At 40.8% G+C, this 115,343-nt stretch carries 113 protein-coding genes, 3 rRNA genes, 3 riboswitches and 2 other annotated features (2 of these 121 only partly in view); of the genes, 78 read left to right on the top strand and 38 right to left on the bottom strand.

Going from position 1 to position 115,343, the window contains the following annotated elements:
- On the bottom strand, positions 1 to 252 hold the 5' portion of the coding sequence (locus IMZ31_RS15180) for a YuzC family spore coat inner layer protein (protein WP_207528136.1). 123 nt of this gene lie to the left of the window's left edge; only the first 252 of its 375 coding nucleotides appear in the window; the start codon lies at positions 250 to 252; its stop codon lies beyond the left edge, outside the window.
- 671 nt (positions 253 to 923) lie between these two features.
- Positions 924 to 1,631, bottom strand: a complete 708-nt coding sequence (gene deoD, locus IMZ31_RS15175; RefSeq protein WP_188651937.1) for a purine-nucleoside phosphorylase — start codon at positions 1,629 to 1,631, stop codon at positions 924 to 926.
- Between the two features lie 261 nt (positions 1,632 to 1,892).
- Between deoD and IMZ31_RS15170 the strand changes: the two genes are divergently transcribed.
- Positions 1,893 to 2,381 (top strand): cation:proton antiporter regulatory subunit, encoded by a 489-nt coding sequence (locus tag IMZ31_RS15170; RefSeq protein WP_207528135.1) that lies wholly within the window; start codon positions 1,893 to 1,895, stop codon positions 2,379 to 2,381.
- A 5-nt stretch (positions 2,382 to 2,386) separates the two neighbouring features.
- Entirely contained in the window at positions 2,387 to 3,562 is a 1,176-nt protein-coding gene (locus IMZ31_RS15165; protein ID WP_242705577.1) for a cation:proton antiporter, read from the top strand.
- Positions 3,563 to 3,607: 45 nt separating this feature from the next.
- Here IMZ31_RS15165 and IMZ31_RS15160 read toward each other — a convergent pair whose 3' ends face one another.
- Positions 3,608 to 3,988, bottom strand: a complete 381-nt coding sequence (locus IMZ31_RS15160) for a kinase-associated lipoprotein KapB (RefSeq protein ID WP_207528133.1) — start codon at positions 3,986 to 3,988, stop codon at positions 3,608 to 3,610.
- A gap of 161 nt (positions 3,989 to 4,149) precedes the next feature.
- On the opposite strand from IMZ31_RS15160, the gene IMZ31_RS15155 reads away from it, so the two are divergent.
- Complete coding sequence (locus IMZ31_RS15155) at positions 4,150 to 4,365, top strand: hypothetical protein (RefSeq protein ID WP_207528132.1); 216 nt, start codon at positions 4,150 to 4,152, stop codon at positions 4,363 to 4,365.
- A gap of 168 nt (positions 4,366 to 4,533) precedes the next feature.
- On the opposite strand, the gene IMZ31_RS15150 is transcribed toward IMZ31_RS15155, so the two are convergent.
- Positions 4,534 to 5,016: a PCYCGC motif-containing (lipo)protein gene (locus IMZ31_RS15150; RefSeq protein ID WP_207528131.1), complete on the bottom strand. Its 483-nt coding sequence runs from the start codon at positions 5,014 to 5,016 to the stop codon at positions 4,534 to 4,536.
- A gap of 172 nt (positions 5,017 to 5,188) precedes the next feature.
- On the opposite strand from IMZ31_RS15150, the gene IMZ31_RS15145 reads away from it, so the two are divergent.
- On the top strand, positions 5,189 to 5,773 hold the full coding sequence (locus IMZ31_RS15145; RefSeq protein WP_207528130.1) for a superoxide dismutase family protein: 585 nt from the start codon (positions 5,189 to 5,191) through the stop codon (positions 5,771 to 5,773).
- Between the two features lie 52 nt (positions 5,774 to 5,825).
- Here the strand turns inward: IMZ31_RS15145 and map are convergent, their stop codons facing one another.
- The 4 genes from map to IMZ31_RS15125 all read right to left on the bottom strand — a co-directional run bounded on the left by map (position 5,826) and on the right by IMZ31_RS15125 (position 9,428).
- Complete coding sequence (gene map, locus IMZ31_RS15140; protein WP_207528129.1) at positions 5,826 to 6,578, bottom strand: type I methionyl aminopeptidase; 753 nt, start codon at positions 6,576 to 6,578, stop codon at positions 5,826 to 5,828.
- 84 nt (positions 6,579 to 6,662) lie between these two features.
- Positions 6,663 to 7,844: a MalY/PatB family protein gene (locus IMZ31_RS15135; RefSeq protein ID WP_207528128.1), complete on the bottom strand. Its 1,182-nt coding sequence runs from the start codon at positions 7,842 to 7,844 to the stop codon at positions 6,663 to 6,665.
- Positions 7,845 to 7,954: 110 nt separating this feature from the next.
- A complete protein-coding gene (locus IMZ31_RS15130; protein WP_207528127.1) occupies positions 7,955 to 8,815 on the bottom strand; it encodes an alpha/beta fold hydrolase in 861 nt (286 codons plus the stop codon).
- 256 nt (positions 8,816 to 9,071) lie between these two features.
- On the bottom strand, positions 9,072 to 9,428 hold the full coding sequence (locus IMZ31_RS15125) for a helix-turn-helix domain-containing protein (RefSeq protein ID WP_207528126.1): 357 nt from the start codon (positions 9,426 to 9,428) through the stop codon (positions 9,072 to 9,074).
- 304 nt (positions 9,429 to 9,732) lie between these two features.
- On the opposite strand from IMZ31_RS15125, the gene yugI reads away from it, so the two are divergent.
- Entirely contained in the window at positions 9,733 to 10,137 is a 405-nt protein-coding gene (gene yugI, locus IMZ31_RS15120) for a S1 domain-containing post-transcriptional regulator GSP13 (protein ID WP_207528125.1), read from the top strand.
- Positions 10,138 to 10,227: 90 nt separating this feature from the next.
- On the opposite strand, the gene IMZ31_RS15115 is transcribed toward yugI, so the two are convergent.
- Positions 10,228 to 10,464 (bottom strand): DUF378 domain-containing protein, encoded by a 237-nt coding sequence (locus tag IMZ31_RS15115; protein WP_036782665.1) that lies wholly within the window; start codon positions 10,462 to 10,464, stop codon positions 10,228 to 10,230.
- Between the two features lie 287 nt (positions 10,465 to 10,751).
- On the opposite strand from IMZ31_RS15115, the gene IMZ31_RS15110 reads away from it, so the two are divergent.
- Positions 10,752 to 11,918: an iron-containing alcohol dehydrogenase gene (locus IMZ31_RS15110; protein WP_207528124.1), complete on the top strand. Its 1,167-nt coding sequence runs from the start codon at positions 10,752 to 10,754 to the stop codon at positions 11,916 to 11,918.
- A 164-nt stretch (positions 11,919 to 12,082) separates the two neighbouring features.
- A complete protein-coding gene (locus IMZ31_RS15105) occupies positions 12,083 to 13,435 on the top strand; it encodes a glucose-6-phosphate isomerase (protein ID WP_207528123.1) in 1,353 nt (450 codons plus the stop codon).
- A gap of 484 nt (positions 13,436 to 13,919) precedes the next feature.
- On the opposite strand, the gene IMZ31_RS15100 is transcribed toward IMZ31_RS15105, so the two are convergent.
- Complete coding sequence (locus tag IMZ31_RS15100; protein ID WP_207528122.1) at positions 13,920 to 14,696, bottom strand: 3-hydroxybutyrate dehydrogenase; 777 nt, start codon at positions 14,694 to 14,696, stop codon at positions 13,920 to 13,922.
- A gap of 305 nt (positions 14,697 to 15,001) precedes the next feature.
- Between IMZ31_RS15100 and IMZ31_RS15095 the strand changes: the two genes are divergently transcribed.
- A complete protein-coding gene (locus IMZ31_RS15095; RefSeq protein ID WP_207528121.1) occupies positions 15,002 to 16,285 on the top strand; it encodes a GntP family permease in 1,284 nt (427 codons plus the stop codon).
- A gap of 118 nt (positions 16,286 to 16,403) precedes the next feature.
- Positions 16,404 to 16,808 (top strand): YugN-like family protein, encoded by a 405-nt coding sequence (locus IMZ31_RS15090; RefSeq protein WP_188651905.1) that lies wholly within the window; start codon positions 16,404 to 16,406, stop codon positions 16,806 to 16,808.
- Here the strand turns inward: IMZ31_RS15090 and IMZ31_RS15085 are convergent.
- Both IMZ31_RS15085 and IMZ31_RS15080 read right to left on the bottom strand, forming a co-directional pair.
- Complete coding sequence (locus IMZ31_RS15085; RefSeq protein WP_207528120.1) at positions 16,797 to 17,807, bottom strand: potassium channel family protein; 1,011 nt, start codon at positions 17,805 to 17,807, stop codon at positions 16,797 to 16,799. The genes IMZ31_RS15090 and IMZ31_RS15085 overlap by 12 nt on opposite strands.
- Positions 17,808 to 17,921: 114 nt before the next feature.
- The gene (locus tag IMZ31_RS15080; RefSeq protein WP_207528119.1) at positions 17,922 to 18,314 is read right to left on the bottom strand and encodes a VOC family protein; all 393 of its coding nucleotides are present in this window, start codon (positions 18,312 to 18,314) and stop codon (positions 17,922 to 17,924) included.
- A gap of 203 nt (positions 18,315 to 18,517) precedes the next feature.
- Positions 18,518 to 18,619, top strand: a riboswitch (purine riboswitch).
- A gap of 126 nt (positions 18,620 to 18,745) precedes the next feature.
- On the opposite strand from IMZ31_RS15080, the gene IMZ31_RS15075 reads away from it, so the two are divergent.
- From IMZ31_RS15075 to IMZ31_RS15050, 6 genes are all read left to right on the top strand, one after another.
- A complete protein-coding gene (locus tag IMZ31_RS15075; RefSeq protein ID WP_207528118.1) occupies positions 18,746 to 19,336 on the top strand; it encodes a xanthine phosphoribosyltransferase in 591 nt (196 codons plus the stop codon).
- Positions 19,333 to 20,628, top strand: coding sequence for a nucleobase:cation symporter-2 family protein (locus IMZ31_RS15070; protein ID WP_207528117.1), 1,296 nt, complete (start codon positions 19,333 to 19,335; stop codon positions 20,626 to 20,628). Before IMZ31_RS15075 ends, IMZ31_RS15070 begins: the two co-directional genes overlap by 4 nt.
- Positions 20,629 to 21,227: 599 nt before the next feature.
- The gene (locus IMZ31_RS15065) at positions 21,228 to 22,085 is read left to right on the top strand and encodes a DMT family transporter (protein ID WP_207528116.1); all 858 of its coding nucleotides are present in this window, start codon (positions 21,228 to 21,230) and stop codon (positions 22,083 to 22,085) included.
- 60 nt (positions 22,086 to 22,145) lie between these two features.
- A complete protein-coding gene (locus IMZ31_RS15060; RefSeq protein WP_207528115.1) occupies positions 22,146 to 23,204 on the top strand; it encodes a M20/M25/M40 family metallo-hydrolase in 1,059 nt (352 codons plus the stop codon).
- Positions 23,205 to 23,346: 142 nt separating this feature from the next.
- Positions 23,347 to 23,694 carry a YolD-like family protein gene (locus tag IMZ31_RS15055; RefSeq protein WP_207528114.1) on the top strand — a complete coding sequence of 116 codons (348 nt, stop codon included), beginning with the start codon at positions 23,347 to 23,349 and terminating at the stop codon, positions 23,692 to 23,694.
- 188 nt (positions 23,695 to 23,882) lie between these two features.
- A riboswitch (FMN riboswitch) is annotated at positions 23,883 to 24,037 on the top strand.
- 166 nt (positions 24,038 to 24,203) lie between these two features.
- Positions 24,204 to 24,791 (top strand): ECF transporter S component, encoded by a 588-nt coding sequence (locus IMZ31_RS15050; RefSeq protein WP_242705576.1) that lies wholly within the window; start codon positions 24,204 to 24,206, stop codon positions 24,789 to 24,791.
- 399 nt (positions 24,792 to 25,190) lie between these two features.
- Here the strand turns inward: IMZ31_RS15050 and IMZ31_RS15045 are convergent, their stop codons facing one another.
- The 5 genes from IMZ31_RS15045 to IMZ31_RS15025 all read right to left on the bottom strand — a co-directional run bounded on the left by IMZ31_RS15045 (position 25,191) and on the right by IMZ31_RS15025 (position 28,334).
- Positions 25,191 to 25,490: a YkvS family protein gene (locus tag IMZ31_RS15045; RefSeq protein ID WP_207528113.1), complete on the bottom strand. Its 300-nt coding sequence runs from the start codon at positions 25,488 to 25,490 to the stop codon at positions 25,191 to 25,193.
- 236 nt (positions 25,491 to 25,726) lie between these two features.
- Positions 25,727 to 26,212 (bottom strand): TspO/MBR family protein, encoded by a 486-nt coding sequence (locus IMZ31_RS15040; protein ID WP_207528112.1) that lies wholly within the window; start codon positions 26,210 to 26,212, stop codon positions 25,727 to 25,729.
- Positions 26,213 to 26,306: 94 nt separating this feature from the next.
- Positions 26,307 to 26,678: a TraR/DksA C4-type zinc finger protein gene (locus IMZ31_RS15035; protein ID WP_207528111.1), complete on the bottom strand. Its 372-nt coding sequence runs from the start codon at positions 26,676 to 26,678 to the stop codon at positions 26,307 to 26,309.
- A 39-nt stretch (positions 26,679 to 26,717) separates the two neighbouring features.
- Positions 26,718 to 27,110 carry a hotdog fold thioesterase gene (locus IMZ31_RS15030; protein WP_207528110.1) on the bottom strand — a complete coding sequence of 131 codons (393 nt, stop codon included), beginning with the start codon at positions 27,108 to 27,110 and terminating at the stop codon, positions 26,718 to 26,720.
- Positions 27,111 to 27,386: 276 nt separating this feature from the next.
- The gene (locus tag IMZ31_RS15025; RefSeq protein WP_371825455.1) at positions 27,387 to 28,334 is read right to left on the bottom strand and encodes a 1,4-dihydroxy-2-naphthoate polyprenyltransferase; all 948 of its coding nucleotides are present in this window, start codon (positions 28,332 to 28,334) and stop codon (positions 27,387 to 27,389) included.
- Between the two features lie 620 nt (positions 28,335 to 28,954).
- Here IMZ31_RS15025 and IMZ31_RS15020 point away from each other — a divergent pair.
- From IMZ31_RS15020 to IMZ31_RS14970, 11 genes are all read left to right on the top strand, one after another.
- A complete protein-coding gene (locus IMZ31_RS15020; RefSeq protein WP_207528109.1) occupies positions 28,955 to 30,343 on the top strand; it encodes an isochorismate synthase in 1,389 nt (462 codons plus the stop codon).
- On the top strand, positions 30,340 to 32,073 hold the full coding sequence (menD, locus tag IMZ31_RS15015) for a 2-succinyl-5-enolpyruvyl-6-hydroxy-3-cyclohexene-1-carboxylic-acid synthase (RefSeq protein ID WP_207528108.1): 1,734 nt from the start codon (positions 30,340 to 30,342) through the stop codon (positions 32,071 to 32,073). Before IMZ31_RS15020 ends, menD begins: the two co-directional genes overlap by 4 nt.
- 9 nt (positions 32,074 to 32,082) lie before the next feature.
- Positions 32,083 to 32,892, top strand: coding sequence for a 2-succinyl-6-hydroxy-2,4-cyclohexadiene-1-carboxylate synthase (menH, locus tag IMZ31_RS15010; protein WP_207528107.1), 810 nt, complete (start codon positions 32,083 to 32,085; stop codon positions 32,890 to 32,892).
- A 31-nt stretch (positions 32,893 to 32,923) separates the two neighbouring features.
- Entirely contained in the window at positions 32,924 to 33,745 is an 822-nt protein-coding gene (menB, locus tag IMZ31_RS15005) for a 1,4-dihydroxy-2-naphthoyl-CoA synthase (protein ID WP_207528106.1), read from the top strand.
- Positions 33,746 to 34,373: 628 nt separating this feature from the next.
- A complete protein-coding gene (locus IMZ31_RS15000) occupies positions 34,374 to 35,867 on the top strand; it encodes an o-succinylbenzoate--CoA ligase (RefSeq protein WP_207528105.1) in 1,494 nt (497 codons plus the stop codon).
- Positions 35,837 to 36,967: an o-succinylbenzoate synthase gene (gene menC, locus IMZ31_RS14995; RefSeq protein WP_371825454.1), complete on the top strand. Its 1,131-nt coding sequence runs from the start codon at positions 35,837 to 35,839 to the stop codon at positions 36,965 to 36,967. The genes IMZ31_RS15000 and menC overlap by 31 nt, the downstream gene beginning before the upstream one ends.
- A gap of 186 nt (positions 36,968 to 37,153) precedes the next feature.
- Positions 37,154 to 38,320 (top strand): iron-containing alcohol dehydrogenase, encoded by a 1,167-nt coding sequence (locus IMZ31_RS14990; protein ID WP_207528104.1) that lies wholly within the window; start codon positions 37,154 to 37,156, stop codon positions 38,318 to 38,320.
- Positions 38,321 to 38,517: 197 nt separating this feature from the next.
- Entirely contained in the window at positions 38,518 to 38,922 is a 405-nt protein-coding gene (locus tag IMZ31_RS14985) for a hypothetical protein (RefSeq protein ID WP_207528103.1), read from the top strand.
- 182 nt (positions 38,923 to 39,104) lie between these two features.
- On the top strand, positions 39,105 to 39,254 hold the full coding sequence (locus IMZ31_RS14980) for a hypothetical protein (protein WP_207528102.1): 150 nt from the start codon (positions 39,105 to 39,107) through the stop codon (positions 39,252 to 39,254).
- A 509-nt stretch (positions 39,255 to 39,763) separates the two neighbouring features.
- A complete protein-coding gene (locus IMZ31_RS14975; protein WP_207528101.1) occupies positions 39,764 to 40,792 on the top strand; it encodes an LLM class flavin-dependent oxidoreductase in 1,029 nt (342 codons plus the stop codon).
- Positions 40,793 to 40,955: 163 nt separating this feature from the next.
- Positions 40,956 to 41,732: a 3-hydroxybutyrate dehydrogenase gene (locus tag IMZ31_RS14970; RefSeq protein ID WP_036782739.1), complete on the top strand. Its 777-nt coding sequence runs from the start codon at positions 40,956 to 40,958 to the stop codon at positions 41,730 to 41,732.
- 354 nt (positions 41,733 to 42,086) lie between these two features.
- Here IMZ31_RS14970 and IMZ31_RS14965 read toward each other — a convergent pair whose 3' ends face one another.
- The 3 genes from IMZ31_RS14965 to IMZ31_RS14955 form a co-directional block, all read right to left on the bottom strand.
- Positions 42,087 to 43,376, bottom strand: a complete 1,290-nt coding sequence (locus IMZ31_RS14965) for a GntP family permease (protein ID WP_207528100.1) — start codon at positions 43,374 to 43,376, stop codon at positions 42,087 to 42,089.
- 278 nt (positions 43,377 to 43,654) lie between these two features.
- Entirely contained in the window at positions 43,655 to 44,614 is a 960-nt protein-coding gene (locus IMZ31_RS14960; RefSeq protein WP_207528099.1) for an MBL fold metallo-hydrolase, read from the bottom strand.
- Positions 44,615 to 44,712: 98 nt separating this feature from the next.
- On the bottom strand, positions 44,713 to 44,850 hold the full coding sequence (locus IMZ31_RS14955; RefSeq protein ID WP_207528098.1) for a hypothetical protein: 138 nt from the start codon (positions 44,848 to 44,850) through the stop codon (positions 44,713 to 44,715).
- Between the two features lie 130 nt (positions 44,851 to 44,980).
- Between IMZ31_RS14955 and IMZ31_RS14950 the strand changes: the two genes are divergently transcribed.
- The 9 genes from IMZ31_RS14950 (at position 44,981) to IMZ31_RS14910 (ending at position 54,887) form a co-directional block, all read left to right on the top strand.
- Positions 44,981 to 45,973 (top strand): zinc-binding dehydrogenase, encoded by a 993-nt coding sequence (locus IMZ31_RS14950; protein ID WP_207528097.1) that lies wholly within the window; start codon positions 44,981 to 44,983, stop codon positions 45,971 to 45,973.
- Between the two features lie 18 nt (positions 45,974 to 45,991).
- Positions 45,992 to 46,294: a ketopantoate reductase C-terminal domain-containing protein gene (locus IMZ31_RS14945; protein WP_256438036.1), complete on the top strand. Its 303-nt coding sequence runs from the start codon at positions 45,992 to 45,994 to the stop codon at positions 46,292 to 46,294.
- Between the two features lie 170 nt (positions 46,295 to 46,464).
- The gene (locus IMZ31_RS14940; RefSeq protein ID WP_207528096.1) at positions 46,465 to 46,674 is read left to right on the top strand and encodes a helix-turn-helix transcriptional regulator; all 210 of its coding nucleotides are present in this window, start codon (positions 46,465 to 46,467) and stop codon (positions 46,672 to 46,674) included.
- Between the two features lie 340 nt (positions 46,675 to 47,014).
- On the top strand, positions 47,015 to 48,748 hold the full coding sequence (cydD, locus tag IMZ31_RS14935) for a thiol reductant ABC exporter subunit CydD (protein ID WP_207528095.1): 1,734 nt from the start codon (positions 47,015 to 47,017) through the stop codon (positions 48,746 to 48,748).
- A complete protein-coding gene (cydC, locus tag IMZ31_RS14930) occupies positions 48,745 to 50,457 on the top strand; it encodes a thiol reductant ABC exporter subunit CydC (RefSeq protein ID WP_207528094.1) in 1,713 nt (570 codons plus the stop codon). The genes cydD and cydC overlap by 4 nt, the downstream gene beginning before the upstream one ends.
- 108 nt (positions 50,458 to 50,565) lie before the next feature.
- Positions 50,566 to 52,305, top strand: coding sequence for a sensor histidine kinase (locus IMZ31_RS14925; protein WP_207528093.1), 1,740 nt, complete (start codon positions 50,566 to 50,568; stop codon positions 52,303 to 52,305).
- Positions 52,302 to 53,033 (top strand): LytR/AlgR family response regulator transcription factor, encoded by a 732-nt coding sequence (locus IMZ31_RS14920; RefSeq protein ID WP_207528092.1) that lies wholly within the window; start codon positions 52,302 to 52,304, stop codon positions 53,031 to 53,033. The genes IMZ31_RS14925 and IMZ31_RS14920 overlap by 4 nt, the downstream gene beginning before the upstream one ends.
- Positions 53,034 to 53,298: 265 nt before the next feature.
- A complete protein-coding gene (locus IMZ31_RS14915) occupies positions 53,299 to 54,741 on the top strand; it encodes a carbon starvation CstA family protein (protein WP_207528091.1) in 1,443 nt (480 codons plus the stop codon).
- A complete protein-coding gene (locus IMZ31_RS14910) occupies positions 54,741 to 54,887 on the top strand; it encodes a hypothetical protein (protein ID WP_207528090.1) in 147 nt (48 codons plus the stop codon). The genes IMZ31_RS14915 and IMZ31_RS14910 overlap by 1 nt, the downstream gene beginning before the upstream one ends.
- Before the next feature lie 93 nt (positions 54,888 to 54,980).
- Here the strand turns inward: IMZ31_RS14910 and IMZ31_RS14905 are convergent, their stop codons facing one another.
- The 3 genes from IMZ31_RS14905 to nadE are packed head-to-tail and all read right to left on the bottom strand — an operon-like array spanning position 54,981 to position 57,778.
- Positions 54,981 to 56,417: an NAD(P)H-binding protein gene (locus IMZ31_RS14905; RefSeq protein ID WP_207528089.1), complete on the bottom strand. Its 1,437-nt coding sequence runs from the start codon at positions 56,415 to 56,417 to the stop codon at positions 54,981 to 54,983.
- A gap of 34 nt (positions 56,418 to 56,451) precedes the next feature.
- On the bottom strand, positions 56,452 to 57,024 hold the full coding sequence (locus IMZ31_RS14900; protein ID WP_207528088.1) for a cysteine hydrolase family protein: 573 nt from the start codon (positions 57,022 to 57,024) through the stop codon (positions 56,452 to 56,454).
- A 4-nt stretch (positions 57,025 to 57,028) separates the two neighbouring features.
- On the bottom strand, positions 57,029 to 57,778 hold the full coding sequence (nadE, locus tag IMZ31_RS14895) for an NAD(+) synthase (RefSeq protein WP_207528087.1): 750 nt from the start codon (positions 57,776 to 57,778) through the stop codon (positions 57,029 to 57,031).
- Positions 57,779 to 58,026: 248 nt separating this feature from the next.
- Between nadE and IMZ31_RS14890 the strand changes: the two genes are divergently transcribed.
- The 5 genes from IMZ31_RS14890 (at position 58,027) to IMZ31_RS14870 (ending at position 63,397) form a co-directional block, all read left to right on the top strand.
- Positions 58,027 to 59,469: a poly-gamma-glutamate hydrolase family protein gene (locus tag IMZ31_RS14890; RefSeq protein WP_207528086.1), complete on the top strand. Its 1,443-nt coding sequence runs from the start codon at positions 58,027 to 58,029 to the stop codon at positions 59,467 to 59,469.
- Positions 59,470 to 59,848: 379 nt separating this feature from the next.
- Positions 59,849 to 60,643 carry a S8 family peptidase gene (locus IMZ31_RS14885; protein WP_207528085.1) on the top strand — a complete coding sequence of 265 codons (795 nt, stop codon included), beginning with the start codon at positions 59,849 to 59,851 and terminating at the stop codon, positions 60,641 to 60,643.
- 297 nt (positions 60,644 to 60,940) lie between these two features.
- The gene (locus IMZ31_RS14880; protein ID WP_207528084.1) at positions 60,941 to 62,146 is read left to right on the top strand and encodes an Ig-like domain-containing protein; all 1,206 of its coding nucleotides are present in this window, start codon (positions 60,941 to 60,943) and stop codon (positions 62,144 to 62,146) included.
- Between the two features lie 206 nt (positions 62,147 to 62,352).
- Positions 62,353 to 62,496: a hypothetical protein gene (locus tag IMZ31_RS14875; RefSeq protein WP_207528083.1), complete on the top strand. Its 144-nt coding sequence runs from the start codon at positions 62,353 to 62,355 to the stop codon at positions 62,494 to 62,496.
- Between the two features lie 274 nt (positions 62,497 to 62,770).
- On the top strand, positions 62,771 to 63,397 hold the full coding sequence (locus tag IMZ31_RS14870; RefSeq protein WP_207528082.1) for an FMN-dependent NADH-azoreductase: 627 nt from the start codon (positions 62,771 to 62,773) through the stop codon (positions 63,395 to 63,397).
- Between the two features lie 491 nt (positions 63,398 to 63,888).
- Here IMZ31_RS14870 and glnA read toward each other — a convergent pair whose 3' ends face one another.
- Positions 63,889 to 65,199 (bottom strand): type I glutamate--ammonia ligase, encoded by a 1,311-nt coding sequence (gene glnA / locus IMZ31_RS14865; protein ID WP_207528081.1) that lies wholly within the window; start codon positions 65,197 to 65,199, stop codon positions 63,889 to 63,891.
- Between the two features lie 208 nt (positions 65,200 to 65,407).
- Positions 65,408 to 66,748 carry a sodium-dependent transporter gene (locus IMZ31_RS14860; protein ID WP_207528080.1) on the bottom strand — a complete coding sequence of 447 codons (1,341 nt, stop codon included), beginning with the start codon at positions 66,746 to 66,748 and terminating at the stop codon, positions 65,408 to 65,410.
- 60 nt (positions 66,749 to 66,808) lie between these two features.
- Positions 66,809 to 67,017, bottom strand: a binding site (T-box leader).
- A gap of 316 nt (positions 67,018 to 67,333) precedes the next feature.
- Here IMZ31_RS14860 and IMZ31_RS14855 point away from each other — a divergent pair.
- The 9 genes from IMZ31_RS14855 to fabI all read left to right on the top strand — a co-directional run bounded on the left by IMZ31_RS14855 (position 67,334) and on the right by fabI (position 74,234).
- The gene (locus IMZ31_RS14855) at positions 67,334 to 68,449 is read left to right on the top strand and encodes an NAD(P)/FAD-dependent oxidoreductase (RefSeq protein WP_207528079.1); all 1,116 of its coding nucleotides are present in this window, start codon (positions 67,334 to 67,336) and stop codon (positions 68,447 to 68,449) included.
- Positions 68,450 to 68,522: 73 nt separating this feature from the next.
- Positions 68,523 to 69,395 carry an EamA family transporter gene (locus tag IMZ31_RS14850; protein WP_242705575.1) on the top strand — a complete coding sequence of 291 codons (873 nt, stop codon included), beginning with the start codon at positions 68,523 to 68,525 and terminating at the stop codon, positions 69,393 to 69,395.
- A gap of 88 nt (positions 69,396 to 69,483) precedes the next feature.
- Entirely contained in the window at positions 69,484 to 70,131 is a 648-nt protein-coding gene (locus tag IMZ31_RS14845; protein WP_207528078.1) for a peroxiredoxin-like family protein, read from the top strand.
- Positions 70,132 to 70,444: 313 nt separating this feature from the next.
- Complete coding sequence (locus tag IMZ31_RS14840) at positions 70,445 to 70,924, top strand: HEAT repeat domain-containing protein (protein ID WP_207528077.1); 480 nt, start codon at positions 70,445 to 70,447, stop codon at positions 70,922 to 70,924.
- A gap of 101 nt (positions 70,925 to 71,025) precedes the next feature.
- A complete protein-coding gene (locus tag IMZ31_RS14835) occupies positions 71,026 to 72,075 on the top strand; it encodes an IS1595 family transposase (protein WP_207528076.1) in 1,050 nt (349 codons plus the stop codon).
- Between the two features lie 95 nt (positions 72,076 to 72,170).
- Positions 72,171 to 72,395 (top strand): hypothetical protein, encoded by a 225-nt coding sequence (locus tag IMZ31_RS14830; protein WP_188653570.1) that lies wholly within the window; start codon positions 72,171 to 72,173, stop codon positions 72,393 to 72,395.
- A gap of 214 nt (positions 72,396 to 72,609) precedes the next feature.
- Entirely contained in the window at positions 72,610 to 72,954 is a 345-nt protein-coding gene (locus IMZ31_RS14825) for a DUF6176 family protein (protein ID WP_207528075.1), read from the top strand.
- Positions 72,955 to 73,255: 301 nt separating this feature from the next.
- On the top strand, positions 73,256 to 73,453 hold the full coding sequence (locus IMZ31_RS14820; RefSeq protein ID WP_207528074.1) for a hypothetical protein: 198 nt from the start codon (positions 73,256 to 73,258) through the stop codon (positions 73,451 to 73,453).
- A 1-nt stretch (position 73,454) separates the two neighbouring features.
- Positions 73,455 to 74,234, top strand: a complete 780-nt coding sequence (gene fabI, locus IMZ31_RS14815) for an enoyl-ACP reductase FabI (protein WP_207528073.1) — start codon at positions 73,455 to 73,457, stop codon at positions 74,232 to 74,234.
- A gap of 41 nt (positions 74,235 to 74,275) precedes the next feature.
- Here the strand turns inward: fabI and IMZ31_RS14810 are convergent, their stop codons facing one another.
- Positions 74,276 to 74,749, bottom strand: coding sequence for a hypothetical protein (locus IMZ31_RS14810; RefSeq protein ID WP_207528072.1), 474 nt, complete (start codon positions 74,747 to 74,749; stop codon positions 74,276 to 74,278).
- Positions 74,750 to 74,881: 132 nt separating this feature from the next.
- Between IMZ31_RS14810 and fosB the strand changes: the two genes are divergently transcribed.
- Positions 74,882 to 75,304: a metallothiol transferase FosB gene (gene fosB / locus IMZ31_RS14805; protein WP_207528071.1), complete on the top strand. Its 423-nt coding sequence runs from the start codon at positions 74,882 to 74,884 to the stop codon at positions 75,302 to 75,304.
- 124 nt (positions 75,305 to 75,428) lie between these two features.
- Positions 75,429 to 76,055 (top strand): YpjP family protein, encoded by a 627-nt coding sequence (locus IMZ31_RS14800; protein ID WP_207528070.1) that lies wholly within the window; start codon positions 75,429 to 75,431, stop codon positions 76,053 to 76,055.
- 147 nt (positions 76,056 to 76,202) lie between these two features.
- Here IMZ31_RS14800 and IMZ31_RS14795 read toward each other — a convergent pair whose 3' ends face one another.
- Both IMZ31_RS14795 and IMZ31_RS14790 read right to left on the bottom strand, forming a co-directional pair.
- The gene (locus IMZ31_RS14795) at positions 76,203 to 76,874 is read right to left on the bottom strand and encodes a serine/threonine protein kinase (RefSeq protein WP_207528069.1); all 672 of its coding nucleotides are present in this window, start codon (positions 76,872 to 76,874) and stop codon (positions 76,203 to 76,205) included.
- Positions 76,875 to 77,034: 160 nt separating this feature from the next.
- A complete protein-coding gene (locus IMZ31_RS14790; protein ID WP_207528068.1) occupies positions 77,035 to 78,003 on the bottom strand; it encodes an ABC transporter substrate-binding protein in 969 nt (322 codons plus the stop codon).
- 180 nt (positions 78,004 to 78,183) lie between these two features.
- On the opposite strand from IMZ31_RS14790, the gene IMZ31_RS14785 reads away from it, so the two are divergent.
- Genes IMZ31_RS14785 through IMZ31_RS14770 form a run of 4 tightly spaced genes read left to right on the top strand, consistent with a single transcriptional unit; the run spans position 78,184 to position 81,811 of the window.
- A complete protein-coding gene (locus tag IMZ31_RS14785; protein ID WP_207528067.1) occupies positions 78,184 to 79,188 on the top strand; it encodes a FecCD family ABC transporter permease in 1,005 nt (334 codons plus the stop codon).
- Entirely contained in the window at positions 79,185 to 80,240 is a 1,056-nt protein-coding gene (locus tag IMZ31_RS14780; RefSeq protein ID WP_207528066.1) for a FecCD family ABC transporter permease, read from the top strand. The genes IMZ31_RS14785 and IMZ31_RS14780 overlap by 4 nt, the downstream gene beginning before the upstream one ends.
- Before the next feature lie 13 nt (positions 80,241 to 80,253).
- Positions 80,254 to 81,084, top strand: coding sequence for an ABC transporter ATP-binding protein (locus IMZ31_RS14775; RefSeq protein WP_207528065.1), 831 nt, complete (start codon positions 80,254 to 80,256; stop codon positions 81,082 to 81,084).
- Complete coding sequence (locus IMZ31_RS14770; protein ID WP_207528064.1) at positions 81,065 to 81,811, top strand: hypothetical protein; 747 nt, start codon at positions 81,065 to 81,067, stop codon at positions 81,809 to 81,811. The genes IMZ31_RS14775 and IMZ31_RS14770 overlap by 20 nt, the downstream gene beginning before the upstream one ends.
- Before the next feature lie 453 nt (positions 81,812 to 82,264).
- On the opposite strand, the gene IMZ31_RS14765 is transcribed toward IMZ31_RS14770, so the two are convergent.
- Positions 82,265 to 82,522: a DUF6154 family protein gene (locus tag IMZ31_RS14765; protein ID WP_207528063.1), complete on the bottom strand. Its 258-nt coding sequence runs from the start codon at positions 82,520 to 82,522 to the stop codon at positions 82,265 to 82,267.
- 125 nt (positions 82,523 to 82,647) lie between these two features.
- On the opposite strand from IMZ31_RS14765, the gene IMZ31_RS14760 reads away from it, so the two are divergent.
- Positions 82,648 to 83,007, top strand: coding sequence for a hydrolase (locus tag IMZ31_RS14760; protein ID WP_207528062.1), 360 nt, complete (start codon positions 82,648 to 82,650; stop codon positions 83,005 to 83,007).
- Between the two features lie 43 nt (positions 83,008 to 83,050).
- Here IMZ31_RS14760 and IMZ31_RS14755 read toward each other — a convergent pair whose 3' ends face one another.
- Positions 83,051 to 83,887 carry a DUF6612 family protein gene (locus tag IMZ31_RS14755; protein ID WP_207528061.1) on the bottom strand — a complete coding sequence of 279 codons (837 nt, stop codon included), beginning with the start codon at positions 83,885 to 83,887 and terminating at the stop codon, positions 83,051 to 83,053.
- A gap of 104 nt (positions 83,888 to 83,991) precedes the next feature.
- Here IMZ31_RS14755 and IMZ31_RS14750 point away from each other — a divergent pair, with 104 nt between their 5' ends.
- Both IMZ31_RS14750 and ytkD read left to right on the top strand, forming a co-directional pair.
- Positions 83,992 to 84,582, top strand: a complete 591-nt coding sequence (locus tag IMZ31_RS14750) for a hypothetical protein (RefSeq protein ID WP_207528060.1) — start codon at positions 83,992 to 83,994, stop codon at positions 84,580 to 84,582.
- A 38-nt stretch (positions 84,583 to 84,620) separates the two neighbouring features.
- Positions 84,621 to 85,097, top strand: a complete 477-nt coding sequence (gene ytkD / locus IMZ31_RS14745; RefSeq protein WP_207528059.1) for an RNA deprotection pyrophosphohydrolase — start codon at positions 84,621 to 84,623, stop codon at positions 85,095 to 85,097.
- Between the two features lie 42 nt (positions 85,098 to 85,139).
- Here ytkD and IMZ31_RS14740 read toward each other — a convergent pair whose 3' ends face one another.
- The 3 genes from IMZ31_RS14740 to IMZ31_RS14730 are packed head-to-tail and all read right to left on the bottom strand — an operon-like array spanning position 85,140 to position 87,702.
- Entirely contained in the window at positions 85,140 to 85,868 is a 729-nt protein-coding gene (locus IMZ31_RS14740) for an ABC transporter permease (RefSeq protein WP_207530415.1), read from the bottom strand.
- A 55-nt stretch (positions 85,869 to 85,923) separates the two neighbouring features.
- Positions 85,924 to 86,697 (bottom strand): ABC transporter ATP-binding protein, encoded by a 774-nt coding sequence (locus tag IMZ31_RS14735; RefSeq protein ID WP_207528058.1) that lies wholly within the window; start codon positions 86,695 to 86,697, stop codon positions 85,924 to 85,926.
- Between the two features lie 15 nt (positions 86,698 to 86,712).
- Positions 86,713 to 87,702 carry an ABC transporter substrate-binding protein gene (locus IMZ31_RS14730; RefSeq protein ID WP_207528057.1) on the bottom strand — a complete coding sequence of 330 codons (990 nt, stop codon included), beginning with the start codon at positions 87,700 to 87,702 and terminating at the stop codon, positions 86,713 to 86,715.
- Positions 87,703 to 87,794: 92 nt separating this feature from the next.
- On the opposite strand from IMZ31_RS14730, the gene IMZ31_RS14725 reads away from it, so the two are divergent.
- Positions 87,795 to 88,571, top strand: a complete 777-nt coding sequence (locus IMZ31_RS14725; protein WP_207528056.1) for an alpha/beta hydrolase family protein — start codon at positions 87,795 to 87,797, stop codon at positions 88,569 to 88,571.
- A 61-nt stretch (positions 88,572 to 88,632) separates the two neighbouring features.
- Here IMZ31_RS14725 and pckA read toward each other — a convergent pair whose 3' ends face one another.
- A complete protein-coding gene (pckA, locus tag IMZ31_RS14720) occupies positions 88,633 to 90,222 on the bottom strand; it encodes a phosphoenolpyruvate carboxykinase (ATP) (protein ID WP_207528055.1) in 1,590 nt (529 codons plus the stop codon).
- Positions 90,223 to 90,757: 535 nt separating this feature from the next.
- Positions 90,758 to 90,867: riboswitch (SAM riboswitch) on the top strand.
- A 310-nt stretch (positions 90,868 to 91,177) separates the two neighbouring features.
- On the opposite strand from pckA, the gene metK reads away from it, so the two are divergent.
- Entirely contained in the window at positions 91,178 to 92,377 is a 1,200-nt protein-coding gene (gene metK / locus IMZ31_RS14715) for a methionine adenosyltransferase (RefSeq protein ID WP_207528054.1), read from the top strand.
- A 323-nt stretch (positions 92,378 to 92,700) separates the two neighbouring features.
- Positions 92,701 to 94,608 carry an asparagine synthase (glutamine-hydrolyzing) gene (gene asnB / locus IMZ31_RS14710; protein WP_207528053.1) on the top strand — a complete coding sequence of 636 codons (1,908 nt, stop codon included), beginning with the start codon at positions 92,701 to 92,703 and terminating at the stop codon, positions 94,606 to 94,608.
- On the opposite strand, the gene IMZ31_RS14705 is transcribed toward asnB, so the two are convergent.
- Together IMZ31_RS14705 and IMZ31_RS14700 are read right to left on the bottom strand one after the other, a co-directional pair.
- Complete coding sequence (locus tag IMZ31_RS14705) at positions 94,601 to 95,482, bottom strand: C39 family peptidase (RefSeq protein ID WP_207528052.1); 882 nt, start codon at positions 95,480 to 95,482, stop codon at positions 94,601 to 94,603. The genes asnB and IMZ31_RS14705 overlap by 8 nt on opposite strands.
- A 46-nt stretch (positions 95,483 to 95,528) precedes the next feature.
- On the bottom strand, positions 95,529 to 96,056 hold the full coding sequence (locus IMZ31_RS14700; RefSeq protein ID WP_207528051.1) for a gamma carbonic anhydrase: 528 nt from the start codon (positions 96,054 to 96,056) through the stop codon (positions 95,529 to 95,531).
- 76 nt (positions 96,057 to 96,132) lie between these two features.
- Between IMZ31_RS14700 and IMZ31_RS14695 the strand changes: the two genes are divergently transcribed.
- Together IMZ31_RS14695 and IMZ31_RS14690 are read left to right on the top strand one after the other, a co-directional pair.
- Positions 96,133 to 96,909, top strand: a complete 777-nt coding sequence (locus IMZ31_RS14695; RefSeq protein ID WP_207528050.1) for an alpha/beta hydrolase — start codon at positions 96,133 to 96,135, stop codon at positions 96,907 to 96,909.
- Positions 96,910 to 96,972: 63 nt separating this feature from the next.
- The gene (locus tag IMZ31_RS14690; protein WP_207530414.1) at positions 96,973 to 98,010 is read left to right on the top strand and encodes a tetraprenyl-beta-curcumene synthase family protein; all 1,038 of its coding nucleotides are present in this window, start codon (positions 96,973 to 96,975) and stop codon (positions 98,008 to 98,010) included.
- Between the two features lie 94 nt (positions 98,011 to 98,104).
- Here the strand turns inward: IMZ31_RS14690 and IMZ31_RS14685 are convergent, their stop codons facing one another.
- A complete protein-coding gene (locus tag IMZ31_RS14685; RefSeq protein ID WP_207528049.1) occupies positions 98,105 to 98,665 on the bottom strand; it encodes a tRNA 5-(aminomethyl)-2-thiouridylate-methyltransferase MnmM in 561 nt (186 codons plus the stop codon).
- Between the two features lie 137 nt (positions 98,666 to 98,802).
- Here IMZ31_RS14685 and IMZ31_RS14680 point away from each other — a divergent pair, with 137 nt between their 5' ends.
- The 9 genes from IMZ31_RS14680 (at position 98,803) to rrf (ending at position 110,334) form a co-directional block, all read left to right on the top strand.
- Positions 98,803 to 99,090 (top strand): DUF2524 family protein, encoded by a 288-nt coding sequence (locus IMZ31_RS14680; protein ID WP_207528048.1) that lies wholly within the window; start codon positions 98,803 to 98,805, stop codon positions 99,088 to 99,090.
- A gap of 218 nt (positions 99,091 to 99,308) precedes the next feature.
- Positions 99,309 to 100,223 (top strand): ABC transporter ATP-binding protein, encoded by a 915-nt coding sequence (locus IMZ31_RS14675; protein ID WP_207528047.1) that lies wholly within the window; start codon positions 99,309 to 99,311, stop codon positions 100,221 to 100,223.
- Positions 100,216 to 101,166: an ABC transporter permease gene (locus IMZ31_RS14670; RefSeq protein WP_207528046.1), complete on the top strand. Its 951-nt coding sequence runs from the start codon at positions 100,216 to 100,218 to the stop codon at positions 101,164 to 101,166. The genes IMZ31_RS14675 and IMZ31_RS14670 overlap by 8 nt, the downstream gene beginning before the upstream one ends.
- Before the next feature lie 67 nt (positions 101,167 to 101,233).
- Positions 101,234 to 101,450: a binding site (T-box leader), on the top strand.
- Between the two features lie 70 nt (positions 101,451 to 101,520).
- Positions 101,521 to 103,938 carry a leucine--tRNA ligase gene (leuS, locus tag IMZ31_RS14665; protein WP_207528045.1) on the top strand — a complete coding sequence of 806 codons (2,418 nt, stop codon included), beginning with the start codon at positions 101,521 to 101,523 and terminating at the stop codon, positions 103,936 to 103,938.
- A gap of 171 nt (positions 103,939 to 104,109) precedes the next feature.
- Entirely contained in the window at positions 104,110 to 104,415 is a 306-nt protein-coding gene (locus IMZ31_RS14660) for a rhodanese-like domain-containing protein (RefSeq protein ID WP_207528044.1), read from the top strand.
- 22 nt (positions 104,416 to 104,437) lie between these two features.
- Positions 104,438 to 104,776 carry a rhodanese-like domain-containing protein gene (locus IMZ31_RS14655; protein ID WP_036787572.1) on the top strand — a complete coding sequence of 113 codons (339 nt, stop codon included), beginning with the start codon at positions 104,438 to 104,440 and terminating at the stop codon, positions 104,774 to 104,776.
- Positions 104,777 to 105,261: 485 nt separating this feature from the next.
- A 16S ribosomal RNA gene (locus IMZ31_RS14650) occupies positions 105,262 to 106,824 on the top strand.
- 280 nt (positions 106,825 to 107,104) lie between these two features.
- Positions 107,105 to 110,019, top strand: a 23S ribosomal RNA gene (locus IMZ31_RS14645).
- A 199-nt stretch (positions 110,020 to 110,218) separates the two neighbouring features.
- Positions 110,219 to 110,334, top strand: a 5S ribosomal RNA gene (rrf, locus tag IMZ31_RS14640).
- The 16S, 23S and 5S rRNA genes sit together here, the layout of an rRNA operon.
- 44 nt (positions 110,335 to 110,378) lie before the next feature.
- Here the strand turns inward: rrf and IMZ31_RS14635 are convergent.
- A complete protein-coding gene (locus IMZ31_RS14635; protein ID WP_242705574.1) occupies positions 110,379 to 110,840 on the bottom strand; it encodes a GNAT family N-acetyltransferase in 462 nt (153 codons plus the stop codon).
- Positions 110,841 to 111,169: 329 nt separating this feature from the next.
- Here IMZ31_RS14635 and IMZ31_RS14630 point away from each other — a divergent pair, with 329 nt between their 5' ends.
- From IMZ31_RS14630 to IMZ31_RS14605, 6 genes are all read left to right on the top strand, one after another.
- A complete protein-coding gene (locus tag IMZ31_RS14630; RefSeq protein ID WP_207528042.1) occupies positions 111,170 to 111,784 on the top strand; it encodes a TerD family protein in 615 nt (204 codons plus the stop codon).
- 30 nt (positions 111,785 to 111,814) lie between these two features.
- The gene (locus tag IMZ31_RS14625) at positions 111,815 to 112,396 is read left to right on the top strand and encodes a TerD family protein (protein ID WP_036786571.1); all 582 of its coding nucleotides are present in this window, start codon (positions 111,815 to 111,817) and stop codon (positions 112,394 to 112,396) included.
- A 115-nt stretch (positions 112,397 to 112,511) separates the two neighbouring features.
- Complete coding sequence (locus tag IMZ31_RS14620) at positions 112,512 to 113,090, top strand: TerD family protein (RefSeq protein WP_036786569.1); 579 nt, start codon at positions 112,512 to 112,514, stop codon at positions 113,088 to 113,090.
- An 18-nt stretch (positions 113,091 to 113,108) separates the two neighbouring features.
- Positions 113,109 to 113,900, top strand: coding sequence for a TerC family protein (locus IMZ31_RS14615; protein WP_207528041.1), 792 nt, complete (start codon positions 113,109 to 113,111; stop codon positions 113,898 to 113,900).
- A 63-nt stretch (positions 113,901 to 113,963) separates the two neighbouring features.
- A complete protein-coding gene (locus IMZ31_RS14610) occupies positions 113,964 to 115,106 on the top strand; it encodes an HpcH/HpaI aldolase/citrate lyase family protein (RefSeq protein WP_207528040.1) in 1,143 nt (380 codons plus the stop codon).
- Positions 115,042 to 115,343 carry the beginning of a phosphoribosyltransferase family protein gene (locus IMZ31_RS14605; protein WP_207528039.1) on the top strand. The gene runs 1,066 nt beyond the window's last position, so the window shows 302 of its 1,368 coding nt (coding positions 1-302); it begins with the start codon at positions 115,042 to 115,044; its stop codon lies beyond the right edge, outside the window. The genes IMZ31_RS14610 and IMZ31_RS14605 overlap by 65 nt, the downstream gene beginning before the upstream one ends.

Raw genomic sequence — 115,343 nt, 5'->3', positions numbered from 1 at the left:
GATTAATTGTTTTACTTTCTCATTATTAGACTGTTGGGCAGCTTTCATCACCTTCTGTGAAAAGTTTGGAGAGGTGGCGAATTTTTCGATGATAATATGAGCGTCAGACATGAGTGACTGAAAGGCCTTTGCCGAATCTGTTAATGTTGTAGGATCAACATCAGGGTAGGTGGGGCGAAATTGTGGCATAGGGTATGATCCATAAGCAGGGGGAGCGTAGGGTATCCACAAGGGATATGAATAACGATACATAAAAACCCTCCTTCTTCACACAAACACTATATGAAGAAGAAAGAGGATCTGTGCGCTTTCACTATATAAATGGTTCGTAGAGTGGTTCTCCTTTAACGATAAACAAGCCCCCTTATACGTAAGACTCTAAGTTGAGAGATTGCCTCCGTTTTCCCAAATTGAGAATGAGGTGGTTCGGGAAATCACTCGCTTTCCGCGGCGAGCTGGGAAGCCTCCTCGTTCGCTACGCTCTCTGTGGGGTCTTCCCTAGGCTCCTACTGCCGCAGGAGTCTCGCAATTTCCCGAACCACCTCTGCCATATATGAGGGAACGGAAGCATACCACGTATGAGAGGGCATATTTTGAAGTCCCGCCACGCTCGGGATAAGGGGACGTTAAACGACTTCTGATAGGGGGGGCTGGGGAACGGGGAGACTCCTGCGGGAGAAAGAGGTCGACGAGACCCCGCAGGGTGGGTTTCGCGAGGAGGCTCGACAGCTCGCCCGCGGAAAGCGAGTCGTTCCCCAGACACCCCTACCACTCAATAAACGTAACGTCCCAACTCACAATAAAGTGTCTCAGCTTCGAGTCTTCAACAATCCTGCCCTTATAAGGAATAACAACATTAAATTTTAACAGAGCCAATAAAATAAAAAACCTGAATCTATTTAGGATTCAGGTTTCGTAAGGTATTACTGTATAGCAGCTTCTAGAGCCACTTCAATCATTTCATTGAAAGTAGTTTGACGCTCTTCTGAAGTCGTTTCTTCGCCTGTGATGATATGATCACTTACTGTCAGAACAGAAAGAGCCTGGCGATCATATTTCGCTGCAAGCGTATAGAGGGCTGTCGTTTCCATTTCAACGGCCAATACGTTGTAATTAGCTAGTTGATCAAATAATTCCATTGCGTTATCGCGATAGAAGCTATCACTAGTAAAGACGTTACCAACACGAAGCTCAAGGCCTTGTTTCTCACCGGCATCGTAGGCAGCTTTCAACAAACCAAAGTCAGCGGTAGGTGCATAGTCAATGCCGCCAAACGTCATGCGGTTCATTTGAGAGTCTGTAGAAGAAGTAGACGCTAAAATAACGTCGCGTACTTTTACATCCTTCTGAAGGGCGCCGCAAGAACCAACGCGAATTAATTTCTGGACATCATATTCTTGAATTAGCTCATTCACATAGATAGAAATGGATGGAACACCCATGCCTGTACCTTGTACAGAGATACGTTCTCCTTTATAGGTACCTGTGTAACCATACATGCCACGTACTTCATTGTAGCAAGTGACATCTTCTAAAAAATTCTCTGCGATATACTTCGCGCGAAGTGGATCCCCAGGTAATAAAATTTTATCTGCTATATCTCCTTTGTTTGCACCAATATGTACACTCATCGGATCATGCCTCCTTAGTTTCTCGAGTCTTACGTTTCAAAGGTACCACAAGAGTGGTTACAAAACAAATGGCAACGATTTCAATAAGAAGTTGTATAGTGGCTAGGTTTTCCAATCATCTCTTGGTACAATAAAGGATAAATGGAAAAACTAATAGTGAGCCCCTCTTTATCACGAAAGAGAAAGGGTTCTAATACACTATGCTTATACTTCTCATCCACCATAGAAATGATGCGAAGGAAGGAAAGGGGCTTTACGGCAATGAATATATCTATTTCTAAACTACCGGGTATTGGTCAAAAGATATCACTTACAACAGCAGAGGATAGTCAACTTGTGTTAATCGTGCATCACACTGGAAAACGAGAGCTCTACTTTTTTGAAGAAGCGGATAGTGATGAAGCCGATTTCGGAATGGATTTAACAGCTGATGAAACAAGAGAACTTGGTGCACAACTTCTGGGTGCAACGTATCAACCCGTTGATGCAGATAAACTGAAAATGTTTAATAATCAAATTGTGATGGATTGGATTGAAATAAAGGCTCCTTCCTCATTAACTCAAAAAACAATTGAAGAATCAGAGATTCGAAATAAGACAGGAGCAACCATTATTGGATTAGTAAAAGGAGACGATATCATCGCTATACCTGAAGCTTATACGACGCTGCAGGCCGGAGATGTGTTAATGGCCATTGGAAAGAAAGACCAAATTTCTTCGCTAACAGCTTTGTGTAAAGGGGAGGAATGATTCCCGTGCATGTTGAAGTGCCCACTTTGCTTGGAGCCGGGCTCGTTCTTTTGCTCATTTTTTGGCTTGGCTTTTTAAGTATCAAGATCAAATTTCCAAATGTGATTTTATACATTTTGTTAGGTATTGTCCTTGCAGACGCCATTCATGGTAATGAAATATTACATTTTGCGAGTGAGATTGGAATTGTGTTGCTGTTCTTTCTTCTGGGGCTCGAATTCAACATCAAACGGTTAGGTGGGATCGCTAAGAAGATCTGGCCGGCAGGTTTGTTAGATGTTGCTTTTAGTTTAGGCATCTCTTTACTAATCTGTTTAGGATTCGGACTGGATCTTCTGACATCCTTTCTAATCGGGGGCGTTACATATGCAACAAGCTCCTCTATTACAGCTAAATTGCTCGATGATACAAGCCGAATGGCGAACTCGGAAACAGAGTTTATTCTAGCGCTTCTCATCTTTGAAGATTTAGTAGCACCAGTAATTGTTGCTGTCTTAATGGGTGTTACAAGTGGTGGGGAATTCCAAACTGTGGACTTACTCATACTTGTTGGGAAAATCATTGGTTTGACAGTAGGGGCCATTATTTTAGGAAAGACACTCTTCAAACGATTTGAAGAGTTGCTTGAGAAGATTGATGATGAAGACTTTAAGATTGCGCTATTGATCGGAATTTCACTATCTTATGGAGGACTTGCTTTATACTTAGGTCTTTCAGAGGTATTAGGTGCTTTCCTGGCAGGTATGATGCTTGCTGAAATCGGTAAAATTGAGCGTGTTGAACAGACGGTTCTTCCTGTGAAAGATTTGATGCTCCCGCTATTCTTTGTATATTTTGGGACGACAATTGAATTCGGCGATGGAGTTCCGAAAGTTGGTCTGCTCATTACGTTAATTGGCTGGTCTCTAGTGGCCAAAATTCTTGTGGGTATGATTGGGGGAAGGCTCTATGGTCTCTCAAAAAGGGTTTCTTTTCGGGCTGGTTTGTCGATTTGTTCAAGGGGAGAGTTCTCTGTAGTAATTGCTGCTTTAGCAACGGGTGTAATTAAAGTGTTTAGTGGGATTTACATTGTGATTGCAGCTTTCATCGGTATGATGCTATTTGAGAGAGCTCCGCAAATTACAAATTTAATTTACGGAAAACCAATGAAAAAGAAGAAGAATTTAAAAGTACCAGGATAATAAGAAAACGGCTCTTCATGAAGAGCCGTTTTTTATAGAATGTCCTTATGAGAAATACTGGTGCTCCAACTCATCCACTCGTTGTAACGCAAGCTTCGAGAAATCATTATCTTTCTTGTTGAGTTTTTCTTTTAAGCGATCAAGCGCTTGTTTTAGTGAATCCTTGTATGCCGGTACCTCATCTTCATATAAGTGAACGGCTGATTTAGATACATTTGCTTTTTCATATTGGCTTAAGGCTTTTCGCTGGTGGAAAAAAACATTTTCCGTCTGTCCAGGGTTGTGTAAGTCACCCTGTTGAGGATGCTTTAACACAGCTAGTACTTTTACTAAGTACATCGAACTACGGTCTTCAACGATCTCTCCAGCGTATACACCTGTTTTATAATGAGCTTTTACAACTGTTCCGGCTTCAAATTCGGCCATCTCCATTCCCTCCTAGTTCAAAAAATTCACTTTCTTTTATCGTATCAAATCGAACTAGGAAAAGGAATTGTCACAGATTATCTATTGCCATTAGATTAGGAAATCGTTATCATCGTAGGTAATGAATGGACTTATGACATGATAAAGGACGTGCATGCATCATGATGGAATTTCTGTATTTCCCTGAGGATAAGACAGAATATATCCCAGCTGTCATCTCGCTTTTAATCTTTGCTGTTGGTGCAGTATTAGTTATGAGATGGATTATAAATGTAAATAAAAAGCAAGAGCAGAGAGCCGAAGAACAATTTGGTGACCCTGTAGAGCACTCTCCCGCCCAGGATCAACAAGGCAGAGAGCATGAAGACAGCAAATAAGAGGAATTATTCGGTTGAGGTAAAATGGATAGTAAGCATAAAGAAAACGAGCAGGAACCTACAAAGGGGTCCTGCTCGTTTTTGTTCCCTTACACTCAACTAAAGCTAACGGAAACACTCTCTCAACTTCGAGTCTTCCAAATAAGGAGATTAATAAGGAAAGTGTGTTTAGGAAACTGGAGGTGTTGGTGTTGGCTTCGCGTAGCCTTCCTTATAGGTCTCATCAATCATAGTGCGGATATCTTCAACAGACTGCCCCTTACTATACTCAATCATCGCTTTAGCGGCGATTTCAAGGCATACGTTACATTTCGTACCATGATCATCCCATACGATAGATTGTTCATCTTGGTCATGGATGAAGCAATCGTAGTTATTCATATGTCCTACGCTATCTCCACATCCACAATAACAAGGCATTTGTTCGAGTAGCTCTTGGTGTTGAACGGCTCCTTGGTAAATGGTCCTGATGTCCTCGTGTTTTTCATCTAGAAAAGAAGGTAAAGACGCTTTACTAGCTGTGGTTTCCTGAATGTCTCCTATAACAACCCCGTGATCCCCGCCGTCATGTTTGCTTTCTTCATTTCCGCATCCTGTTAAGCCTATACTCAATAACAAAAGTCCAATTAAGGCCATGGCCATTTTACGCATCCCATTTGCTCCTTTGTAATCCTTCATTTTCCTTTAGTTTACCGCTTTCATATAGGGAGTTCAATTCACTTCACAGAATAGACATGATTAGAGTAAGGCTAGGGGATTAGGGTTAAAACGATTAGAACTGGTCAACACTGTATAGTAAGTATGCTTGAAAGGAAGAGGTAACATGAGAGTAGGGAAACTGGGCGTAATTGTCGCGCTTACTTTATTTGTAGCAGGATGTTCTAGTCAGAATCGATCATCCATTGAAATAGAAATGTATAATCCAGCCGGAGATGCTTTAGGGACAGCTAAGTTATCAGAAGAAAATGATTCGGTAGCTATTAAGTTATCGTTAACTGGGCTATCTCCAGGGCTTCATGGCATACATGTGCATGAGTACCCTGTATGTGAAGGGCCTGACTTTAAATCAGCAGGTAATCACTTGAATCCTGACAATAAAGAACATGGGGCAATGAATCCGAAGGGAACTCATTTGGGGGATATGCCCAATGTAGAGGCGGATTCATCTGGAAAAGTAAATGCAGAACTTGCAGTCCAAGGGGCGACGCTAATGGATGGGAAAATGTCTTTACTGAAAGATGAAGGAACCTCATTAGTCATTCATGAAGGTGTGGATGACGGCCTAACTCAGCCTGCTGGTGATGCAGGGGACAGGATTGTATGCGGTGTGATTCAACTAGAAGAAGCAGCTAAGAAGAATCCTCCATCAGACCCTTCAGAAGATGGGGGAGAGAAGGAGAAAGAATAAAAGTCAATCATAAGAAAAAGGCTACCTCAACCTATTGAGGCAGCCTTTTTAATTAGGCATCTTGTTCTGTTAATACTAGGGGGCCTTCTTTTGTGATGGCGATTGTATGCTCAAATTGAGCGGATAGCCCTTTATCTGTAGTTCGAGCTGTCCATCCATTCTCATCCATCTGAGAGTGCCAAGTACCTGTGTTTACCATTGGTTCAACAGTAATCACCATGCCTTCTTTCAGGCGCTGTCCCTTTCCTGCTTCTCCGTAGTGAAGAATGTTTGGTTCTTCGTGAATGGAATTCCCGATGCCGTGTCCAGTGAAGTCACGTACAACAGAATAGCCTTCATCTTCTACGTAAGATTGGATAGCGTGACCAATATCGCCTAAGCGTTTACCGACCTGACACTGCTCAATTGATTTATAGAGAGCCGTTTTCGTAACATCTACAAGACGTTGTGTTTCTTCAGAAACATCTCCGACTGTATATGTCCAAGCAGAGTCGGCAAGTGCGCCGTTTAAGTTCACGACCATATCGATCGTCACGATATCGCCATTTTTTAGAGCTTCTTTACGAGGGAAGCCGTGACAAATTTCGTCATTAATGGATGCACAAGTGGCAAACTCATAGCCCTGGTAGCCTTTTTGTTCTGGTGTAGCGCCGTGTTTAGCTAAATACTCATCAACGAAGTTCTCGATCTCCATCGTTGTTACACCAGGTTTGATCATTTTAGCGATTTCTCTGTGTGCAGATGCTAGCAATTTTCCAGCTTCGTGCATCAGTTCAATTTCTCGCTTACTTTTACGATTAATCATGTTTCTCACCTTACCTTCTAGAACTAAAAAGGGTCTTGCTATTATCTTATGAGACCTACCCTTAACGATACCATGGATTGCAATTTAATTCGAATCGGTATCGTTTTGTTTTTTCACTGCTTGAACAATTCGGTCAATTCCTTCATTTAAGGTCTGGGGAGGTGTAGCGATATTGATACGCATAAATCCTTCGCCTTCTTTTCCGAAAGAAGCCCCATCATTAAGGCCAACTTTTGCTTTTGTTCTCATAAATTCTTTTAACTCGTTATGTGAAAGACCAAGATCTCGACAATCCATCCATACGAGATAAGTTCCCTCAGGCTCAATAATTTGAATCTGACTTATTTCTTCGTGAACTCGTTTCATTAACAAGTCTTTATTAGCATCTAACACTTCAACCAGCTCATTAAGCCATTCCTCTCCATGCTCATAGGAAGCTTCGATGGCTGTTACTCCCATGGTGTTTAGCATGTTAAGTCCTTGAAGGCCAAATTGAGCATCAATTTTCTTCTTCATATCTTGATCAGGCGTGACAATATAGGAAGCTTGAAGTCCAGCAATGTTAAAGGTTTTCGTTGGTGAGAAGTACGTTGTAGTTCTATGTGCTATCTTATCTGATAAAGAAGCAATTGGTATATGTTTATGTCCAGCATATATCAGGTCAGCGTGAATTTCATCAGATAGAATGAGGACATCGTGTTTGACGCAAAGGTCAGCCATTCGTTGCAATTCATCTTTTGTCCATACTCGTCCAACTGGATTATGAGGATTGCAGAGTATAAAAGCCTTCACGTTTTGAATCTTTTCTTCAAAATCCTCGAAGTCGATTTCATACCGTCCATCTTGTAGTTGAAGTGAGCTTGTAACTATATTTCGATCATGTTTTTTTATTACATCATAGAATGGGGGATAAACAGGTGTCTGAATTAAGATTGAATCTCCTGGTTCGGTTAGTGCCTCGACACTTGTATGAAGAGAAGGGACAACACCTGGGCTATAAGAAAGCCAATCCGTGCTGATTTCCCAATGATGTTTTTTAGATAGCCACTTTTTTATAATGGAATGGATGGATTCATCTGTCACTGTGTAACCAAATATTCCGTGACTAGCGCGATCCACAAGTGCATCAACTACAGGTTTTGGTGTTTGAAAGTCCATGTCTGCTACCCACATTGGTAGGATTTCTTTATCTTTAAAAAGTTGCTCTGTAAGATCCCATTTAACAGAGCGTGTGTTACGTCTATCCACAACTTCATTGAATGTCATATCGTTACCCTCCTAAAATAGTTCCATTTCTATTAGTATGATACAAAAAATTTCCGTAAAAACGAAACAATCCGTATGAGAAAAAAGAGAGAAAAAGAAGAAGCGACCCTTTAAGAGGTCGCTTGCTTTGGCGGTAAACAGAATTGTTTAATCTTTTCATTTAACACAGATGGAACTTCTTCAGGAAGTAAATGACCGCTTTGTTCAAATACTTCTAGTTCCGCTGAAGGCAAATCTTTTACCAACCTATGGCCTAGTGATACTGGCAATACCTTATCTTCTTTCCCCCAAAATACCAAACAACTTGCTTCGATTTCTCTTAGATGCTGAGATGCCAAATCCCCTTCACGATCTCGGATCATTTTGGAAAGGCACCTGAAGATCTCTTCCTTAAAGAAAGGCTTCATATACCCTTGAATCATCTCCTTGTTGATCATGTGTGGATCGTGTACACAATCAAGGAGGGAGTGATATACCCCTTTCTTATACAGACGTCGTTTTAATAGGAAAGGGAATACCGGTAATCGGCTAGCGTGCTGTAACCAGAAACCTAGCTTCTTCATATATGTGGAAGGGGCCATCAAGATAAGCTTATCGATTCGTTCAGGGAAGAGATGGCTGCAAGTGAGTGCCACCTGCCCTCCCATTGAATGTCCGGCAATAGATGCTTTTTGAATATGGTGTTGGTCCATCAACTCGATGATGATATGTGCGAAGTTTGAGTAGGAAAATTTGTAAGACCAATTTTTATCACTATTTCCGAATGGTGGAAAGTCGAAGGAAAAGACATCAAAGTGTTCAAGTAATTCTGGAATCATAAATCGGTAGCAAAACTTAGAAGATAGAAAACCGTGTACAAAGACAAGGGCTGGTTTTTTGCCAGAGGAAGGGGAAGTGTAACGCTGGTAGGCGATATTGACTCCGTTATGCTTTAGCCATTCATCTTTTACGTGGATGTGCGATCCGTTCACTGTCCATTAACCTCCATAACTAGATTGTATAAGGAAATGATTAGTAGTAGGCTTTTTCCTTTTAAATTAATTTATTAAACGTTTGAATCGGTAGAAAATATAAAATCTCATGACGTTAGGGTATGCGAAATGGAGGGTTTCATTCAAAAGGCAAAAAAAAGCAAAGCGCCGAGTACGCTTTGCCTTACAGGGGGAATACGAGAAAGTCTTACGTTACTCAATATTACCGCTTTTAACTAATGTTAAACCTGTTTTTTTATTTTTTATATTTAATTTCTTTTAGCATCTCCATAACCTTTAATACATCGTCTTCTGTAAATTCTTTTACATGGCGAAGAAACAGCTTTGTTCGTTTCACGCCGACTTCCATAATTAAATTGTTTAATTCATCATCAACTTCTGATTCATTAGTCGTGTTTGTACTCTCTAACAATTCAGATGCAGGCATATCAAGAACAGTGGATATTCTCAGGATCGTTTGTAATTCAGGGGTGTGTTCGTCATTTTCAATTCTTTCCATTGTTTGTTGTCCGGTTCGAACGCGAAAGGCAAAGTCCTCTAAAGAGAGACCTAATTGCTCACGTTGAGTGCGAATTTGTTTACCTAAACTCATCAGAACGCCTCCTTATCCCTTTCCAAAATGTAGTATGCTACATTTATCTTATCATACATAAACGCGGAAAATAATCTTTATATGTAACAACATTTTGAAACATGATACTTACTATATTTTATGATTTAAGGAAAGCTTTGAGGGGGGATTACGTCTGTTGAAACCCTTATATAGGGGAAGCTCGTACAGGGTGATTTAATAGGATTTAAGTGCGACTTCCTTTTGCGAAAATTAAGGTCTTGTGATATAATCATTTATTGCGTGAAAATAAAACGAATATAAACAGATCGGGAGTTGTATAGCAATGGCAAAGTTCGAAACAGGTCAAGTATTGGAAGGTAAAGTAACAGGCATTCAACCATATGGTGCATTCGTTGCTTTAGACGAAGAAGTACAAGGTTTAGTACACATTTCTGAGGTTACTCATGGTTTCGTTAAAGACATTAACGAGCACCTAAACGTTGGTGACACAGTGAATGTTAAAATCCTAAACATTGATGAAGGAAAAGGTAAATATTCTTTATCAATCCGTGCGACTCAAGAAGCTCCAAAGCAAGAGAAGCAACCACAGCGTAAGCCTCAACAGCAAAAGCAACAAGCTGCTGTTCAACAAGAAGAAGGTACACCAGCTGGCTTCAACACGCTTAAAGATAAGCTTGACGAGTGGATCAACCAGTCTAAAGAGCGCGAAAATACTTTCCGTAAGTAATAACGAAAAGAGGCTGTCCTTTAAGGGCAGCCTCTTTTTATGTTGTCATATAGCATCAGTCATTACTTTGTCTGACTTTTAACAAAGTAATTATTCAGTCTCTGGTTCTGTGCGATCAGCCATTTCTTCACTTGGTTTGAATAGCATGCTCAGGCTAATAAGACCACTAATTCCTACAAGTGTATAGATCACACGTGCAAATGCGCCGCTCTGTTCGCCGCCTCCAAATAGGGCTGCCACTAAATCGAACTGAAACAATCCAATAAGTCCCCAGTTTACAGCTCCAATGATTACTAACAACAAAGCAATACGTTGTAGAGTACTCATGATCTATTCCTCCTTCATAATTTAAATATGATTCTGTAGTAGCTTTTGTAGTTTTTGATGAAGTATACAAAAATGTTAGGTATAGAAAGGAGCATAAGGTCTACATGATTCCCGGTGTTAATTTTTTTATAAGAATATTTGAAAACTAATCGAAGTTTACATGTATTGTTTAGATTTGAGGACATGGGAATGAACTGTCGTATTGTCCTAAGCTAATTTTTTGATCTTTGATATTATCTTGGACATAATAGACACTGGACTTAATTCTGAAAGGGGAATTTACCAATATGGAACAGTTTGTATTTCACAATCCGACAAAATTAATCTTTGGTAAAGATCAGTTAGAGAAATTATCAGAGGAAATCCCTTCCGATGTAAAGAATGTGCTACTTGTTTATGGTGGCGGCAGCATAAAAAAGAATGGTTTATATGATCAGGTTGTTAATAAATTAAATGATATGAGTGTAAATATTACAGAATTGGCTGGCGTTGAACCCAATCCTCGCTTAGCTACGGTTAAAAAGGGTGTAGAGCTTGCTAAGGAGAATAATATTGACTTCTTACTTGCAGTTGGAGGCGGTAGTGTAATTGACGCTACAAAAACGATTGCAACAGGGGCCAAATACGATGGTGATCCATGGGATCTTGTTACGCGTAAAGCGACACCTGAAGATGCAATTGAATTTGGGACCGTCCTTACATTAGCGGCGACAGGTTCTGAGATGAACGCTGGTTCTGTTATTACGAACTGGGAAACAAATGAAAAGTACGGTTGGGGTGCACCACCGTTCACGAATCCTAAGTTCTCTATTCTAGACCCAACAAATACCTTAACCGTTCCTCGCGACCAAACGATTTACGGAATGGTAGATATGATGAGTCACATTTTTGAACAATACTTCCACCAGCCAACAAACGCGCCTGTACAAGATCGCATGGCTGAAGGCGTTTTAAAAACGGTTATTGAAACAGCGCCGAAGATGCTAGAAGACCTTGAGTCTTATGAGCATCGTGAAACGATCCTTTATGCCGGAACAATCGCTCTAAACGGAATGCTACAAATGGGTTACCGTGGTGATTGGGCTACTCATAATATTGAGCATGCGGTTTCTGCGGTTTATGATATTCCGCATGCAGGCGGACTTGCGATTCTTTTCCCTAACTGGATGAAGCACAACGTAGATCACAATGTAGATCGCTTTAAGCAACTAGCTGTGCGCGTATTTGAAGTAGATCCACAAGGCAAAGATGACCGTACGGTGGCGTTGGAAGGTATTGATAAACTACGTGAATTCTGGACATCTCTAGGTGCTCCTGAACGTCTTGCCGACTACGACATCGGTAATGATCAGCTTGATCTTATTGTAGATCGTGCAATGAAACGTGGTCCATTCGGCAACTTTAAACAACTTCATGACGAAGATGTAAAGACGATTTTAGAAATGTCTCTATAAGCATGATTCAAGAAGCAGGCTGTTCTCAGTCTGCTTTCTATTTCTTTTGAACGATTTTTAACGGAAATTACAATCTGTATTCGCTTACATGTTTAAGATCGCTTGATTTGCTGTAAGCGTTTCGATAAAGTGAAGTTTAGAAAGATAAGTTGGAGGGATACATAATGACTCACATTCGTTTTGATTATGAAAAAGCATTACCGTTCTTTGGTGAACATGAACTAACGAATATAAAAGAAACTGTAAAACTAGCGCACCATTCTTTACACAATAAAACAGGTGCTGGGAACGATTTCTTAGGTTGGTTAGACCTTCCTGAACAATATGATAAAGAAGAATTCTCTCGTATTCAAAAAGCGGCAGAAAAGATTAAATCAGACTCTGATGTTTTACTTGTTGTCGGTATTGGAGGATCCTATCTAGGTGCCCGTGCGGCATTAGAAATGTTGAATCACTCATTTTATAATGAGCTGTCTAAAGATCAACGTGAGACACCACAAGTCTTTTTCGTAGGAAACAGCATCAGTGCTCCTTACGTTAACGACCTATTTGACGCAATTAAGGACAAAGACGTTTCTGTAAATGTCATTTCAAAAAGTGGTACAACAACTGAACCTGCTATTGCTTTCCGCATCTTCCGTGAGTTCTTGGAGAACAAGTATGGTAAAGAAGAAGCTCGTAAGCGTATTTATGCGACAACAGATAAGCAAAAAGGTGCACTTAAAACGTTAGCATCAGAAGAGGGTTATGAAAGTTTCGTTATCCCAGATGATGTTGGTGGCCGTTTCTCTGTGCTTACAGCTGTTGGACTTCTTCCTATTGCTGCAAGTGGCATTAACATTCAAGAAATGATGGAAGGCGCTCAGCTTGCTCAACAGCAGTTAAGTGAAGAGGATCTTGAGAAGAACCCGGCTTATCAATATGCAGCAGTACGTAATGCTCTATATAGCAAAGGTAAGACCATTGAGATGCTTGTAAACTATGAGCCAGCTCTTCAATACTTTGCTGAGTGGTGGAAGCAGTTATTCGGAGAAAGTGAAGGAAAAGACCAAAAAGGAATTTTCCCTTCTTCCGCTAACTTCTCGACTGATCTTCACTCAATGGGGCAATATGTTCAGGATGGTCGTCGTGATTTGTTTGAAACTGTTCTTCATGTTGAAGAACCTAAGAGTGATGTGACGATTAAAGAAGATGAACAGAACCTGGATGGATTGAACTACCTTGCAGGAGAGACAATTGATTTTGTAAACGAGAAAGCTTATGAAGGAACGATGCTTGCTCATACAGACGGAGAGGTGCCAAACCTAATTGTGCATGTTCCAAAATTAGATGCATATACTTTCGGTTACATGGTTTACTTCTTCGAAAAAGCATGTGCTGTTAGTGGCTACCTACTTGGTGTTAATCCATTTGACCAGCCAGGTGTAGAAGCTTACAAGAAGAACATGTTCGCTTTACTTGGAAAGCCAGGCTTCGAAGCTCAAAAAGCAGAACTAGAAAAACGTTTGAACAAATAAGATTAAATGATGAAGTTGAGAACGAGCACCTCTTTTGGGTGCTCGTTTTTTTGTTGGTGGAAATAGGTGTGGGTGTGGAGGGAGCTAATTGGCTCAAGTCGTGGAAGGAAGGGCACAAGGCTGGGAATTGACTCAAGTTGGGGTGTGAGGGGCTCGAGTAGAGGGTGAAGCGGCTCAAGTTAGTAGGAACTGGCTCAACATTCGGCAAAATTGACTCAAGTCGTTCAAAATCCAGCTCAAGTTAAGAAGGAGTCACTCAAGTTAGGTAATCCCGACTCAAGTTGAAGGGGGAGCGGCTCAAGAATCATCAAAAGTGGCTCAGGTCTAAGGAGGAAGGTGTGTGGTTTCTCAAGTTAGGCCGTGCTGGCTTAAGTTGACTGATTGGAGGAGAGGTATTTCGATTGGTAAATTCATAATTACATATTGCATAAATAAAAAAGGAGGATCCGCATAAGGGTCCTCCTTTTTTATGAATAGCAGTGGATTACTGAGCTGTATACCCGCCGTCAATGACAATGGCTTGTCCTGTTACACTTTTCGCTTTTTCACTAGATAGGAACATTGCGTAGTCTGCAATTTCTTCTACTTGAAGTAGGCGTTTTTGTGGAACAAGCGGATAGATCACTTCTTCTAATACTTTTTCTAATTCGACACCGCGTGATTTCGCAAGGTCTTCCATTTGACCTCTCACAAGTGGTGTGTCTACATAGCCTGGAGCAATGGCGTTTACTGTGATGCCGTGTTCTGCGCCTTCTAGGGCAGAGACTTTAGATAAGCCAATTACACCATGTTTAGCACTGTTATATGCCGCTTTGCCACTAAAGCCAATTAGTCCATTGATGGAAGCCATATTTAGAATACGACCGTATCCTTGTTCCTTCATAATTGGAAATACTTTTTTCGTAGCGATAAATGGTGCTGTAAGCATAATATCTTGCATTAAACGGAATTTGTCTGTTGGGAATTCTTCGATTGGAGATACGTGTTGAAGACCTGCGTTGTTAATAAGAACGTCAAGGCGACCGTAAGTTTCAACAGCCTTATCGATAGCAGCTTCGATTTCTTCTTCACTTGTTACGTCAGCTTTTACGCCAATAGCGTTTAAACCTTTTTCTGTAAGGGATTTTGCTGCATCTTGTACGCCTTCATCATTTACATCAGAAAGGACAACTTTTGCTCCATTTTCAGCAAATGTTTCCCCAATTTCGTAACCAATACCTTGTGCGGCTCCTGTAATAAATACTACTTGGTTTTCGACCATGATTGTTTCCTCCCCAATTCATTGTATTTTTCAACTCAATTAGAATGATCGTTCCTTTTACGATCTAAAGAAATTATAAGTTAGTTGCATAATCAACTCAAAAATTTTGATTAACATTAGAATACGCATAATTTTCTTTATTTTAGCAAGAAAAAGAATTTTTGAGATCGAAGCATATCGTTGGAAATAAGCCTTTAATAGGATTTAGGATTATCCTGAAGTAATATAGAGTAATTCTCTATATTAATTTTGATGAAATTATATCTAAAAAAATTAACAAAAAATGAAAGAGGAGGTCGAAAAGCGTGTTTGCAATTATTGTAGGTTTAATTGCCTTAATGGTAATGGCGTACTTAGGGTGGTCCATATTGTGGATCGCTCCTGTGGCGGCAGCTATAGTCGCATTACTTTCTGGTATGGATATTTACACAGCTTTTACATCTGACTTTATGTCTGGATTTGCGTCATTTGCAAGAGATTTCTTCCCGGTGTTCCTATTTGGTGCTGTATTCGGGAAATTGATGGAGGTTACTGGAAGTGCGAGAACGGTAGCTTCTTTTCTCTCTAAGATCGTCGGCAAAGAGAGAGCTATTTTAGGGGTGCTTTTAGGTGCTGCGATTCTTACATACGGGGGAGTTAGTCTCTTTGTTGTTGTTTTCGTTATGTATCCTTTAGCATTGAATTTATTTAGGGAGGCTAACATTAGCCGTAAAGTAATACCCGGAACGATTGTTCTTGGAGCCTTCACATTTACGATGACGGCATTACCTGGAACAGCGCAAGTGCAAAACTATATTCCAACACAGTTCTTCAATACGACCATGATGGCAGCTCCAATTATGGGAATTGTAACAGGTCTTATTATGGCTGTAGGCGGATATTTCTATTTGTCTTACCGTGCCAATAAGTTAACCAAAGCAGGTGAAGGATTTACGGAGCCAGGTGGTGAAGAAAAGAAAGAAGAAGAGGAAGGCAAGGATCCAAACGTTTTCCTTTCGTTCTTACCCCTTCTAGCTGTTGTAATCTCTATAAACGTAATGAATTTAGAAATGCTTAGCGCACTTTTAATCGGAATTGTACTCACATTTATACTGAACATTAAAACCTTCAAGAAGTTCACAGGTGCTATGAATGATGGTGCAAAAGGAGCAGTTACAGCTGTTGTAAATACAGGTGCGGCTGTTGGTTTCGGTGCTGTAGTAAAGAATGCGCCTGCGTTTCCAGCTATTAAAGAGGCTTTATTAAATATCAAAGGTGGTCTCACCATTTCTGATGCATTGTCCACGCAAGTTCTGGCTATGATTACAGGGTCAGCTTCAGGTGGTATGAACATCACACTAAATGCCCTTGGTTCAGAATACTACCAGCAAGCATTAGATATGGGGTTAAATCCTGAGATATTACACCGCATAACCGCATTAGCTTCTGGGGCATCTATATTGCCCCATAATGGTGCCCTGCTGACTGTCTTTGCCATTACGGGAATGACTCACAAAGATTCTTATAAGGATATATTCTTTGTAGGGCTACTCATTCCATTTATCGCAACGGTTGTAGGTATTCTTATGTCTTATGTTGGTATTGTATAAACCGCCCAAAAGGTGAAAAGGCACCCTATTAAATAGGGTGCCTTTTTTTATTCAAACCTTCTGTGCATATCGGCTGATTGGGTTGGGGTAAGCTAAGAAAAAAGAAAGGCGGGATAAAATGATTCCGATTCCTTCTGGGATACAAGGGCAAGTTTTTTCTTTGTTTGATCTTGAGCAGAAACTAAAGCCCCGTGGCTACGATATTGGTGGTAACTGGGATTATGACCACGGCTCGTTTGATTATAAGATATCTGACGAGGTGGGTTATCAGTTCTTGAGGGTTCCCTTTTCCGTTGTAAATGGTCAGCTAGATGATAAGGAGGTTACAGTAAGGCTTGGTGAGCCCTATTTACTGTCGCATAAATACCAACGAGGTTTGGACGACAATGTGCATGTTGGAAACTTCAGTGCATCCTTTGACCAATTCTCAGAACCTCAAGATCCTGACGCAGAGTTTCCTGAAGAATATATCGATACTGGGAAAGAGCTTGTAGAAGAATTAGATCGGATTTTACTCACTTAAATTCGAGAGGACGATTAGGTGATCGTCCTTTTTTAAAATGGATTGAGACGGAGGGTTAATATAAAGCTCTCCGTTTTGTTCCATTCCTAAGAGTAATTCTTCTTGTTCTAAAAAGGATAAGGCGCAGTATTTAAAGGTTTCGCCTACCATTTCATCTGGAACAGTAATTTGTTTGTATTGCTGGGAGGAAAGTTGAGCTACAAGTGTATCAAATGGTTTAATGTGTGCTTCTCGATATAATTCATGGAAAAACAAAGTACTCATAAAATCATTTGAACGTATGACTGTGTCAGCTCCGGCCCTTCTTGCGTTGGTGACTTGATTCTTTAATAAGATCTCAGTGATGATAAAAAGATCAGAATTCATGCCTCTTGCTGCTACGGTTGTAAGAATGCTGACTTGGTCAGCCTGATGTTCTTCTTTAGATGGGTCTGACGTGACAATCATGCAGCGTGCATCCGAAATGCGTGCTTTCTTCAGTGTTTTGTCTTCAGAAGCGTCTCCATTTACATAGTGAAGCTTGTATTCCTGGTATCCTATTTGATCTAGTGATTTGTCAATGAGTACGATATTCTCCTCATTTATATAATCTGTAATCATATTCAGTAATTGCTTGGTTCTTTCATTCCAACCAACAATAATGATATGGTCGCTTCCTCTATAATCTACCTTCCCCTCAGACAGGTTTCGCTCATATTTAACAGTCGATGCAGATACTGTTGCCATATAAAAGGTAACAAGACCACCTCCGGCAATTATGAGTAATATGCCAATCACTCTGCCAAAAGTCGATAATGGAACGTAGTCTCCGTACCCTACGGTAGAGCCTGTAATGACTGCCCACCAAATCCCGTCAAAAATGGTTGGGAAGGCATCAGGTTCCACCCAATGGATGACAGACCCAAAGAAGATCATAAAAAAGGCAACAGTCAGAAAAAGGCGTAGGAAGACTGGAGTTCTGAAATACCATTGAATGGCTTGGTGTAAATGAACCTTCATCTGAAACCTCCGTTTTTTCTACCAGTATGCCCTGAAACCATTTTTTTTATAAACCATGTTAATCATCTGGGGGCATTACGTTGAATAAAAAAAGAACCTATAAATAGGTTCTTTTTAGCATGGTTTCTCTTCATTTGCATTTTCTCTCGATTCAGCTAACTCATGAACATTACCAAAAGGGTCGCTAAACGCAATACGTTCTCCATCTGGGAACCACACGGGCTCCTCGTCATAAAAGCGCACTCCACGTTCTTTCAGGTCTTTCATGGTAGCGCGAATGTTTTCAACTTCGAATGTAATAATGGTAGACGCTTCTTTCCAGATATCAATTTCTGTATCACGCTCTGTTTTATGAAGTGTTAATCGAATGTTGTGGTCGTGTAATAAGTCTATACAAGTAGGATAGTTATCATGTTCACTTGATTTCTTTAAATTTAGTACTTCATTGTACCATTGAATGGCGAAGTCCAAATCGCTTACATAAATATTGATTGCACATATATTCAAAATAATTCGCCTCCTGAATGTAGTTTGATTAGTAGATGATTGAATAGAATAGTTCTTGATGTATATTTAATAGACTTCCCTTTATGGCAAAATCAAAACTCCTCTTGAAAAGACGAACATTTAATTGGTTTTCATTATTTATATTCGTGCAGGGGTAAAAAATGGGTTGAATTCTTTGCATTAGTCCCCTATAATTAACCTCAACAAAATATTTCGGACGTACTCATATAAAGGCGAGGATATGGCTCGCAAGTTTCTACCAGACTACCGTAAATGGTCTGACTATGAGTATTGCATACATTTGTGGAAGTTAGCTTAAAGCTAGCTCCCTTTCTCACTGCTTGTAGAATGAAACCTCACAAATGGCGCGATACTCGTGCCTTTTGTGAGGTTTTTTTATTCAGGGTGCGTCTGTGTTAGGAGAATACATCATGGAACTGTTAAAGCAAAGAATTCAGGAAGAAGGTAAAGTTTTAAATGATCAGGTGCTCAAAGTTGATTCATTCTTAAATCATCAGGTAGACCCTCTTTTGATGATGGAAATTGGGGAAGCGTTTAGAGAACGTTTTAAACAAGAAGGAATAACGAAGATCGTCACGCTTGAGTCTTCAGGAATTTCCCCATCTGTAACGACAGGGTTAGCATTGGGTGTGAAAGTGATTTTTGCTAGAAAAAGAAAATCATTAACGCTTGCAGATGGGCTTGCTACCTCTAAAGTATATTCTTTTACCAAACAAGAGTGGAGCGAAATCAGTTTGTCATCTGAATTTTTATCGCCTGAGGATCGTGTACTCATTATTGATGACTTCTTAGCAAATGGACAAGCGGCACTTGGATTAATGGATATCGTTGAACAAACAGGTGCTCAGGTTGCTGGGATCGGAATTGTAATAGAAAAAGGCTTCCAATCAGGGAGAGAGATCTTACAATCAAAAGGAATAAAAGTTGAATCATTAGCTCGTATTCAGTCGCTTCAAAATGGTCGTGTCACATTTTATGAAGAAACGGGGGTCCATGTATGAAGAACATAACGATCGGACTACAGCACGTATTAGCTATGTATGCAGGAGCTGTCATCGTTCCTTTAATTGTCGGTAGCTCTTTAGGGTTAAATGCAGAGGATCTAGCTTACCTTGTATCAATTGACTTACTTATGTGTGGTGTAGCAACAATCCTTCAAGCTGTCAGCAATCGATTCTTTGGTATAGGGTTGCCGGTTGTTTTAGGGTGTACGTTTACAGCAGTAGCCCCAATGATCTCTATTGGAAGTAGCGCTGGAATCACAGCTATTTACGGGGCGATTATTGCAGCTGGTTTATTTGTGTTAGTGTGTGCACCAATCTTTGGGAAGCTCGTGTCTTTCTTCCCTCCGGTTGTAACGGGGTCCGTGGTGACGATTATAGGAATTACACTAATTCCTGTCGCAATGGATAATGTAGCTGGAGGTGCGGGGAGTGAAGACTTCGGAAGTATCTCAAACCTTCTCCTTGCGTTTGGTGTGCTCCTCTTAATCATTGTGCTCCAAAGAGCGTTCACAGGATTTGTCCGCTCTGTCTCAATATTAATTGGGTTGGTAGCAGGCAGCCTTGTCGCTATCTTTATGGGGAAAATAGACATCTCTACCTTAGCAGATGCTGCACTCTTTAGAATTCCAACTCCATTTTATTTCGGTGCTCCAACATTTGAAGTGACTCCAATCTTAACGATGATTCTAGTAGCGATCGTAAGTCTTGTAGAATCTACAGGAGTTTATTTTGCGCTAAGTGATATAACGAACAAAAAGATTGAAGAGAAAGACATTACAAAAGGATACCGTGCAGAAGGATTAGCTATTCTGTTCGGTGGTTTTATGAACGCTTTCCCTTATACTACGTATTCGCAAAATGTGGGGCTTGTCCAGCTCTCGGGCGTAAAATCAAGAAACGTCATTTACATTGCAGGCGCCATGTTAATTGCGATCGGGCTATTCCCTGTTATAGGAGCTATTACTACATTAATTCCTAAACCTGTTCTAGGAGGAGCGATGATCCCGATGTTTGGTATGGTCATTGCTTATGGAATTAAAATGTTAAGTCAGGTTGATTTAAAGGAGCAGGAAAACCTATTAATTATCGCTTGTGCTGTCGGCATGGGACTAGGTGTAACAGTCGCCCCTGATTTATTCGCCAAACTCCCTGAACAACTCCAGATTCTAACGGATAACGGAATTGTAGCGGGAAGCTTAACAGCAATCCTGTTAAATGTCTTCTTAAATGTTGTTCCTCAAAAGGTGAAGAGGAAACAACCAGAGACAACGCAATCAATAGCATCCTAATATAGAAAAGGACCAAACCCCTTGATTTGGTCCTTTTTTCTGTTTTTTGTTATTTGTTCAAGAAAAGCGCAGTAATTATAAAGGCTCGAAACTGCCACCTCTGCCATATATGGTGTAACGGAAACAAGCCATAAGCGAGAATCTCGCAAATCTCACCATCCTTAAGATGTGGGGGCGTTCGTAAAACTATAGCCAGGGGTGTCTGGGGAACGGGGAGACTCCTGCGGGAGAAAGAGGTCGACGAGAACCCGGGCTGAACGCAGTGAGGGAGGAGGCTCTAAAAAGAAAGAGGAAGTTCGACTAAAACCGTCACGTCCTGTGACAACGTCGAACGACCCCACTTCGTGTGGGGCCGCCCGCGGAAAGCGAGTCGTTCCCCAGACACCCCAAGTACTACACAAACGTAACGGCCCTATCCACACAAAAGTGTCTCAGAATCAAGTCTTAAGTGGGCTTAGGGGGTATGGTTCGCAGGATAAACCATTCTCATCTGCATGAAAAGGGATTGGTGAGGGGCAAGATAGTTGACAATGGGGCGTGTTGAGGATACCATACGAACGTTTGCAATCATCAAGAAGCACATATGTTGGAGGAATACCATGAGTAATACAAATAAAGGAATACTACTATTATTAAGCGCTGCTTTCGGATTTGCGATGATGTCTACGTTCGTTAAACTTTCGGGAGACTTACCAGCGGTACAAAAGACGATGTTTCGTAACATTGTTTCTGCATTTATAGCATTTGGCTTTGTTTTATATCACAAAGAACGATTCTTTGGTAAAAAGGAGAATCAGAAGTACTTAATTTTAAGATCTTCACTTGGGACACTCGGAATGGTGCTCTATTTCTACTCTATTGATCATCTTGTGTTGTCAGATGCTGATATGTTGAATAAGTTAAGCCCTTTTCTGCTTATTATCTTCTCGGCACTGTTTCTAAATGAAAAGGCGAGGAAGTTTCAGATTGTCGCGATTATCATTGCTTTTTTAGGTACGTTACTTATTATAAAGCCGCAGTTCTCCGTGGAGACGATTCCATATATGGCTGGGCTCTCATCGGCTATATTTGCTTCCCTTGCCTATACGGTTCTTCGTTTTTTAGGTGATAAAGAAGAGTATTACACGATTGTTTTCTATTTCTCATTCTTCTCGACGGTCGTGTTACTGCCGTTTGTGGCATTATTGTATGAGCCGATGTCTCTACAGCAAACCTTGTATTTACTATTGGCTGGTGTTTTTGCGACAGTAGGCCAGTTCGGAATCACACTCGCATATAAATTTGCGCCGGCGAAAGAAATTTCGATCTTTTTCTATACAAATATTTTATTCTCCGCGGTGATTAGTATCGTGGTATTTAATCAAGTACCTGATGCATTAAGTTTCCTTGGTTATGCGATTATCTTTGGGGCTTCTTTCTATATGTTTTGGAAGAATAAAAAGGTTACAGCGTCCTAGCATTGGTGTACGGAGAAGGAAATTGATAAGATGAAGGAAACAACTAGGGAGGAATAGTGAATGGAACAATCAGAACAAAAATTCTTACTGGAATTGCTACAAACTCCGTCTCCGTCGAGTATGGAGATGGAGATTCAAAAGAAGTGGATTGAATATGTAAAGCCTTATGCGGATGAGATTCGTACAGACAATGCTGGGAACGTAATCGGTGTATTAAATCCAGAGGCAGACTTTAAAATTCTATTGGCGGGTCACAGTGATGAGATTGCTCTCGTCGTAAACCGTGTTGATGATCATGGCTTCTTGCATTTTGACAAAATGGGGGGCATAAATCCGAAAGCGGCTGTTGGTATGAAGGTTACCGTTCTTGGACAAGGGGGAACGGTTACGGGCGTAATTGGTGTAAATGCGCAGCACCATGGTGGGTTAAAGGGTGATTTTGGCCTTGATGATCTATTTATTGACTGTGGAGCTAAATCCAAAGAGGAAATGGAGAAGTTCGTTCAAATTGGTGATCTTGCTGTGTATAAGCGTGAACCAGAAATTATGATGGACAGGTACATATCAGGGCGCGGGTTGGATAACCGTACCGGTGCCTTTATTGTAGCAGAAGTATTGAGGAAGCTGTCTGAGAAGGATATTAATGTTGGTGTATATGCAGCGAGCACTGTGAACGAAGAAACGAATATGGGTGGTGCGTATTTTGCAGCCGCTGGCCTTGAACCGACCATGGCGATTGCTGTTGACGTAACCTTTGCGACAGATTATCCACATGTGAATAAGAACAAGCACGGAGATATTAAGCTAGAAGGTGGCCCTGTTTTAGCGAAAGGTGCGCCAATCAATATTAAGATAAATCGTTTATTAGAAGAAGCTGCGAGGTCTAAAGGGATGAGCGTTCAATATGAACTCACTCCCCGTATGACTGGTACCGACGCCGATAAGATGCGTCTGACCGGGAAAGGTGTTCCGATTAGTCTCGTATCATTGCCCCTAAGATACATGCATTCACCAGTCGAGACAGCGAGTCTTCAGGACATTGATGAAGAAATTGATCTTCTCGTTACGATGATTGAAAATATGACAGGTCAGGAAAGTCTCAACCCGTTAGAAGATTGATCAAGAACAAGGGATAGTAGACCCCGAGTCACCACAGAAGTGATTCGGGGTCTTTCCTTTTTAAATTTTAATATCAGGTGTTTTTTTGAAAGGATTATATGTATAATGAGAACATATGTTCTTTTTTTATGGAGGGATAGTTATGGAGAAAGAAAGTAATAGTCAATACCGGGGGACAATTAAGTGGACCAGCTTGATGTTAACAGAGCACATTGCAACGTTGAAAGAAGTCTGGAAAGAGGATGAACGGGTGAAAAAAGGGTTGATCGAAATGGATAAGGCTGTTGAAGTTGATTTTTTAGTAAGGAGAGCCTTGAACGATTCTCTTCCAGTTCAACTTCGTTACTTTTATGGAGACTCGTTGTGTGAAGAAAGTGTAAAAATTTCTGCTCTTGAGGCGGGGAATAAGAAACTTAGAGTTATAAAGTTAGCATGCAAGTCTGAATTATCGATAGACATTCGTGCGATTACAGATATTAAAATACTATAATAATCAAGATCCTGCTCACCATATAGCAAGCTGGCATATACTATAGTGCTTGAGTATATTTACCTTGGGAATAGCAATGGAAAAGTGAATGAGAAAGAAAAATGAATGGATGTTCATTTTGTGAAACATTTTACTGTTCAAATTCTCAATTAGCAGTTATAATGAGAATTGTACTCAACTAAATACGATTCCATCTTCGGGGCAGGGTGAAATTCCCGACCGACGGTGAGGGACCCACTTGGTGTTCTAAGTCCGTGACCCGCTTGGTACGTGTGTGTACCGATCGGTGGACCTGGTGAGAATCCGGGACCGACAGTTACAGTCTGGATGGGAGAAGATGTAGAGCGAAAAATAGGTATATATGATACCTTTATTTCTCTATGGACTTTTATCAACCCCTGAAGCGACCTTTATGCTTGAGGGATTTTTTGATGGAATGCACTATAGCAGATTATTCGCTCACCTTCATCTGGGATGTGAATCGAGAGTAAAGATGAAGGAGGAGATCGATGATGAAACCAAGAGGTCAGTCATCCAAATTATTCAAGCTCATTACGCTCTCGTTAATGAGCACCATATCACTATTACTAATGCTGTTGGACTTCCCGCTACCATTTTTGCCAGCGTTTCTGAAAGTGGACTTTAGCGATGTTCCAGCCTTGTTTGCAGCATTAATCTTTTCACCGGTAGCCGGTATTATTGTAGAGGCTATGAAAAATGGCCTTCACTTTATGCTAGGAAGTGGAGATCCGATCGGGGCAAGCGCAAACTTCTTAGCGGGAGTTATGTTTATCTTGCCGGTTTCCTTGCTATACCACCGTTTCAAGAGTGTGAAAGGTGTAGTATCTGGTCTAGTGACGGGGACAATTGTAATGACACTCGGTATGTCTGTGTTAAACTATCTTGTAATCCTACCAGCCTACACATGGTTGATGGGCTTTGAAGTAGCAGGATCAAAAATGGCCTATGTAACAGCGTTTATTATGCCGTTTAATGCCGTGAAAGGCATTATCGTAGGAATGCTCTTTGTTCCGTTATTCGTTAAAATGAGGCCATGGTTTGAACAGAAACAAACGAAATCAATAAAAGCTGCATAGCAATAGATATATATAGAAATCCCTTGCACGCGATGATGCAGGGGACTTTTTTTGTATATTTGAATACTCGAAGCTGAGAGAATGTTCCGTTAACACTAGTGTGTGGAGTAAGGTGGGCCGGGAAACTATTCGCTTTCCGCAGGCGGTCCCTCACGACGTGGCGGTTTTCGTTGAACTTTAGAGCTTTCTCCCTCACTGCGTTCGGTGCTGGGTCTCGTCGACATCTTTCTCCTATAGGAGTCACACAGTTTCCAGTCCCATCTTTGCCAGATGCGAAGGAAAGGAAATATGTTCTTATAAGTAAGGGGAGAGCCTTTTCTGTAACGGACCGTCTCAAATACGGTGTTTGATAAAAAAGAGCATCACACTTGAGGAGTGTGATGCTCTTTAGAGTTGAATCTAAACGTCGCGACGTTGTTTGATGCTGTAATTTGTATGAGCGACAACGGTTTTCTCGAAGTCTAAATTACGCTCGTGAAAATCGTCCATAATCGTCATGTCGCAGACAACGGAATTTTCTAATTTAGAAGAAGTGACAACAGCTTCTAACTGTTGGCCGTTTCTTTGGAAGGTGATGATATCCCCTTCGGTTGCTTTATCTTCTTCTTTTACTTTTACTTCTTCTTGTTGTTCTTCTTCTGCATTTTTCTTTTCAAATGCAGCATTAACTAAATCTTTGCTCATATTTTCATCAGCCATGAGAAGTTCCCCTTCCTAGTGAAATGTAATGGAGTTTTGTTTTCGTTTGTGTCAAGATTCAGGCCAAGGGTTTCCTTATCTATACCCTTATTCATGGGCCGTCATTCTCCCTAGAGTATTACTCTAACATGATTCTTTTTTCTATTTAAACAAGAAGTTTAAATAGAATCAATAACTTCTTCATACATTTTAATGGATTTGTTAACCGTTTACAAAGGCAATGCAGGTTTTCTTACCTACATTAGAAATGTTTCGGTTGGGTTTAACCTATAAAAAGTAAATGCTAAATACGTAGCGAACGTTGTCCAAAGGAGGTATGGCACAAGGAGCCATGAACTAACCTTATTGTACTTGCGGATTAAAATAATTAGTATACTAGTGGTAACGGCCACTAAAAAAGTATCTACCGTCGCAAGAAGTAAATCTTTCACCTCAAACTGGAAGAAGCTAAATAGTTGGTTCGTTACATAATTGATAAGGAGTACGGTCCAAAACAGTGGGGGAAACGGTTCTTCTTTAGAACTCCACGCCAAAACAATGGACAGTGAGATGAAGGCAAAAAGTACACCCCATACGATCCCGATTACAGACCCCGGTGGAGTCCAGGAAGGCTTATCTAAGCTGTTATACCATTCTTGGTCAATGGGAAACAAGAAACCTGCTAGGCTAAATAACCCATAAATAAGTAGGAAGAGTAGAATTCCTTTTACTACATTGTTCATTCTCTCCTGCTCCTTTCACATGAAGTAGACAAAGAGGAAGGCAAGCTACACAACACATGTTGTTATATAGCTTGCCTCATATATGCCTATTCCATTAAGAGGATTCTTCTTGTTCCTCAACCAAGTATCGAGCGGTCGGCATAGCCTGTAGTCGCTCAAATGGAATGGGTTTCCCGGAATGTTCGGAATAACCATATGTTCCTTTTTCCATACGTTCGAGTGCTGCGTTAATTTCATTGAGCTGTTCCTCAGCATGTTCACTTAGTGTGTATGCTTTTTCTCGTTCAAATTTCTCTGTGCCAAGGTCTCCAGGGTGACTGTTTACATTTGATAATTCTCCTACAGAGTTTCCTTGATCCTCGTCTTCATTTACATAACCATCATGATTATGATTTTCCTTCTCCGCTTCTTCTTTCATAACGTGTAGTTGCTTTTTTAGCTCTTGTAATTGCTGATCGGTTAACATCATGATTACTCCTTTCAAATAAGGAAGGAGGAGTAGAGACTATTTCTTCTTTGGGACGACGCCCACTGTACAACGAGAAAGGCAAATCAGTTCATCGTCTTCATCCACCACTTTGATTTCCCATACCATTGTACTTTTCCCAACGTGTGTTGGAGTAGCAATGCCGTAAACCGTTCCGCTTCGCTTCGCTTTAATATGGTTGGCGTTAATTTCAATGCCGAATACATTATATTCTTCCATATCGACATGGAGAATAGAACCAATACTTGCTGCTGTTTCAGCAAGAGCGACGCTCGCCCCTCCGTGTAAAAATCCAAGAGGCTGGTGGGTACGTTCATCTACAGGCATAGATAAAACGACACGTTCCTTCTTCATCTCTACTTCTTCAATCCCTAAAGCTCCCAATAATGTATTTTTAGCAGTTAAATTCATATCATCGATCCTTTCTTTTTTATTTCCTTTTCATTCTAGAATCAAACATAGCGTACTTCTATCTGTATTCCTCTTAAGGGGGAGACAATCCTGCCTTGTAATAAAAAATGCTCCCCTCAAAGCCAACAGGTTTTTCGTTAAAGCTGTCAACTTAGAGGGGAGCATATGGGAAATGATGAGCGATATAGTGTTATTGAAAACCAGGTTACGTATTTCATTTAAACAAATCGGTGGATGTGTTTAGGGGTCTAAAATGCTTCACCAACCTGCTTTTCTTTACCATGATACGGGTATAATAAATTGAAATAATAACGAAAGGCCAAGTAAAAAGCCGAAGATTGTATTGGTCTGAGCTGTATATTTCATAGCTGGCATCATTGCCAAAGGAGTAGAATTTTTGGAGAATGTTTGTACAGCTCCTTTGGGTTTAGCTAAACTGATCAATACTAATAGAGACCATAAAGGAAGTAAGCCAATTGCAATATAAATCATTGTTAAGACGTAAGCTAATCCGAATAATGCAGCAAGGAAGCGAATTGCACCTTTACGTCCAAAGAGGATAGCCAGTGTTTTACGTCCGTTCTCTTGATCTCCTTCTAGATCACGTATGTTGTTAGCAAGAAGAATTGCGCCAATTAAAATTGCAACAGGAATGGAAATAAGGATCACTTGGGCTGTTACTATACTCGTTTGAATGTAATAACTGATTCCTATAATGACAGTCCCCATAAAGAACCCAGATACAAGCTCACCAAAAGGTGTATAGGCTATTGGATAAGGGCCTCCTGTGTATAAATAGCCACATAACATAGAAGCAATGCCAATTGCAGCAATCCACCAAGTAGTTAAAATACAAATATAGACACCTAAAACCATTGCCACACCAAAGAAGCTAAGAGCAAGTGCTAATACCTTTTTCGGAGGTATGCCATCACGAACAATAGCTCCGCCGATTCCGACAGATTGCTCTGTATCTAAACCGCGCACATAGTCATAATACTCATTGAACATGTTCGTAGCTGCCTGTATGAGGATTGAAGCCAGAAGCATAGCGAGAAATAAACCTAAATGAAACGAACCATCTAATCCTGCCAACATCGTACCAATGAATACAGGCACAAATGCTGCAGTTAACGTATGTGGTCGTAACAATCGCCACCAAACTTGCCAACCTTTCTGTTCATTCAAGGCTGTTTGTATATCTTTTTTGTTCATGCTTTGCATCTTTTTCTCTCCTTAATTATGACTATTTTATAATAGTCCTATTTCAGTTTAGGCAAACTGTATGACACTGTCAATACGGAAAGAGCCTTTGGGGGCTACTGCATATGTGCCTATGAGGGATGGTAATGATTGTTGATACTTCCGTTGGCTATTGAAGGTTTGAACAGTCGCCTGTGCTTTTCTTTGATCTAGCTCCGGGGGCTAGGGGCTAGCGTGATAAGCAAAATACCTGCAGTGGCTAACGCCACTTCCGGCAGTTTGCTTATCCGGCCCCACACGAGGTGGGGTCGTTCGACGTTGTCACAGGACGTGACGGTTTTAGTCGGACTTCATCATCTTCTTGGGCAAGCCCCCTGCGCTTTTCTGATCTAGCTCCGGCGGGGAGGGCCTAGCGTGATAAGTCATCTTTTCTCCAAAGGCTAATCGCCTTTTCCGAAAAGCTGTCTTATCCGTACGGCCCTATTCACCCCCCCTGCGCTTTTCTTTTTACTTGTTCTATATTAAAAAAGGGAATAAAATAAAGATGGGATTTTTATGATTTATAATGATTTTTCGATATAATAGTACTGTTGTGCCAAAATATATAGTGACAAAGTCCCTGATGATTGGAGGGCATTCATTTGATTGAAACAACTTCGTTTTATCATGAAAAGCTTTATAAAGCTCTTTCAAATAGAAAGCATATCGACACGCCTCAGCTTATAAGTGTAACCACTAGGGTGGATTCGGTTGATTCCCTTGGTTTTTTCCAGGCAGGGAAGGTTTATCAGGGGGAACGGGTTTATTGGACAAGTGCTGATACGATGTTCACTCTTGTTGGTGTTGGATCGGCTTATACCTTTGAGGCTGAGCAAAATCGTTTTTACTCGACTAGGCAAATGTGGAATGATGTTCTAGCAGAAGCTGTAATTGACAACCCGTACAAAATTCCGGGAACAGGTCCGGTTGCCTTAGGTGGGTTTTCGTTTGATCCTTTAAAGGAAGAGAATGGAACCTGGAGAGACTTTCCTAACAGTAAAGTCTCAATTCCGATGTATTTGTTGACGGAGTGGAAAGAAGAGACCTATTTGACCATAAATTTGATGATTCATCCCCACGATAACGAGGATGAATTATTTGGTCACGTTACAGAAGAATATCAGAAATTACTTGCTGGAACTTCCACCTATGATGAAGATGTCATGGTTACGAACCAGGAAGAAGTTCGTCCTGATGAATTCAAAGAGATTGTATCTAAAGCCACGGATCATATAAAAAGCAACCGATTAGGGAAAGTCGTTTTGGCCAGAGAGATGATTGTCTCATTTTCAGATGATCGTAAGGCTTCTTCAGTCATCCGTCAATTGAGAGAAGAGCAGACTCAAAGTTATATATTTGCAATTGAAAGTGGAGACTCTTGTTTCGTGGGAGCGACACCTGAGCGTCTTGTCAAAGTTGAAGATAATGAACTGCTATCAACATGCTTGGCGGGAACGGTGCCACGTGGCAACACTCCAAAAGAAGATGAAGCTTTAGGTCAAGCGTTGATCCGCGATGAGAAAAATTTGCAGGAACATGATTTTGTTGTACAAATGATTAAAAAAGCTGTAACAGGTTGTTGTGAAAATGTTCACGTACCAGATTCGCCTGTTTTATATCCCCTTCGTAACTTGCAACACCTTTATACACCTGTGAGCGGGAAGCTTAAGGAAGGTGTATCTTTACTAGAAGTCGTTGAAAAGCTTCATCCTACTCCTGCTTTAGGTGGGTATCCAAGAGAAGACTCTCTTCAGTTTATCAGAGATAATGAGCCCTTCCATAGAGGGTGGTATGCCTCACCGGTAGGTTGGTTTGACAGTTATCAAAACGGTGAATTTGCTGTTGCTATACGTTCGGCGTTATTAAAGAAAGATCAGGCCATTCTTTTCTCAGGATGTGGGGTCGTAGAAGACTCTGACCCAGATGAAGAATACAAAGAAACCGCTGTTAAATTCTTACCTATGATTCATGCTTTAGGAGGAAGAGAATGACACATACAGAAACCCTTACTAGATATGTGGCCAACTTTGTGGATGAGCTCGTACAGACAGGATTAACCGATGTTGTCCTCTCTCCTGGGTCAAGGTCCACACCATTGTCCATGACCTTCGCAGAACATGAAGCGGTGAACCATTGGATTCATGTAGATGAACGTTCTGCAGCTTTTTTTGCTTTGGGGATAGCGAAAGAACAGCAAAAGCCAGTTGCAATTGTTTGTACATCTGGAACGGCAGCTGCCAATTATTATCCGGCTATTGTTGAGGCCTATTACAGCCGTGTTCCTTTATTGGTGTTAACGGCTGACCGTCCTCATGAACTACGGAATGTCGGAGCCCCACAGGCTATTGATCAGATTCATATGTTTGGTCAATACGTAAAATGGTTCGAGGAAATGGCGTTACCTGAAAGCAGTGAAGCAATGCTTCGTTATGTACGCAGTAAGGCTGCCAGAGCCTTTTACACGTCACTTGATCATAACCCTGGTCCTGTTCATCTAAACTTTCCGTTTCGTTCACCCTTAATTCCGGATTTCTCACTCGATCATTTATGGGGGGAGAGTTCTGATCGATCGTTTCACCATGCTTATCAAGGGGAGAGAAAGGTGCAACCAGAACTCATCGGGGAAATTAAAGAAAGGGTGGATAAGCACCAAAAAGGTTTGATTGTTTGTGGACCTCAAACGGATCGGGACTTACCCGTTGCAATTACTCAGCTTGCTCGACATTTACAGCTTCCGGTTCTAGCAGACCCCCTATCACAAGTCCGCTCTGGTCAACATGAAAAGGACCATGTGATTGAAAGCTATGATGCAATATTAAAAAGTCCAACTGTAAGAGAGCAATTTGTTCCTGATTTCATTATTCGCTTCGGAGCAATGCCTGTTTCAAAACCATATTGGCTTATGCTTCAGGACCACCCAGAAATTGAGCAATACGTTGTGGAACCTTATGAAGGCTTCAGAGAACCAAGTGGTAACGCAGCTTCTCTTATTTTTGCTGATGGAAAACACTTCTGTGATACTTGGGTTAACCACTTTGAGTCATCTTTCTTTGATGTTGAATGGTTAAAGAAATGGCAGGAAGCCAACCAGCTAGCCAAAGCAACGCTAATAGAAAATCAAGAGACGACCTTATCAGAAGGTCATATCTTTACAGAGATCTTAAAGAGTTTCCCTGAAGAAGGCTCTCTTTTTGTAGGGAACAGTATGCCGATTCGTGATTTGGATACGTTTATGTTGACAACGCCCAAATCAATTCGAACACTAGCTAATCGAGGTGCTAATGGCATAGATGGAGTTGTTTCAAGCGCATTTGGAGCAGCGGCTCACGGTGAGAAGGTTACTCTTGTGTTGGGTGATTTATCGTTCTTTCATGATCTTAATGGTTTATTTGCAGCGAAGCAGTTTGGCTTAGATCTTCGCATTGTGGTTATCAATAATGAAGGCGGAGGCATTTTCTCGTTTCTACCTCAAGCTGAACATAAGAACCACTTTGAGCCTTTGTTTGGAACACCTTTAGCTCTTGACTATAGTAAAGTCATTGAGATGTACGGTGGACAATATGAAGAAGTAGCCACGTGGCAGCAATTCAGAGATTCTATAGGTAGATCCTCTGAAGCTAAAGGATTGTCTGTCATTGAAGTAAAAACAAACCGTGAAGAAAATGCTGCTTGGCATCGTCAAAAGTGGAAACAAATTGAACATGCCTTATTAGAAAGGTGATGAGTGGCGATGTTTATAAAGGTACACGAACAAAATTATTGGGTTGATACAATTGGAGAAGGGGAGCCTGTATTGCTTCTGCATGGTTTTACAGGGTCTCACTCCACATGGGACGAACTAGTAAGCACTCATCAAGAAGATATACAATGGATTAGACTAGATTTGCCTGGACACGGAAAGACAGAGGTTACAGAAGATTTTACGATGGAGTCTGTTTGCAAGGATATTAGTCAACTTTTAGCACAGATGTCCTTGTCATCTGTCCATGTGATAGGCTATTCTATGGGAGGAAGAACAGCTCTTTCATTTGCAATGGCATATCCTGAAATGGTAAAAAGTCTAACGCTTGAAAGTGCAAGTCCTGGACTTCACTCCACTCAAGATCAACTTGCTCGGCAAACAAAAGATGAAGGGTTAGCAGAATCTTTGGAGCAAGATGGAGTTGAAGCTTTTGTGGAAAAATGGGAGGACCTCCCTATGTTTGAAAGCCAGAAAGGTTTATCAGAAGATATCCAGAACAGAATTCGTAGAGAGCGTTTGAGTCAGACGCCAAAAGGGTTAGCTGCTTCTTTGCGTGGTATGGGGACAGGTGTACAACCTTCTTGGTGGGACCGCTTATCTACATTTACGAAGCCCGTTCTACTTGTTACGGGAGAATGGGATGAGAAATTCACATCCATTGCCAAACAAATGGAGGGTCACTTTTTACATGCCATTCATGAAAACATACCACAAACTGGTCATGCAATTCACGTGGAACAAGCGCAAACTTTTGCTAAAATAGTATATGAGTTCATCGTTTCAAGTGAAACTAGATGAAAGCGCTATAATTAAAAGGAGGAGTATACATATGTCAGCAGTAGAATGGATTAATGAACGTCATTATGATGACATCCTTTATCAAACACACGATGGTATTGCAAAGATTACCATCAATCGCCCTGAAGTACGAAACGCTTTTCGCCCTCACACGGTTAAAGAATTATTAGATGCGTTCTCATACGCACGTGATGATTCTAAAATCGGTGTAATCGTCCTTGCTGGTGCAGGAGACGATGCATTCTGTGCAGGAGGAGATCAGAAAGTTCGCGGTCATGGTGGTTATGTAGGAGACGACGAAGTACCACGTCTTAATGTGTTAGACTTACAACGTTTAATTCGCGTTATTCCAAAGCCAGTTGTAGCAATGGTTTCTGGATATGCAATTGGCGGTGGACACGTTCTTCACGTAGTATGTGATCTTACAATTGCAGCAGACAATGCAATCTTTGGTCAAACGGGACCAAAAGTCGGAAGTTTCGACGCTGGGTACGGAGCCGGATTATTAGCCCGTATGGTTGGTCATAAGAAAGCCCGCGAAATTTGGTACTTGTGCCGTCAATATTCTGCTAAAGAAGCAGAAGATATGGGTATGGTAAATACGGTTGTGCCTTTAGAAAAACTTGAAGAAGAAACCGTACAATGGTGTCAAGAAATGCTTGAGAAATCACCTACGGCTCTACGCTTCTTGAAAGCGTCCTTTAACGCTGATACAGATGGTCTTGCGGGTCTTCAACAAATGGGTGGCGACGCAACACTTCTTTATTACACTACAGAGGAAGCAAAAGAAGGTCGCGATGCTTTTAAAGAAAAACGCAAACCGAACTTCAAACAGTTCCCACGTTTCCCATAAACCGATTGATGTTTAGAGGGTGCCTGTGAAGAGTTTCCCCTCCTAATGGGGACTCCACAGGCATCCTTTTTTATTTGCCCCCTTATATGGAAGACTTGAAGTTGAGAGAATGCTTCCGTTTGCTCAAATTGAGAATAAGGTGGTTCGGGAAATCACTCGCTTTCCGCGGCGAGCTGGGAAGCCTCCTCGTTCGCTACGCTCTCTGTGGGGTCTCCCCTAGGCTCCCACTGCCGCAGGAGTCTCGCAATTTCCCGAACCACCTTTGCCATATATAGAGGGAACTGAAGCACGCTTCATAAGCAGGCGGATTGTTGAAGCCCCGCCCTACTAGAGCTGCGGGGCCGTTCTACAACTTCTGATAAGGGGTGTCTGGGGAACGGGGAGACTCCTGCGGGAGAAAGAGGTCGACGAGACCCCACAGAGAGCGCAAGCGAACGAGGAGGCTCAACAGCTCGCCCGCGGAAAGCGAGTCGTTCCCCAGGCACCCCTAGCACTCAATAAACTTAACGGCCCCACACAGGATAGAGTGCCTCAGCTTCGAGTCTTCAACAATCCTGCCCTGTTCTTGAATAAACTTGTTAGATAATCATAATTTTTGGTGATGTTAATAGTGGAAAGGGTGATAAATATGAGCGAACAAACCATGCCAAATTGGTTAGAACAGCGAGCTTTTTTAACACCGGAACGTGTGGCTCTTGTAACGGAAGATGAGACCCTGACATTCTCTGAACTCCAACACCGAACAAAAGAGATGGCAGCCCGCCTATCCTCTCTTGGAATCCAAAGGGGGGAGCATGTTGCTGTTTATGCTAAAAGTTCTGTTGAAATGGTCCAAATGATACATGCTCTTTCCTACTTGGGGGCTGTTGGGGTGATGCTGAACACACGTTTAACAATTGAAGAGCTTGTTTTTCAAGTAACAGACTCAAGTTGTTCTTATATTATAGGAGAGGACTCCTATAAGGGCACAATAGAAGAAATAGAAAAGCAAACTGAAGTCCAATCTTTATCATTTGAAGAGTTGAAAGATTGTCAAGCTAGTTCGATTTCGATGCTTGAAGAAGTCAAGATGGCAGCCCCATACACGATCCTTTATACGTCTGGGACCACAGGTTCTCCAAAAGGAGTTATGCTTTCTTATAGTAACCACTGGTGGAGTGCAGTTAGTTCGGCATTAAATCTTGGTATTACAGAAAAAGACCAATGGTTGGCTGCCCTTCCCCTCTTCCATGTAGGTGGGCTGTCCATTCTCATGAAAAGCGTGATATATGGCATGCCGGTCCATCTACACACTTCTTTTGATACTGAAGCGGTCCATGATGCAATCATGAACAAGGGAGTTACGACGGTTTCTGTGGTATCCGTCATGCTTGATGGTCTCTTAGACCGGCTTGGCTCTGAGTATTATCCTGCTAATTTTAGAGGAATGTTGTTAGGGGGCGGTCCTGCATCAGAAGCGTTATTACATAAAGCGAAAGAAAAGTCAGTCCCTGTTTTCCAAACGTATGGCATGACCGAAACAGCATCTCAAATTGTTACGCTTAGTCCTGATTACGCCTTAGACAAGATTGGATCGGCTGGTAAACCTCTATTTCCTGCTCAACTTTCAATTGAATTAGATGGCAAACCAACAAATGCACATGAAGTAGGAGAAATTGTGGTGAAAGGTCCTATGGTGACTGCTGGTTATTACAGAAGGCCTGAAACAAATGAAGAAATGATTCAACAAGGGTGGCTTCGTACTGGTGATCTTGGCTATAAAGATGAGGACGGCTTCTTATATGTTGTTGATCGTCGAAAAGATCTGATTATATCAGGAGGGGAGAATATCTATCCTGCTGAAATTGAAGGGGTTTTAAGCGGGCTCGATCAAGTGAAAGAAGTTGGGGTTGTTGGGAAAGAAGATGAAAAATGGGGGAGCGTCCCAGTAGCTTTCATTGTAGTAAGGGAAGGAATGCCACTTTCAAGGGAAGATATTTTAGACTTTTCGACAGAACGTCTGGCCTCTTACAAACAGCCGAAAGAAATTTACTTTGTTGATCACTTGCCGCGTAATGCGACGAACAAGCTTCTACGTAGGGAGCTGGCCAATTGGCTAAAACAGAGGAGAAATGTACAATGAACCTGACTTCTGTGAAACTACATCGATATAAGATGAACCTTGTTACACCTTTTACAACACATGCAGGAACGGTTCAACAGAGAGAAGGCATTCTCGTAGAAGCAACTGATTCAAATGGTCAATCAGGTTGGGGAGAAGGGGTAGCCTTTTCAACTCCCTTTTATACAGCTGAAACGGTGGAAACCTCTTGGATTATGATGAAAGATCATTTTCTCCCTAGAATTAAAGAGAGCACGATTCACCATCCTTCAGATTTACCTAAGATAGTCGAGAAGGAGCAGGGGCATCAAATGGCGAAAGCGGCTCTTGAAGGGGCTTTGTGGGATTTATATGCTAAACAGCAGAATCAATCCCTTTCTTCACTTATTGGGGGAGTACAGTCTGCTATCCCTGTCGGTGTTGTCGTAAGTTTATCAGAGGATCTTAATGAACTTGTTTCCTATTATGAAAATCAAGGGTACAAGCGTATAAAAGTGAAGGTTCGAAAAGGCTGTGAAAGAGAAGATATTGAAGCTGTCAAACGTCTATCATCTGGTCTTTCTATTATGTTCGATGGAAATGGGGCTTATGGTGAAGAGGATCTGGAGCACCTTGCGTCATTAGATGACCTAGGCCTTCTGATGATTGAACAGCCGTTTAAAGCTGGTGATTTCTATTTGCATAGAGAACTACAACGACGCATGGACACACCTATATGCCTCGATGAAAGTATTGGTAGCTATCATGATGCGTATCAGGCCATTCAACTAGGAAGCTGTAAGAACATGAATATCAAAATTAGCCGTGTAGGTGGATTAACTGAAGCACTGCGCATTAACGACTTATGTGAAGCTTATGGGGTGAGTGTATGGTGTGGGGGTATGCTTGAAACTGGCATATCAAGGGCGCACAATATTGCATTTGCATCCCTGCCAAACATAACGATTCCTGGGGATATATCGGCTTCCAAGCGATATTGGCATGAAGACGTGATTATTCCGGAAGTTGAATTACAAGGCGGGCAGGTAGAGGTGCCGCGGCATATAGCAGGTATTGGTTTTGAGATCAATCGTGAACGAGTGAGTAGGATTACACAAGAAACGTTCACCTATCCGTTATAAGAGTACAAAGCATATTGGGTGCTCTTTTTTTATGAGTAGCTCTGATCTAGTTCTAAAGGTATATTCTGTAAGCGATATTTATATTTTGTATCATGAGTAAAAAAGATCATTCCTCTAGATTTAAGTTTATGCTAATTGTAAAACGGCTATTTCTCCACTATCTGATCGTATTGGAGGCTATAAGAAATGAATCGTTTTACTATTCCAAGAGATATTTATTTCGGAGAAGATGCGTTAGAGACATTAGAATCCTTAGATGGAAAAAAAGCTGTTCTTGTCATTGGCGGTGGTTCCGTTAAGGAGAATGGAAATTTAGATAAAATTCAAAGCCATTTAGCGAAAGCTAATATAGAAACAAAAGTCATTGAAGGCATTACGGAAGAGCCTTCTACTCAGTTGGTTCAGGATCATCTGGGAACATTAAACGAATTTGAACCAGATTGGATTATCGGTATTGGCGGTGGCTCACCAATGGATGCTGCCAAAGCGATGTGGATCTTCTATGAACGTCCAAACCTTTCATTCGAAGATGCTATGCAACCATTTAATTTGCCAGGACTTCGTACGAAAGCTAAGTTTGTTGGAATACCAACAACAAGTGGTACTGCTTCAGAGATCTCAAACTTGTCCGTAATTACGGATTCAGAAACAGGTGTTAAACACCCTCTTGCTGATTTTGAACTTACGCCAGATTTGGCTGTGATTGATCCAGTGATGGTAGAGTCTATGCCTCAAAAAGTTATTGCGTATAGTGGCATGGATGCTGTCACACATAGTATTGAAGCTTATGTGGCTAAACCTCGTACCACATTCACAGATTCTCTAGCCATTGAGGCTCTAGAAACTCTAGATGAACATCTTCTTAGCTCCTATAAAGGAAATAAAGAATCTAGAGAGAAAGTTCATTATGCTCAAGCGATGGCTGGTATGGCATTTGCAAATGCTGTGCTAGGTAACGTTCACAGTATGGCCCACAAGAGTGGACCGACATTTGAAGTTCCTCACGGCTGTGCAAATGGTATTTACCTTCCGTACGTGATTCAATTTAATCGCAGTGTAGTCGGTGATCGTTTTGCTAAAATGGCGAAGCGTCTTGAACTAAAAGGTGATACACAAGAGCAATTGGTGGACTCTCTAATTGAGTGGGTTCGTGAGTTAAATCGTGAGATGGGGGTACCAAATACCCTTAAAGAGTTTGGCGTTTTTGAAGACTTATTCAACAAACACGTTGACCAAATGGCTAAGAATGCAATGGATGACCCTTGTACGGGGACAAACCCGCGAGAAACTTCTGAAGAAGAAATGAAGAAACTATTCGAGTCAGCGTATTATGGTAAAGAGGTAACGTTCTAAATAAGTAGGGAGCCATCGTCTAAAAAGACGGTGGCTTTTTTTATTGCTGTACATATAAATTGTAGTTTGGATGACTACCGAGGTAAACGATGTTTTAATTTTTTCTTTATGTAATCATGAATTCATGTAACATTTTGCATAAACAAGTATTTATCTGGAAAAATTAAACCCCGAGACTATGAAAAGGAGACGATGATATGAAGAGAGTCTATTGGATGATCGCGAGTTTAGTCCTAGCTTTTAGTGTACTAATCACGCCTGGCGTTAATCAGATTTCTGCAGAGGACACAGAACAAGAGGTATCAGTACAAGACGGTATAGACAAGGTGTTAGCAGAAATTGAAATGTTGCAAAAAGCTATGCAAGGTAATGGGGATCTTATTAAGGTCAATGAAGCTGGTAAAAAGATAGATGAAGCATGGGATTTAATTGAAGAGCAAGTTGAAGAAAAGAACCCGGAATATTATAAAAATATAGAAGAGAGTCTCTATCCTTTAATAGGAGAAGCGCAGAAACCATCTCCAGACATGAAAAAAATCGAAAAATTAATTTCTGAGACAACACAAAAATTAAAGGATTATCAGTCAACTCTACAGCAATAAGAAAGGATCACCCATTTCAGGGTGATTTTTTTTTCTTAAGGTGGAGAAAAAATTCCGGCTATAGTATGAGGCCTAATCATGCTTGGTGCTGTTAAAACAAATTCGATTTCTCCCTATAATTAAAATTACCATCCCATAAGAAATTTGAATGATGGATATCTTAAAATAAGGAAGTGGAATGTATGGTATTAACAGAGCTTGAAATTCGAGATATGATTGATAAAAGAAAACCAGAAAAACCATCAGTTCGAAAAGGTCTGATGAAAAATAAACGAAATGCTACGTGGATTGAACGATGCTTAACGAGTCTCGTTACGATCTTGAAACCATAGCTCTAACAAGAAGTTATTATCTGATTTAAATACTTCTATAACCTTCCTTCATATGGAAGGAATAAAGCTGATATAAGTTTTTTATTGAATGGAGAGTAACTTTTGCGTTGATATACATTGAGAGTAAAGCGGCCGTAAAAATCACTTGCTCTCTGAGGCTCCATAAGGTTTGGGGCGGTCAAGGTTATCATGAGCGGTATTAGTCGTACGATCTCTTCTCCCTAGGGGTACCACGCACTTGAATATTGGATTACATGGAGCGAAAGCGTTTGAGGATGCTTCCCCCGCTCCCTGCAGGAAAACGAGTTGTCTCAGAGTAAGGCCCCAGCTTTTGTGACAACCTACCTATTCCCTCTATGCTTTTAGTCTGTAACATCCCTCCCCAGATCTACTCATAATGGAAACTGAGCAAGTCGTTAGGCACACGAAAGAAATCTTGTTACACTGTCTCATACTAGGTAAGGGAAAGTGCTTACCATCATCATCCTTTAAAGAAAGAAGATGAAACAATGAGCGAACAAAACCAAACGAGTCTGTTGCAGTCTATTCCTTTTTCCGTGTTGGACCTAGCGCCAATACGTGAGGACGGAGGACCAGCTGACTCTTTCAAAAGAACTGTAGATTTAGCTCAGCATACGGAAAGCTTAGGGTATAATCGTTACTGGCTTGCAGAACATCATAATATGCCGTTTATTGCAAGCTCTGCGACTTCAGTTTTAATTGGCCATGTAGCTTCTCAAACATCTACAATCAAGGTTGGTTCGGGTGGAGTAATGCTTCCAAACCATGCTCCTCTTGTTATTGCCGAACAGTTTGGGACACTGGAGTCATTATTTCCTGGTCGCATTGATTTAGGGTTAGGACGAGCGCCGGGCACAGATCAGTTAACGGCTCATGCTTTGCGACGTGGAGGACAAAGTGGTCCTCATGATTTTCCGGACCAATTAGAAGAGCTTCGAAGTTACTTCGATCCTTCTCGTGGACCAGCTAATCCTCACGTTCGTGCTTACCCTGGTGAAGGGTTGGATATTCCAATTTGGCTGCTTGGTTCAAGTGGCTATAGTGCACAATTAGCCGGGGAAGAAGGCTTGCCATTTGCATTTGCGAGTCATTTCTCTCCTCGTGACACAGTGCCAGCTCTAGACTTATATAAACGAACATTCAAACCATCAGATTCTTTAGCAGAACCACATGCTATGGTAGGAGTAAATATAATTGCTGCTGAGACCGATGAAGAAGCAGAGAGATTAGCTACAACACTCCAACAGCAGTTCTTAAATTTAATACGTAAGAATGAGTCTCCATTACCTCCACCCGTTGATTCAATGGAAGATATTTGGACGGAGTGGGAGAAACAAGCATTAAAGCAACAATTAGGATCTTCCATTATAGGTAGTAAGGAAACGGTACAACATCAGCTCGAATCATTTATTGAAAAGACTGGCGCAGATGAAGTTATGGTGATTTCCCAGATATATGATCATGCCGCTCGACGCCGTTCTTATGAAATTGTAGCTGAACTGTTTAAAGGGGAATAAGCATAAAAGAGCAGACAATCGTCTGCTCTTTTTTATGTAGTAAAGGATTAAAGGGTGTCAGACACCCTTTACCACACTAAAATATATTTTTTTGTGATTGTTCTATTTGAATTAAGAAATTTGGGCAAAGTAATCTAGAGTACATTTAAAGGAGGAAGCATGTATGCTTGAAGGAAAATCTGCTCTTATTACTGGCTCTGGTCAGGGGATCGGCTTTGAAATTGCGACGGAGTTCGCAAAAGCTGGTGCAAAGGTTATGTTAAATGATATCAACGAAGAAACACTTAATAAATCCGTAGAGGAATTAAGATCTCAAGGCCATACTGTTGAAGGTGTAGTGGCGAATGTAGCTAAAGAAGAAGACGTTAAGAACGCAATCGAAAAAACGGTTGAGAAGTTTGGTTCTATTGATATCCTTGTAAACAATGCTGGAATTCAACATGTAGCTCCAGTTGAAGAATTTCCAAGTGAGAAATTTGAATTAATCTTGGATATTATGTTGAAGGGACCTTTCTTCGGAATCAAATACGCGTTCCCTCACATGAAGGAACAAGGTTATGGTCGCATACTAAATATGGCTTCCATCAATGGATTAATTGGTTTTGCAGGTAAGGCCGGATACAATAGTGCAAAACATGGTGTAATTGGACTAACAAAAGTTACGGCTTTAGAAGGCGCAGATCACGGGATCACGGTCAATGCCATTTGTCCAGGCTATGTTGATACACCACTTGTTCAAAATCAGTTAGAAGACCTTGCAAAGACAAGAAACATCGATAAAGAAAAAGCATTAGAAGAAGTTATTTATCCTCTTGTTCCGCAGAAGCGTTTACTTCAGGTACAAGAAATTGCAGATTACTCGATTTTCTTAGTAAGCGAAAAAGCAAAAAGTATCACCGGTCAAGCCGCTGTTATTGATGGCGGTTACACGGTTCAATAAAACGTTAGCACTTATGCCCTTAGAGTACATAAACTCTTAGGGCATTTTTATTTCTGAATATATCCATATAATCCAGCGAATGTGGAAGGATTGAAGTTGCTGGAAGGGGCCGTTATGCTTATGAGTGCTTGGGCTTGCTCGGGGACGACTCGCTTTCCTGCGGGGAGCTGGGAAGCGAGTGGTTTCCAGGCCCACCTTACACTGAACTAAAGCAAACGGAAATATTCTCTCAGCATCGATGATTAAGATTAATGTCCTTATGGAGCAGGTGGTTATCATTTAATCCAAACGTCACTATTAGTGAATACAAAAAAACAAGAGCTTGGAGTTCAAGCTCTTGTTTATACTTAGTGATTAATTAATCCCCATCATGGCTAAGAATATAATCGCAATTGTCGCGATCATTGGAATGAGGAGCCCCACGACGAAGACGTCTTTATAAGAATCTTTGTGAGTTAAACCTGTAACAGTAAATAAGGTTAGAAGCGCTCCGTTATGTGGCAGAATGGAAGCGCCTGATGCGACAGAGGTGATACGGTGGAAGGCTTCAAGACTTAGGCCCTGTTCAACCGCAATGTCATAATACTCTTCACCCAGGGCTTCAAGAGCAATTCCCATACCACCAGAAGCTGAACCTGTAATCATGGCGAGCAATTGTACCGCAAACGCTTCGGAGAAATATGGACTTAAAGGAATATCAAAGATTAACTCTTTTACCGTTTCAAATCCAGGAGAAGCCGTAACCACAGACCCGAATCCGACGGCAGCACTTGTATTAATAGTAGCCATTACTGAACCGGATGCTCCCCCATTAATAGCAGGAATGAAGTCTTTATAGTCTTTAATGTTAAAGAGCATGATCAGGATAATCCCAAACAATAGAGCTACTAAAATACTGAGTTCTTTAAATACATTTAATGTTACAACCACCGCAATAAGCGGGATAACAGATAAAATCCAATTTGGAAGTTCATCTTCGTTGATTTCTTTAACCTGATTGTCACCTTCAGGTTCCGTGAATTTGTCGTCTTTAGCATCAAGTTGTTTCTGGCGAAATTTTAAGTATGCATACCCACCTACCGCCATAATTAATCCGGCAACAATACCGAGTATGGGGGCTGCCATTGTATCCGTCTCAAAGGTGTTGATAGGGATGATGTTTTGAATTTGCGGTGTCCCTGGGATGGCCGTCATCGTAAATGTGAATGCTCCTAATACAAAGGTAGAAGGTATTAATTTACGAGAGACATTGGCTTCTCTGAACATCGCAACAGCTAATGGATATACAGCGAATACTACAACAAATAGACTTACGCCACCATACGTTAGGATAGCTGCTGAAAGAAGCATTCCTAATATGGCACGTTTTTTTCCGATAACACTTGAAATCTTATAGGCAACAGATTGGGCTGCTCCTGTATCTTCCATAAGTTTCCCAAAGATCGCTCCAAATAAGAAGATAGGGAAGTAGTCCTTTGCAAAACCTACAAAGCCTTCCATATACGTTCCTGTGTAGGCATCGAGTATGTTCATCCCACTTAATAGGGCTACGATTCCTGACACAAGAGGGGCGATCCATATAATCGACCAGCCTAAGTATGCTAGAGCCATTAAGAGGATAAGACCAATAATAATACTGAGCATAGTAAACCTCCTGATGTTTTAAATTATCTGTTTTACTATGTCCCATTCTTTTGTATTTTATTGATCAGACTGTGAGTTAAGATTTAAATTTAAATGTCAGCTTCTACTTTCCGAGTTTCCTGCGCTTTTGTTGAATAAATTGTTTATAGGCATATTAAAAAGCATGAATAGGCTAGTAAGCCTGTTCATGCTTATGGTAAAGAAAAGATCTAATTAATTTTGTTGATTTCATCTTGTGATAGCTTAAAATTAATATTTGGAGGTTTTTACCGCTGTTTTCATTGAGTGGGGAGAGCCTTTTGCTTTTCTAGGTAATCCGCAATCCCCATAGCTGATACTTCAAAATCAAGCTCGAGAACACTATATATTTCATGATCTCTTGGAATTCCATTAGAGTCTAGATATTCCGCGACTTTCTCATGAAGACGTTTCTTCAATTGAGTCAGATCTTCGTTTTCACTTGCTGACTCGTGACCTGCTTCCATAAAAATAGGTAACCACCTTGCAACCGATTTAAACACTTCATTAGGTTGATCTGACATACTAAAATGACCAAAGTAAATACGATTTATGGGTAAGAGGCTTAATTTCTTAATCGTTTCTAGCATGACAAAGGGGTCAAATTGATTTGGTGATGTAGAGGGTAAATACAAGGAAACATCGTGCTCTTCGGTATGTTGGTAACGAATACCACAAGCATCTCCAGTGAAAAGCCCCTGACTTTCTGAATCATATATTGAGATATGGTGATTTGCATGCCCTGGTGTATGGTAAAAGGTTAAAGTTGCAGAAGGGCCAATTTGAAGCTTGTCTTGTTCGTTAACAACCTCAATACGATCTTCTGGAATAGGTAGAATAGGAGCGAATAATGGCTCGAACTGATCTCCGTATACTTGTTTCGCCCCAGCAATTAGCTTAGAAGGGTTAATTAGATGGCGTTTCCCTTTCGGATGCACATAAACGGTGGCTTGCGGACATTCTTGCAGTAATAAACCGGAACCGCCAGCGTGATCAAGGTGAATATGGGTCAGGATAATATTCTTAACATCTGTTAGCTTAAATCCAAGATCTTCGAGTCCTTTCTTTATGTAAGGTACAGAAGGGGAAGGACCGGTTTCTACCAGAGTAAGATCTTTATCATCAATAACGTATATTCCCGTACGCCCAGGCATACCTAGGTCAAAACCATCAATTACGTAAGTGCGGTGTCCAAGATAGATTGGAGCTTTTTCTTCCATAAGAGTCACCTCTCTCTGAATAGTACCCCTATTTTACAAAACATTCAGATAGTTGAACAGTATAACGCTTTCAAAGAGAGGTGAGTATTCTTAATCTTTTAATACCCTTTTCCTAAAAATCCTTCACGGTCAAAGGTTTTGCGATTCGTTTTTTCAGCTTTTTGAATAAATTGTTCATGAAGAGAGGATGGATGCTCTTTATGGTTAGGTTTCTTAGTTTCTTTATCCTTACTCATCGTGTCACCTCCAGTATACGGATAGATTTTGTTGTTTTACGAAAAGTATGAAGGGAAATGTTTTTCTAGAAATCAGAAAAGTTGTTATGATTAAGAAGGTAATTCATATTCGTAAAGGAGTGAATGGGTAATGAAAGCGATTATACATAAAGAAATAGAAGGATTGGACGGATTACATTATGAAGAATGTGATGCGCCACAAGTAGGTAAAGGCAACGTGAAGGTGCGACTTAAAACAGCAGGCCTGAATCGACGGGATCTTGCAGTAACAAATCGTCACAAGATCGAACAGCCGCCTCTTATATTAGGTTCAGACGGGGCCGGTTTGGTTGAAGAGCTTGGTGAAGGTGTAACAGGATGGAACATTGGAGATGAGGTTGTCATTAACCCAGGATTAGGCTGGAAACATAATAGCGATGCCCCGCCACAAGGTTTTGAAATTTTAGGGTTACCTGATGACGGTACATTTGCTGAATATATTGTAGTTCCAGAAGAGAATATTGAAAAGAAACCTCAACATTTGTCTTGGGAAGAAGCGGGTGTTCTTCCGCTTGCAGCATTAACAGCGTATCGTGTTTTATTTACAAGAGCCAAAGTTAAAGAAGGAGACACAGTTCTGCTTCCTGGTATAGGTAGCGGTGTTTTAACGTTTGCTTTAAAGTTTTCCAATGCAATAGGGGCCAAAGTAATTGTCACGTCACGAAGTGAAGAAAAGTTAGAGACAGCTAAAGAATTAGGAGCTGACTTAGCCATTCCAACACTTTCCGATTGGGAAGAAGAATTAGCTGAGGAACAGGTGGACGTGGTAGTTGAAAGTATCGGACAAGCAACGTTTGAAAAATCTCTTGGAGTTGTTAAGCGAGGCGGTACAGTTGTCACATTTGGTGCAACGACAGAAGACAAAGTCGAGATTGATATTCGCAAATTCTTTTACGGACAATATAACTTACTTGGCTCAACAATGGGGAGTCGTGAGGAATTTCAAGACATGCTATCCTTTATTACCGATCATAGCATAAAACCAGAAGTAGATAAGATGTTTGCCCTATCTGACTATGAAGAAGCTTTTGCGTATATAAAAGACTCGAAAAACTTCGGTAAAATTGGCTTTACAATAGGCTAAAAAGGACAGGGCTCGCCAATTGGTCCTATTCGTGAAAGCGAAGAGGGATTAAAAGTGATGAACGAAGTTATGTATACTATATCTGCAATTATGAGGAATCTAAATGCCCCTATTAAGGCACAAATTGAAACATCACTTTTAGATAAGATGCACCAAATGGATTATAATATGAAATCATCGATGCAGCGGGATATGGAAAAAGGGCAGCCAGTTGAGGCAGAGCATTTCTATGGTTATTTGTTAGAAGCAGCGGAATCGCACTCCATAGATGCGCCTTTATTATCAGCAGTTCATGGGAATTTGATGGTATATAGTTCATAAATAGAAGTGACATTTAAAGGAATGGGCATTCATTATAATGCTCATTTTTTTATGGATCTTTGTAACTTTCACAAAAGAAGGGATATGTAAAAAGGTAAAGTGAGTTTGACGTAGGAGAGAGTTCTCACGTACACTTTACGTAAAGTAAGATTAACCGTAAAGGTGATGGAATGAAAAATTTGATTAAGGAAAAAAGGACAGCTAATAAGATTACACAAGAATATCTTTCAATACAGCTTCAAGTATCCAGGCAGACCATAATATCACTCGAGAAAGGGAAATATAAGCCTTCACTTGTGCTAGCTCATAAATTAGCTCAAGTATTCGACTGTGCCATCGAGGATCTCTTTATCTTTGAAGGCGATGAGAATATAAAATAACTCTCGCATGACCTACTAAAACAAGATGACAAGCATAGAATTGTTGTCTTGTTTTAATACGAGGCGAAAAACCTTTGACGTTTTATTGCGACAAAGAACTAAAGGGTGTCTGGCACCCTTTAGTTTGTTAAAGTGTCTTTGGACTGTGAAGGCTTTTTTTGTTTGGTGAATAGTTCGCGAGGGCTTAATAAACACTAATGGAGTAATACTCCTATTTTTACAATAAATATAGGCAGAATTCATGCATATAGAGGATATTTCTTTTATAATACAAAAAGAAGACATGTGAAATAATTCACATGGTGAGCTAAACGAGAGATGCAAGGAGACGAGATTCACTATGAATGTATTAAAACAACATGCTAAGAAACAAAAGGCTACCAGATTTTTGCTTATTGTTTCTTCTCTTCTGTTAGGGATAACGGTTATTGCTCAAGCATTATTCTTTGTGTCCATTGTCGATCAAATCTTCCTTAAGGGTGCAAGTTTCGAGAGTATTATACCTGATCTTATTGGTTTATTTTTCGTTTTAGTTGCTCGTTCGGCATTAACCTATTGGAACGGTCGAGCCGGCGTTAAGATGGCATCCCGAGTAAAGGAGTATTTCAGATCACAACTTGTATATAAATTTTCTAAAAATCCACTCCAAACGTCTATGGAAGGGCAATCAGGGCAGAAAGTAAGTACCGTACTAGACGCTGTTGATGAAATTGACGGCTACTTCAGTCAATACATTCCACAAGTTATTCAAACATCCATTGTACCCGTGATGATTCTTGTTGTGGTTTCTATGGAGCACATCTATTCAGGACTTATCATGATGATTACCGCTCCATTTATTCCACTTTTTTATATCATTATTGGTATTATGACAAAGAAAAAATCCGAAGAACAATTAGATAAAATGGCTGTTTTCTCTGGTCGCTTTCTAGATACCCTTCAAGGATTATCAACACTGAAGCTGTTCGGTCAATCTCGTAAGCAAAAAGAATTAATCGAGAAGAGCAGCTTAGACTTTAGAGATTCAACCATGGAAGTTTTAAAAATCGCGTTTGTATCTTCTCTTATGCTAGAGCTCATTTCTATGCTCAGTATCGGTTTAATTGCATTAGAAATTGGTTTAAGACTTGTATTATTTCAATCAATAACGTTTTCCGCGGCCTTTTTTGTGCTTATATTAGCACCCGAATTTTATTTGTTTCTAAAAAACCTTGGTCAGGCTTTTCACACAGGACGTGGAAGCATGGGGGCAGCTCAAAAAATTGCCGAGGCTTTAAATACAGAGTATCGAGAAGTGGAGTGGGGAGATGCTTCTCTTGGACGGAAGGACGATCCTCCTCATATTCGATTGAAAGATGTTCATTTTGCGTATGAGGCTGAAGGATTTGCTTTGAGGGGAATTCAAGCAGAAATTCCACCGTACAGTCAAACAGCTATAGTGGGGAAGAGTGGTTCAGGGAAGACGACACTTCTTCATGTGCTAGCTGGTCTACTTCCCTCATCAAAAGGTTCGGTCTGGGTAGATGATTTAGCGCGCTCTGAAATAAAAGAAGAGCAGTGGTTTGATACAGTCAGTTATATATCTCAGAACCCTTTTCTATTCTCTGGTACGATTGCTGAAAATATAGCAGTAGGTAAAAAAGGACAGGTTTCAAGGGAGGCTGTTGAGCAAGCTGCTATAAAAGCGGGGATCGCGCCTTTAGTGGAGTCCTTAGAACATGGGTACGATACACTTGTCGGAGAAGGAGGACGTGGTCTTTCAGGTGGAGAGAAACAACGTGTTGCAATAGCACGCGCTTTCTTAAAACAACCCTCCATCATCCTATTTGATGAACCGACCACAGGACTAGATTTACAAACAGAACAAATCTTGCAGTCTTCGATTCAAGAACTCAGCCAAAGTGCATCCATCATCACTGTTGCTCACCGCCTCCATACGATTAAGCATGCAGATCAAATTTTATATATGGATAATGGAGCGATTGTTCAAAAGGGAACTCATTTAGAGCTTGAAGAGAATAATCCTTTCTACCGTGCGATGGTGAAGACGCAGCAGGGAGGTATGGCGACATGAATGAACTTAGAGCGGTAATGAAGGATATGATGGTTGAGAAGAGAGATATCTATTTATCTGTTTTATTTGGCTTTTTGGCTGGTATTACAGCAGTTGCGCTGTTTGCTTCGAGTGGGTACCTTATTTCAAAAGCAGCTCTGCTACCGCCTATCTATACCCTTTCCCTTATGATTGCCTTTTTAAAGATCATGGGGTTTGCCCGTGCTTTTGGGCGTTATCTAGAACGTTTATATTCGCACCGAGCTACGTTTACAATGCTTAGCCAATTGCGTGTTAATTTCTATGAGAAGTTGGAGCCATTGGCGCCAACCATTTTCCAGAAGTACAAATCTGGGGACTTGTTATCTAGAATCGTCGGGGATATTGATCGTTTACAAAACTTCTTTCTGAGAGTTTATTATCCCCCTATCGTTCTCGGCTTTATCTTTCTTGCTACGATCTTCTTTACAGTATTTTATTCGGTTACCGTTGCGATTTTGTTGCTGGTCGGTCTTTTTGTAACGGGTTTCTTATTACCAGCATGGTTTGCTTATAAACAAAGAAGAATCAAAACACGTTTACGAGAGGAACGAGGGTCTTTATCTAGTGAAGTTACCGAGTTCTTATACGGTTTTATGGATTTGAAGTTGTATCAACAACTAGGAACCAAAAAAGAGGAATTAGAACAAGCATCCGCTCGTTATATAGATGAGCAAGAGAAAGAAGGGAAGATGGCTACTTATCATCAATCAATGAATAGTATGGTTACACTGCTTGTATCTTGGCTTGTTATTGCATTTGGGGCCTATCTTGTTTCAAACAATGAATTAGACGGTGTATTCTTAGCTATGCTGATTATGATTTCTTTAACCGTGTTCGAGAATGCTGTACCGATGGCATTGGTACCTGCTCACTTTGAAGATAGTCGTAGGGCAGCCAAGCGACTTCATGAAGTCGTTCAGGATGAACCGGAAAAAGTTGAATACACGAAAAGTCTACCTGTTAACAAGCCATTTTCATTGACCATGAAACGTGTATCTTTTGCTTTTCCTGGGGAAGAAAGAACTTCTCTTCAAGAGGTAGATCTTCATATACCGGCGGGATCAAAGACTGCGATTGTAGGAGCTAGTGGTTCCGGGAAGTCTACATTGTTCCAGTTGCTTTTAAAGTTTTACAACCCTACAAGCGGAGATGTATTGTATGATGAGATCTCTCAAGATGCCTATAGCCAAGAAGATATTTGGGCTCGTACAAATGTGGTTCAACAAGAGAATCACTACTTCTATGGCTCCCTACGAGATAATCTTCTATTAGCTAAAGAACGGGCTACAGATGAAGAACTTCAAGAAGTGCTTGGGCATGTACACATGCAAGACTTTGATTTGAACCAGACGATCTTAGAGAAGGGTGACAATTTATCCGGAGGTGAGAAACAGCGGTTAGCAATCGCTAGAGCTCTATTGAAGAAGGAAAGGTTGTGGTTGCTTGATGAGCCGACTTCTTCACTTGATGCTGTCACCGAACAAGCAGTTTACGAGCATGTTTTTCACCAAGCGCAGGACGATACTCTTATTCTTATTAGCCACAGACTTGTTGGTCTTGAAGACATGGACCAAATCATTGTTTTTGATCAAGGTGAAATCGTAGAGTCAGGATCTTATCAAGAATTACTGGAGCTTGAAGGGTATTTTTACCGTATGAAACAAATCGAAAAAGAAGTGCTTGTATAAGTTTTTTAAGCAGCTTTGAGTTCCCGATAACGGATCTTTAAGCTGCTTTTATATTTTAGAGCTATGCATGCTACAATAGATTTATCTTTACAAGAGAGGGTGGGAAGCGTGCTTGAATTATTTCTTCCAATGTTAGAGCGGTTGGGCATTATCGTAACAGTCGCTTTTGTCATCACAAGGTTTCGCTTCTTTCGAGAGTTAGTAGACAAGAAAACCCTTACCTCTAAACAACGCTACGTAGCGATTGGTTTTTTCGGCTTATTTGGAATAATCGGAACCTATACAGGCATTACATACGATACGTTATCTTTTGAGTACGGTTCCTTTGCTTATCAGATTGGTGGAGATGAAGCGATTGCTAACTCTAGAGTCATTGGAATCGTTGTAGCAGGATTATTTGGTGGCTATCAAATTGGAGTCGGAGCAGGTCTGATCGCAGGACTCCATAGATTATCATTAGGAGGATTCACTGGGCTTGCCTGTGGTATTTCTGCTGTCATCGCCGGATGTTTAGCTGGTGCCTTTTATAAAAAGAATAAGCCTTTACGTCTAAAGACAGCATTGCTTGTGGGAGCCCTGGCTGAAACTCTTCAAATGATGATTATTCTTGGTGTTTCAAAACCATTTAATCAGGCATTCGAATTAGTTCAAGAGATTGGGTTACCTATGATTGTGGCTAATGGAGTGGGCTCAGCACTTTTTCTATTGATTATTCGTAATGTTCTAAATGAGGAAGAAAAAGTAGGAGCACTTCAGGCTCAGAAAGCGTTGAAACTGGCAGAATCAACCATTGCTTATATGAGAAAAGGCTTGAATGAATCCTCTGCTAAAAAAGCGTGTGAAATTATTTATAAAGAAGTGGGCGTAAGCGCCATCTCTATGACAAATCATGAGGTCATTCTAGCGCATGTGGGACTAGCGGACGATCACCATAAAACGGGGGAAGTCATTCAAACTACAGCCACTAGAGATGTTATTCAAACAGGGGAGCGAAAGATCGTCAAGCATGAAGATATTCATTGTACAGAGCCTGATTGTCCTCTCGGCGCTGCTGTTATTGCCCCTTTAAAAAGGAAGAATGATGTGGTCGGTACGTTAAAGTTTTACGTTCGATCAGAAAAAGAAATTTCGAATGTCATGCTTGAACTAATTCAAGGACTTAGTGCCTTACTAGGCCAACAGCTTGAGATTGCAGAAGCGGAGAAAGCACAAGAATTAGCGCGAGAGGCAGAGGTGAAAGCTTTGCAAGCGCAAGTGAATCCCCATTTTCTATTTAATTCTTTAAATGTTATTGTTTCGCTCATACGAACTGAACCTAAAAGGGCTCGTTCAGTATTAATAGCGTTATCAAAATATTTTAGGCAGAACTTGAGTGCTACCACGCGTAAGTGGATCACCTTAGAAGAGGAACTTCAGCATGTTAAGGCTTATTTGTTAATAGAAGAAACCCGGTTTGTGGATCAGCTTCATGTGAATTACGATGTCGATGAAGAAGCGCTCGATGCTCATATAGCTCCTTTATCATTACAACCTTTAGTAGAAAATTGTATTAAACACGGAGTGAAAAATCAGGAAACGCAAGCTGAAATTCATGTAACGGTTCACAATCATTCAGAAGGCGTGCTTATATCTGTAGCAGATAATGGACAAGGAATTGCTCCAGAAAAGGTAAGAGACCTAGGTCTAATCCAAGTAGAATCAGATAAAGGAACTGGGCTTGGCTTGTTTAATGTGAATGAGCGGCTCGTTCACATGTATGGGAATGATGCTCGGTTACATATTGAGAGTACGTGGGGAGAAGGGGCAACTATTTCCTTCTTTCTCCCAAGGAAGGAGGAGCATTTGTGAGAAAACGTATAACAGTACTCGTTGTAGATGATGAGCGTTTTAGTCGTGAGGAACTTGTATTTTTGCTAAAGGAATACGAGATTTTAGAAGTGATTGGGGAAGCTGAATCAGGGGAAGCAGCTGTTATGAAAACGTTACAATTGCAACCGGATGTATTGTTCTTAGATATTGAAATGCCGAAGATGGATGGTCTTGAGGTGGCGAAATCAGTACATGAACTGAAGAAAGTACCTGAGATTGTATTTGCTACGGCTTACCCAGGTTTCGCAGTAGAAGCTTTTCGTCATGAAGCGGTTGATTATATATTAAAGCCATTTGATGAAGAGCAAATTAATCAGACAGTAACTCGTCTAGAACGACGACTAAGGTCTGAACCAACTGTGGAAAAGAGCTCAGTGCCTTCTAAGCTTGCAGTTGAAGAGGAAGAAGAAATCACTTATTTAAATCCAGCGGATATTATGTACGTTTTTCGTGATGGACGTGTAACGAAAATAGTAGATCAATTGAGGACTTATGAGACAAAGTGGTCTTTAAAAGAGGTTGAGAAGCGGTTAGAGCCTTTTTCTTTCTTCCGTATACACAAGAGTTATCTAGTGAATTTACAGTACGTTAAGCGACTTGTCCCGTGGTTTAATGGGGCCTTTCAACTTGAGTTAAAAGGGAGGGAAGAGCAGCTATCTGTCAGTCGTAACTACGTAAAAGAGTTAAGAAAGCAACTTGAACTATAGTGGCAGGGTTTAGGATATAAGTAATGCGAGGTAGATGATAGGATTAAAGAGAGACTTGTAGCGCCCGTGGTAACTACAAGTCTAATTTAGTTTAACGTGCTCTTTTCAGGTTGTTTTGAATCGAGAGGCCGAATACATCTTGCAATCACTTTACAACATCTTAATCAAAAAAACTGACATGTTAAACAAAACTCCCTTAATTGTAAACGGTTACTTGTTATACTTTTTGTAAGCGATTACAGAAAAGTGAGGGAGGAATCGTTCTATGATTACATTTCTAGTCAGTATTGTTCTATTAATTGTTGGTTACTTAACGTACGGAAAGTATGTAGAAAAAGTTTTTGGAGTTAATACAGATCGTCAGACACCAGCTTATACAAATAAAGATGGTGTGGACTACTTGCCAATGGGGGAAAAAAGAAACTCATTAATTCAATTACTGAATATAGCAGGTGTTGGTCCGATATTTGGACCGATTTTAGGCGCCCTTTATGGGCCTGTTGCTTTCCTTTGGATCGTATTTGGCGCAATCTTTGCAGGCGCTGTACACGATTATTTAACAGGTATGATTTCTATTCGGAACCGTGGCGCTCACTTACCTGAACTTGCAGGGAAGTTCCTCGGAAAAGTAATGAAACATGTTGTTAATGCATTTACGATATTACTTCTTATTCTTGTAGGTACCGTGTTTGTTACGGCACCCGCAGATTTAATTCATAACATGGCGAGCAGTTGGCTTTCGTTGCCTGTTATTCTGTTAGCGATATTTGCTTATTATCTACTCGCTACGATGCTTCCGATTGATAAGATTATCGGACGTTTCTATCCAATCTTTGGTGCATTCTTAGTCATTAGTGCTGTTGGAGTAGGGCTTTCACTTGTATTTACAGGAGCACCTGTTCCTGAAATTGAACTAACAAATATGCACCCGGATAATGCGCCAATCTTTCCGCTATTATTCTTAACGATTTCATGTGGTGCTTTATCTGGATTCCATGCAACTCAGACGCCAATTATTTCTCGTACGACACAGCAAGAGAAGCAAGGTCGACGTATTTTCTACGGGATGATGATTGCTGAAGGTATTATCGCAATGATTTGGGCTGCTGCTGCTATGAGTCTATTTAATGGTTCAGAAGGTCTAAACGAAGTTCTTGCAAGTGGCGGACCTGCTGCTGTGGTAAGTGAAGTTTCTGTTATGATGCTTGGAGCAGTTGGTGGTACGTTGGCAGTCTTAGGTGTTATTGTTCTTCCTATTACTTCTGGGGACACAGCGTTCCGTAGTGCTCGTATGATTATTGCAGATTACATCAATGTTTCTCAGAAGAAGATTGTAAGCAGAATGTGGATCGCTGTTCCTCTATTTGTAATATCCTTTGCTCTAACGCGTGTAGACTTCACGCTACTGTGGAGATATTTCTCATGGGCGAATCAGTCTACAGCTGTAATTGCACTGTGGGTAGGGGCGATGTACTTGTTCTTATCTCGTAAGAATTATTGGATTGCTGCAGTACCGGCAACATTCATGACTATGGCAACATTCACTTATATCCTAAATGCCCAGATTGGTTTTGGATTGTCTCTTAACCTATCTTATGTTCTGGCTGCCATCATAACGGTTGGTGTAGTAGCCTCCTTCTTTACCGCTGCACGTCGGGGACTCAATAAGAACATTCCACTTGAAGAAGAATGGAAGACGACAGCGTAATGGGATGTTGTAGTCCGAACTTCAATAAGGAAGTTGAAAAACAAGAAGAAAAAGTGAATGAAACGGGGAATGAACAAATTCCTTTATGGGGGAAAGTCATCGCTACTGTCGTTTCCACCTGTGTCATATGGATTGCATTCTTTTAAATTAATGGTAATACTACTGAATCTATTCAGTATTTACATTCCTCCTTCAGATGAGAAGCCCCTTACCTTTATAAAGGTAAGGGGCTTTTTTCGTTAAACTACATCGGGGACGCGCGATTGTTTAATCATCCTCTCAATGTGTTTGCGGAACAAGTACATGACAATTAGATGAGCTTTAGCTTGCGTATATTTATAAACGAACCAAGGTAGTGATGGCATATAATCGTGTATTGCTACGATACATTCTTGTTTTCCCGGGATCTTTCGAAACTCGAGGCGCCCTCTTACATTTCGTTTGGTGTTTTGGAAAGATCCGCCCGTAATATAGTAAAGCGCTCGGTTCGATGTGCTTCTGTCATATGAATAACTGAGTTCTAATAGAGGCGTTCGGCTTAAACGAAGGCATATCTGTGTGTTGTCTTCAACATCAGTTTCGGCATGGACAAAGGGATTCAGAGTTTTAGATAACCAATGAACATAATATTGAGCCGCCCAATCGGCGTTTTTACCTTCAGGTAATGGAATTCGCTGAACTGATCGAACGTCATGTTGAACAGCGGGCATCTTAATTCCCTGAGTGCTCTTTGAGGGCTCTTGATTTCCTTTTTCTTGTTCCTCGTCTTCAATTGCAGTTTTCACAGCCTCTTTGAAGCTCATTTGTCCATAGCTGACTTCAGGGTCCATATTCTTACACTGGGCGGTCATAGGGTGAACAAGGCTTTCTACAAGTGGATAGACCATTTCTTTTGGTGTTCCGGTCGTAAGGCTGACCCATAGCCTTGATAAATTAACCGACATAAATGGAACAGGAAGAATGCGAGGATTTTTCCCTAACGATTCCGCTGTTTGAATCATCATGTCTTGATAGGTCATTATTTCAGGTCCGCCAACGTCGATTGCTTTATTTGATAAACGGTCATTTCCAATACTTTTGTTTAAAGCGTGTAAGACTTCTTTTAGAGCGATAGGATGTGTCTTCGTTCTTGTCCATTTCGGTAGAGCCATGAAGGGGAGTCGTTTAACGAGCTTCTTAAGAATGGGGAAGGATGAGCCTTTAGGTCCCACAATTAAACCTGCTCGAATTGTAGTGACAGGTATTCCATAAGCTCTTAAAATTTCTTCTACTTCTAAACGACTTCTTAAATGCCTGGATAACTGCTCTGACTCCGGGATAATGCCGCTTAAGTAAACAATTTGATGTATACCTTGCTTCTTAGCTGCTTGAGCGAAATTATCTGCTAGAATAACATCCATATCTTCGAAAGATCCTTGTGTAAGTTTAGCTGAAGGTAGCATAGAATGAACGAGATAGACCGCGAAGTCTGCCCCTTCTAAGCCTTTCTCCGCGTCAGCCATTGAATATAGATCACATGAACGCCAAGTGATGTGTTCTGTATCTTGTTTATGGTCCCCATTCCTTGAAAGAGCAATGACATCCGCATATTTCGTCAACTTCTTTAATAAATTCTGGCCAATATACCCACTTGCTCCGGTTAAAGCTACGACGGGACGTCTTTTGGCTTCGCTCATGGTGATTCCTCCTAATCTATTAAAAGCTCGAGTCCTATCTATTAACTCTTCGAAGAAATGCTTCTTGAATGGTGGTTTGGGTAGATTGTGTCGTGTTGGCTGAAAGTGAGCGTTCCATGATTCTTATAGCATTTTGGTTATCTTCCTGCCGCTCAGAAGCGACACAATCTCTGGGAATCCAGATGTTATACTCTCTCATATAGGCATCATTAGCTGTAAAGAGAACACATATATCTCCTGCAATGCCCGTTAAGATTAGGTTATTTACTCCTAGTTTGTTGAGTAAGATGCTGAGTTGAGTTCCGAAGAAACCAGAATGCTTGGGTTTAATAATAAAATAATCATCGTCTTCTGGGGAGATGTGTTTAATAACCGATTCTCCTCTTCCTTCCTTGCACTCTTCAATCACATCTGCAACATTTTCTTGCCACAATCCGAAATTATCATTTACATAAATAATAGGTAGACCTTGTTCTTTGGCTTGACTTTTTAAACTCTTGAGAGGTTCTACGATATTCAAAGTATTTTCTAGTAAGTCCTCTCCACCTTCAAAATCCATTTTGTTTACCATATCTATAAGGATTAAGGCAGTTTGGTGTTGCTTCATACGATTACTCTCCTTTATATGGTTCAGGACCAGCGGGTACTTGTCTTTTATGCCGAGTTTGCTTGTGGAGTTGTTGAATTCGCTCTTCATCTTTTTGAGATACAGATTCTCCGCGAAGGTAGGCGTCAATAGTGTCGTAAGAAACCCCAAGTTCATCCTCATCAGATTGTCCTTCCCATAATTCAGCGCTAGGCTTCTTGTGAATAATTGAGTCAGGCACTTCTAAATACTCAGCAAGTTCTCTTACTTCTTCTTTACGAAGATTAATTAGGGGGACTAGATCTACTCCACCATCTCCGTATTTTGTGAAATAGCCAGTAAAATCTTCCGCTGCATTATCAGTACCTATTACTAAATATCCATAATGGTTGGCCACGGCATAAAGAGTGCTCATACGTAGTCGAGCTTGTAAATTTGCTCCACCTAATTGAGAACGTTCTTCTTGCCAATCTCCTTTTTCCTTAAGCTTTTCTCTTATAGTAGCATGAGTAGTTTGGTAGGGGGTTGTTAAATTGATCCCTATATAATTTAAACCAATTTGTTCTACAAGAGTTACCGCATCCTCTTGATCTTCCACTTCTTGATCAATAGGTAGTATGACACCTAAAGATTGATCAGGGAAAGCACGCTTTATTAAACAAGACACAACTGCAGAATCAATACCTCCACTTATTCCAACAAGTGCACCATTGGCACCTGCATCCTCTACTTTTTCTTTAATCCAATTTGTTAAGTATTCTACTTTTTTCTCCATGGTTAGACCATCATCCTTTCTGGCTTGTCTCGATATAGATTTAAGTTCCTTCTTTTGGCAACGAGTAAACGTCATGTGGTCTGTGATAGACCATGACATAAGGTCTGTGTCTTAAGAATCGAATCATGTCGAAATAACTAGTATTTTCATCTTGTTAAATGGTAAAAAAAGCTTAAACTTTCTGGAGTTCGTACGATATTAATATAAGAATGGGTATAAAATCACATTAAAATATAGGAGAATAGGTCATGAAACCAATGAAGATAATGATGAAAGTAGCATTTGCACTTATATTTACCCTTGTACTTTTGCCTAGTAAAGTAGTTGATGGAGAAGGGACTCAGACGACCACTTACTGTGAGGTGAGTTGCTGGGAATTACTTTTAAATCAAACAAACTCCAACACGCTAGTTAACATTGACTTACCAGGAGAAGAATATCTTCAGGCTACGTCTCTACTAGTAGAAGAAATAGCGGGTTCCACACATAATTATTACTCCATGACTCGAGAGTTGGATGCTCGATCAGATTTGTTTATTCAATCTGACACTTCTAACATATTTGAACTCGATCAAACTCCTTCAGCGCGAATTTCCATCCAGGGCAGTTCAGGAACTATTCCAATGACGACTTTGTCAGGTCTTGATGAAGAATTGAAACACTTAGTCAAAAAACATTTAAATCGACTTGGGTTTTCTGTACGCGATGGATTAGCATCCTCCGAAGAATCGTCGGTCATTGAGACGTCCTCATCCGGTGTAAACCTTCTCATTACAGATGCGCAGTGGTCAGCATTTTTTGGGGGCGGAGATTATACAAGCTCCAGGTTTAAAACAGAAGCGTCTAAATCAGACACCTACTTTCAGTATGTTACTGCTATACAAGATGCAATAAATGAATACAATACTCAGAAAAGCGTGTGGATGTGGAAATCTGAACCCTTTGTAGACACGCCGGATGAGACCATAGAGTTTTTGGTGAATGAACAGGTAGATCAACTTTATATGCGCTTTTATCCAAAGGTGGATGCAAAAACGTATCAATATTTCATAGAACACGCTGCAGAACAAGGAATTGAGGTACACGCTCTAATTGGAAGTCCTTTGTGGGGACAAGAGAAATATGCAAATGATGCTCTTAAACGAGTCGATCTAATCCATGCCTATAATCAAAAAGTGGAACAGAACCAACGATTTATTGGAATCCACTTTGACGTAGAACCATACTCTCTCCAAATGTGGGATGATAATAGACAACAAGCTGTAGATGAATGGAAGCAATCAGCAGAATCTTACGTGAAGTATGCTAAAGACTACGGTTTCATCGTCGGAAGTGCTTTGCCATTCTGGACTGATAACAGTTCAGTGAATGATTATGATACAGATTTCTATAAGGAAATGATCGATATGCAAGACTATGTGTCCATCATGTCGTACCGCAATACAGCACTTGGATCAAACAGTATTACCTCACTAGCACAAAACGAAGTATTGCATGCCAGGTCTCCAAAAGTTGAAGTAGGAGTAGAACTGAATCCGTATAAGATTGATTATGTATCTTTTGACGGGAAATCTCTAAATTACACAGAAGGAGAAATTGCTAAAGTAAGAACGTACTTTATGGAAGAACCTCAACCAGGTTTTAAGGGCATTGCCATCCATAACTATACGGCTTGGAAGAATAGTCAATAACATAAAAAATGTGCTCCTTATAGGAGCACATTTTTTGGATTATTTAAGTTGAGTGAAGCTATTTATTTAACAAAATCGTTCAAGAATAGGGCGGTATAGTGGTTCCAGATATCACTTCCTTTCCGCCCGCGTCCCAACATGTCGCGGGGCGTTCGACTTTGGCTGCTGGGCCGTTTCTACACACTAGAGTCGTTCCCCTGACACCCCAAGCACTCAACTAACGTATCGGCCCTATCCACACAAAAGTGTATCAACCTCAAGTGTTAAAAGTGAGGAAAAAATTAAAACATTAAGGTATGGTAAATATTCTAAATATTTTGTAAAATTAAACATATCAACGTAACGGTTTCTTCATATATATAAATATGGAGGGATTTGCATGAAACAAGTCTTTTTGTTTTATGTCATTCTTTTAAGTTGTTTTTTTATTTATATAGAACTAGCTGAGTTTGATACGAAAGAGACAATTGTAGCTATAGTTGATACTGGTATTGACCCTACTCACCCGATGCTTGAAGGACATATTGAAAAGGGATATGACTTCTTTAACTGGGATGGAGATGCTATGGATGATCATGGTCATGGCACACATGTTGCAAGTATCATTCATTCTGTGGCACCCAATGCAAAGTTATTGCCAGTGAAAACTTTAGGTAAAGATGGTGCGGGGATTGGTACGTCGTTTATAGGTATTTTTTATAGTGTAGTAAAAGGGGCGGATATTGTGAATTTGAGTATGTCCGAAGTGGCGAACCCTTTTACATCTTGGGTCATACGCTTTGGGGAACGTAAAGGAGTCGTTTTCGTTGGAGCTAGTGGAAATGATGGAAGGACCGATCGAATTAGCTTCCCTGCTAGCCTGGGTGAAGTCATTGCCATCGGTGGGTATAACACATATAGTGATCATCTGTATGAGAATGGAAACCGGAGTGGTGATATAGAATTTTTGGCTCCAGGAGTGCTGATAGAAGGTGCTAGCCTTGGCGGGGAAGTAGTTAGAAAAACGGGGACGAGTTTTGCTGCAGGCTCAGTATCAGGTATGCTTGCTTATTTCAAAGAGATTCAGCCTCATATGACAAATGATGATGCACGTTTTCTGCTTCGACTTACTTCGTTCTATGAAAAGGATGGATACCGGGTGCTTGAGCTTGATCGTTTTCTGGCTACACAATAAGAGGGCATTTCTAACAGGCGCTTTTTTTCTACAATAGATTAGAAGCGTCTTTTTGTTATTCATAGAATAGATGGTTCGAGAGGAGGAGTGATTGTATTTAGTTGGTGATTTTCAGGGGGAGTCTCATTCTCTTTCCCGGGCTGCTGCAAGTGGAATATATCTTGGGAGAACATTAAGTTAATTCCAACATTAGGAATATAAGTGGTTCATATATCCTGTTATTGTTAGAAGACTTTTTATTTTATGGAATTAAACCGAAATAAAAAGAAACTCACCTTTAATAGGAGGAATTAGAATATGAACCGTCATGTTAAAAAAGTTTTTGCTACTCTAACTACAGCTGCTTTATTAAGCACAACGCCAGTCCTTGCAAGTGCTGAATCCCAGGTTAAAGAACCTAATCGTGTGAAGATCACAAAGGGACAACAAAATGAAGCGAGTGAAAGGGGAAATTCTAAGCAAGATTCTAAAGTGAAGAAGAAAGTAGCTCAGGAAAAAGCGGTAAGTAAACGACTTGAAGATCTTGAACATCGTCTGGGCCAAATAACTGTCCATAATAAAAAAATAAGTGACAGGATGGAAGAGTTTTTTGATGGGGCTAAGGAAGAGCAAGAAGAATCGGTAACAGATGAAGAAGAACAGGAAGAACCGGTAGCAGATGAAGAAGAGCAGGAAGAACCGGCAACAGATGAAGAGGAAAAACAGGAAGAACCGGTAGCAGATGAAGAAGAAGAGCAGGAAGAACCGGTAGCAGATGAAGAAGAAGAGCAGGAAGAACCGGCAACAAATGAAGAGGAAGAGCAGGAAGAACCGGTAACAGATGAAGAGGAAGAGCAGGAAGAACCGGTAACAAATGAAGAGGAAGGGCAGGAAGAACCGGCAACAGATGAAGAGGAAGAGCAAGAAGAAGTGGTAACAGATGAAAAAGAGCAAGAAGAGGAAGAAGAACTAGAAAATTATGATGATCAAGCGGATAGTTTTAGTGGGAAACTTCAAGCTCAGCATAACAAATTAGATGCTGTGGAAAGATACATAGATCATTTATCAGAATGGTTGGAAAAGAGATTGGGTTTAAATCACAGTTATACGGATCAACTTGAGGAACTATATACCGAATTAGAAAAGTTACGTCAAACTGTGAATGGGTTAGAAGAAGATCTTGAGAATAAAGAAAAAGAAGTAACAAAGAAAGTGAAGGGAGAAGAAAAGGAATATTTTGGGTCAAAAGAAAACATCAATTCAGATAAGGTTTGGAATATCAATTTTAACGCAGACCTTTCAGAACAAGCGATTGATCAGCTGAATTTCATTGTGTTTGATGAAGAAATGAAAGTTGTTCCCGTTCAAGTTTCGTACGATAAAGTACGTCAATCTGTCTCCTTAGCTCCCGAAAAATCATACAATTCAGGTGAAACCTATACTTTATTTATTGCGAAAGATATTGAAAGCGAGAAAGGGATAGGATTAAAACAAGCGGTACAGATGAGTTTTACGATTGAATAAAAAGTAACCTCCTGAATTATTTTCTTACAGTCCTTCTTAGATGGTATTTGACATACTATTCTTTAAGAGATATTTAATGTTAAAAGTGTAAGTATTAGGATGTGTATATGTGTTTTATGTAGTAAAATAATCATAGGACACATGAATTGGTTCTCATTTGTCCATATTATTGTACATATACTACTTCTAATAAAGGGAGGACTTTTATGGAAAACAAACCTTTGCATTATGACGGTAGCGCGCCAGTGAGTGGAGAGTTAGTCGAACACCAGAAGGTTGAACTAACTGATGAAATGAGAAAACAAATTTCGGCAAACCCTTATACACATTACGTCGATGAAACAGAATAAAGAGGAGAAGACGAAAATCAATTTGATTTTCGTCTTTTTTTTACGTTTTAAATTCATAGAAACGGATACTGAATAAGTGGTGCTATTTATCAAAAAATATTAATAGCAGAAGAAAGACTAAAGGAATATTTTTTAATGCAAATAACTTGCTGAAATAAGAAAAAAATAATACAATTAATCTCGAAATAAAGATACTTTAATTCAAAGTAAATACTAGGGATGTAGTTATAGTACAAACTATATCTACGAAAAGAATTGAAAGGTGAGATTAGAAATGGCAAAAGTATTATATATTACCGCGCACCCGCACGATGAAGCAACCTCTTTCAGTATGAGTGTAGGGAAGGAATTTATTACGGCATACAAAGAGGCAAACCCTGAGGATGAAATTGTTCATGTTGATCTTTATAAGGAAGATATTCCTCAAATTGATGCAGATATCTTCAGTGGTTGGGGGAAATTACAATCAGGCGATCAACTAAGCGATGCTGAGCAAGCGAAAGTAGATCGTTTAGGTGAACTTAGCGATCAATTTGTTAATGCTGATAAATATGTGTTTGTAAACCCAATGTGGAACTTCTCTTTCCCACCAGTTATGAAGGCATATATTGATTCAGTAGCAGTTGCTGGAAAATCGTTTAAATATACAGAGCATGGTCCTGTTGGTCTTCTTACAGATAAGAAAGCTTTCCATATTCAAGCGAACGGTGGGATTTATTCTGAAGGTCCTGCAGCTGGAATGGAAATGGGACACCGCTACTTGAATACGATCATGCAATTGTTTGGTGTGCCATCATTCGAAGGGTTATTTGTAGAAGGGCAAGCCGCAATGCCTGAAAAAGCAGAAGAAATCAAAGCAAATGCGATTGCTAGAGCAAAGGACGCAGCGCAAACATTCTAATTAAGCATAAAAAGGAGACGATCTTAAGATCGTCTCCTTTTTTGCTCGTACGCCCAGCAACTAGTAGGCTTCCCTCACCTCCGGTCGATCAGTCAACATCGATTCGCTGCTGCTCATCGTGTTTCCTTGATCTCACTGCAGCTCAGTCCAGCCTATACGTTGCTAATCGGGCACTTGCGCTTTTGTTTCGTCTAGCTCCAGTGCCCAGCAACTAGTAGGCTTCCCTCACCTCCGGTCGATCAGTCAACATCGATTCGCAGGGGCTCATCGTGTTTCCTTGATCTCACTGCAGCTCAGTCCAGCCTATACGTTGCTAATCGGGCACTTGCGCTTTTGTTTCGTCTAGCTCCAGTGCCCAGCAACTAGTAGGCTTCCCTCACCTCCGGTCGATCAGTCAACATCGATTCGCAGGGGCTCATCGTGTTTCCTTGATCTCACTGCAGCTCAGTCCAGCCTATACGTTGCTAACCGGGCACTTGCGCTTTTGAAACTTACTTGTTCATATATTTGTCTGTTTCCCATTGACTTACTTGTAGGGAATACTCTGTCCATTCTTCTTCTTTTTCTTCAAGGTAGATGCTTGAAGTATGGTCACCTAAAGCGTTCATAAGAACTTTGTCTTTGCGAAGCGCTGTTAAAGCTTCTTTTAGGTTTGTAGGAAGTGTTGGGACGCTGTCGTCATGTACCTCATAAAGGTTACGTGTTTCAGCCGCACCTGGATCAATTTTATTGCGAATTCCTTCAAGACCTGCTTGAATCGTTACCGCTAAAGCAAGGTATGGGTTTGCTGTAGGGTCTGGGTTACGGACTTCAAAGCGAGTTCCTTTACCGCGAGTTGAAGGGACGCGAATCATACAACTACGGTTTGAGTGTGACCAAGCGATGCTTACAGGTGCTTCATAACCCGGAACTAAACGCTTGTAAGAGTTAACATTCGGGTTCGTAATAGCAGCAATACCAGGAGCGTGTTTTAAGATACCACCCATGAAGTGCTTCATTGTTACAGAAATACCGTCTTCGTCTTTTTCATCACAGAATACGCTCTCGCCATCTTTGAATAGAGAAAGGTGGCAGTGCATACCAGAACCGTTTTCTCCAGCAATTGGCTTTGGCATAAATGTCGCATGATAATCATGGTTAGTTGCTACGTCTTTTACAACGCTCTTGAATGTTTGAATATTATCTGCAGCTTTTAGCATGTCATCAAAACGGAAGTTGATCTCGTGCTGTCCCATAGCTACTTCGTGGTGAGAAGCTTCCATCTCAAAGCCAAATTTCTTAAGTGTGCGGACGATATCACGGCGCACTTTATCACCCTTGTCAATTGGAGAAGCATCGAAATAACCGCCACGGTCATTCATCTTCTTGATAGGGTAACCTTCGTCATTCAGTTTGAACAAGAAGAACTCTGGTTCTGGACCTACGTTTACGGTATAGCCCATTTCAGCAGCTTCTTCCATTGCTCGTTTTAGGATATAACGCGGATCACCTTCGAAAGGAGTTCCGTCCGTTGTATAAATGTCGCAAATGAATCGTGCAACAGGATCTTCATCTACTGTTGAAGGTAATACTTTAAACGTGCTTAAGTCTGGATATAGATACATGTCACTTTCTTGAATATCAGAGAAACCAGAAATAGAAGAACTGTCGAACATAGCTTCGTTTTCTAGAACACTTTCAAGCTCTTCAATAGGGAGCTCAACGTTTTTTGTGTCTCCAAGCATGTCTGTGAATTCAAGTCGAATAAATTCTACGCCTTTGTCGTGAACTTCTTGCTTAATGGATTCTTTAGTAAAAGTCATTTAATACCCTCGCCTTAATAGTTTGTAGTAGATTACTAGCATTCAAAGTCAGGAATGCATAACCTTTTATTTATCATGTAAGGAATTCTAACACAAAGTTACATGTTAGGAAAGCTTACATGATGTAATTTTGTTGGATCATATTCAACGAAGCCTGTTGTAGTCGCTCATAAAAGTAAAAAAATAAATCTTTTTTACTATTCAGATATTATCCAGTTATAACGTCGATCATAACAGCAATGATTAGGATAGGTGCTACATAACGTATTAAGGAATACCATACATTAAAGACCGCTTTCTTTAATGTGCTCCCTCTCTTTAATTCTTCATATAGGTCAGATTTCTTCATCTTTAATGGAACAAAAATAGATATTAACAATGCACCCGTAGGCATTAATATATTGCTTACTGCATAATCGGCTAAATCAAAAATGGTTTTGTCCCATAGTGTTACATCTCCGAGAACCCCAAATGATAATGCGGAAGGAATCCCTGTAATGAAGATGGATAGGCCTATAATCCAAGCGTATTTCTGGCGCAATCTTTCATTCCCTTTTGATAGGGCAGACACAATAATCTCGAGCATGGAAAATGCAGAGGTTAAAGCGGCGAATAAGAATAAAAGTAAAAAGGCTGCGAAAAAGCCCATTCCTAAAGGCATTTGGCTGAATACCGTAGGAAGAACGTTAAATAGAAGTACAGGACCAGACCCTGGCTCAAGTCCAAATGAAAAGACAGCAGGGAAGATTGCCAAACCAGCTAATAAAACGATTAATATGTTAATCCCTACGATTGATGAAGCTGCCTTAGGTAAACTTTGATTCTTAGGTAGATAAGAGCTGTAAGTAACCATTACGGAAACCCCTACGCTTAATGTGAAGAATGATTGTCCCATTGCTTCTAAAACCGTTTGGGATGTTATTTTTGAGAAATCAGGTTGAAGGAGAAAAACAATTCCTTCTCCTGCCCCTTCTAACGTTAAAGATCTTACAACCAATATTAGGAATAATACGAATAAAGCAGGCATCATGATACGACTAGCTTTCTCAATTCCCTTTTGAACCCCTCTTGAAACAACAAGTATAGTAATTAATATAAATAAGAACTGGACGCTAATGCTTAGGAGGGGGTTCGATATCGTTTGACCAAATACTTCGCCATATTGTGCTGAAGAAAGACCTGACATGCCTCCGGTTACCGTTTTTAATAGATAAATAACGATCCATCCACCAACAACGCTATAAAATGATAATAGAATAAAGGAGGTGACCATCCCTAATATTCCGACGTAGTGCCACTTTGTTCCTTTTGCAATCGTGCGATAAGAGTCTACGGCATTATTCTGAGCTGTACGGCCAATGGAAAACTCAGCTAACAATAACGGTAATCCTAACAAAATTGTAAAAGCGATAAAGGTGATAAAGAAAGCTCCTCCCCCATTCTCTCCTGCAATGTATGGGAATTTCCATATAGCTCCTAGTCCTATTGCGGACCCGGCTGCTGCTAAAATAAATCCGATCTTTGAAGACCATTGTTCTTGCTGACTCATTCTCATCTTCCTCTCAAACGTATAATTCTTAAAAAAACAAAAAAGTCGCCCCTACAAAAATGTAGGGGCGACTTTTATCGCGGTACCACCCTAGTTATGAAACAAGAGTTCCATCACTTTACACGTATAACGGTCGTCACCGTCCATGGCTCACTCATAGAAGCTCCAGAAATGAAATTCGCTCTCTCTGTTTGTACCGATTTCACACCACTCATCGGTTCTCTGAGACAGGGACAGAGGAGTTACTTACTTTCCTTCGAAGCAATTCGTTCATATGAAGTTATTCAATTTTTATCATGAACATGAGGGGGTGTCAATAACGAGTTCAATGTAATTTTCGATTGAAAAAAATTCAGGAGCTTTAAGTTATACTAATATGTTTAGAATGAGACAAGCTTAGCCCCATACTGTTATGAATCGAACTAGTGAGTGGAAGAAAAAGGTGTGATTTTCGGAGGGGGTGTTTGGGAGGTTTTTGGTTCGTGGAAATTGCCCGGGAAATATGTCGATTGATGGGAAATTGAGTCTGAGGTTAATATCTTGTAAAATGACAGCGAACAAAGTAAAGATGAAATAGGTGTTAATATGAAGTCATATATAGTAGTTGGATCGGGAATTATGGGAGCTTCCACAGCTTATCAATTAGCCAAGCAAGGAGTCACGGTGACGTTAGTTGATCGCCAAGACATAGGACAGGCTACGGATGCCGCAGCTGGTATGGTTTGTCCATGGCTTTCTCAGCGAAGGAATAAAGCGTGGTATCAACTAGTGAAAAATGGTGCTCGGTATTACCCGGAATTGGTTCGGGAACTTGAGGAAGACGGACAAACAGATACAGGATATAAACGTGTAGGTGCACTAAAGCTTCATACTGAAGATGCTAAGCTTGATAAAATCGTTACGCTCGCTGAAAAGCGTCGCGAGGATGCACCAGAAATAGGAGAAATTAAAAAATTAACTCGTGAAGAGACGAAAGCAATGTTTCCTCCTATTTCTGAGGAGTATGCAGCTGTTTATGTTAGCGGAGGAGCTCGAGTGGATGGAAGGGCGCTTCGTAACGCTTTAATGAATGGTGCAGAAAAACATGGAGCGCGTATCTTGTATGGAGATGCGACCCTTTCCTTTGAAGGTACGACTGTAACAGGGGTCAATGTTGATGGTGATTTTTTATCTGGAGAGAAAGTGATTGTGACCGGTGGAGCTTGGTCTAAAGAGATGCTAGAGCCACTTGGAGTACAATTCCTTGTTTCTTCTCAAAAAGCTCAGATTGCACACGTCTCTATATCAGAAACCAATACAAGCGATTGGCCTGTTATTATGCCTCCCACAAATAAATATGTTCTACCTTTTGAGAATGGAAGGATTGTAATGGGGGCAACCCACGAAGAAAATGAAGACTTTGACCATCATGTCACAGCAGGTGGTCTCCATGATATTTTCTCGCAGTTATTACCAATCGCGCCTGGCTTAAAGAACGGAACGTTTATTGAGAGCCGTGTAGGATTCCGCCCGTATACGCCAGGGTTTCTACCTGTCATCGGCCATGTTCCGGGGGTTGAAAATCTTCTTGTCGCCAATGGCCTGGGAGCTTCTGGACTAACAAGTGGTCCTTATCTTGGCTTTGAATTGGCTAACCTTGCATTAGACCACCCATCAGGTATTGATTTAACTCCATATGACGTGGCAGGAGCAATGAAATAAAATGTACAGTCAGTGCACAACCCCTATGAATAAAGAGGTTGTGCATCTGTTTGTGGAGAAAGGTGTAGTAAGGATGCGGTACATAATAGCTGTTTTTATTGGAGCATGTTCGTACGGAGTGTTATCTACCATAGTAAAGCTTGCATATAGAGATGGTGCAACGACATCACTCGTTACTGTGGGGCAATTTCTAATTGGATGGTCCGTTTTATTTGTATGTTTTCTCCTTACGAAAAGGAAAGAAGTTATCGGACAAAAAGATAAGGTGAAACTCATGCTTGCAGGTATTCCCACAGGCTTGGTAGGTGTATTCTATTATCTATCTTTAATCACTATAGAAGCTTCTCTAGCCATCATTTTACTCTTTCAGTTTGTATGGATTGGCATTTTATTTGAATTTCTCATCTATAGGCGTATCCCTGATAAGGTTACAATTTTTAGTGTGTTCATTTTAATGTTGGGGACGACTCTAGCAAGCGGGGTGATGAATGGGGCGGATCATGGAGCGAATCTGTTAGGAGTCATATATGGTTTGCTGGCGGCGGTTTCATTTGCTTTATTTATACTAACCAACGCTACTGTCCTGCCTAAATTGCGACCTATCCAAAGAAGCTATTATATGGTTACTGGTAGTATGGTTGTCGTTGTTATGATTTTTTCTCCTATTCTTATTAGAGGTGTAGACCCAAGCATGATCACATCTTTCGGTCAATTTGGAATCTTACTGGGCCTGTTTGGTGTTGTAATCCCGCCACTCCTCTTTGCTTATGGTATGCCGCAAATTGGATCAGCTCTTGGCAGCATCCTTGGGTCTGCTGAGTTACCCGTTGCCGTACTATTATCCATGGTGATTCTTGAGGAGCATGTTACGGTGATTCAATGGTGCGGTGTTGCTATTACCATTTTTGGGATCGTTTATCCTAATATCCATTCAAGAAGTGGGTAGCGATGCAAATTGGTATGGTCTACTAGTAATTTCCCTTATACTTTAAGTTGGGCATCTTAGCCTAATCGGTATAAAGGAGAGATTTTTAATGAAGACAAATATGCAAGATCAATATAATGAATATATCGAAAAATTTAAAGCTAATGCTTCACAAGAGACTCAAGAAAAAATGCAAAGCGCTATTGATGAACTCGAGTCCTCTGACCAAGGAAAAGGCTTAAGTGTAGGAGAGACGGCCCCGCGGTTTAGCTTACCAGATGCTAAAGGAGATTCTGTAGATCTGTACGAACAGCTCCAATCTGGACCCGCTATTGTTACTTTCTATCGTGGAGGATGGTGCCCATACTGTAATATGGAACTTCGTGTTTACCAGCAATTAATCGAGGAAATTCACGCTGAAGGGGCTCAATTAATTGCAATTAGCCCTGAAACTCCTGACCACTCTCTGACTACTGCAGAGAAAAATGATCTGCAATACCATGTGTTAAGTGATGAGGGGAATAAAGTGGCTAATCAATTTAATTTAGTTTACCAGCTTCCTGACTATCTTGTAGATGTTTATAAAGAGAAAGGTCTTGAGGTGGATAAGCATAACGGAGATGATACTTGGACTCTTCCGGTTTCAGCTACGTATATTATCCAACAAGATGGAACAATCGCTTACGAATACACAAAAGCCGATTATAAGGACCGCGTTGAACCTTCTGAAGTTGTAGAGAAGCTTAAAAGCTTATAAGTAAATGACCAGAGCCCTAGGGGATCATCCCTTAGGGCTCTTATTATAATAGAGCAGTAATCTTGGAGACTCGATGCTGAGAAACTTTATTATGTGGGGCCGTTACGTATATTGAGAGCTAGGGGTATCTGGGGAACGACCGCTTTTTGCAGGCCACACACGAGGTGGTGTCTTTCAACGTTGGCTATTGACGTGACGATCTTAATCGAACTTGCCTTTTCTATTTTAGCCTCCTGAAAAAGTAAAAATATAGGTTTCAGACCGATTTCCAGGGGTAAATGAGGACTATAGTACTAGAGACAGGGGGAGGTGAGTGAAAGTGGTGCATAGTGAATATACTTTTGAACTGCTGCATGAAATACGAAGTTTTAAAATATGGGCGATTGATCGTGGTCCTTACGGTGATTGGGAATCTGAATATGATCATTGGGATGAGATATGGCAAGCAACTGAAACTTTGATTAAACGTTTACCAGCGGAGGAGTGGAGTCCAAAGGTTACTACAAGTTTTTTATACATACTAGCGAGAGACCATAAAGAAGGCTACATTATAAGTGAATTAATTAACAAGCCTGATCAACTGTTGCACATTGCTTATCGAGCCTTAACCTTCCCAGCTTATCCAGATTACGAAGCAAGGTGGCAAATTGCTTATGGGCTTGGCAGAATGTGTGAGTATAAAGAACAAGCTCAAAATATCTTGCACCAGCTAGCGATTAATGACCCTCATGAATATGTCAGGCGAAGGGCAATTATGAGCTATGACAAAAAGAAAGTATCATCTGTCACATAGAAGCCCTTTTCTTTATTTAAGGCTCTGTTAAAGTTTGTTGTTGATATTTGCCTAATTCGAACATTTGTTCTACAATAGAGTCATCAAATATGAGCTAGGTGATGACTGTGAGAGCAAGCGATATCCTTAAAGCCATTCAAAAACTTAATCCTTCAGAGAAGCATCGTTTACGAGAATATTTAATAGACGCTCTTACTGCGTCATCCTTAACAGGAACCGTACTGGATGAAATCTCAGAACGTAAAAATAAGGATGGCTATCGTTGTCCTGATTGCGAGTCAGAACATATTGTGCGGTTTGGGAAATACTCCACCACCGTGGATGGTGAAGAAGTGAAAAAACAACGTTATCGCTGTAAAGCCTGTCGAAAGACTTTTACTGACCTCACCAATACGGCATTATATAGAACTCGTCATCTCCACCGTTGGATGAAGTTTATCGAATGTATGATAGAAGGTTATTCGCTTCGTAAATCATCAGAGTTGATTGGTGGCGTTACTCATGTGACCTTGTTCTATTGGAGGCACAAGCTCTTGTCGGCATTAAAGCAAATGGAAAGTTCAAAATTCCAAGGTATCGTTGAAATGGACGAGACCTATTTCCTGTACTCTGAAAAGGGGAAAAGAAAGATAAAGGATAGAAAGCCTCGTAAACGTGGCGGGTCCGCTAAGAAACGTGGCATAAGCAACGAACAGGTATGTGTCTTAGTCGCAAGAGACCGTGACAAAATGACCTTTTCCCAGACGTTAGGGATGGGACGATTAACAAAAGAGCAATTAGACAAAGCCATCGGGCATAAACTTTCCCACGAGAATGTGTTATGCACAGATGCTTGGCGTGCTTTTAAAACCTACGCTGCTGAAAAGGAGTTATCGATTTACCAATTCAAATCTGACGGTAAAGTTCGCACCAAAGGTCTTTATCACATCCAAAACGTTAACAACTACCACCGAAGACTTAAAGGGTGGATACAGCGATTTAACGGTGTGGCGACCAAGTATCTGAACAATTATCTTGCGTGGTTTCAAGTGTTAGAGAGCATCCATCACCAAAGAAACGAAGTCACAATGAATGATATGATAATAAAAGGGAATTTAATTCCAAGTGTGGAAACTTATGATACACTTAGATTATCTAAGTTTACTGTATAAAGGTTATTTCTTTATTCAACTAACGAAGCAGGTTTGTTCAACAAGCTATACCTAGTTTATTGTACTTGCACGATTAAGAGAAAGAGGTGAATGAATTGAAAAAAGATGAAAAGATAACTGAATCCAATGAAGGGTACAGAAGGTTTAAATTAGTGTTTCACTCCATTATTCTCATTTTTGCATTATGTTTAATAGCTTCATCGTTTTTAGGTTTTGATGATATGGAAAGGGCTCCACTTTATTTATCAATAGGTATATTATTTTCCATCCAAAGCTTGTTTGGGTTACATAAAAGTGGAAAGCAAAAACTTGAACACTAAAGTTAAGGTATTAGGCTTGGTTCAACTAAAGGGTGCGATTGTTCAATAATGACGACCGCTTTTTACTAACGGGTGCAATAACAGGTTCGCTTAAGCAAAGATGAGTTAAAAACTTAGTGGAAATTGAGATTGTGGGTGCTTTTTAATATTAAATATCTAAATTTTCTGTTAAGATACAGTGGATTTTGAAACCCAAAAAAGGGAGGAGTATATTGTGAACGCAGAAATAACGAGATTTAGGGTTAAAGAGGGCAAGTCAGAACGAGTGGATGAATGGTTAAAGTTTTTGAACGATAATATGAAAGATGTTCTCGTTACGTTAGAGGGTGAAAAAATGTATGTTGAAACCATTTTTAGAGAGCATTTGAACGGAGAAGAGTTTTTATACTGGCATTCAGTACAAGGTGAAGGCGGACAAGAAGTAGAGCAATCGGATCATTGGATAGATAAAAAGCATTTAGAGTTCTGGGATGAATGTATAGACGACACCTTTAAGCCAATTGACTTGAAGACAGAAGTAGTTATGATCCCTCAAAAAGTAAGAAACAGCATGAACTAAGAGTAAATTAAACTGGACTTCTATTGAGAGGTCTCTTTTTGTGGAAACCTTGGTAACGCTCTAGTTTTGGAGATAATATTGTTCTTCAACAAACGGGTGCGTTAGTTTAATAAGACAATAAAACAAACAGAACTTCCATATAATTGGAAGTTCTGTTTTTTCTATAAATATCAACACTTAACTTTAACAGAGCCTTATTTAAAGAAGAGGGCTTTTGTACTTTCTGACCAATGTACTTGCTAGTTTATTATAATTATAGGAAAATTATAGAACACACATAAACCATGAGGGAGGGGGCAAAGTGAGCAGTTACAGGAAGTTTGAAGTAGGGTTTCACTCTTTTATGCTGATCTTTGCTATTGGACTCATTGCATCAGCACTCATTAGTGAGGGTGGTCTAGCGCGAGAGCCTTTATATATTGTGTTAGGGGTTGGGTTTGGTCTTACTTCAACGATTAAGCTTTGGAAGCCTAAAATAGATAGAAATGGGAGCAAATGAGATGAATGACTTATTAAAAGTTAAAGACAAAAATTTTGTTGTAATGGGTGTAGCGAACGAACGTAGCATTGCGTGGGGAGTAGCCAAGTCGCTTTTTGATGCTGGGGCTAATGTCGTCTTTACTTACCGTAAAGAACGTTCATATAAAAAATTAACTAAAATCCTTAGTGATCAGCAGCTAGAAGCGACTCACATCGTGCAGTGTGATATAAATAACGATGAAAGCATTGATCAAGCGTTTCTAAGTATTGGTGAGAAGGTCGGCACCATTCACGGTATTGTTCATTCAATCGCTTTTGCTCATTCGGAAGATTTAAAAGGAAACTTCCTCGATACAAGTCGAAGTGGCTATGCGTTTGCCCAAGATACAAGTGCGTACTCTATCATTGCTGTGGCAAAAGCGAGTCAACCTTATATGACTGAAGGAGGCTCTATAATTGCAATGAGTTATTTAGGTGCAGAGAGAGTGGTCAAGGGGTATAACGTGATGGGTGTTGCAAAAGCTTCTCTAGAAGCAACTGTGAAATATTTAGCATCAGACTTAGGTGAGTATAACATTCGAGTGAACGCTGTATCCGCCGGAGCGATCCGTACCCTTGCTGCTAAAGGTGTGCCATCTTTCAATGATATCTTACACAAGATTGAAGAGGAGTCTCCTCTAAAAAGGAATGTCACTCAAGAAGAAGTTGGCGATATGACCCTTTCCTTGCTGAGTCATCTCTCCAGAGGGGTAACGGGAGAAATTATATATGTGGATTCTGGCTATCACATTATGGGATAGAGCAAAAGAGGTTCCTGAAATAGGAACCTCTTTTTCTATTACTAAGTTGTTTCTGATGTAGGGTGTTTCGTTTTGTACAACAGAATGATCCCTGTTAAATAGCATAAAGCAGTGATGAAGAATAAGGAGCACGTAATGGGCTCAAATAGGGTGAGTAACCCAAAGCCTACTTGGGTGATGGTAGCAATTATGAGGAAGATAAGTGTGCGAGATTGTCGCCTGGCTGTACGTATATAGTGGACGGCAAGAAACGTCAATACATTGGTTGTTAAGCTAATGACGAGAAATATAGCTGCAAAAACCATGAACAAGATTGCCATAGTACTAATAAATTGCAAAAATTCATTCGCTCCAGGGTCAGGGAACCACTGATATTCAGTAGATATGAAGAAAGACGATCCGCCTATAAAAAACGCAAATAAAAATCCGATTACAGTCCAAACCATGATATACATGTTTAGCAGAGCTTGTGCTATCGCGCCAATTAAGACAGCAATAAAAGCAGGATTTTTCATTACGACTCCCTCCTTAACGCTAAACGCTATTATTGAAGGAAGTATATGCTGAAAACACCTCTTAACATGCTATTTTTATGAAACGAATTGCAGATTGAATCGTAATTGTATGAAGAGAAAGGGAGTGGGGAATTGAATTTACAGGGAATTAACCATATCACATTTTCTGTTTCAAATTTAGAAATGTCTATAGAATTCTATGCACAGGTATTTGGAGCGACACTTTTAGTAAAAGGAGAAAAAACTGCTTATTTCGACCTTAATGGGTTATGGATCGCTCTGAATAAAGAAGAAAACATTCCACGTCTTGAGATAGACGAATCTTATACACACATAGCATTTTCAGTTAAAGAAGAAGATTTCCAAGCTGTGGTATCTCATTTGAAGTCGTTACACGTTCGAATTTTAGATGGGCGAAAGCGGGACGAGCTAGACAAGAACTCGGTTTATTTCACTGACCCTGACGGACATAAATTTGAGTTTCATACCGGTACTCTAGAGGATCGGTTATCTTACTATCGACAAGAAAAAGAGAATATGAGATTCTATACATAGAAAGCGCATTCAAATTGCAGAATGTTAAAAAAGTAAGGATTAAAGTTTGATGGAAAATAAACGAGATCGTGATAGGATAGTAAGTAAGAAAGTTTAAAAGTACATAAAAGGGAGTTTGCTTATTATGAAGCGTTGGGTTAGGAAAACCTTTACAATATTAACTGCAATTGTGACGCTAGGATTATATGTGCCCCCTACGACACTAGATGCAGATGCAACAGAAAAGAATAAAGCCTTCTCACCGAAAGAAAATATAGAAGAGAAAAAAGCTTCATCGACAAATGCGACTGATTCTGACCATTTCTTGGACTTGCCTGATTTATCGGAAGATGTCCCTCGATTAGATCCAGAACAGTATCTTTCAAACCTTGGAGAGGTCGCAAAAGAACAAACCATTGCGAAACTTGGTCCTCGTATTGTGGAGAAAATCGATCCAGTTTTTATGGATGATACTCTAAATAATGTTGAAAATGAAGTGAGATATGTGATGGAAAACGTAGATGAGCACGAGATTTCAAACTATGCTATTACGTTAGATCCAGCACCGGGTTATGGGGAGAAGATCTTCCATGTTTATAATAGCATTACGAATGCTGAACTTGCCCGTTTTGATGTAAGACGAGACAACCGTCCAGGGGAAGGCTATTGGTTTAATTTCCATTATCACGTAAGCGAAGACCAGTTTGAGAAACACTATGCAATTGTTGACTTGTATTGGGATAAAAATACCCCTCCTAAATGGATGTCTTAACATAAATCTTTTATCAGGATTTAGTTTATGAGGACTGATTATTTTTTCAATTCATTCCCATTAGAGATAGACAAACTATAAAAACAGGAGCCCAGACTCAACCAAAGTCTGGGCTCCTTTTTCGTTATTTAATTTAACTAGAGAGGGTCACTTCCAAAAAGGATTTAGCTTCTTAATCTTTTGCATGAAGTCATCAAACTGAAAAGTGCTATCCTTCGTTTGGTTGTACCATTTACGGCATGTTTCTATTACCCAGAGAGGGATAGGTCTTTCTCTAATAAGTGGATAGTATTCCTCGTACCCTCTTTTTAAGAACTCCCATCTGTAATCATTTCCTTCATGAACATATTCTGATACATCTATTACTTTGGCACGTCCGTCTTGTAAAAGTATATTCTTTAAATGGATGTCTCTAGGATTTAACCCCTTTCCTCTTACGAAATTCCGAGCTTCTTCTACATCTTCTACTGCTTGTGGTGGGATGTTTACCCCTCGTAGAAGGCAATCGTAGAGAGATAATCCTTCTTCAAAGCTGAGGACAATGTAACGATCCCCTGATCCGTAATAAGTAGAGAAGTATGGGGAAGGTCCAAGCGTTTTGTATACCCTCTCTTCATTTTCCTTTTTATGAAGTTTGTCCTCGCCATAAACCTTATAAGCGAGATGTGGTTGATCGTTGTGACGGAAAACAGCTGCGTCTGTTCCGACCCCTACGCATTCAAAACTTGGAGGGATTTCTTTTATAGTTACTGGCTCGTTATGGGGGTTAGATATCACTTGTATATAGTCAATCCTTGCGGGTACGTCAAGTTGTGACATGGCGACAACGCCTTTCTTTAAGGTGTTTGATTAATTTATGATTCAGTTCCATACAATATTCCCTAATCGTTACACTTTTAAGGGGGAGCAAATGTCTATAAGAAGCCAAAAAAACCGCCTTATCTCTTGCTATAAACAAGTCATAAGGCGGTTTATGTGTTTATTGATTTAGAATAATCTCTTCTAAATCATCAACCATTTCGTTGGCAGCAATGTAGCCACCAGCTGTGTTCCAAATCGCGTCACTTACTTCGTGAACATTTCCTTCTTTAACGACTTCAAGGTTTTGGAACAATGGATCGTTCATCCACTCTTCAGCTAACTCTGTAGCAGCTCCGTCCCCAGTTTCATAGGTGAAATGGAATAAGATATCTCCATCCATAGCTGGAATACGTTCTTTCGTTGCTTTTTCCATGAAATTATCAACGTCTTGAGATTCCGGGCGTTCGAATCCAATCTGTTCTAGAATTACGCCTGAGAAGGAATCTTTTTGATAGATACGAGCGTGGTCAGGAAGGAAGCGAACTACAGAAACTTTTTGGTTTAGTTTGTCTCCTGCCTGATCAGCAAAGTCATTTAAGCGCTTGTCGTATTTCGAAATAAGCTCTTCTCCCTTATCCTCCATGTTTAAAGCTTTAGCGTATGTTTTAAAGTTATCTTGCCATTCTCCTTTAAGGGTTTCAGAGAAAATGGTTGGGGCAACTTCATTTAATTGATCATAAATTTTTTCTTGGCGTAGTTTATTTCCGATAATTAAGTCGGGATCTAATGAAATAATCTTTTCAATGTTAACTTCTGATTCAGTGCCTACTACTTCTACATCTTCCATACGATCACTAATGTGCTTGTACCAAGGATCTCCAGTCCAGGATTGAACCGCTCCTACTGGGGTAACGCCTAGAGCTAGAAGGGCTTCTGTTCCTTCGTTCGTTAAGATTACCACTTTTTCAGGCTTTTCTTTAACCGTTGTCTCTCCCATAGCGTGTTTAACTGTGTAAGGCTCAAAGTCACTATTGTCGCCATTATTTTCATCATTTGAAGATGAGTCATCTGAAGCTGATCCGCAGGCCGCCAGTAATCCAATCGTCAATAGCAACATAAAACTAAGTATAAAGTGCTTTTTGTTCATTTTGTTATGTCCTCCTAATTGATTATGATTATCATTTACAACTAACCTGATAATAGCTTTAATCTTACGAATAGTCAAGTGTAAATGAAAATGATTCTCATAATCGTTGACAGCGTTTAAAAGAATCCATACACTTGTAACTAAGAGTAGTATGTAAGTTACGTTAGGTAGGGGAAGAATATGGTTTTACAGTCGAATAGAACAAAGGGAATCGGTTTTTTGATAAGTGTTGTTCTGCTAGTAATATGTATGGGACTAAGTCTCGTTCTTGGGTATACAGACGTTGCGTTTAGTGATGCTTGGAAAGCCTTTACGACAAAAGAGCAAAATAACACATTAATCGTGATTCGATCACTGCGGTTACCAAGAGTACTTATTGCAGCATGTGTGGGAGGATCATTGGCTTTAGCGGGAGCTATACTCCAAGCTTTAACTAGAAACCCGCTCGCTTCTCCTCAAATCTTTGGGGTGAATGCCGGTGCTTCTTTCTTCGTGGTAATGGCTATTGCTGTCTTTCAATCTCTTCCCCTTGGAATGATGGCTTGGATCTCATTTGCAGGTGCAGCGGTTGCTGCGACTATTGTATATGCAATTGGATCCATAGGAAAAGAAGGATTAACGCCTGTGCGATTAACACTAGCAGGAGCAGCTATTGCGGCACTATTTTCTTCATTAACTCAAGGCATTCTTGTATTAAATGAAAAAGCTTTAGACGAAGTTCTCTTTTGGCTAGCTGGAAGTGTACAAGGAAGAAACCTTGATTACTTGCAACAGCTTTTTCCCTACATCCTTGCAGGCTGGGTCGGTACATTCTTAATCGGTAAGCATTTAAATATATTGACGATGGGAGAAGATTTGGCAAAAGGGCTAGGACAGAAGACAGCCTATATTAAGCTGTCAGCTGGAGTACTTACTGTGCTTCTGTCTGGCGGAGCTGTAGCTATTGCAGGACCAATTGGTTTTATCGGAATCGTTGTCCCCCACTTCGCGAGATACATTGTCGGGTATGATCATAGGTGGATCTTACCTTATTGCGCCGTATTAGGTGGAATTCTCTTACTGTTAGCTGATATTAGTGCTAGATATATTATTATGCCAGAAGAAGTACCTGTCGGAGTAATGACGGCAATTATTGGTACTCCATTCTTTATTTATATTGCCCGAAAAGGATTGAAATCAACATGAGTAAATATGTGAAGATACGCTCCAAAAAAGATCGAATATCCTTTTTCCTTGAAAAACGGGCTCTGATTTATTTTAGCCTATTTATAGGTTTATTATCCGTTGTGTTTATCATGTCTGCTTCTCTAGGAGAAACGTTTATCCCTCCATTTGATGCGGTCACTGTATTCTTCGGAGGAGGAACGGATGTTCAGAATTTAATTATTGAAACATTGAGACTTCCCCGAATGATTGTGGCTCTGTTTGTCGGGATAGGGCTTGCTTTAAGTGGTGCTATTCTTCAAGGGATGATTCGAAACCCTCTTGCATCACCTGATATTATCGGGATATCAGGTGGTGGCGCTGTAGCTGTTGTTTTATTCTTAACGCTATTTAGCGATGAAACCGATTCTTTAACGGTCAGTATTCACTGGATGCCAGTTGCGGCATTTATCGGTGCGAGTTTGGTTGGGGTCTTTGTTTATCTGTTGGCTTATAAGAATGGTGTCTCGCCGATGAGAATCATATTAATTGGTATCGGTCTTTCTGCTCTTACTCAAGCCATAACAAATACGTTAATGATTGTAGGCCCTATTTACCGTGCATCACAAGCCAATGTTTGGTTAACCGGAAGTGTTTATGGAGCAAATTGGGATCAAGTGAAGATCATTGTTCCTTCTATTCTTGTTCTTGTCGTTGTATCTTTGTTACTTTCAAGGAGAATTAACGTACAAGAGCTAGGTGAGGAACTAGCAGCGGGGGTAGGTTCTCATCTGCAACGGGATCGTTTCCTTTTCTTATTAGTCAGTACAGCATTAGCAGGAATAGCGGTTTCTTTCGCTGGAGGGGTTGGCTTTGTTGGGTTAATGGCCCCGCATATAGCCAGAAGGCTTGTAGGCTCTTCGTATGGAGCTCTATTACCCCTTTCTGGTCTTATTGGAGCGATTTTAGTTATGGGAGCTGACCTGATTGGGCGGACGCTTTTCTTGCCTAACATTGTTCCTGCTGGTGTGTTTACAGCTACAATTGGAGCGCCCTATTTTATCTTTTTACTATTTTCAAATAAGCGGGCTTAAAGGAGAGGTTCACATGAATAATTTCAAAACGGATCATGTAACGCTTGGCTATGGAGAAAAGACAATTCTTAATGATTTAAATATAGAGATACCAAAGGGAGAAATTACGGTCTTCGTTGGAGGAAACGGTTGCGGAAAATCCACCCTTCTCCGTTCAATGGCTCGTTTATTGAAACCTCACAGTGGAAATGTGGTTTTGGATGGAAAGGCCATTTCCAAGATGTCCACCAAATCAGTCGCGCAGCAGCTTGCTATACTTCCCCAAAGTCCAGTGACCCCAGAAGGATTAACCGTCCTGCAACTCGTGAAGCAAGGTCGTTATCCTTATCAGAACTGGTTCAAACAATGGTCGCAAGAAGATGAAGATGCAGTAGAGCAAGCTCTTCAGGATACAAACCTTGTAGAATTGAAAGAGAGAACGGTTGATTCGTTATCAGGTGGACAGCGACAACGAGCTTGGATTGCAATGACACTTGCTCAAGATACGGATATTATCTTACTTGATGAGCCAACGACTTATTTGGATATGACGTATCAAATTGAAATACTGGACCTATTGTTTGAGCTAAATGAGAGAGAAGGCAGAACGGTTCTTATGGTACTTCATGATCTAAATTTAGCCTCCCGATATGCTCATAACATTGTGGCTTTGAAAGATCAGAATGTTTATGCTCAAGGAAAACCAGAAGAAATCGTGACATGTAAGTTTGTTCAAGATGTGTTTAGTATGACTTGTAACGTTACGAGTGACCCGATTTTTGGGACTCCAATGTGCATTCCTTATGGACGTGGTCGTTGTTTAATTAAGGAAAGTGTGATGTCTAATGAACCTAACGTTGGATGAAATTGATTTATTAGATCATCATTTTCGGTACTATCACCCAACTTATCATGACGGCGAGCAACGATTAGAAGAGATTTCACTAGATGCGTTTAGGAATGTGAATCAATTTGAGGAAATACTCAAGCAGGTTGAATCATTTATAGAGTCTGATTGTTCAAGGGCTACCGCTTCTATGATTACGAAAAGGCTGGGCTATTATTTTGTGACGGGCATGCTTGCTCCTATGACCCTTCACTCCAAATTGCCTGTAGTAGAAGTGGAAGATAAGAAGTTGATTCGCTTGGATGACCAAAAAAATTGGTTTCCAAAATGGAGCAATGAATCCTGCCGCGCTCTTCTTATACCAAATAGTGCAAGGGAAAATTCAGTAGCACACTATTTCACTGTTTTAATCGAAACAATGGTCTTGCCCATCTTTACTACAGTTCACGAACTAACAAGGCTCCCCATGAAGATAATGTGGGAAAACTTTGCTACTTATGTATACTGGTTTTATGAACAGCTTGCTTATGAAATCGTTAATAAAGAGCAAGCCAATACAGTTGTGCGAGACTACCACACTATACGTGGAATAGAAGGGGCAGTATTTCAACAAAAACAGAACCCTATTACTCATTTCGCCTTGCGTAAAGAAAAGGGAGAGGAGAAGCGGCTGTTCTGTTGTCTGACCTACCAGTTAAATAATGAGCATACCTATTGCAAAGTCTGTCCGCTTCTTAAAAACTAAGAAGCGGATTTTTTTGATAACCATGCTTTCTAGAAGATGTGAACCTTCACCATTCGTAATGGTGTAGATTATTTATGAAACACTTGAGGTGGACGAAATGATTTCGATTTCCATCCACCTGAGCTTTGGAATTTAGGAATACATAGGGGGGATTTAGAAGGAGTCGTCGCCAAGCAGTTTTAAAGCCAAGCTCATACAAACCTGCTAAGGCAGAGCTGAAATGATTAGTTAGAAGAGAGGGAGCTCTAAGAATGGTACGTTGTTACTTCTGTGGTCAGCTTGTATGGAATATATTGCGTCATGTAAGGAAGCGGGAAGCAAATAGTTTGCTGGTTCACCTTATGGCAACAGCATAGGAGAACATCCTCCATTAGAAGTATAATATTGAGGCTGAGTAGGCCTCCCGCATAGGTGTGCATGTAGCAGATACCACACGTTCAAAAAGCGGATGGATTATAAAGCTTTCTTCTGCGGATTATTAGTAGAATAAGGCGAAGGAGGGGTGATGGGATGCGTAGAAGACGCTCTCATTCTTTCGATAATATAACCTGCTACGAATTCCTGGAGCTCCTCTTCTTGGCATTGCTTAACAATTTGTAGTAAATCTTTGTGATCCATTTGTTCAATAATAGAGTGGACAAATAGAGGTAAGTAATCGTCCGTTTCGAAATACTTCTTATAAAGTTCGGATAAGCTATCAGCAAATTTCATAATCAACTTCCTTTCCCTCATTCTCAAAAGTCTATCTTTGTTCATTACCTTATGCGGCTTTTTTGAAATGTTGTTCATAATTCGTTAAATAAGTGCAAAAAGTAAAGAATAGGAGGGTGAAGTTAATGGAAAATAAGAAGCGAACGTTTTATATTAACCTGGGTTCTCAAGAGATATCACAAATTCGTGATGGAAATAATGACGTATTTACCATTGAGGCAACAGAGGAGGAAATGTTCAGACTACGCCAAGTGCTTAACGAAGTATTTAGTGCAGATGAGCGGTCGTTTTGGAGGTCGCATATTCCTTTTCGCCACTATTCAGAGGACTCACAAAATGATGATTATGACTACTCCATGCGAGAAGCTTACAAAATGATTTATGAGTTGGGTGACGAAGAAACGAAGCAGTTCATCAAGTCTATTGGAATGGATCACGATGAAGACTCTGACAAGATCTATGGAGAACGAAATCCTTTAACCTAGTAGTAAATAAGAGGTCGCTCAATGAGCGGCCTCTTGTTCTGTGTTATGGAGTGGTTCCTTGCATATTGCTTATGTCTTCTGCGTTTTCCTTCACATCTTCTGGGACACGAACTTCCTCAATCTCATTGTACTTATCGTAAGTTGATTGGATCTCTTGATTAACGGAGACTGTGCTACCTTGCTGTTCCATAGAAATATCCATTGTCATATCTAGTGATTTTGGATAGTATTTTTCCTTACTTATTGTAAGGTCAAAGGCCAAATCATGAATTGTGACTTGCTCCATTGCATCTTTTGGAATAGATCCTCCGTTTGATAAAGCTCTCTCGATGAACTGCTTCATATCTTCCTCGTTGGCTTCTAAGTGTATAACAAAACCATCATCCGTTTCATCCATTGTTAGACTTTCTGAATAATCTTGAAGCATTTCAAGTTGTTTTTTCGGTCTTTGTTGCATTGTATCTGCCTGGCTAAGCTGGTTAATTAAGTCCTTCGGTCCTTTAAGCCAATTTCCGCTGTTTGGATCTTTAAAATAAAGGCCATCCTGAATATAGTACATTTCGATGTTTTGTCCCATGGCTTCTGTTACCAAGTGATAAGCAATAGGGTCTAGTGTGAACTCGCCTTCTGAAGACATCTCAATATTCTGTTCACCTTGTTCGCCCATACTAACGGATTGTTGAATGTCTGTTGATAATGAAAAGCTTTCTAGCTCCCCTGTAGCTTCTAAGGATTTCTCATAAACTTCTACAGCAGAAAGGTCTTTGTTCTCTTCAGTAGTCTCTCCTTCTGCTCCGCTTTCTTCAGACTGACCAGAACAACCTATCATCATGACCAATATAAAGCATAAGGCTGACCAAATTTGTACATGTTTTTTCATGAATTTTCCCTCCTAAGAATCAATTTAGTTGAATTTGAGTTTATTTCGTGCTGCAAAAAGGAAATAGGTTATTAACACACCATAAGAAACAGGGGGCAACAGATATGAACCTAGGTAAAGAAGTTGCAATCATTCCTATTATTTTGGTAGCGTTACTTGTAGTGATATCAAATCAACAGCCTGATTTGCTAAATGCGCAGGACCAATTATCTGGATCTGATCACACCGGTCATACAGAATTAACTTTCCACCAAAAACAAGAACAGAAACCTGAATTAACATCTTCTTCCAATAAAGCGCAACAAAAAGAGATCTTAACAGAAGAAATTATAACATCTGTCACTAGTAAATTTATGGATCAACTTGTACAAAAGTCCAATCAAGAGTCACGTGTAGTGGCATATGATAGCAAAAAAGAATTGATTAAGTCGTTTTCATCCATAGCAAATGAATCTGTTGCAAAGGAATATGTTGATTTTTATTATAAAGAATATAATAATGGACTGTATATCCTTCCAACTGATACACCACCTTGGTTTCAAGAAAACGAATCTTATACAACTGAAACGTTAGAGGATGGGCGTATAGCTGTTACTCAACATAATACTAGTGATCTTTATGGAAAGTACACGGTTTCATTTGTCTTTACGCATACGAATGAAGGTTGGATTATTGATGGAATAAGCCATTCATAGTGAAAAGGAAATGAAGCAATAAAGGCAGTTGATCGTTATTGATTACGTTTTATGATTATTACCATAATGAAGTGAAGCTTTCTTTTACCGATCATCCCTTTTCTGAACATCCAAAACATGTATGGGTCATTAGTCGTTATGATGGAAAATGGCTACTTACAGAGCATAAAGATCGGGGAATCGAATTTCCTGGTGGGAAAGTAGAAGAGGGAGAGACTCCAGAACAAGCGGCTGTTCGTGAAGTCATGGAAGAGACTGGGGGAGAAGTTGAAGATTTATCCTATATCGGTCAGTATCATGTGGATGGTAAGGGCGGTTGTATTATAAAGAATATTTATTTTGCAACCATTTCTAACCTGACTAAACAGGAAACATATTTCGAAACGAAAGGGCCTGTATGCTTGGATACGTTACCGAAAGGGTTAGAGCGCAACTCTCAGTTTAGCTTTATGATGAAGGATGAGGTATTACCTCACAGTTTAGATTACATTAAGAAAACTCAGCTCTTGGATTAGTCTCCGAGATGCTGAGTTTTTTTATGGTACTCATTTATCGGTTTATCCCCGTATCAACTTTCGCTCTAACCTTTCCACAAGTTGATACATGATAGCAGCGAAGATTGCGATAATCATAAGGCTTGCAAGGACGAGCGTGAAGTCAAATACTTGGAATCCGTAAATAATCAAGTACCCTAATCCCTTTTGAGAAACGAGGAATTCACCAACGATTACTCCAACCCATGAAAGTCCCACGTTAACTTTGAAGGTCGATATAATCGTAGGGAAGGAAGCGGGGAGTATAGCTTCTTTAAAGATTTGGAACCTATTCGCACCAAAGCTTCTTAGGACTTTCACGTAATTTCTATCGACTCCTTGAAATGCTGAATAGACAACAATGGTAGTAATGATAACGGAGATAATAGCTCCCATTGCGATAATAGAGAAGTAGCCTGGGCCTAATGCGACAATAATTATTGGTCCAAGCGCTACCTTAGGCATTGCATTTAAAATAACAAGATAAGGATCAATGATTTTAGATAGTTTTGGGAACCACCATAAAGTAGCCGCTAACAGAATACCTAAAACGGTTCCAAGCAAAAATCCTGCTACTGTTTCTAAGAGTGTGACTCGCATATGCATAAAGATTGAGCCGTCAGTTACCTTGGTTAAAAGCAAATCGCCAATTTTAGTAGGTGAACTGAAAAGAAGCGGATCGACCCATCTTAGGCGACTGCTCATTTCCCATAGGCTAAAGAAGCTAGTAAATATAATCAATTGCCATATCATTATTGAACGCTTTTCTTTTTGTAGTTTCTTTAAATGCTGCTGAAAACGTGTTTCATCAGTTGATGGATTCCGATTCAAGCTGATCTAGCTCCTTCCATATAGTTTGAAATAGGTCATTGAAATCAGCATGCTGTCTTGCTTCAAAAGGTGTTAACGTACGTAAATGATCAGGAACTTGGAATGTTTTTGCGATTCTACCTGGACGTGCTTTAAGGACGTAAACAGTATCACTCATAGCAATCGCTTCTCCGATATCGTGAGTAACAAGTAAGGAGGTTTTTCCGTATTGCTTTAGCATCTGAGAGACCAAATTCTCGAGTTTTAATTTTGTTTGATAGTCTAATGCTGAAAATGGTTCATCAAGGAGTAATAGCTTAGGATCTGTCATTAAGGTCCTTGCTAAAGCAGCCCTTTGACGCATCCCGCCTGAAAGTTGACTAGGATAAGATTTAACGACGCTTTCAAGACCGATCTCTTCCAAAATCTGAATGGCTTTCTCTTTTTTCATTTCCGTGATGTTACCTTGAATGTGAGGACCAAGCAACACATTTTCTTGGATCGTCTTCCATGGAAATAAGTAATCCTGCTGTAGCATATATCCAATGTTGGTATTTGAACTAGGCTGTCGTTGAATGGTTACGGTTCCCTCGGTGGGAGTTAATAGTCCTGCTATGATGGATAAAAGTGTCGTCTTTCCACAGCCGCTAGGGCCGAGGAAGGAAACAAACTGTCCTTCCTCTATGGAAAGCGAGACATCTTCAATGGCTTTCGTAAACCCTTGTTTCGAAAAGTATTGGTGGGTAATATGGTTTAGGCTGAGGAAAGTCATTTTACACACTCCTCCTTATTTCATTACATCTTCCGCGATCTTTGTATTTACAAGCGTGTTATGATCCACGTCTGAAGGGAGTTCTCCTGCTTCTTCCATAATCGCTTTTAAGTTGTTCCATTCATCCTCATCGAGTACTGGATTTTCTGCATAAGAGCCTTGGCTTTTATAGCGATCAACTACAGTTTCAATTAAATCAATTTCCGTGTCTTCGAAATAGGGTTGAATGACATCAGCAATCTCTCCGGCAGAATGATCCTGAACCCACTGCTGAGCTTTGTAAATAGCGCGTGTAAACTTCTCCATTTCTTCAGGTTTTTCTTCTAAGAAACTGTTCTTTGTCATGAATACTGTGTAAGGCACGTGCCCTGACTCTTCCCCAAAGGAAGCAACGATATGACCTTTACCTTCTCGTTCGAAAATGCTTGCTGTTGGCTCAAATAACTGTACATAATCACCTGTGCCAGAAGCAAATGCATTCGGAATGTTAGCGAAATCAACATTTTGAATTAATGTTAGGTCTTCTTTTGGGTCAATGCCTTGTTCTTTCAACACATATTCTCCAACCATTTGAGGCATTCCGCCTTTACGTTGACCAAGGAAGGTGCTTCCGTTTAGATCTTCCCACTTAAATTCTGGCTGCTCCTCTCTGGCAACAAGAAACGTTCCATCTGTTTGAGTAAGTTGGGCAACGTTAATGACTGGGTCTGAAGCTCCTCTGGCATAAACATAGATTGATGTTTCTGAGCCTACAAGAGCAATGTCCGCACCATCAGAAAGAAGGGTCGTCATTGTCTTATCCCCGCCCCAAGTAGTGGTTAACTCCACATCAAGACCTTCATCTTCAAAAAAACCCTTTTCAAGTGCCACATACTGCGGGGCATAGAATATAGACCGCGTCACTTCTGCTACCTTAATCGTTGTTGGTGATTGAGAACATGCAGCTAAGGGGAATGTAAGTAAAGCCACTAACGAAACATATAAAAGCAAACGAATTTTTTTCATTACCAATAATCCTCCTGTAAGATCAATCTAAATGGATACGTTATCGTATGTGGCTGTTAAATTTGTGTGAATGCCTATAAAGGAGTTTTTTTATGCAAGATGGAACGATTATTTCAAAACAACGATACCCTTCTCCTCATCCTAAGTTGCACGTATTTCTTGTTACGTATTGGAGCGATGGGTTAAAGGTGAAAGGTTTTTTAGTAGAACCGAAAGAGAAAGGACAATATCCGGGGTTTTTATATCTCCGCGGCGGTATTAAAGGTGTTGGCAAAGTTCGAATCGGTAGGATTGTTCAATTTGCTTCTTACGGTTTCGTTGTCTTTGCTCCATGCTATCGTGGCAATATGGGGGGAGAAGGTAGAGAAGATTTTGCCTTAAGTGATCGTAAAGATGGCCATAATGGGGCCAGAGTCCTTTTTAATCATCCTATGGTGAATGAAGAAGTGAATGTATTTGGGTTTTCTCGTGGGGGAGTTATGGGATTATGGACGGCTCTTGAAGTCCCTGGTATTCATAAAGTGGTTTGTTGGGGAGGAGTGACAGACGTGGCCCTAACTTATGAGGAGCGTGTTGACTTAAGGAGGATGCTAAAGCGTGTTGTTGGGGGAGGCCCTAATAAATTCCCTGAAAGGTTTGTGGCCAGAACACCACTTACGTCTATAAAAAATCTGGAGACTCCTGTGTGTATTATTCATGGAGCTAAGGATCAAAATGTATCTGTTGACCATGCAAGGCTTTTGGAAGAAGAATTACAAAAACATGAAATTCCTCATACGAGCTGGATTTATTATGAGTTAGATCATTATTTCCCCCCAAAAGTAAATCGTCATACTGTTAAGCAATTAACAGATTGGTTAAAGAAATAGAAACGGCTACCCCAGTATGGGATAGCCGTTATATATATGTTTGGAGATGTGGGAGCAATAGTTATTTTGTAAAGGTAGGGCCTGACTTGCGAATTTCTTCGCTGACCCCGTCGAATTTCTTAAAGTTCTCATGAAATTTAGTAGCTAGTTCATGAGCTTTTTCTTCATACTGTGCTTCATCTTTCCAAGTACGTTTCGGGATCAGCACATCGTCTGGAACTCCAGGACAGTGAGCTGGTATTTCTAATCCAAAAATGGGGTCTATGACTGTTTCAGTGGAGTTAAGCTCACCTTCTAGTGCAGCATGAATCATAGCGCGAGTGTGAGATAGTTTCATGCGGTGACCTTCTCCATAAGCTCCACCGGTCCATCCTGTATTAACCAGGAAGACGTTAGAGTTAAATTGATCTATTTTCTCTCCAAGCATTTCTGCATAAGTCGAAGCATGTCTTGGAAGGAATGGAGAACCAAAGCATGTAGAGAACGTTGCTTCTGGACTAGTAACACCACGTTCAGTTCCTGCTAGTTTACTTGTGTAACCGCTAAGGAAATGGTACATCGCCTGCTCTTTTGTCAGTTTACTAATCGGTGGCAACACGCCGAAAGCATCAGCTGTTAAGAATATAATTGTATTAGGGTGACCTGCAATACTAGGTTCAACAATATTATGGATGTTCTGGATTGGATAAGCTACACGTGTATTTTCCGTTAGAGTTGTATCTTCATAATCCGGTTCCCTTGTGCCAGGATGCAAAATCACATTCTCAAGCACAGACCCAAACCGGATGGCTTTATAGATTTGCGGCTCGTTTTCTTCAGAAAGGTTAATGCACTTTGCATAGCATCCACCTTCAATGTTGAAGACTCCGCGGTTAGACCAACCGTGTTCGTCATCGCCGATTAGTCGACGTTCGGGATCAGCAGATAGGGTAGTTTTCCCTGTACCCGAGAGTCCGAAGAATAATGCCACGTCGCCTTCTTTCCCTACGTTAGCTGAACAGTGCATAGGTAGAACATCGCTCTCCGGTAGTAGGTAGTTCATAACTGAAAAGATCGATTTCTTAATTTCCCCCGCATATTCGGTCCCTCCGATAAGGATCACGCGATGTTTAAATGACACCATAATAAAGGCTTCGGAGCGTGTGCCATCTTGAGCGGGGTCTGCTTTAAAGGAAGGGGCAGAGATAACCGTGAATTCGCTTACATGATCGGCGAATTCGTCCTCAGTAGGGCGTATAAATAGTTGGTGGGCGAACAAGTTATGCCAAGCAAATTCATTGATTACTTGAATAGGTAATCGGTAGCGTTCGTCTGCACCGGCAAAGCCATTAAAAACAAATACTTCTTCCTTTTCTTTTAGGAAATCTACGACTTTATGATAAAGGTTTTCAAAGATTTCTTCTGATATGGGTTGGTTCACGGTACCCCAATCAACTGTGTCTTTTGAAACCTCATCTTTAACGATGAACTTATCTTGAGGGGATCGGCCGGTGTAACGTCCTGTTTCGGCTCTGATCGCTCCTGTAGCAGTTAGTGTACCCTCGTTACGTTGAAGAACTTTTTCAACGAGTTCTCCCACACACAAATTGGTTAACACATTAGGTTGTGTAATTAATTCTTTAATTATGGACGCTTGATTCACCGTATTCATGCTCAAGAACCTGCCTTTATTTAATATTTTTTGACTTTGATAGTGAACCTAACAAAATCATTTTTTAATGACGAATCCAAGTTGAGATCTAACCCTTCTTGTTCTTGGGCTATACAATCTTTTGAATAGGATCAGACTCAATGTGTCATTAGTATAACACATTCATTTTATTAGTCCATACTATTTTATAATGAAATTACGGCAAAATTGTGACTGTAAATGTAAAAGAAAAGGTGAAAAGTTATAATGAATAGAATGACTGAGGTGTCGGAGATGGAAAAATGCACAAGCGTTTTACTTCTATAATATATTACTTCGATGTCAACTCACCTTTTTCCTTGGTTTAATGTTCCGTATTCCAAAGTCAATTATAATCAGCAACCCCGTTTATCAATGAATTTCTAAGTGTCTAAATTCGCACGTTTATACTTGAGTGAAAAAGTGCTCGTGTAACATTCAATAAAGCAATGATAACGCTCTATATTCAGTTGACATAGAAGGGCTAAAACGTTATGATAAGTCGCGAACGGAAACTATCTTATCCAGAGAAGGTGGAGGGACAGGCCCTATGAAACCCAGCAACCGTCATCCTTAGATGAAAAGGTGCTAACCTGATGCAAGGAAGACCTCCTTGAACGATAAGAGCGAATGGACCCTTTCCCTTTGCTCGTTATGGGAAGGGATTTTTTATACTTTCGAAAGGTTTCTAAACGCTTTCTAAGGTATATTGAAAGTCATCGGCATTTGCTGGATATAGCGAATTTCGACGTTTTCTCATGTATTTTTTTCATTCGTTTACAATATACGAAACTGTTCCAGGTCGATAGAATAGATCGGTGTAAATTCATATATAAAAAGAATTTACATAACTCTGTTTTACTTTTTTCTGAATAGATAGCTGGGTGATGAGTTCCGTCTCAAAGATAAGAGTATTTTAAAGGAGGAGTTTGAGGGAATGGCTGCAAACCGCCGCTTGTTTACATCAGAATCAGTTACAGGAGGGCACCCTGACAAAATCTGTGACCAAATTTCTGATGCCATACTAGATGAAATCTTAAAAAATGATCCTAACGCTCGTGTAGCATGTGAAACGACAGTTACAACAGGGTTAGTTCTCGTATCAGGAGAAATTTCAACAAATACGTACGTGGATATCCAATCAATCGTCCGTAATACCATTAAGGAAATCGGTTATACACGTGCCAAATATGGTTTTGACGCAGAAACATGTGCAGTACTTACGGCAATTGATGAACAATCACCAGACATTGCTGCAGGGGTAAACGAAGCGCTTGAAGCACGAGAAGGTCAAATGACTGATAAGGAAATTGAGAATATTGGTGCAGGAGACCAGGGTCTCATGTTTGGTTATGCAAATAACGAAACGCCTGAACTTATGCCCCTTCCGATCTCTTTAGCTCACAAATTGGCGAAACGTTTGTCTGACGTGCGCAATGATGAAACAGTTCCTTACCTACGCCCTGATGGCAAAACCCAGGTTACTGTAGAGTATGACGAACATGACCATCCTGTTCGTATTGACACAATTGTTATCTCCACGCAGCATCACCCAGAAATAACGCTAGAGCAAATTCAAAAGGATCTAAAAGAGCAAGTTATTGCTCCAATTGTTCCTACAGAATTGCTTGATGAACAAACAAAATACTTCATTAATCCAACAGGTCGTTTTGTAATCGGTGGTCCTCAAGGGGATGCTGGTTTAACAGGCCGTAAAATTATAGTAGATACGTATGGCGGATATGCACGTCACGGTGGTGGAGCCTTCAGTGGTAAGGACGCTACTAAAGTTGACCGTTCCGCTGCTTATGCAGCTCGTTACGTAGCGAAAAACATTGTAGCCGCCGGATTAGCAGATTCTTGCGAAGTTCAATTAGCCTATGCCATTGGTGTTGCGCAACCTGTGTCGATTTCAATCAATACATTTGGTACAGGGAAAGTTTCAGAAGAGGCATTAGTTGAAGCTGTACGTGAGAAATTTGATCTTCGTCCAGCTGGCATTATCAAAATGCTTGATCTTCGTCGCCCAATCTACCGTGACACTGCAGCTTACGGTCACTTTGGCCGAACAGATGTTGAGTTCCCATGGGAGCAAACGGATAAAGCAGAAGAGTTAAAACAACTAGCAAACTTATAGTATAGGTAGGAGCACGGAATTGCATAGTAATTCCGTGCTCTTTTTGTTTCACTGCGATTGTTTTTATCATTGAATTGTAATCCTTGTCCTCCCTTATGCGAAAACATGATAAAATATTAGAGTCTGTCATAATCATGGTGTAATTTTGAATTAGATGTTACCGACTATAAATTCACGGGTATAACGAATACTTGTGGTGTATAGAAACAAATGTACAGGGAACCCGCCCCGAAAACTTAAGGATGCCGGGGGCGATCTGAAAGTTATAGCCATTTTGTGATAAACTGAAATATCAAAGTGAGAATGAAAGTGAGGATCTTCGTATGTGCGGTTTTATTGGTGTTATTCGAGACGTTCCATCTCCAGTAGATGAAGAACAAAAACAGTCTTTTAAGCGAAGAAACGATATTATCACTCATCGTGGCCCTGATGATGAAGGGTATTATCATGATGATTACATATCTTTTGGCTTTCGCCGTTTAAGTATAATTGATATAGAAAGTGGCCATCAGCCTCTTAGCTATGATGATGAAAAAATTTGGATGGTGTTTAACGGAGAAATCTACAATTATGTGGAACTTCGTGAAGACCTTCAGAAACAAGGATATACATTTGAAACAGAATCAGATACAGAAGTTATTGCGGCATTGTTTAAGGATAAGCAAGAAGGAGCGTTCTCTTATCTGCGCGGTATGTTCGCGATCTTAATTTGGGATAAGGAAGAGCAAACATTTTACGGAGCTCGTGATCCATTCGGCATTAAGCCATTATTCTATAGTGAACAACATAGTGGCACATATTTCGCTTCAGAGAAGAAGAGCATTACGCTGCTACAGGAAAATGAATTAGTAAATACAGAAGCATTGCAACATTATTTAAGCTATCAATATGTTCCGGAACCTCTAACTCTAACAGATGGAATTTCTAAGGTAGAGCCAGGCCATTATTTTGTTAAGAAGCCAGGTCAAGCCATTAAGTTTCATCGTTATTGGCATGCTACCTTTACACAAGTGGCTGGTAGTGAAAGTGAATGGATTAAACGGATTCAAGATGTCATGTATGATTCTGTGAACAAACACATGCGTAGTGATGTACCAGTTGGATCTTTCCTTTCTGGGGGAATCGATTCATCCATTATCGTTGCTATGGCACGTGAGTTTAATCCCAACTTAAAAACGTTCTCAGTTGGTTTTGAACGCGACGGATTCTCTGAAGTAGACGTAGCGAAAGAAACAGCAGAGAAACTTGGCGTTGAGAATCACTCCTATATCATTACTCCAGAAGAGTACGTCCAGAAGCTTCCGAAAATTATGTGGCATATGGATGATCCTTTAGCAGATCCAGCTTGCGTACCTCTTTATTTTGTAGCGCGTGAAGCACGTAAACACGTTACCGTTGTGCTATCGGGAGAAGGTTCTGATGAATTATTTGGTGGTTACAACATTTATCGTGAGCCTCAATCGTTAAAAATGTTTGATTCTATGCCTGGTGTAGCTAAGAGCTTGCTTCAACGAGTAGCTAAGGTTATGCCAGAAGGTGTAAAAGGTAAGAGCTTCTTAGAGCGAGGGACTACACCTTTACGTGACCGTTACATCGGTAATGCGAAGATGTTTGAAGAAACCGAAAAGCAACAATTGCTTAAGGATTATCATAGTAAATCTTCTTATCAATCATTAACGCGTTCACTCTATGATCACGCAGGTGCTTATCATCCTGTGAACCAGATGCAATACGTTGATATTCATACTTGGATGCGTGGAGACATTTTACTGAAGGCGGATAAGATGACAATGGCTCATTCTCTTGAACTTCGTGTTCCGTTCTTGGATAAAGAAGTCTTTAACGTTGCCCGCGAAATTCCGGTTGATATGAAAATCGCAGATGGTACGACGAAATCCATTTTACGTAAAGCCTCAAGAGGCATTGTTCCTGATCATGTACTAGACCGAAAGAAACTTGGCTTCCCAGTTCCGATTCGTCATTGGTTAAAAGACGAATTAAACACATGGGCGAAGACGCTTATCCAAGAGAGTGAAACGGATCACCTGATTGAGAAGAAAGCTGTGTCTCAATTGCTTGAAGATCACGTTCAAGGAAAAGGCGACTATTCTAGGAAGATTTGGACCGTTCTTATGTTTATGTTATGGCATCAAATTTTCGTTGAGCGGAAATTTTCCTTTGAAGAATTAATTAGTGAAGATCAAACAAAAAGCAAGCTAACCATTAGTTAATGGCAATTGCTTGCTTCCCCAATTGCACCCAGGCTTCTTTAAAGTCGTTTCTGGGTGCTTTTTTTTGTTGGCCCGTAAGAGGGTCATTAAAGTACATATATTCTGAATCATACCCAGTAACTACAACAGAGTGCTCTTTCATCGTAATCTTTTGTTTTCCGTTTGGAGTTATCCAATATTCGAATAGATGATCGGGCAAATGTTTGTACAAGGTGTTTGTAATGATCCAAACGGGTTGTCCATTATCGAGATGCTCAAGAATTTCGTAAAAGCTCCCGCCTGAGAAATCATAAACACGCTCCCCAGCATACTGACGAGCAAGTGAGGCAATAGGTTTATGATAAACTCCGAATCCAGGTACATTTAGGTTGTACATATTCCCTACAAATCCTTCGTTTGGGTCTCCGTAATGAATTTGACCGTCAATGTTTTGATACACCTCTTCAGACTTTTTTACTTTTTTAGCTAGCGTCATCTTATCTACATCGTAACCATAATGGTCTAAAAGCATGCTCAAAGAGGTGACCTCACATCCTCTTGGCAGTTCTGGATATTGTGTAACGTTAGGAACTTCTATATGGACTTCTTGCTTTAAGTGATAGTCTTCGATTAATGGATAGCTCCCGAACTCTTTCTCTGTTTTTTCCTGGTTCGCGGAAACATGTTTAACGTTTGATGTTTCGCTCCATAAGCTTTGAAGCGTTGATTTATATGTCTGAACAGTAATCAATCCTGTAAATAAAGAACAAGCAATAAAAAGAACACTATACCATTTAAGCAATCGCTTATACGAGTTTCGTAGATTTGGTCTAAGGCTGATCGTCCAAAGTAGCACAGCAAGAACCACAGAGGTTGAGAAAAGTACAATATACATAAATGCATATGCCTCCTAGTAATTGAGACTCTTCAGCGGGTGAAGTTTAGAGATCGGGACGACTGGGCGTTATCGTTTTATAATATTGCCCCTTTTCAACATACTCTCTTCTTATTCGTTCCATATCCCTAACGTCTTCATCGGTTAATTCACGTATTACTTTAGCAGGACGGCCCAATGCAAGTGTTTTTGGGGGGATTTTTTTGTTAGGGGGAACTAAACTACCTGCCCCAATAAAAGCTCCTTCACCGATTTCAGCTCCATCCAATATAATAGAGCCCATTCCAATAAGGGCATTTTGTCGAATAATGCTTGAGTGCAATATAACTTGATGTCCTATTGTTACATCATCTTCTATATTAAGGGGATTCCCTGGACTCTGATGCAGCATACTCTGATCTTGAATGTTGGATCGCTTTCCGATATGTACTCGGTCTACATCTCCACGAATGACGGTTTTAAACCATATACTTGCTTCCTCTTCTACTACAACATCTCCAGTAATAATAACGTCATCTGCAATATAAGCTGTGTCATGAATAGTTGGCATATGTCCTTTGTAAGGGTAGATCATTTGAATCCTCCATTCGATTGTGTTGATATTATAAGTATAACAAAAGGGAGAAGACTATAGGAGAGAGGAAGATTGTATGAAGCATATTACCGTAAAAGGTGCTAAAGGGATTGTAGTAATTGTTCACGGGGCTTTTGAACATTCCGGTCGATATAATGACTTGGCGAATCGGTGGGTCAATGAAGGATATGAAGTTATATATGGCGATCTTCCTGCTCACGGAGAATACGATGGGGTTAAAGGGCATATTGACCGTTTTGAAGAATACTTAGAGGAGATTCGCAGTTGGGTGGAAGAAGCTCAAAAAACGAACTTACCTATTTTTTTACTGGCCCACAGTATGGGAGGTCTTGCTGCAATTCGATTACTAGAGGAGCAGGAGTTACCTATTAAAGCTGTAGTACTCTCCTCACCGGGGTTAGGGATTCAAAACCCTCCTCCTAAGCCTCTTCAGGTGGTTGCTAAGGGGTTAAATATTGTGGCACCTAAATTACAGCTAAAAGGCAATTTAAATCCTGAGCACGTAACAAGGAACACAAGTGTACTACAGAGGGATCACGGTGATCGTTTAATGTTAAAGAAAGTTTCTGTACGCTGGTACAAAGAATTTGAGAAGGGAATTGAACTAGCTTTTCAAAATATCGACAAGTATCAAGATGTGCCGACGCTTGTGATGCAAGCTGGAGATGATAAAATAGTAAATAAAGACGCTACACAAGAATGGTTTAATTCACTTCACATTCATGAAAAGTTTTATAAAGAATGGGAAGGATTATACCATGAGATCTTTAATGATCCCGAACAAGATGATGTATTTCAGTATGCTAAATCATTTCTGGAGATGCATCTATAGAATAGTGTAATAAAAAGGAGGTTGCTTCTTTTGGGCTCCATACCAAAACGGGCCATTCCCTTAATGGCTACGATTTACCGGAAGATTTTCCCTCAGGTTCACAAGGAATTAGGCTATTGGAAGGGGCGAGCAGAACAAATTCCCAACCAAGAGCTTCGTAGACAAGCTCTCGATTCAATAGAAAACAAAACCTTTCATTGTGAAGGGGGATCGATTTATGCGATTTTGGCAGGGGATAATCGGGATAAAGCCATCCAATTTGTAGTTGCTTATCAAACGATTTCGGATTACTTAGACAACTTGTGTGATCGGAGTACATCTTTAGACCCCCGGGATTTTCGAGCATTACATACTTCTATGAGGGATGCATTAACACCAGGAAATCCTATCAGGGATTATTACGCAGAACGTGAAGAGAAGGATGATGGAGGGTACCTAGAAGAGCTTGTGAAAACATGTCAGAATTTACTTGGACAACTTTCTAATTATCCACAGATAAAGGATTATCTATATGAATTAGCGGACCTATATTGTGATTTGCAAGTTCATAAGCATGTAAAAATGGATGAACGTGTGGGTCGTTTGAAGAGTTGGTTTGATAACCATCAGAAGCGTTGGAAAGACCTTAGCTGGTATGAGTTTTCTGCTTGTTCTGGTTCAACGCTTGGGGTCTTTTGCCTTGTCTCTTACGCTCACGGAGAACATTTGACTAAGGAAGTGGCGTCGCAAGTCTATAACGGATATTTCCCATATATGCAGGGGCTCCATATATTATTGGACTACTATATTGATCAGCAGGAAGACCTCGAAGAAGGAGACTTAAATTTCTGTACATATTATGATCATGAAGATCATATGAAGGAGCGCTTCCTGTACTTTATTGATCAAACAAAGCTACATGTTAACCCGCTACCTCATGCTTCTTTTCATCATATGGTACAAAAAGGACTTGTTGGTCTTTACTTAGCTGATTCGAAAGTTCAAAAGCTTCAAGGGGCTCGTCCGTTAGTGAAAGAACTATTAAGCGTAAGCGGCACAAAAGCGAAATTCTTCTACATGAACTCAAAACTGTATCACAAGATAAAACCCGCCCTAGCATAGAGGACGGGTTTTATTTTGCTTTCCTATACTAAAGCGTGCCAGACACCCTTTATCAAACTAAAGGGTGTCTGGCACGCTTTTATGCGTTAATGTGTTACTTCTTTTCGATTGCCAGAATAAATGGCGGAGTATTCACTTGATTCAAAAATCCGTAACGAAGGACGTTGTATTGTTTTTGATCTAGCTTTGAAAGGGATTTGAGTAGGGCTTCCTTTTCTTCTTGGCCACCTTCATGACCGTGGTATACAACAAGGATTAAAAGCCCCTTTTTCTTAAGCCTTTCTAGAATTCCGTGAACGGCTTCAAGTGTTGAAGCTGCTTCAGTAACAATCGTTTTGTCGCTGCCTGGGAGGTATCCGAGGTTAAAGATGGCCCCACCTAAAACGGCATCTTCATCTATATACTTTTTGAAGTGAGCATGGTCATCCATAATAAGGTTGACATTATGAATGTTATGTTCCACGAGTCTGTCATGCGTGGATTCAATCGCTTGTTCCTGAATGTCAAAGGAAAGCACATTTCCTTTGTCTCCAACGAGCTTACTTAAAAAGACAGTGTCATGGCCGTTTCCGGCTGTACCATCAAGGGCTGTTTCGCCTGGGGCGATTGATTGTTCTAACAAATGATGTGCATAATCTAAGATACGGTACAACATAGGTAAGATCTCCTTCTTAAGTTGTGTTTCGAAGCATTTTCCTATGATGCATTGTAGCATGTCTATACAAATAGCAAAAGTGAATTGAAATGCATAGGAATAGGTCTGATGCACATTATAGGAATGAGGTGATAATCATGGCGACACGTGAATCCATAGAAAACATGGTAGAAGTGGCAAAAAGAAAGATGGAAACTGCCAGAGAACAATTAGAACAGGCTAACCAAGTCGGTTATCAGCCAAATGATGAGTATAGCCAGGCTCAACTTGGTTTAGAAGAAGCAGAAACTGAAATTCAAAAGCTTATGCATAGCGCCAACCATCAACAGAAAGATGAGCTTCACCGTTTGCATTTGCAAGTGACACAAGTTTTAAACGACATGATTTTGGATCACGAAGATCTAGGGGAATATAAGCAGCAATAAATGAAGTACCCTGCGCATAGAGGCGCAGGGTTTCTTTGTGTTCTCAGCAAGAAAAAAATGTAAAAAACCTAAAAACCTTGAAACTAAATCTGGTTAGTAACGTATAACAAATGAAGTACGAACGATTCTATTTTAGCTTCTGGCATTATTGGCAATGGAGGTACGAATTTTAGTGTGTGCATAGGGGCAGATGGAAATTTATAAGGGGGTAATAACACATGGCCAAATCAGTTGTACAACTTAAAGGGTTGAGAAAAGACATTAAGAACAAAACGATCATCCATGACCTGGATCTGGATTTGTATGAAGGAGAGGTCTTTGGTTTCCTTGGACCGAATGGAGCGGGTAAAACAACAACAATTCGAATGATGGTAGGTCTTATGAAACCTACTGCGGGAAATGTAATCATTGGAGGAACTTCTTTACTTGAGAACTATGAGAAAACGATCAGTCAAGTGGGGGCAATCGTTGAGAACCCAGAATTGTATGATTACATGTCTGGATATAAGAATCTGATCCATTTCTCTAGGATGCACAAAGGAATTATGAAAGAACGCATTCAAGAGGTAATAAATCAAGTTGGGTTAACTTCTCGTATTGGTGACAAGGTGAAAACATATTCTCTTGGGATGAGGCAACGCTTAGGTTTAGCCCAAGCACTCTTGCATAAACCCAAGTTTCTAATTTTGGATGAGCCAACGAATGGATTAGACCCTGCTGGAATTCGGGAGTTTCGTACATACTTACGTAAGATTGCTCAAGAAGAAGGGGTGAGTATTCTTGTTTCTAGTCACCTTTTATCAGAAATCGAATTAATGTGTGATCGAGTCGGAATTATTCAAAAGGGAAAATTGATTGATATTCGTACTGTTAACGAAGAAACGCAGAAAACGAAGTGGACGTTTACTGTGAATCAACCTATTCAAGCGAAAGATGTTTTGGAGCAGGCATTTGAAGGAGTAGGGATTGAAGCAAATGAGCAATCTATTTCCCTATCAATAACTCAAGATCATGTACCAGAGTATAATAAAGTATTAGTGGAACAAGGGGTTCTCGTTTATGGAATTGAAAATACGAAATCAACATTAGAAGACGAATTCTTGAAAGTAACAGGAGGTGAGCAAGTTGGGTAGTTTTGTTAATTTAGTTCGTAATGAATGGATGAAACTAATGCAAAGAAAGAGTACATGGATTATGTCTATTATTCTTATAATTGCTGTGTTCGGTATATTTGGAGTTTTGAAATGGGATTACAGCCACCGAGAAGAATCAGTTGGGCCAAATACTACTGAACAAAGACTACAGCAACAAATAAACACATACGAAGCTCAAAAATCAGAAGCTGATTCTTCTTCTCAGGAGTATAAGAATGCTGTTGAGCAAATTGAACTTGCCCAATATCGTCTAGATGAAGGGTTAGCGCCTGCTGAGGTGGGGAGTTTCTGGCATGTTATGAATACATCAGCTAACTTCTTTTCTTTAATCGTTTTATTTGTCATTATTGTGGCGTCAGGTATTTTGGCTCATGAATTTCAAAAAGGTACAATTAAATTACTGGCTATTCGACCGGCCACGCGTACAAAGCTGCTTTACAGTAAATATGTAACGGTACTTCTCTTCTCTGTTGCGATTGCTTTGCTTTTACTTGTTTCCTCACTTGTTGCATCACTCTTATACTTCCCTTATGATTCTTACACCCATTTGACTTGGAATGGGGAGTCCGTTTCAGAGTGGCCGGCAATTTTCTGGATCTTACAAAGTTATCTTTATGCGATGGTAAACGTTGTAGTAATGGGGACGATTGCATTTGTAATAGGAGCACTATTTCGTTCAAGCGGATTGGCAATTGGGATTACAATGTTCTTCTCTTTCGCTACGTTACCTGTAATGATGATGTTGAGAAAATATGAATGGGCTAAGTATATTTTGTTTTCACACGTTGAGTTTTCGATGCATCTTAGTCAACCGTTTGTCGATGTAACGCCTTTATTTTCGTTAATGGTCATTCTTATGTATTTGGTCATCTTTCATGCACTTATGTACACTTCCTTTAAGAAACGCGACATAGCTGTTTAATTAGGGATTCGTCTTCTTGACATTGTTAAAAGAATTGCTTACAATTTACTATCATATACTAACGGTCTGAATAACTGTGATAAGGACTAGTAATAAAGATGTCAAGTAAGAAGAGAGGTAGCGGCTGGTGAAAGCTATCCTTGGCCTTTATGAACTCACCTTTGATGTTGCGCACCTGAACGTAAGAGTAGGGTTCGCCGTTCTCCGCGTTAAGGATTCGAGTGAGCGTCAATTGGCGTTAATTTGGGTGGTACCACGGGTATTCAAAACCTCTCGTCCCAGAGTTTGGGGCGAGGGGTTTATTTTTTATACTCAGATCACATTATTCAGTACAAGTTCTAGGAGGTCAAAGGAATGGCATACGATCACAAATCGATCGAAAAGAAATGGCAAGATTACTGGGTTGGTGACAAAGTCTTTAAAGCTGACAGCAGTAGTGATAAAGAAAAATTTTATGCACTAGATATGTTCCCTTATCCATCAGGAGCTGGTCTTCACGTTGGACACCCTGAGGGAATGACTGCAACAGACATCGTTTCTCGTATGAAACGCATGCAAGGCTATGAAGTTCTTCACCCAATGGGCTGGGATGCATTTGGACTACCTGCTGAGCAATATGCACTTGATACAGGGAACGATCCGGCTGTCTTTACGCAGCAAAATATCGATAACTTCCGTCGTCAAATTCAAGCACTTGGGTTCTCTTATGACTGGGATCGTGAAGTAAATACTACAGATCCAAACTATTATAAATGGACGCAGTGGATCTTCACGAAACTGTATGAGAAAGGTTTAGCCTACGTAGACGAAGTGGCTGTTAACTGGTGTCCTGCACTTGGTACAGTTCTTGCGAATGAAGAAGTTGTAGACGGTGTAAGTGAGCGTGGTGGACACCCGGTTGTTCGTAAACCTATGAAACAGTGGATGCTTAAAATTACGGCTTATGCAGATCGTTTATTAGAAGACCTTGAAGACCTAGACTGGCCTGAGAGTATTAAAGATATGCAGCGTAACTGGATTGGTAAATCTGAAGGGGCAGATGTTCACTTTGAAGTAGATGGACACGATGAAACGTTCACCGTATTTACGACCCGTCCAGATACTTTGTTCGGTGCAACGTATGCTGTCCTAGCTCCTGAACACCCATTTGTTGAACGAATTGTATCTGCTGAACAAAAAGAAGCGGTTCAAGCTTATATAAATGAAGTGACGAAGAAAAGTGACTTAGAGCGCACGGACCTTGCGAAAGAAAAGTCAGGCGTTTTCTCAGGAGCATATGCGATTAACCCAGTAAATGGAGAACGCATCCAGATATGGGTAGCAGACTATGTTCTAATGTCTTACGGTTCTGGTGCAATCATGGCTGTTCCTGCTCACGATGAACGTGATTATGAATTTGCTAAAACGTTTGATCTTCCTATCCGTGCAGTGCTAGAAGGTGGAGACGTTGAAAAAGAAGCTTATACAGAAGATGGTAAACATATTAATTCTGACTTCCTAAATGGTCTTGATAAAAAAGAAGGCATTCAAAAAGCAATTGAGTGGCTTGAAGAAGAAGGTAAGGGTGAGAAGAAAACGTCTTACCGTCTTCGCGACTGGCTGTTTAGCCGTCAGCGTTATTGGGGAGAACCAATCCCGGTTATTCATTGGGAAGATGGTTCTGTAACGGCTGAAAAAGTCGAAAATCTTCCTCTTGAACTACCGAAGACAGAAAACATTAAGCCTTCAGGCACTGGCGAATCTCCGCTTGCTAACATTGAAGATTGGGTAAACGTCGTAGACCCAGAGACAGGGATGAAAGGTCGTCGTGAAACGAATACAATGCCACAATGGGCAGGTAGCTGCTGGTACTTCCTTCGGTACATTGATCCGGACAACAGCGAGCAATTAGCTGATCCAGAAAAACTGAAAGAATGGTTGCCGGTTGATATGTATATTGGGGGAGCGGAACATGCTGTACTTCACCTTCTATATGCTCGCTTCTGGCATAAATTCCTTTACGACATTGGCGTGGTGCCGACTAAAGAACCGTTCCAACGTTTATTCAACCAAGGTATGATCCTAGGAGAAAACAACGAGAAAATGAGTAAGTCGAAAGGAAATGTTGTGAACCCAGATGATATCGTCGAGACACACGGTGCAGACACATTGCGACTTTACGAAATGTTCATGGGGCCTTTAGAAGCATCGGTAGCTTGGTCTACAAATGGTTTAGATGGAGCTCGTCGCTTCTTAGATCGGGTATACCGCCTTTTTGCTACAGAAGAGGGGAGTCTCTCTGAAAAAGTTAAAAAAGGTAGTCAAAGTACAGATCTTGAACGTAGTTACCATGAGACAGTTAAGAAAGTAACTGAAAACTTTGAAGCACTTCGGTTCAATACAGCTATTTCACAGATGATGGTCTTCATTAACGATGCATATAAAGCTAGTGAAATTCCTGCAGAATATGCAGAAGGGTTTGCGAAGCTACTGTCTCCAGTGGCACCGCACCTAGCTGAAGAATTATGGAGCATACTAGGCCGTGAAGATACAATTAGTTACGAAGCGTGGCCGATTCACGACGAAGCGAAGCTAATTGATGACGAAGTTGAAATTGTCCTTCAAGTTATGGGTAAAGTTCGTTCTAAAGTAAGTGCGCCAAAAGATGCTTCTAAAGAAGAACTTGAAAAACTTGCGATGGAAGATGAAACAATCCAGGAATGGATCGAAGGTAAAACTGTACGCAAAGTAATTGCCGTCCCTGGTAAGCTTGTAAATATTGTTGCAAACTAATAGCAAAAGAGGCTGCTTTATAAGCAGCCTCTTTTTTTATACACAATTATTTTAAAAAGGCAACAAAACAGAGTATTCCGATCGGGTTAAATACCCATAAACGTATCTCTTGACTTCAAGAAAAAATGATATAAAATAAGGCAGTGCATAAGTTAAAAGGGGGAGCTAGCCGTGTACGAAGTGCAAGAAATTACAGCGATGGAATTAGAAAAAATGTTAAATCAAAATGACCAACCACTTATAATAGATGTACGCGAAAATGAGGAAGTTACACAAGGTATCATTCCTTCTGCTAAGCATATTCCTCTTCAACAAATTCCTGATTCACTAGATAACTTTCGTAAAGATGAAGAATATATTATTGTGTGCCGAGCTGGAATTAGAAGTATGAATGCGTGTTTGTTTTTAGCTCAGCACGGTTTTACGGCTACAAATTTAGCCGGAGGAATGCTCGATTGGAGCGGAGAAGTTATATGATAAATTGCAAGGGGGTTACAGCATGGAAACTTTAGGTCTTATTGCATTATTCATTTTATTAGCTTTATTCATTACGAAGCAATTTATTTCGCCCCTTCTTTATATGAAGAAAATCGATCAGCAATCTGTTTCCGATGACTATTGTGTGATTGATGTAAGAGACTATGTGTCAGCGCATCGTAGTCCGTATCCGGAAGCGGAAAATATTCCACTTTCCTACCTGCCGAGAGCATTGAAGGAACAATTCGAATGTACTAAAGAGATCGTGCTTATTAGTGACGATCTTAGGGGAGTCAGAATGGCTGCTAAAATGATTCGAAAGAAAAAACATCAATCTGTCTATTATATTCAACCTATGTAAGATAAAGGGTCGCTATCTTTTTTGAGTAGATAGCGACCCTTTTCATATATTGTAGAACATAGATGAATACGATCGTATTCATAGCTTGATTATTCATGATACCAATATTACTAGGTTAGAATCGCGTTATGATAATGATTTCAACCTATGTTATTGATTGGATTATAGCTAAGTTTAGTCATGTCTAAAATAAATTTAAAAAAATACTATGATTTCATTGACCTTTTTCATTTAATGCTGTAATATTATTTTTGCTGTCGCGATAACGCACAGCGCAGTCATCATTGAGTTAAAGAAACGTTAAGGAAATGTTAATTTTTCATTGACTCCATGTTAAGACATGTGATAACATATAATTACTTTCCTCGACAAGAGGACAAGTTACATTTGATCTTTGAAAACTGAACGAAACAACATGTAACGTCAATGTCTTTAAATTATTTTAAAGCCAGTAATCATTTATATGATGCTAGGCAAACTCTAACTTTATGGAGAGTTTGATCTTGGCTCAGGACGAACGCTGGCGGCGTGCCTAATACATGCAAGTCGAGCGCGTGAAACAACATGATCCCTTCGGGGTGATTGTTGTGGATCGAGCGGCGGACGGGTGAGTAACACGTGGGCAACCTACCCATGAGATCGGGATAACTCCGGGAAACCGGAGCTAATACCGAATAACCCAGTGAACTGCATGGTTCACTGGTAAAAGGCGGTTTCGGCCGTCACTCATGGATGGGCCCGCGGCGCATTAGCTAGTTGGTAAGGTAACGGCTTACCAAGGCGACGATGCGTAGCCGACCTGAGAGGGTGATCGGCCACACTGGGACTGAGACACGGCCCAGACTCCTACGGGAGGCAGCAGTAGGGAATCTTCCGCAATGGACGAAAGTCTGACGGAGCAACGCCGCGTGAACGATGAAGGTCTTCGGATCGTAAAGTTCTGTTGTTAGGGAAGAACAAGTACCAGAGGAAATGCTGGTACCTTGACGGTACCTAACCAGAAAGCCACGGCTAACTACGTGCCAGCAGCCGCGGTAATACGTAGGTGGCAAGCGTTGTCCGGAATTATTGGGCGTAAAGCGCGCGCAGGCGGTTTCTTAAGTCTGATGTGAAAGCCCACAGCTCAACTGTGGAGGGCCATTGGAAACTGGGGAACTTGAGTACAGAAGAGGAGAGTGGAATTCCACGTGTAGCGGTGAAATGCGTAGATATGTGGAGGAACACCAGTGGCGAAGGCGACTCTCTGGTCTGTAACTGACGCTGAGGCGCGAAAGCGTGGGTAGCAAACAGGATTAGATACCCTGGTAGTCCACGCCGTAAACGTTGAGTGCTAGGTGTTAGGGGGTTTCCGCCCCTTAGTGCTGAAGTTAACGCATTAAGCACTCCGCCTGGGGAGTACGGCCGCAAGGCTGAAACTCAAAAGAATTGACGGGGGCCCGCACAAGCGGTGGAGCATGTGGTTTAATTCGAAGCAACGCGAAGAACCTTACCAGGTCTTGACATCTTCCGCTATCCCTAGAGATAGGGAGTTCCCTTCGGGGACGGAATGACAGGTGGTGCATGGTTGTCGTCAGCTCGTGTCGTGAGATGTTGGGTTAAGTCCCGCAACGAGCGCAACCCCTAATCTTAGTTGCCAGCATTCAGTTGGGCACTCTAAGGTGACTGCCGGTGACAAACCGGAGGAAGGCGGGGATGACGTCAAATCATCATGCCCCTTATGACCTGGGCTACACACGTGCTACAATGGATGGTACAGAGGGCTGCGAGATCGCGAGGTCAAGCAAATCTCAAAAAACCATTCTCAGTTCGGATTGCAGGCTGCAACTCGCCTGTATGAAGCCGGAATCGCTAGTAATCGCAGGTCAGCATACTGCGGTGAATACGTTCCCGGGCCTTGTACACACCGCCCGTCACACCACGAGAGTTGGCAACACCCGAAGTCGGTGAGGTAACCTTTTTGGAGCCAGCCGCCGAAGGTGGGGCCAATGATTGGGGTGAAGTCGTAACAAGGTAGCCGTATCGGAAGGTGCGGCTGGATCACCTCCTTTCTAAGGATAACACGGAAAGCGCAGGCGACTGATTAGGGTCGTACGGATAAGTGAGCTGTTCGGAAGTGGCATTAGCCACTGCAGAATAGATCGCTTATCTCGCTAGACCCTAGTCGCCGGAGCTAGACACAATATCGCGTTCATGTTTGTTTCGTTCGGTTTTGGAAGCTCAAATGCTTTCAAACAGTACCTTGAAAACTAGATAAGAATTAGACATCAAACCAACGTTAGATTTAACGTAAGCATCATTATGATGCGTCTTTTCACATTGATTTTAGATAGTTAAGTGAATAAGGGCGCACGGTGGATGCCTTGGCACTAGGAGCCGATGAAGGACGGGACTAACACCGATATGCTTCGGGGAGCCGTAAGTAGGCTATGATCCGGAGATTTCCGAATGGGGAAACCCACTACCCGTAATGGGGTAGGATCCTTAACTGAATACATAGGTTAAGGAAGGTAGACTCGGGGAACTGAAACATCTCAGTACCCGAAGGAAGAGAAAGCAAACGCGATTTCCTGAGTAGCGGCGAGCGAAACGGAATTAGCCCAAACCAGAGAGCTTGCTCTCTGGGGTTGTAGGACACTCCATTGGAGTTACAAAGAAACAAGATAGATGAATGATCTGGAACGGTCAGCCGAAGAAGGTAACGGCCCTGTAGTCAAAATCTTGTTTCCTCCGGAGTGGATCCTGAGTACGGCGGAACACGAGGAATTCCGTCGGAATCCGGGAGGACCATCTCCCAAGGCTAAATACTCCCTAGTGACCGATAGTGAACCAGTACCGTGAGGGAAAGGTGAAAAGCACCCCGGGAGGGGAGTGAAATAGAACCTGAAACCGTGTGCCTACAAGTAGTTGGAGCCCGTTAATGGGTGACAGCGTACCTTTTGTAGAATGGACCGGCGAGTTACGATCCCATGCAAGGTTAAGATGAAAAATCGGAGCCGCAGCGAAAGCGAGTCTGAATAGGGCGAAATAGTATGTGGTCGTAGACCCGAAACCGTGTGATCTACCCATGTCCAGGGTGAAGGCCAGGTAACACTGGCTGGAGGCCCGAACCCACGCACGTTGAAAAGTGCGGGGATGAGGTGTGGGTAGCGGTGAAATGCCAATCGAACACGGAGATAGCTGGTTCTCTCCGAAATAGCTTTAGGGCTAGCCTCAAGGTAAGAGTCTTGGAGGTAGAGCACTGATTGGACTAGGGGCCCTCATCGGGTTACCGAATTCAGTCAAACTCCGAATGCCAACGACTCATCCTTGGGAGTCAGACTGCGAGTGATAAGGTCCGTAGTCGAGAGGGGAACAGCCCAGACCACCAGCTAAGGTCCCTAAGTTTATGTTAAGTGGAAAAGGATGTGGAGTTGCTCAGACAACCAGGATGTTGGCTTAGAAGCAGCCATCATTTAAAGAGTGCGTAATAGCTCACTGGTCGAGTGACTCTGCGCCGAAAATGTACCGGGGCTAAACATAACACCGAAGCTGTGGATTGTTCTTACGAACAATGGTAGGAGAGCGTTCTAAGTGCTGTGAAGTCAGACCGTAAGGACTGGTGGAGCGCTTAGAAGTGAGAATGCCGGTATGAGTAGCGAAAGAAGAGTGAGAATCTCTTCCACCGTAAGTCTAAGGTTTCCTGAGGAAGGCTCGTCCGCTCAGGGTTAGTCGGGACCTAAGCCGAGGCCGAAAGGCGTAGGCGATGGATAACAGGTTGATATTCCTGTACCACCTCCTTTCCGTTTGAATGACGGGGGGACGCAGTAGGATAGGGAATCCGCTCCACTGGATGTGAGCGGCCAAGCAGTGAGTGAGATGCATAGGCAAATCCGTGCATCAATCACAAGCTGTGATGGGGAGGGAACTATAGTACCGAAGTTCCTGATTTCACACTGCCAAGAAAAGCCTCTAATGAGGAAAGAGGTGCCCGTACCGCAAACCGACACAGGTAGACGAGGAGAGTATCCTAAGGTGATCGGGAGAACTCTTGTTAAGGAACTCGGCAAAATGACCCCGTAACTTCGGGAGAAGGGGTGCTCCTTCATAGGAGGAGCCGCAGTGAAAAGGCCCAATCGACTGTTTAGCAAAAACACAGGTCTCTGCGAAACCGAAAGGTGAAGTATAGGGGCTGACACCTGCCCGGTGCTGGAAGGTTAAGGGGATGAGTTAGCTTATGCGAAGCTTTGAACCGAAGCCCCAGTAAACGGCGGCCGTAACTATAACGGTCCTAAGGTAGCGAAATTCCTTGTCGGGTAAGTTCCGACCCGCACGAAAGGTGCAACGAATTGGGCACTGTCTCAACAAGAGACCCGGTGAAATTATACTATGCGTGAAGATGCGCATTACCCGCGACAGGACGGAAAGACCCCGTGGAGCTTTACTGTAGCCTGATATTGAATGTTGGTACAGCTTGTACAGGATAGGTGGGAGCCGTCGATACCGGAGCGCTAGCTTCGGTGGAGGCATCCGTGGGATACCACCCTGGCTGTATTGACATTCTAACCCAGGACCGTGATCCGGTCCGGAGACAGTGTCAGGTGGGCAGTTTGACTGGGGCGGTCGCCTCCCAAAAAGTAACGGAGGCGCCCAAAGGTTCCCTCAGAATGGTTGGAAATCATTCGCAGAGTGCAAAGGCACAAGGGAGCTTGACTGCGAGACCTACAAGTCGAGCAGGGACGAAAGTCGGGCTTAGTGATCCGGCGGTGCCGCATGGAAGGGCCGTCGCTCAACGGATAAAAGCTACCCCGGGGATAACAGGCTTATCTCCCCCAAGAGTCCACATCGACGGGGAGGTTTGGCACCTCGATGTCGGCTCATCGCATCCTGGGGCTGTAGTCGGTCCCAAGGGTTGGGCTGTTCGCCCATTAAAGCGGTACGCGAGCTGGGTTCAGAACGTCGTGAGACAGTTCGGTCCCTATCCGTCGTGGGCGTTGGAAATTTGAGGAGAGCTGTCCTTAGTACGAGAGGACCGGGATGGACGCACCGCTGGTGCACCAGTTGTTCCGCCAGGAGCACAGCTGGGTAGCTACGTGCGGAAGGGATAAGTGCTGAAAGCATCTAAGCATGAAGCCCACTTCAAGATGAGATTTCCCATCACTTCGAGTGAGTAAGATTCCTTGTAGACGACAAGGTTGATAGGTCGGAGGTGGAAGCGTGGTGACACGTGCAGCTGACCGATACTAATAAATCGAGGGCTTATCTATCTAAAGCGCAAACGACCGCTTAGACCCGTACGGATAAGACAGATTTTTGGAAAAGGCGTTAGCCTTTGTAGAAAAGATGACTTATACGCTAGGGTCTGGGAGTTGGAGCTGGAAGTCAGCTCAAGCGCAAACACGTGAGCAGGCACGATGTCTTAATTCTTATCTAGTTTTGAAGGTACTCCTTCAAACAAAACAATAGTATGGCGGTTTTGGCGAAGAGGTCACACCTGTTCCCATGCCGAACACAGAAGTTAAGCTCTTCAGCGCCGATGGTAGTCGGGGTTTCACCCCCGCAAGAGTAGGACGCCGCCATGCAAAAGTAAACAATGACTCATCATTTGAGTCATTGTTTTTTATGTTTATATATTCTTTTTTAGCATGACCATATCAGTTGCCTGAATACCATATTCTACAATTGGTTCATTATAAGAGCTGAAGAAATCTTTTTTTATGGCATCGAATCGGAACCCTGCTTTTTGATAAAAGGCTAAATTCCCAATACTAGAATTTGCTGTTCCCACAATCATACTTGTGTAACTTTTTCTTTTGTAGGATATTGAAAACTTCTGAATTAGCTCCTTTCCCATTCCTTTCCCTCTTTTAGTATGTATAAGAGCCATATTCTTAATTTCTACTTGCCCTTCAGCAGGAAAAGTAAAAAGAATAACCCCTACTGTTTCATAATCTTGTGTAATTTTATATAGTTCTCCCTCGTGTATATACTCCCAGATTTTATCTTCGCTATCATCCGCTAATTTTAACAAAGGGAAAAGATTTTCCCGGTTTCCTGAATCCACAAAACAAATGTCGTAATCTCTCACCATGCTTCCTCCATTCATCGTTTTCGACAGTCATACTATCTAATGCCTGTTGATAAAGAAAGGGTAACATAATATGTGATCCGGTGAAATGTGAACCGATCTTATACAAGATCCCCAAGCTTCTCGTCACTTCTGTGCCCAATTGAAAAAGTTCAATTAAAATATAAAAATATGAAACGATCTAGCCAGTTAAACCGTAATACATATTGGTACTTAAAAAGCTATATTTAAGTGTGCTGATTTGACAAAATTATCAATAAACTGTATTGTCGAGATGTGGATCACGCAAGCGTGACATATGGTTGTACATTATTAAGGAGTGTGAGAATTTGGCTATTTCATTACAGAAAGGTCAACGTGTTGATTTAACAAAAAGCAACCCAGGACTCAAGAAGGTTATGGTAGGTCTTGGTTGGGACCCAGTTCAGAACTCTGGCAAAAAGGGTGGACTATTAGGTGCACTATTTGGTGGAGGCGGGGGCGGTCCTGAAATTGACTGTGACGCATCCGTTATCATGCTAAAAGATGACAAATTCGTACATAAAGGTGACCTTGTGTACTTTGGAAATCTAAAAAGCTCAGATCAAAGCATTACTCACACTGGAGATAACTTAACTGGAGCAGGCGAAGGCGATGATGAACAAGTGTTTATTAACCTAGATCAAGTGTCTGCTGAATATAATAAACTCGTATTTGTTGTGAATATCTATGATGCGAAAAGACGTAATCAAGATTTCGGAATGATTCAAAATGCTTTTATTCGCATTCAGAACGATCAAAATAACGAAGAGCTTATCCGTTTTAATTTAACGGACAATCATACTGGTAAAACAACGCTCATACCAGGTGAGCTATACCGTGACGGTAAAGAGTGGAAGTTTGCTGCTGTTGGCGAAGCGACGAATGACGTTTCCCTAAGTGAGATTGTGCAGAAATACTCATAAACTAATAATCTATTAAAGGAGAGAATGAACATGGCTGTAAGTTTACAAAAAGGACAAAAAGTTGATTTAACAAAAGGTAATCCAGGACTTAAAAAGATAACAGTAGGACTTGGATGGGATGTTAATAAATTTGATACAGGAAAAGATTTCGATTTAGATGCGTCTGTTTTCTTACTAAATGATTCTGGTAAAGTTCGTTCAGACCAAGATTTCGTTTTCTATAACAATAATACTGGTGCTGATGGAGCTGTTGAACATACAGGGGATAACCTAACAGGCGCAGGTGAAGGTGATGATGAGCAAGTCCAAATCGATTTAAGCACAGTCCCACAAGATGTGCAAAAGATCGCTTTCACAATTACAATTCATGATGCAGAAGCACGCGGACAGAATTTCGGACAAGTCTCAAATGCATTCGTGCGTGTCTTAAACGCAGATAGTCAGGAAGAGTTGATTCGTTATGACTTAGCAGAAGATTTCTCTATTGAAACGGCTGTAGTTGTAGGTGAATTGTACCGCCATAATGGCGAATGGAAGTTTAGCGCAATCGGCAGTGGCTACGAAGGTGGATTAGCTGCTTTAGCAACTGACTTCGGATTAACAGTAGCGTAAACACTTATCGATTACATGGGGCTGTTCCTCCTGTTCAGGACACGTACGCTTATGTCTTAGATGGGAGGGAGCCCCTTTTATATGAGAAACAATAGAGAACGAAGGGAGACTACCTATGTCTATTTCACTTTCTAAAGGCCAACGCATCGATCTAACAAAAACAAATCCAGGCTTAACTAAGGCAGTCATTGGACTTGGATGGGATATCAACCAATATGATAGTGGAGCTAGTTTCGATCTAGATGCTTCAGCGTTCCTAACAGATGCTAATGGAAATGTTCAAAACGATGCTGAGTTCGTATTTTATAACAACTTACAAGACCCAAGTGGTGCTGTAGCTCACACAGGTGATAACCGCACCGGTGAAGGGGAAGGTGATGATGAGCAGCTTACAGTTGACTTCTCAAAAGTCCCTTCTACAGTAGAAAAGGTTGCCATTACAGTAACCATTCATGATGCAGATGCACGCAGTCAAAATTTTGGACAAGTCCACAATGCATTTGTCCGTGTAGCTAACGAAGAAGACGGCCAAGAACTAGTACGTTATGACTTGGGAGAAGATTTTTCTATTGAAACGGCTGTTGTCGTCTGTGAGTTGTACCGTCATAATGGAGAATGGAAGTTTAGCGCTGTAGGAAGTGGCTTCTCCGGAGGTCTTGCTGCATTATGCAGAAATTACGGCTTAGAGGTTTAATCATCTAGGAGGAGAATTATGGAGATATTACAAGGCATATTAGACACATATGCTCAGTTTTTTAATTGGTCCATGTGGGCTGAAGTGTTATCAGACCCAGTAAGCTGGGGATACATTGGGACGTTAATTATTCTTGAGGGCCTACTTTCAGCTGATAACGCATTAGTGCTTGCGGTTATGGTTAAGCATCTGCCAAATGAACAGCAGAAGAAAGCTCTATTTTATGGTTTGTTAGGCGCATATGTCTTCAGGTTTATTGCAATTGGTTTAGGTATGTTCCTCATCAAGCTTTGGTGGGTGAAAATACTAGGAGCAGGTTATCTTGCTTGGTTAAGCATTAAGTTCTTTATTGACTATTATAAGCAAAAACAAACTGAAGACGATGCTGAAGCAAATGGCATGAACAAAAATGGCATTCTGGTCCGCACTTTCGGTCTATTCTGGGGTACGGTTATCGGGGTCGAAATTATGGACGTCGCTTTCTCAGTAGATAGCATTTTGGCTGCCTTTGCTGTAAGTGAACAAGTTTGGGTTTTGCTTGTCGGCGGAATGTTAGGAGTTCTCATGATGCGTGGTATTGCCGGTGTTTTCTTAAAGCTTCTGCACAATGTGCCAGAGTTAGAAGTAACGGCTCACGTACTAATAGGCTTTATTGCAGTTAAGATGGGTCTAAGCATCGCACATGTGCATATAGGACACTGGTGGTTCTTCGGCTTTATCGTAGGTGCTTTTGCGATTACATTTATTGTTCACTATATGAGAAAAGGTTCTTCCTCTGCCCAGACTGCAGCCACGGAAGATCATCAATAAAAGGGGGAGGTATTCCTCCTTTTTTTGTATCATTTATTTTGATATTTGAGAGGAACTTGAACTATGAAGCATTTTAACATGTTAACCTCAACTGATTATGGCGAGCTTTTTTACAAGGCCCCTCAGTTCATTGGTCACTTCTCTTCTAAAAGGGAGATCGCACGAGCTTTGGGGGCTACTCTATATATACCTGCTCTTAAAGATCGTATTGGGCCTAGGCTAATGTATCAATTGCCAGGCTTGTCCTCAGCAGTACTCTGCTTAGAGGATTCGATTAATGACGAAGACGTTCAAGAAGCAGAAGAGCACCTGATTCAAGAAGTGCGATCGCTTCGAGCGTTGGGGATCGAGAAAGAAGACCTGCCTTTCTTGTTCATTAGAGTTCGTAATGTTGAACAGATGAAACGGATTGCTCAAGAATTAAAAGAGGTTCTACACATTATAACGGGGTTTGTACTTCCTAAGTTTTGCCGTCGAAATGGTCTTACGTATTTACAAGAACTCCAATCGATTAATGAAGAAATGGACTTGCAACTCTATGCGATGCCAATTATTGAAACAGAAGAGTTTCTTTATAAAGAAACTCGTCTGCAAGAAATGAATTCGCTTCGAATGTTATTTGATGAGTTTCGTCACCTTATCTTAAATATCAGAATCGGTGGAACGGATTTAAGTGGGATCTATGGTATGAGAAGAAAATTTGATAGTACCATCTATGATATTTCTTTATTAAATGATTTTATTGGAGATATGGTCAATTTCTTTGGAAGAAATAGTGAAGAGTATATGATTTCTGGGCCTGTTTGGGAGTTCTTTGATAGGAAATATGCTGATACACATACAGCAATTACTGAAGGGTCTCCTTATGTCCATGGATTTATTGAAGAAATTCAAAAGGATCAGCTTAACGGACTATGTGGGAAGACGATTATTCATCCTTCTCATATTGAGCTGGTTAATGCCATGCATGTTGTATCAAAGGAAGATTATAGAGACGCGCTTGAGATTGTACATAAAAACGGAGAAGGTGGGGATAATGGGGTATCGATTAGCCCTTATGCGAACAAGATGAACGAAGCCAAACCACACCTTCGTTGGGCCAGGGAAATAATTATGAAATCAAATGTTTACGGGGTGTTCCATGAAGACAAATCATACGTTAACTTACTCGAAAAAGAAGGTATTCCCATTTCAAATAACGGATGACCTCCTAGTAACGGTACAGGAAGAGTCAAACCCTTTTGATTTGGACATGAATGAACTTTTTTGTATGGCAGCACGAATAAATAAAAATAGAAGCTTCCTTTTTGTTAGTAAGCTTCTAGGTAAGCACATTCCTGTCGAACCTCAAAGAGCGCTTGATACAGGAGCTTTGCTTGCTGTTCTTTATCAAGAAAGAGTGCTTGGGGGAGAGCATTCTACACGTTCCGAATGGGTTGATTC

Source organism: Pontibacillus sp. ALD_SL1 (assembly GCF_017355605.1).
This window is presented reverse-complemented; position numbering and strand designations above follow the sequence as displayed.

What these genes read in the sequence shown, in the direction of transcription:
- IMZ31_RS14795 (WP_207528069.1), bottom strand. Translation starts at nt 76,874, where the DNA reads ATGTCACAACTTGACGTACCCGCAAGGATTGACTATATACAAGTGATA.
- IMZ31_RS14780 (WP_207528066.1), top strand. Translation starts at nt 79,185, where the DNA reads ATGAGTAAATATGTGAAGATACGCTCCAAAAAAGATCGAATATCCTTT.
- IMZ31_RS14785 (WP_207528067.1), top strand. Translation starts at nt 78,184, where the DNA reads ATGGTTTTACAGTCGAATAGAACAAAGGGAATCGGTTTTTTGATAAGT.
- IMZ31_RS15060 (WP_207528115.1), top strand. Translation starts at nt 22,146, where the DNA reads ATGGAACAATCAGAACAAAAATTCTTACTGGAATTGCTACAAACTCCG.
- IMZ31_RS14735 (WP_207528058.1), bottom strand. Translation starts at nt 86,697, where the DNA reads ATGACTTTCCTCAGCCTAAACCATATTACCCACCAATACTTTTCGAAA.
- IMZ31_RS14675 (WP_207528047.1), top strand. Translation starts at nt 99,309, where the DNA reads ATGGCCAAATCAGTTGTACAACTTAAAGGGTTGAGAAAAGACATTAAG.
- nadE (WP_207528087.1), bottom strand. Translation starts at nt 57,778, where the DNA reads ATGGAGAAAAAAGTAGAATACTTAACAAATTGGATTAAAGAAAAAGTA.
- IMZ31_RS15075 (WP_207528118.1), top strand. Translation starts at nt 18,746, where the DNA reads ATGGAACTGTTAAAGCAAAGAATTCAGGAAGAAGGTAAAGTTTTAAAT.
- IMZ31_RS15115 (WP_036782665.1), bottom strand. Translation starts at nt 10,464, where the DNA reads ATGAGTACTCTACAACGTATTGCTTTGTTGTTAGTAATCATTGGAGCT.
- IMZ31_RS14880 (WP_207528084.1), top strand. Translation starts at nt 60,941, where the DNA reads ATGAACCGTCATGTTAAAAAAGTTTTTGCTACTCTAACTACAGCTGCT.
- IMZ31_RS14870 (WP_207528082.1), top strand. Translation starts at nt 62,771, where the DNA reads ATGGCAAAAGTATTATATATTACCGCGCACCCGCACGATGAAGCAACC.
- IMZ31_RS15145 (WP_207528130.1), top strand. Translation starts at nt 5,189, where the DNA reads ATGAGAGTAGGGAAACTGGGCGTAATTGTCGCGCTTACTTTATTTGTA.
- IMZ31_RS15135 (WP_207528128.1), bottom strand. Translation starts at nt 7,844, where the DNA reads ATGACATTCAATGAAGTTGTGGATAGACGTAACACACGCTCTGTTAAA.
- IMZ31_RS15150 (WP_207528131.1), bottom strand. Translation starts at nt 5,016, where the DNA reads ATGCGTAAAATGGCCATGGCCTTAATTGGACTTTTGTTATTGAGTATA.
- IMZ31_RS14845 (WP_207528078.1), top strand. Translation starts at nt 69,484, where the DNA reads ATGAAGACAAATATGCAAGATCAATATAATGAATATATCGAAAAATTT.
- IMZ31_RS14625 (WP_036786571.1), top strand. Translation starts at nt 111,815, where the DNA reads ATGGCTGTAAGTTTACAAAAAGGACAAAAAGTTGATTTAACAAAAGGT.
- IMZ31_RS15045 (WP_207528113.1), bottom strand. Translation starts at nt 25,490, where the DNA reads ATGGCTGATGAAAATATGAGCAAAGATTTAGTTAATGCTGCATTTGAA.
- IMZ31_RS14770 (WP_207528064.1), top strand. Translation starts at nt 81,065, where the DNA reads ATGAACCTAACGTTGGATGAAATTGATTTATTAGATCATCATTTTCGG.
- IMZ31_RS14855 (WP_207528079.1), top strand. Translation starts at nt 67,334, where the DNA reads ATGAAGTCATATATAGTAGTTGGATCGGGAATTATGGGAGCTTCCACA.
- IMZ31_RS15085 (WP_207528120.1), bottom strand. Translation starts at nt 17,807, where the DNA reads ATGAAGGTTCATTTACACCAAGCCATTCAATGGTATTTCAGAACTCCA.
- IMZ31_RS15105 (WP_207528123.1), top strand. Translation starts at nt 12,083, where the DNA reads ATGACTCACATTCGTTTTGATTATGAAAAAGCATTACCGTTCTTTGGT.
- IMZ31_RS14610 (WP_207528040.1), top strand. Translation starts at nt 113,964, where the DNA reads ATGAAGCATTTTAACATGTTAACCTCAACTGATTATGGCGAGCTTTTT.
- IMZ31_RS15070 (WP_207528117.1), top strand. Translation starts at nt 19,333, where the DNA reads ATGAAGAACATAACGATCGGACTACAGCACGTATTAGCTATGTATGCA.
- IMZ31_RS15055 (WP_207528114.1), top strand. Translation starts at nt 23,347, where the DNA reads ATGGAGAAAGAAAGTAATAGTCAATACCGGGGGACAATTAAGTGGACC.
- IMZ31_RS14740 (WP_207530415.1), bottom strand. Translation starts at nt 85,868, where the DNA reads ATGATATGGCAATTGATTATATTTACTAGCTTCTTTAGCCTATGGGAA.
- IMZ31_RS14690 (WP_207530414.1), top strand. Translation starts at nt 96,973, where the DNA reads ATGGCTACGATTTACCGGAAGATTTTCCCTCAGGTTCACAAGGAATTA.
- IMZ31_RS14775 (WP_207528065.1), top strand. Translation starts at nt 80,254, where the DNA reads ATGAATAATTTCAAAACGGATCATGTAACGCTTGGCTATGGAGAAAAG.
- IMZ31_RS14965 (WP_207528100.1), bottom strand. Translation starts at nt 43,376, where the DNA reads ATGCTCAGTATTATTATTGGTCTTATCCTCTTAATGGCTCTAGCATAC.
- IMZ31_RS14695 (WP_207528050.1), top strand. Translation starts at nt 96,133, where the DNA reads ATGAAGCATATTACCGTAAAAGGTGCTAAAGGGATTGTAGTAATTGTT.
- IMZ31_RS14655 (WP_036787572.1), top strand. Translation starts at nt 104,438, where the DNA reads ATGGAAACTTTAGGTCTTATTGCATTATTCATTTTATTAGCTTTATTC.
- IMZ31_RS15030 (WP_207528110.1), bottom strand. Translation starts at nt 27,110, where the DNA reads ATGAATTTAACTGCTAAAAATACATTATTGGGAGCTTTAGGGATTGAA.
- IMZ31_RS15125 (WP_207528126.1), bottom strand. Translation starts at nt 9,428, where the DNA reads ATGAGTTTAGGTAAACAAATTCGCACTCAACGTGAGCAATTAGGTCTC.
- IMZ31_RS14810 (WP_207528072.1), bottom strand. Translation starts at nt 74,749, where the DNA reads ATGAAAAATCCTGCTTTTATTGCTGTCTTAATTGGCGCGATAGCACAA.
- pckA (WP_207528055.1), bottom strand. Translation starts at nt 90,222, where the DNA reads ATGAATACGGTGAATCAAGCGTCCATAATTAAAGAATTAATTACACAA.
- IMZ31_RS15155 (WP_207528132.1), top strand. Translation starts at nt 4,150, where the DNA reads ATGATGGAATTTCTGTATTTCCCTGAGGATAAGACAGAATATATCCCA.
- IMZ31_RS14705 (WP_207528052.1), bottom strand. Translation starts at nt 95,482, where the DNA reads ATGTATATTGTACTTTTCTCAACCTCTGTGGTTCTTGCTGTGCTACTT.
- IMZ31_RS14750 (WP_207528060.1), top strand. Translation starts at nt 83,992, where the DNA reads ATGAACCTAGGTAAAGAAGTTGCAATCATTCCTATTATTTTGGTAGCG.
- fabI (WP_207528073.1), top strand. Translation starts at nt 73,455, where the DNA reads ATGAATGACTTATTAAAAGTTAAAGACAAAAATTTTGTTGTAATGGGT.
- IMZ31_RS15040 (WP_207528112.1), bottom strand. Translation starts at nt 26,212, where the DNA reads ATGAACAATGTAGTAAAAGGAATTCTACTCTTCCTACTTATTTATGGG.
- IMZ31_RS14985 (WP_207528103.1), top strand. Translation starts at nt 38,518, where the DNA reads ATGAAGAGAGTCTATTGGATGATCGCGAGTTTAGTCCTAGCTTTTAGT.
- menD (WP_207528108.1), top strand. Translation starts at nt 30,340, where the DNA reads ATGACACATACAGAAACCCTTACTAGATATGTGGCCAACTTTGTGGAT.
- IMZ31_RS14615 (WP_207528041.1), top strand. Translation starts at nt 113,109, where the DNA reads ATGGAGATATTACAAGGCATATTAGACACATATGCTCAGTTTTTTAAT.
- IMZ31_RS14790 (WP_207528068.1), bottom strand. Translation starts at nt 78,003, where the DNA reads ATGAACAAAAAGCACTTTATACTTAGTTTTATGTTGCTATTGACGATT.
- asnB (WP_207528053.1), top strand. Translation starts at nt 92,701, where the DNA reads ATGTGCGGTTTTATTGGTGTTATTCGAGACGTTCCATCTCCAGTAGAT.
- IMZ31_RS14755 (WP_207528061.1), bottom strand. Translation starts at nt 83,887, where the DNA reads ATGAAAAAACATGTACAAATTTGGTCAGCCTTATGCTTTATATTGGTC.
- IMZ31_RS14800 (WP_207528070.1), top strand. Translation starts at nt 75,429, where the DNA reads ATGAAGCGTTGGGTTAGGAAAACCTTTACAATATTAACTGCAATTGTG.
- IMZ31_RS15160 (WP_207528133.1), bottom strand. Translation starts at nt 3,988, where the DNA reads ATGGCCGAATTTGAAGCCGGAACAGTTGTAAAAGCTCATTATAAAACA.
- IMZ31_RS15110 (WP_207528124.1), top strand. Translation starts at nt 10,752, where the DNA reads ATGGAACAGTTTGTATTTCACAATCCGACAAAATTAATCTTTGGTAAA.
- IMZ31_RS14955 (WP_207528098.1), bottom strand. Translation starts at nt 44,850, where the DNA reads ATGAGTAAGGATAAAGAAACTAAGAAACCTAACCATAAAGAGCATCCA.
- IMZ31_RS14900 (WP_207528088.1), bottom strand. Translation starts at nt 57,024, where the DNA reads ATGAAGCAACACCAAACTGCCTTAATCCTTATAGATATGGTAAACAAA.
- IMZ31_RS15025 (WP_371825455.1), bottom strand. Translation starts at nt 28,334, where the DNA reads ATGCAAAGCATGAACAAAAAAGATATACAAACAGCCTTGAATGAACAG.
- IMZ31_RS15100 (WP_207528122.1), bottom strand. Translation starts at nt 14,696, where the DNA reads ATGGTCGAAAACCAAGTAGTATTTATTACAGGAGCCGCACAAGGTATT.
- IMZ31_RS14765 (WP_207528063.1), bottom strand. Translation starts at nt 82,522, where the DNA reads ATGAAATTTGCTGATAGCTTATCCGAACTTTATAAGAAGTATTTCGAA.
- IMZ31_RS14950 (WP_207528097.1), top strand. Translation starts at nt 44,981, where the DNA reads ATGAAAGCGATTATACATAAAGAAATAGAAGGATTGGACGGATTACAT.
- IMZ31_RS14915 (WP_207528091.1), top strand. Translation starts at nt 53,299, where the DNA reads ATGATTACATTTCTAGTCAGTATTGTTCTATTAATTGTTGGTTACTTA.
- metK (WP_207528054.1), top strand. Translation starts at nt 91,178, where the DNA reads ATGGCTGCAAACCGCCGCTTGTTTACATCAGAATCAGTTACAGGAGGG.
- IMZ31_RS14760 (WP_207528062.1), top strand. Translation starts at nt 82,648, where the DNA reads ATGGAAAATAAGAAGCGAACGTTTTATATTAACCTGGGTTCTCAAGAG.
- IMZ31_RS15050 (WP_242705576.1), top strand. Translation starts at nt 24,204, where the DNA reads ATGATGAAACCAAGAGGTCAGTCATCCAAATTATTCAAGCTCATTACG.
- IMZ31_RS15090 (WP_188651905.1), top strand. Translation starts at nt 16,404, where the DNA reads ATGATTCCGATTCCTTCTGGGATACAAGGGCAAGTTTTTTCTTTGTTT.
- IMZ31_RS15035 (WP_207528111.1), bottom strand. Translation starts at nt 26,678, where the DNA reads ATGTTAACCGATCAGCAATTACAAGAGCTAAAAAAGCAACTACACGTT.
- IMZ31_RS14980 (WP_207528102.1), top strand. Translation starts at nt 39,105, where the DNA reads ATGGTATTAACAGAGCTTGAAATTCGAGATATGATTGATAAAAGAAAA.
- cydC (WP_207528094.1), top strand. Translation starts at nt 48,745, where the DNA reads ATGAATGAACTTAGAGCGGTAATGAAGGATATGATGGTTGAGAAGAGA.
- IMZ31_RS14875 (WP_207528083.1), top strand. Translation starts at nt 62,353, where the DNA reads ATGGAAAACAAACCTTTGCATTATGACGGTAGCGCGCCAGTGAGTGGA.
- IMZ31_RS14940 (WP_207528096.1), top strand. Translation starts at nt 46,465, where the DNA reads ATGAAAAATTTGATTAAGGAAAAAAGGACAGCTAATAAGATTACACAA.
- IMZ31_RS14905 (WP_207528089.1), bottom strand. Translation starts at nt 56,417, where the DNA reads ATGAGCGAAGCCAAAAGACGTCCCGTCGTAGCTTTAACCGGAGCAAGT.
- IMZ31_RS14970 (WP_036782739.1), top strand. Translation starts at nt 40,956, where the DNA reads ATGCTTGAAGGAAAATCTGCTCTTATTACTGGCTCTGGTCAGGGGATC.
- IMZ31_RS14730 (WP_207528057.1), bottom strand. Translation starts at nt 87,702, where the DNA reads ATGAAAAAAATTCGTTTGCTTTTATATGTTTCGTTAGTGGCTTTACTT.
- IMZ31_RS14700 (WP_207528051.1), bottom strand. Translation starts at nt 96,056, where the DNA reads ATGATCTACCCTTACAAAGGACATATGCCAACTATTCATGACACAGCT.
- IMZ31_RS14680 (WP_207528048.1), top strand. Translation starts at nt 98,803, where the DNA reads ATGGCGACACGTGAATCCATAGAAAACATGGTAGAAGTGGCAAAAAGA.
- menH (WP_207528107.1), top strand. Translation starts at nt 32,083, where the DNA reads ATGTTTATAAAGGTACACGAACAAAATTATTGGGTTGATACAATTGGA.
- yugI (WP_207528125.1), top strand. Translation starts at nt 9,733, where the DNA reads ATGGCAAAGTTCGAAACAGGTCAAGTATTGGAAGGTAAAGTAACAGGC.
- IMZ31_RS14725 (WP_207528056.1), top strand. Translation starts at nt 87,795, where the DNA reads ATGCAAGATGGAACGATTATTTCAAAACAACGATACCCTTCTCCTCAT.
- IMZ31_RS14990 (WP_207528104.1), top strand. Translation starts at nt 37,154, where the DNA reads ATGAATCGTTTTACTATTCCAAGAGATATTTATTTCGGAGAAGATGCG.
- IMZ31_RS14890 (WP_207528086.1), top strand. Translation starts at nt 58,027, where the DNA reads ATGAAACCAATGAAGATAATGATGAAAGTAGCATTTGCACTTATATTT.
- deoD (WP_188651937.1), bottom strand. Translation starts at nt 1,631, where the DNA reads ATGAGTGTACATATTGGTGCAAACAAAGGAGATATAGCAGATAAAATT.
- IMZ31_RS14860 (WP_207528080.1), bottom strand. Translation starts at nt 66,748, where the DNA reads ATGAGTCAGCAAGAACAATGGTCTTCAAAGATCGGATTTATTTTAGCA.
- IMZ31_RS15000 (WP_207528105.1), top strand. Translation starts at nt 34,374, where the DNA reads ATGAGCGAACAAACCATGCCAAATTGGTTAGAACAGCGAGCTTTTTTA.
- IMZ31_RS14885 (WP_207528085.1), top strand. Translation starts at nt 59,849, where the DNA reads ATGAAACAAGTCTTTTTGTTTTATGTCATTCTTTTAAGTTGTTTTTTT.
- IMZ31_RS14685 (WP_207528049.1), bottom strand. Translation starts at nt 98,665, where the DNA reads ATGTTGTACCGTATCTTAGATTATGCACATCATTTGTTAGAACAATCA.
- IMZ31_RS15170 (WP_207528135.1), top strand. Translation starts at nt 1,893, where the DNA reads ATGAATATATCTATTTCTAAACTACCGGGTATTGGTCAAAAGATATCA.
- IMZ31_RS14850 (WP_242705575.1), top strand. Translation starts at nt 68,523, where the DNA reads ATGCGGTACATAATAGCTGTTTTTATTGGAGCATGTTCGTACGGAGTG.
- IMZ31_RS14960 (WP_207528099.1), bottom strand. Translation starts at nt 44,614, where the DNA reads ATGGAAGAAAAAGCTCCAATCTATCTTGGACACCGCACTTACGTAATT.
- cydD (WP_207528095.1), top strand. Translation starts at nt 47,015, where the DNA reads ATGAATGTATTAAAACAACATGCTAAGAAACAAAAGGCTACCAGATTT.
- IMZ31_RS14975 (WP_207528101.1), top strand. Translation starts at nt 39,764, where the DNA reads ATGAGCGAACAAAACCAAACGAGTCTGTTGCAGTCTATTCCTTTTTCC.
- IMZ31_RS14910 (WP_207528090.1), top strand. Translation starts at nt 54,741, where the DNA reads ATGGGATGTTGTAGTCCGAACTTCAATAAGGAAGTTGAAAAACAAGAA.
- glnA (WP_207528081.1), bottom strand. Translation starts at nt 65,199, where the DNA reads ATGACTTTTACTAAAGAATCCATTAAGCAAGAAGTTCACGACAAAGGC.
- IMZ31_RS14835 (WP_207528076.1), top strand. Translation starts at nt 71,026, where the DNA reads ATGACTGTGAGAGCAAGCGATATCCTTAAAGCCATTCAAAAACTTAAT.
- menB (WP_207528106.1), top strand. Translation starts at nt 32,924, where the DNA reads ATGTCAGCAGTAGAATGGATTAATGAACGTCATTATGATGACATCCTT.
- IMZ31_RS14620 (WP_036786569.1), top strand. Translation starts at nt 112,512, where the DNA reads ATGTCTATTTCACTTTCTAAAGGCCAACGCATCGATCTAACAAAAACA.
- leuS (WP_207528045.1), top strand. Translation starts at nt 101,521, where the DNA reads ATGGCATACGATCACAAATCGATCGAAAAGAAATGGCAAGATTACTGG.
- map (WP_207528129.1), bottom strand. Translation starts at nt 6,578, where the DNA reads ATGATTAATCGTAAAAGTAAGCGAGAAATTGAACTGATGCACGAAGCT.
- IMZ31_RS15065 (WP_207528116.1), top strand. Translation starts at nt 21,228, where the DNA reads ATGAGTAATACAAATAAAGGAATACTACTATTATTAAGCGCTGCTTTC.